A 109,074-nucleotide genomic window follows, 5' to 3' on the forward strand; every position below is an offset into this window, starting at 1 on the left:
AGTATAAAGGCAAAAGCGCGCTTGACTGCGAGACAGACACGTCGAGCAGGTACGAAAGTAGGTCTTAGTGATCCGGTGGTTCTGTATGGAAGGGCCATCGCTCAACGGATAAAAGGTACTCCGGGGATAACAGGCTGATACCGCCCAAGAGTTCATATCGACGGCGGTGTTTGGCACCTCGATGTCGGCTCATCACATCCTGGGGCTGAAGCCGGTCCCAAGGGTATGGCTGTTCGCCATTTAAAGTGGTACGCGAGCTGGGTTTAGAACGTCGTGAGACAGTTCGGTCCCTATCTGCCGTGGACGTTTGAGATTTGAGAGGGGCTGCTCCTAGTACGAGAGGACCGGAGTGGACGAACCTCTGGTGTTCCGGTTGTCACGCCAGTGGCACTGCCGGGTAGCTATGTTCGGAATAGATAACCGCTGAAAGCATCTAAGCGGGAAACTAGCCTCAAGATGAGATCTCACTGGGAACTTGATTCCCCTGAAGGGCCGTCGAAGACTACGACGTTGATAGGTCGGGTGTGTAAGCGCTGTGAGGCGTTGAGCTAACCGATACTAATTGCCCGTGAGGCTTGACCATATAACACCCAAACAATTTGTGTGTTAGACGGTGAAGTCGACGAACCGAAAGTTCGTGTGAACCGCAAAGAATACCTGTCACATACCCGAATCAGGGTGAACGTGAGCGCAAGCCACGAGCATCCGAAAGAATTGCTTGACGACCATAGAGCGTTGGAACCACCTGATCCCATCCCGAACTCAGCAGTGAAACGACGCATCGCCGATGGTAGTGTGGGGTTTCCCCATGTGAGAGTAGGTCATCGTCAAGCACCTATCCCAAAACCCCTGATCAGCCTGGCTGGTCGGGGGTTTTGCTTTGGCGCGCGGAAAAGCCGGTGCATCTCCCTGTAGCGGGCCCTGCCCGCGATTCGCGCGCAGGGCGCGCTCCTACATGGATCCTCGCCATGGCGATGGGTATCGCTTCGCTCAACGCCATCCTACGAGGGTACGTCCTGCACCCGTAGGAGCGGACCTTGTCCGCGATTGCCGGCGGTCCCGGCGCGATTCGCGGATGAGATCCGCTCCTACGCCGCACCACCTGCGCCATTCGCCCTGTAGGAGCGCGCCCTGCGCGCGAATCGCGGGCTACAAAGGCATCTCCTGTCATTCCGCCCGCCGCTAGTGCATAGGCAAGCGGAAAGCGCCTCTATATCATGCGTGCCTTATTGTGGCGGGACGCGATATGCAGACATTGCTGAAACTACTGGGCGATGGACGATTCCATTCCGGCGAGGAGCTGGGGGCGGCGCTGGGTGTCAGCCGTAGTGCCGTCTGGAAACGCCTGCAGGGCCTGGAGAGCGAGTTCGGGCTGGAGGTGCAATCCGTGCGCGGCCGTGGCTATCGCCTGGCCGAGCCGTTGATGGCCATCGATCCGCAACAGGTCCGGGCGCCCTGGCCGCTGGACGTGCTGTTCTCGGTCGACTCGACCAATGCCGAAGTCATGCGCCGCCTGGATGCCGGCGCCGCCACGCCCTTCGCCGTGGTGGCCGAGCGGCAGACGGCGGGAAGGGGGCGGCGCGGGCGCGCCTGGGTGAGTCCGTTCGGCGCCAACCTTTATTGCACCCTGGGCATCTCCGTGAGGGGAGGGCCCAAGGAGCTGGAAGGGCTGAGTCTGGTCGTCGGCCTTGCCGTGGTGCGCGCCATCCAGTCGCTCGGCATCGCCGGTGTCGGCCTGAAGTGGCCGAACGACATTCTGCTCGGTGGCAAGAAGCTGGCCGGCATTCTCCTGGAGTTGACCGGCGACCCTGCAGACCTATGCAGCGTGGCCATCGGCATAGGCATCAATGTGAACATGCGTGCCGCGGAAGGCATCGACCAGCCCTGGACGTCCTTGCGCGAAGCCGCGGGGCGCCCGGTGGATCGCAACGAACTGCTCGCCGCGCTGAGCCGGGAATTGGAGTGGCACCTGGCCCGTCATCGCGAGCAGGGCTTTGCGGCCAGCCAGCGGGAGTGGGAGTCCTTCCACCTGTGGCAGGGGCGCGAAGTCGTGCTTTCGACCGCGGCCAAGCACATCGTCGGTCGCGCCTTGGGGATCGACGAGCAGGGGGCGTTGCGCCTCGAGGTCGATGGCGTGGAAAGCCGCTTCAGCGGGGGCGAGTTGAGTCTGAGGTTGTCTGATGATTCTTGAACTGGACTGTGGCAATAGCCTGATCAAATGGCGGGTGATCCGCTCCGCCGGGTTGGCGGCCGTCGCCTCCGGCGTCGCGGATTCCGATGCTGCGCTGCTCGAGCGGCTGCGCGGCTGCGAGGGGCTCGCGCTTCGTCATTGCCGTCTGGTCAGCGTGCGCAGCGAACAGGAAACGGCGTCGCTCGTGCAGGCGTTGAGCGAGGCTTTCGGCATAGACGCGAGCATCGCGCAGCCGGCCGAGGTCCTGGCCGGTGTCCGCAATGGCTATCGCGACTACCAGCGCCTCGGTCTGGATCGCTGGGTGGCTCTGGTGGCTGGCTACAAATTGGCGGGTGGTGCGTGCCTGGTGCTCGATCTGGGCACCGCGGTGACCTCCGACCTGGTGGATACCGCCGGGCAGCACCTGGGGGGCTATATCTGCCCGGGCATGCCGTTGATGCGCAGCCAACTGCGCACCCATACCCGGCGTATCCGTTACGACGACGCGGCGGCTCGCGAAGCCTTGCAGGGGCTCTCGCCGGGGCGCGAGACCGCGGAAGCGGTGGAGCGGGGCTGCCTGTTGATGCTGCGCGGTTTCGTGCGCGAGCAATATCAGTTGGCCTGCGAGCTGCTCGGCGGCGACTGCGCCGTGTTCCTCACCGGCGGAGATGCCGAACTGGTCAGGGATGAGCTGCCCCAGGCGCGAATCCTTCCCGACCTGGTCTTTACCGGCCTGGCCATCGCCTGCCCGCTGGAGTAATACCCCTCATGCGTTGGTTCTTTCTGTTCCTCCTGGTGCTGAACGCCTTCTACTTCATCTGGCATCAGCAGCAGACGCCCTTGCGGGCGAAAGAAATCGCGCCTCTGAGCCTGTACCGCGGCGAGCAGAAGAACATTCGCCTGCTCAGCGAGTCGCCGGAGTCCGCGCAGCGGCGTCAGGCGGAGATGGCCGGGGCGCCGCCTGCGCAGGAGAGCGCATGCCTCTATTTCGGTCCCTTCTCCGACGAGAACCGGGCCAAGGCGCTCGAGCAGCGCCTCACCAGTCTCGACGTGCATGTGAGCCGGCAGAAGATCGACGCCGCCGCCGGAACCGACTACTGGGTCTACCTGCCGCCGTTGGCCTCGCGCCAGGCTTCGCTCTGGCAACTGCGTGAGCTGCAGGCGCGCAAGATCGACAGCTACATCATCACCGAGGGCGACCTCGCCGATGGCATTTCCCTGGGGATCTTCCAGAACGAGGATTCGGCCAACGCGGTCGTCGAGCGCCTGAAGACCGCCGGGTACGATGCCCTGGTGCGGGAGCTGGGGCGCAATCGTCATGATTTCTGGGTGCAGATCGCTCCCGAGAGCCGGCGCCTGGCGGACGATAGCCTGCTGCGCCAACTGCTCGTGGACTTCCCGGAATTGCAAAGGCAAACAATGCCATGCAAAAGCGTTGCAACCGCCGAATAGTTTGCATAGAATGGCGCCCGCTTCGTAGGGGGGACCTGAAAGGGGAATTTCACGAAGTCGTTGTCGAAGAGCTAAGCTCAAGTTTTTAAAGAAAAAACTGTTGACAGCGCGGTGGCAAACTGTAGAATGCCGCCTCACTTGGAGGGGTTCCCGAGCGGCCAAAGGGATCAGACTGTAAATCTGACGTCTCAGACTTCGAAGGTTCGAATCCTTCCCCCTCCACCAGTTTCAAGCGTGAGCGTCAGGCTCCGCGGGTATAGTTCAGTGGTAGAACCTCAGCCTTCCAAGCTGATGATGCGGGTTCGATTCCCGCTACCCGCTCCAGACTTGCTGCTTATGTTTGCTCATGTAGCTCAGCTGGTAGAGCACACCCTTGGTAAGGGTGAGGTCAGCGGTTCAAATCCGCTCATGAGCTCCACTTAACAAAGGCAGATATGAAAGTATCTGCCTTTGTTTTATCGGTGATACGGCTTTCTCAATTCCTAGTGGGAGACGGTCAAAATGGCTAAAGAGAAGTTTGAACGTAACAAACCGCACGTCAACGTTGGCACCATCGGCCACGTCGACCACGGTAAGACCACTCTGACCGCTGCTCTGACCAAGGTCTGCTCCGAGACCTGGGGTGGCTCCGCTCGCGCCTTCGACCAGATCGACAACGCGCCGGAAGAGAAAGCCCGTGGTATCACCATCAACACTTCGCACGTCGAATACGACTCGCCGGTACGCCACTACGCTCACGTAGACTGCCCGGGCCACGCCGACTACGTGAAGAACATGATCACCGGTGCTGCCCAGATGGACGGCGCGATCCTGGTTTGCTCGGCTGCCGACGGCCCCATGCCGCAGACTCGCGAGCACATCCTGCTGTCCCGTCAGGTAGGCGTTCCCTACATCGTCGTGTTCCTGAACAAGGCCGACATGGTTGACGACGCCGAGCTGCTGGAACTGGTCGAGATGGAAGTTCGCGACCTGCTGAACACCTACGACTTCCCGGGCGACGACACTCCGATCGTGATCGGTTCCGCGCTGATGGCCCTGAACGGCCAGGATGACAACGAGATGGGCGTTTCCGCCGTGCGCAAGCTGGTGGAAACCCTGGACTCCTACATCCCCGAGCCGGTTCGTGCCATCGACCAGCCGTTCCTGATGCCGATCGAAGACGTGTTCTCGATCTCCGGCCGCGGCACCGTGGTAACCGGTCGTGTCGAGCGCGGTATCGTCAAGGTCCAGGAAGAAGTGGAAATCGTCGGCATCCGTCCGACCACCAAGACCACCTGCACCGGCGTTGAAATGTTCCGCAAGCTGCTCGACGAAGGTCGTGCTGGCGAGAACGTCGGCGTCCTGCTGCGCGGCACCAAGCGTGAAGACGTAGAGCGTGGCCAGGTTCTGGCCAAGCCGGGCACCATCAAGCCGCACACCAAGTTCGAGTGCGAAGTGTACGTGCTGTCCAAGGAAGAAGGTGGTCGTCACACCCCGTTCTTCAAGGGCTACCGTCCGCAGTTCTACTTCCGTACCACCGACGTGACCGGCAACTGCGAGCTGCCGGAAGGCGTCGAGATGGTAATGCCGGGTGACAACGTCAAGATGACCGTCACCCTGATCGCCCCGATCGCCATGGAAGACGGCCTGCGCTTCGCTATCCGCGAAGGCGGCCGTACCGTTGGCGCCGGCGTGGTTGCCAAGATCATCGAATAATCGATTGATCTTTCCCTCTCAGGCCGGCATAATGGTCGGCCTGACTTTGTTCTAGGCCAGTAGCTCAATTGGCAGAGCGGCGGTCTCCAAAACCGCAGGTTGGGGGTTCGATTCCCTCCTGGCCTGCCAAATTTCTCGACGAAATTTGGCATTTCTTCAACGGGATTCCCAGCAGATGAATGCGAAGGCAGAAGCCAACGAGTCGCGTTTTGACATCTTGAAGTGGCTCTTGGTCGCAGTGGTTGTCGTGGTCGGCGTCGTCGCCAACCAGTATTACTCCGCTCAACCGCTCCTCTATCGCGTGCTCGGTATCCTGGTTCTTGCGGCTGTAGCTGGCTTCGTGGCCCTGCAGACCGTCAAGGGTCGTGCCTTCTTCACCCTGGCGAAAGAGGCGCGTGCCGAGATTCGCAAGGTCGTATGGCCGACTCGCCAAGAAACGACTCAGACCACCATGATCGTGGTCGCTGTAGTGCTGGTTATGGCGCTGCTGCTGTGGGGGCTCGACTCCCTGCTGGGTTGGTTGGTTTCCATGATCGTAGGTTAAGGGTGTTCCGTGGCTAAGCGTTGGTACGTAGTGCATGCCTACTCGGGTTACGAGAAGCATGTCATGCGCTCGCTGATCGAGCGGGTCAAGCTGGCCGGCATGGAAGACGAGTTCGGCGAGATTCTGGTTCCCACGGAAGAAGTCGTGGAAATGCGTAACGGCCAGAAGCGCAAGAGCGAGCGCAAGTTCTTCCCCGGCTATGTGCTGGTCCAGATGGAAATGAACGAGGGTACCTGGCACCTGGTCAAGGACACTCCTCGCGTCATGGGCTTCATCGGCGGTACCGCCGACAAGCCGGCTCCGATCACCGACAAGGAGGCTGAGGCCATCCTGCGTCGTGTCGCCGACAGCGGCGACAAGCCCAAGCCGAAGACGCTCTTCGAGCCGGGTGAAACCGTTCGCGTCATCGACGGTCCCTTCGCGGACTTCAATGGCGTGGTTGAAGAGGTCAACTACGAAAAGAGCCGGATCCAGGTCGCAGTGCTCATTTTCGGTCGCTCTACCCCGGTAGAGCTGGAGTTCAGCCAAGTCGAGAAAGTCTGACTTGCACAATGCATCCCACACCCCGCAGCCATAGGCTGCGGGGTTTTGTCGTCCTTGGGATAAACGCGAAAGCAACCGGGGAGCCCTTGTGGCGCTAGAACCCGTAACTGGAGTAGCACATGGCTAAGAAAATTCAGGCTTACATCAAGCTGCAGGTAAAGGCTGGTCAAGCCAACCCGTCGCCGCCGGTCGGTCCCGCTCTGGGCCAGCACGGCGTGAACATCATGGAGTTCTGCAAGGCGTTCAACGCCAAGACCCAGGGCATGGAGCCCGGTCTGCCGACTCCGGTGATCATCACCGTTTACAGCGACCGCAGCTTCACCTTCGAAACCAAGAGCACCCCGGCTTCGGTACTGCTGAAGAAAGCTGCTGGCATCAGCAGCGGCTCCAGCCGTCCGAACAGCCAGAAAGTGGGCACCGTTACCCGTGCTCAGCTGGAAGAGATCGCCAAGACCAAGCAGGCCGATCTGACCGCAGCTGACATGGATGCGGCCGTGCGTACCATCGCCGGCTCCGCGCGTAGCATGGGCCTCAACGTGGAGGGTGTGTAATGGCTAAGCTGACCAAGCGCCAAAAGGCTATCGCCGAGAAAATCGAAGCCGGCAAGCAATACGGCTTCGAAGACGCCGCCAAACTGCTGGCCGAGCTGTCGACCATCAAGTTCAAGGAGTCCGTGGACATCGCCATCAACCTGGGCGTCGATCCGCGTAAATCCGACCAGGTCGTTCGTGGTGCCACCGTTCTGCCGAACGGCACCGGCAAGAGCGTCCGCGTTGCCGTCTTCACCCAGGGCCCGGCTGCCGAAGCCGCTCTGGCTGCAGGCGCCGACAAGGTCGGTATGGACGAGCTGGCTGCCGAGATGAAGGCCGGCGACCTGAACTACGACGTGGTCATCGCCTCCCCGGACGCGATGCGCGTTGTCGGTCAGCTGGGTCAGGTTCTCGGCCCGCGCGGCCTGATGCCGAACCCGAAAGTCGGTACCGTGACCCCGGACGTAGCCACTGCCGTGAAGAACGCCAAGGCTGGTCAGGTTCGCTTCCGTACCGACAAGAACGGCATCATCCACGCCTCCGTTGGCAAGATCGATTTCGAGCCGGTCAAGCTGAAGCAGAACGTCGAAGCTCTGCTGGCTGACCTGAAGCGCCTGAAGCCCGCCTCCTCGAAGGGCGTGTACGTTCAGCGCGTGACCCTGAGCACCACCATGGGCCCGGGTCTGCAGATCGATCAGGCTTCCCTGGAAGGCTGATAGGACAAAGTCGGGTGGTGGGCCTGGCCCATCACCCGCAGGTATTGGGGTCCCTGCCTGGCGGGGGCTGTCCAAGACCGTAGGCGGCGCAAGCCTTAAACCACAAGCCTACGCAGATGGTGCTCCCGATTCGTTAACCGGATCAGACACCAAAACGCCGTCCGGCTCCGGCTGGACGAAACGGTAACATCCAGGAGTAAACCCGTGGCAATTAAACTCGAAGACAAGAAGGCCATCGTCGCTGAAGTCAACGAGGCTGCCAAAGCCGGTCTGTCCGCTGTCGTGGCTGATGCCCGTGGCGTGACCGTCGGCGCAATGACCGGACTCCGTAAAGAGGCCCGCGCAGCTGGTGTGTACGTGAAAGTCGTACGTAACACCCTGCTCAAGCGCGCCGTTGAAGGCACTCAGTTCGAAGTGCTCAACGACACGTTCAAGGGCCCGACCCTGATTGCTTTCTCCAACGAACATCCGGGCGCTGCCGCCCGTATCTTCAAGGAGTTCGCCAAGGGTCAGGACAAGTTCGAGATCAAGGCGGCCGCGTTCGAGGGTCAATTCCTCGCAGCCAATCAGATCGACGTTCTGGCGACCCTGCCGACCTACAACGAAGCCGTTGCACAGCTGATGAGCGTGATCCAAGGCGCCACCAGCAAGCTGGCTCGTACTCTGGCGGCTATTCGCGACCAGAAAGAAGCCGCCGCTGCCTAAGGCAACCGGTACGCTTTCAAACCTTTTTTGTTTAATCGATGGCGCGAGCGCCGTCACCCAATACAGGAATTAGAGTCATGGCTCTGACCAACGAAGACATCATCAACGCCGTATCCGAAATGTCCGTCATGCAGATCGTTGAACTGATCAAGGCGATGGAAGAGAAGTTCGGCGTTACCGCTGCTGCCGCTGTTGCCGCTGGCCCGGCTGTTGCCGCTGCCGCTGCCGAAGAGCAGACCGAGTTCACCATCGTCCTGGCCGAAGCCGGCGACAAGAAAGTGAACGTGATCAAGGTCGTTCGTGAACTGACCGGCCTGGGCCTGAAAGAAGCCAAGGCTGTCGTTGACGGCGCCCCGGGCGTGGTCAAGGAAGGCGCTTCGAAAGAAGAGGCCGAAGCTGCCAAGAAAGCCCTGGAAGAAGCTGGCGCCAAGGTCGAGCTCAAGTAAGCTCGCCCCTTGCGTCTACAGCCCGAGCGTCAAGCGACAGGCTGATGGCTGGTGGCTTTTTGCCACCGGCCTTTTTCCGTTCTGGGTGAGGTGCCGACAGGCCCCTTCCCATAACGGAAAACTCCCACCCTCAGGGGTGGCGCAAACGCCAGGTTTGCACGATTTTTCGGCTGCTCCCGTGGGAGAGGCCAAACAAGCAGGTGACCAAGCTGGGGAACGCTGATGGCTTACTCATACACTGAGAAAAAACGTATCCGCAAGGACTTTAGCAAGTTGCCGGACGTCATGGATGTGCCGTATTTGCTGGCCATCCAGCTGGATTCCTATCGCGAATTCCTGCAGGCAGGTGCAAGCAAGGATCAGATCCGCGACATCGGTCTGCATGCGGCCTTCAAGTCCGTTTTCCCGATTATCAGCTATTCCGGCAACGCTGCCCTGGAATACGTCGGTTATCGCCTGGGTGAGCCGGCCTTCGACGTCAAGGAGTGCGTGCTGCGCGGCGTGACCTTCGCCGTCCCGCTGCGGGTGAAAGTGCGCCTGATCATCTTCGACAAAGAGTCGTCGAGCAAAGCGATCAAGGACATCAAGGAACAGGAAGTCTACATGGGGGAAATCCCCCTGATGACCGAGAACGGTACCTTCATCATCAACGGTACCGAGCGCGTCATCGTTTCCCAGCTGCACCGTTCCCCGGGTGTGTTCTTCGATCACGACCGTGGCAAGACCCACAGCTCCGGCAAGCTGCTGTACTCCGCGCGCATCATTCCTTACCGCGGTTCCTGGCTGGACTTCGAATTCGATCCGAAGGACTGCGTGTTCGTCCGTATCGACCGTCGCCGCAAGCTGCCGGCGTCCGTCCTGCTGCGCGCGCTGGGCTATAGCACCGAGGAGATCCTCGATGCCTTCTACGCGACCAACGTCTACCACATCAAGGGCGAAGGTCTGCGTCTGGAGCTGGTGCCGCACCGTCTGCGCGGCGAGATCGCCAGCTTCGACATCAAGGATGCCGCCGGCAAGGTCATCGTCGAAGCGGGCCGCCGTATCACCGCGCGCCACATCAACCAGCTGGAAAAGGCTGGCATCACCGAGCTGGAAGTGCCCTTCGACTACCTCATTGGCCGTACCGTGGCCAAGGCTGTCGTGCACCCGGCTACCGGCGAGATCATCGCCGAGTGCAACACCGAGCTGACCGTCGACGTACTGGCGAAGATCGCCAAGGCCCAGGTCGTGCGCCTGGAAACCCTGTACACCAACGACATCGACTGCGGTCCGTTCATCTCCGACACGCTGAAGATCGACTCCACCGGCAACCAGTTGGAAGCCCTGGTCGAGATCTACCGCATGATGCGTCCCGGCGAGCCGCCGACCAAGGAAGCCGCAGAGACCCTGTTCGGCAACCTGTTCTTCAGCGCCGAACGCTACGACCTGTCCGCCGTCGGCCGCATGAAGTTCAACCGCCGCATCGGCCGCAGCGAGATCGAAGGTCCGGGCGTGCTGAGCAAGGAAGACATCGTCGACGTACTGCGCACCCTGGTCGACATCCGTAACGGCAAGGGCATCGTCGACGACATCGACCACCTGGGCAACCGTCGCGTCCGCTGCGTCGGCGAGATGGCCGAGAACCAGTTCCGCGTTGGCCTGGTGCGCGTCGAGCGCGCGGTCAAGGAACGTCTGTCCATGGCCGAAAGCGAAGGCCTGATGCCGCAGGACCTGATCAACGCCAAGCCGGTGGCCGCCGCGATCAAGGAGTTCTTCGGTTCCAGCCAGCTGTCGCAGTTCATGGACCAGAACAACCCGCTCTCCGAGATCACCCACAAGCGCCGTGTCTCCGCACTCGGCCCGGGCGGTCTGACCCGTGAGCGCGCGGGCTTCGAGGTCCGTGACGTACACCCGACCCACTACGGCCGCGTGTGCCCGATCGAAACCCCCGAAGGTCCGAACATCGGTCTGATCAACTCCCTGGCGACCTACGCCCGCACCAACAAGTACGGCTTCCTGGAAAGCCCGTACCGCGTGGTGAAGGAAGGTCTGGTCAGCGACGAGATCGTGTTCCTCTCCGCCATCGAAGAGGCCGACCACGTGATCGCCCAGGCCTCCGCGACCCTGGACGCCAAGGGCCGCCTGATCGACGAGCTGGTCGCCGTACGTCACCTGAACGAATTCACCGTGAAGGCGCCGGAAGACGTCACCCTCATGGACGTATCGCCGAAGCAGGTCGTTTCCGTCGCTGCCTCGCTGATTCCGTTCCTCGAGCACGACGACGCCAACCGTGCGCTCATGGGTTCGAACATGCAGCGTCAGGCCGTTCCGACCCTGCGCGCCGACAAGCCGCTGGTGGGCACCGGCATGGAGCGCAACGTCGCCCGTGACTCCGGCGTCTGCGTGGTGGCTCGCCGCGGCGGTGTGATCGACTCGGTCGACGCCAGCCGTATCGTGGTGCGCGTGGCGGATGACGAGGTCGAGACCGGTGAAGCCGGCGTCGACATCTACAACCTGACCAAGTACACCCGTTCCAACCAGAACACCTGCATCAACCAGCGTCCGCTGGTCAGCAAGGGTGACGTGATCGCCCGCGGCGACATCCTCGCCGACGGTCCGTCCACCGACATGGGTGAACTGGCCCTGGGCCAGAACATGCGCGTCGCGTTCATGCCCTGGAACGGCTTCAACTTCGAAGACTCCATCTGCCTGTCCGAGCGCGTGGTCCAGGAGGATCGTTTCACCACGATCCACATCCAGGAGCTGACCTGCGTCGCCCGTGACACCAAGCTCGGCCCAGAAGAAATCACCGCGGACATCCCGAACGTGGGTGAGGCCGCGCTGAACAAGCTGGACGAAGCTGGCATCGTCTACGTCGGCGCCGAAGTGCAGGCCGGCGACATCCTGGTCGGCAAGGTCACCCCGAAAGGCGAGACCCAGCTGACTCCGGAAGAGAAGCTGCTGCGCGCGATCTTCGGTGAGAAGGCGTCCGACGTTAAGGACACCTCCCTGCGCGTGCCGACCGGCACCAAGGGCACCGTGATCGACGTCCAGGTCTTCACCCGCGACGGCGTGGAGCGCGACAGCCGCGCCCTGTCCATCGAGAAGATGCAGCTCGACGAGATCCGCAAGGACCTCAACGAGGAGTTCCGCATCGTCGAAGGCGCCACCTTCGAGCGTCTGCGTTCGGCCCTGGTCGGCGCCGTCGCCGATGGCGGCCCGGCGCTGAAGAAAGGCACCGAGATCACCGACGAGTACCTCGACGGTCTCGAGCGCGGCCAGTGGTTCAAGCTGCGCATGGCCGAAGACGCCCTGAACGAGCAGTTGGAGAAGGCCCAGGCCTACCTCAGCGACCGCCGTCAGATGCTCGACGACAAGTTCGAGGACAAGAAGCGCAAGCTGCAGCAGGGCGACGACCTGGCTCCGGGCGTGCTGAAGATCGTCAAGGTCTACCTCGCCATCAAGCGCCGCATCCAGCCGGGCGACAAGATGGCCGGCCGCCACGGTAACAAGGGCGTGGTCTCGGTGATCATGCCGGTCGAAGACATGCCGCACGACGCCAACGGCACGCCGGTGGACATCGTTCTGAACCCGCTGGGCGTACCCTCGCGTATGAACGTCGGTCAGATCCTCGAAACCCACCTGGGCCTCGCGGCCAAGGGCCTGGGCGAGAAGATCAACCGCATGCTCGAAGAGCAGCGCAAGATCGCCGAGCTGCGCCAGTTCCTGAACGAGATCTACAACGAGATCGGTGGCCGCCAGGAGAACCTGGAAGAGCTGTCCGATAACGAGATCGTCGCTCTGGCCAACAACCTCAAGGGCGGCGTGCCCATGGCTACCCCGGTGTTCGACGGTGCCAAGGAGCGCGAGATCAAGGCCATGCTGAAGCTGGCCGACCTGCCGGAGAGCGGCCAGATGCGCCTGTTCGACGGCCGCACCGGCAACCAGTTCGAGCGTCCGACCACCGTCGGCTACATGTACATGCTCAAACTGAACCACCTGGTCGATGACAAGATGCACGCACGTTCCACCGGCTCCTACAGCCTGGTCACCCAGCAGCCGCTGGGTGGCAAGGCGCAGTTCGGTGGCCAGCGTTTCGGGGAGATGGAGGTCTGGGCGCTGGAAGCCTACGGCGCCGCCTACACCCTGCAGGAAATGCTGACCGTGAAGTCGGACGACGTGAACGGCCGTACCAAGATGTACAAGAACATCGTGGACGGGGATCACCGCATGGAGGCCGGCATGCCCGAGTCCTTCAACGTGCTGATCAAAGAGATCCGCTCGCTCGGCATCGATATCGAACTGGAAACCGAATAACACGTGACGATAAACGGTGCGGCGGCTAGCCGCCGCACCGGGTCCGTGAGGAGGAAAGGCCTTGAAAGACTTGCTCAATCTGTTGAAAAACCAGGGTCAAATCGAGGAGTTCGATGCCATCCGTATTGGTCTGGCCTCGCCCGAGATGATTCGTTCCTGGTCGTTCGGCGAAGTTAAGAAGCCGGAGACCATCAACTACCGTACCTTCAAGCCGGAGCGCGATGGCCTGTTCTGCGCCAAGATCTTCGGCCCGGTGAAGGACTACGAGTGCCTGTGCGGTAAGTACAAGCGCCTGAAGCACCGCGGTGTGATCTGCGAGAAGTGCGGCGTCGAAGTCGCCCTGGCCAAGGTGCGCCGCGAGCGCATGGGCCACATCGAGCTGGCCTCGCCGGTCGCCCACATCTGGTTCCTGAAGTCCCTGCCGTCCCGTATCGGCCTGCTGCTGGACATGACCCTGCGTGACATCGAGCGCGTGCTCTATTTCGAGAGCTACGTGGTGATCGACCCGGGCATGACCACCCTGGAGAAGGGCCAGCTGCTGAACGACGAGCAGTACTTCGAAGCCCTCGAAGAGTTCGGTGACGACTTCGACGCGCGCATGGGCGCCGAGGCCGTTCGCGAGCTGCTCAACCAGATCGACCTGGAGCACGAGATCGGCCGCCTGCGCGAAGAGATTCCGCAGACCAACTCGGAAACCAAGATCAAGAAGCTGTCCAAGCGCCTGAAGCTGATGGAAGCCTTCCAGGGCTCCGGCAACCATCCGGAGTGGATGGTGCTGACCGTCCTGCCGGTGCTGCCGCCGGACCTGCGTCCGCTGGTTCCGCTGGATGGCGGCCGCTTCGCGACTTCGGATCTGAACGATCTGTACCGCCGGGTGATCAACCGTAACAACCGTCTGAAGCGCCTGCTCGACCTGGCCGCTCCGGACATCATCGTGCGCAACGAAAAGCGCATGCTGCAGGAAGCCGTCGACGCCCTGCTGGACAACGGCCGCCGCGGTCGCGCCATCACCGGCTCGAACAAGCGCCCGCTGAAGTCCCTGGCCGACATGATCAAGGGCAAGCAAGGTCGCTTCCGTCAGAACCTGCTCGGCAAGCGCGTGGACTATTCCGGTCGTTCGGTGATCACCGTCGGCCCGACCCTGCGCCTGCACCAGTGCGGCCTGCCGAAGAAGATGGCCCTCGAGCTGTTCAAGCCGTTCATCTTCGGCAAGCTCGAAGCCCGTGGCATGGCCACCACCATCAAGGCCGCGAAGAAGATGGTCGAGCGCGAACTGCCCGAGGTCTGGGACGTTCTCGCCGAAGTCATCCGCGAACACCCCGTGCTGCTGAACCGTGCGCCGACCCTGCACCGTCTGGGTATCCAGGCGTTCGAGCCGGTGCTCATCGAAGGCAAGGCGATCCAGCTGCACCCGCTGGTGTGCGCGGCGTACAACGCCGACTTCGACGGTGACCAGATGGCCGTCCACGTTCCGCTGACCCTCGAGGCCCAGCTGGAAGCGCGCGCGCTGATGATGTCGACCAACAACATCCTCTCGCCCGCCAACGGCGAGCCGATCATCGTGCCGTCGCAGGACGTGGTGATGGGTCTGTACTACATGACCCGTGAAGCCATCAACGCCAAGGGCGAGGGCATGGCCTTCGCTGACCTGCAGGAAGTCGACCGCGCGTACCGCAGCGGCCAGGTGTCCCTGCACGCCCGCGTGAAAGTACGGATCAACGAGAAGATCAAGAACGAAGACGGCAGCCTGACCGCCAACACCCGCATCGTCGACTCTACCGTCGGCCGTGCCCTGCTGTTCCAGGTCGTACCGGCAGGCCTGCCGTACGACGTGGTCAACCAGCCGATGAAGAAGAAGGCGATCTCCAAGCTGATCAACCACTGCTACCGCGTGGTGGGTCTGAAGGACACCGTCATCTTCGCCGACCAGCTGATGTACACCGGCTTCGCCTACTCGACCATCTCCGGCGTCTCGATCGGCGTGAACGACTTCGTCATCCCGGACGAGAAGGCGCGCATCATCAATGCCGCCACCGAGGAAGTGAAGGAGATCGAGACCCAGTACGCCTCCGGCCTGGTAACCCAGGGCGAGAAGTACAACAAGGTGATCGACCTCTGGTCCAAGGCCAACGACGAAGTGTCCAAGGCGATGATGGCCAACCTCTCGAAAGAGAAGGTCATCGACCGCGAGGGCAAGGAAGTCGACCAGGAGTCCTTCAACTCCATGTACATGATGGCGGACTCCGGTGCGCGGGGTTCCGCGGCCCAGATCCGTCAGTTGGCCGGTATGCGTGGCCTGATGGCCAAGCCGGACGGCTCGATCATCGAGACCCCCATCACCGCGAACTTCCGTGAAGGCCTGAACGTACTCCAGTACTTCATCTCCACCCACGGTGCTCGTAAAGGCCTGGCGGATACCGCACTGAAGACCGCGAACTCCGGTTACCTGACCCGTCGCCTGGTCGACGTGGCCCAGGACCTGGTGGTGACCGAGATCGACTGCGGCACCGAGCACGGCCTGCTGATGTCGCCGCACATCGAAGGCGGCGACGTGGTGGAACCGCTGGGCGAGCGCGTGCTCGGCCGTGTGGTCGCGCGCGACGTGTTCAAGCCCGGTGGCGACGACGTCATCGTGCCGGCCGGCACCCTGATCGACGAGAAGTGGGTCGATTTCCTCGAGCAGATGAGCGTCGACGAAGTCCTGGTCCGTTCGCCGATCACCTGCGAAACCCGTCACGGCATCTGCTCCAAGTGCTACGGCCGCGATCTGGCCCGTGGTCACCAGGTGAACATCGGTGAAGCGGTCGGCGTCATCGCCGCGCAGTCGATCGGTGAGCCGGGTACCCAGCTGACCATGCGTACCTTCCACATCGGTGGTGCGGCCAGCCGGACCTCCGCCGTGGACAACGTCCAGGTGAAGAACGGCGGTACCATCCGCCTGCACAACCTGAAGCACGTCGAGCGTGCCGACGGCGCGCTGGTGGCGGTTTCCCGTTCCGGCGAGCTGGCCGTGGCCGACGACTTCGGTCGCGAGCGCGAGCGCTACAAGCTGCCGTACGGCGCCGTGATCTCCGTGAAGGAAGGTGACAAGGTCGACCCGGGCGCCATCGTCGCCAAGTGGGACCCGCACACCCACCCGATCGTCACCGAAGTGGACGGTACCGTTGCCTTCGCCGGCATGGAAGAGAACATCACCGTCAAGCGCCAGACCGACGAACTCACCGGTCTGACCAACATCGAAGTGATGGATCCGAAAGACCGTCCGGCTTCCGGCAAGGACATCCGTCCGGCGGTGAAGCTGATCGACGCCGCAGGCAAGGACCTGCTGCTGCCGGGCACCGACGTGCCGGCGCAGTACTTCCTGCCCGCCAACGCCCTGGTCAACCTGACCGACGGCGCCAAGGTGCGCGTGGGTGACGTGGTTGCACGTATCCCGCAGGAAACCTCGAAGACCCGCGACATCACCGGTGGTCTGCCGCGCGTTGCCGACCTGTTCGAGGCTCGTCGTCCGAAAGAACCTTCGATCCTGGCGGAAATCAGCGGCACCATTTCCTTCGGCAAGGAAACCAAGGGCAAGCGCCGCCTGGTCATCACGCCGAACGATGGTAGCGATCCGTACGAGGAGCTGATTCCGAAGTGGCGTCACCTGAACGTGTTCGAAGGCGAACAGGTGAACCGCGGCGAAGTCATCTCCGACGGCCCGAGCAACCCGCACGACATCCTGCGTCTGCTGGGCGTCAGCTCGCTGGCCAAGTACATCGTCAACGAGATCCAGGACGTGTACCGCCTGCAGGGCGTGAAGATCAACGACAAGCACATCGAGACCATCCTGCGGCAGATGCTGCGCAAGGTCGAAGTGGCCGAGTCGGGCGACTCCTCCTTCATCAAGGGCGACCAGGTCGAACTGGTCCAGGTGCTGGAAGAGAACGAAGTACTGGCCACCGTGGACAAGTTCCCGGCCAAGTACGAGCGCGTCCTGCTGGGTATCACCAAGGCCTCGCTGTCGACCGAGTCGTTCATCTCCGCGGCATCCTTCCAGGAGACCACCCGCGTCCTCACCGAGGCGGCGGTCACCGGCAAGCGCGACTTCCTGCGCGGCCTGAAGGAAAACGTGGTGGTCGGTCGTCTGATCCCGGCGGGTACCGGCCTTGCCTATCACAGCGAGCGCAAGCGTCAGCGCGAGCTCGGCAAACCGCAGCGCGTGAGCGCCAGCGAAGCCGAAGCAGCACTGGCCGAAGCGCTCAACCTGAGTGGCAATTAAGCCTTGAGCGAAGCCCCGGCTGTCCTGACAGCCGGGGCTTTGTCTTGACGGGGTGCTGGAAGCTCTTTAGTATTTTGTACCCCGAAAATTGGCAGGGCGCATGCTCTGCCATTTCGTTTAAGTGTCGTAAGACAATCAGTGGAGCTATAGATGGCAACTATCAACCAGCTGGTGCGTAAGCCGCGCAAGCGCATGGTCGACAAGAGCGACGTGCCGGCGCTGCAGAACTGCCCGCAACGTCGTGGCGTATGCACCCGCGTATACACCACCACGCCGAAAAAGCCGAACTCGGCACTGCGTAAGGTATGCCGTGTTCGCCTGACCAACGGCTACGAAGTCACTTCGTACATCGGTGGTGAAGGTCACAACCTGCAAGAGCACAGCGTAGTGCTGATCCGTGGCGGTCGTGTAAAGGACCTTCCGGGTGTGCGTTACCACACCGTGCGCGGTTCGCTGGACACCTCGGGTGTCAAAGACCGTAAGCAGGGTCGTTCCAAGTACGGCGCCAAGCGTCCGAAGTAATCGTTTTTTCCTATTTGCTGAGTCGATAAGAGTAAGGTCGGGCGCGTAACCAAAGTGTTGCAGTCCCGGGCTAACCTGAAGACCGTTTGAGGGCTTATCAATGCCAAGACGTCGTGTAGCGGCCAAACGTGAGATCCTGGCCGATCCGAAATACGGAAGCCAGATTCTGGCCAAGTTCATGAACCACGTGATGGAAAGCGGCAAGAAAGCCGTTGCCGAGCGTATCGTTTACGGTGCTCTGGACAAGGTCAAAGAGCGCAGTAAAGGTGACCCCCTGGAACTCTTCGAGAAAGCTCTCGACGCCATCGCTCCGCTGGTCGAAGTGAAGTCCCGCCGTGTCGGCGGTGCTACCTACCAGGTTCCGGTCGAAGTACGTCCGTCCCGTCGTAATGCCCTGGCCATGCGCTGGCTGGTGGACTACGCCCGCAAGCGCGGCGAGAAGTCCATGGCCCTGCGCCTCGCCGGCGAACTGCTGGATGCCGCCGAAGGCAAAGGCGCCGCCGTCAAGAAGCGTGAAGACGTGCACCGTATGGCTGAAGCCAACAAGGCCTTCTCCCACTACCGCTTCTAATCGCGGCTTCCATTCTTTTGCGAGGGCTTTATGGCTCGTACTACAGCAATTAACCGCTACCGGAACATTGGTATCTGCGCCCACGTCGACGCGGGCAAGACCACCACTACCGAGCGGATCCTGTTCTACACAGGTCTCAGCCACAAGATGGGTGAGGTACACGACGGCGCTGCTACCACCGACTGGATGGTGCAGGAGCAGGAGCGTGGTATCACCATCACCTCCGCTGCGATCACGACCTTCTGGGAAGGTTCGCGCGGCCAGTACGACAAATACCGCGTAAACGTCATCGACACCCCCGGCCACGTAGACTTCACCATTGAAGTTGAGCGCTCTCTGCGCGTACTGGACGGTGCTGTCGTGGTGTTCTGCGGCACCTCCGGCGTTGAGCCGCAGTCCGAAACCGTATGGCGTCAGGCCAACAAGTACGGCGTTCCGCGTATCGTCTACGTGAACAAGATGGACCGCGCCGGCGCCAACTTCCTGCGCGTCGTCGGTCAGATCAAGAACCGCCTGGGCCACACCCCGGTCCCGGTTCAGCTGGCCATCGGTGCAGAAGATGACTTCCAGGGTCAGATCGACCTGATGAAGATGAAGGCCATCTACTGGAACGAAGACGACAAGGGCACCAGCTACCGCGAGGAAGAGATTCCCGCCGAGCTGCTGGACCTGGCCAACGAATGGCGCAACAACATGGTCGAGGCTGCTGCCGAGGCCAACGAAGAGCTGATGAACAAGTACCTGGAAGGCGGCGAGCTGTCGATCGAAGAGATCAAGGCCGGCCTGCGCCAGCGTACCATCGCCTGCGAAATCGTTCCGGCGGTCTGCGGTTCGTCCTTCAAGAACAAGGGCGTGCCCCTGGTTCTGGACGCCGTCATCGACTTCCTGCCTGCTCCGACCGAGATCCCGGCCATCCAGGGCGTCCACCCGGACAGCACCGATGACAACGAGATCCACGACGAGCGTCCGGCCGACGACAACGCTCCGTTCTCCGCTCTGGCGTTCAAGATCGCTACCGACCCGTTCGTCGGTACCCTGACTTTCGTCCGCGTCTACTCGGGCGTTCTGGAGTCCGGCCAGTCGGTCATCAACTCCGTGAAGGGCAAGAAAGAGCGCGTTGGTCGTATGGTGCAGATGCACGCCAACCAGCGTGACGAGATCAAGGAAGTGCGCGCTGGCGACATCGCGGCTCTGATCGGCATGAAGGACGTCACCACTGGTGACACCCTGTGCGACATCGAGAAGCCGATCATCCTCGAGCGCATGGACTTCCCGGAGCCGGTCATCTCGGTCGCTGTCGAGCCGAAGACCAAGGCTGACCAGGAGAAGATGGGCATCGCCCTCGGCAAGCTGGCCCAGGAAGACCCGTCGTTCCGCGTCAAGACCGACGAAGAAACCGGCCAGACCATCATCTCCGGTATGGGTGAGCTGCACCTGGACATCCTCGTCGACCGCATGAAGCGCGAGTTCGGCGTCGAGGCCAACATCGGCAAGCCGCAGGTTTCCTACCGCGAAACCATCTCCAAGGACAACGTCGAGATCGAAGGCAAGTTCGTTCGTCAGTCCGGTGGTCGCGGTCAGTTCGGTCACTGCTGGATCCGCTTCTCGACTCCGGATGTGGACGAGAAGGGCAACATCACCGAAGGCCTGGTGTTCACCAGCGAAGTCGTAGGTGGTGTGGTTCCGAAGGAATACATCCCGGCGATCCAGAAGGGCATCGAAGAGCAGATGAAGAACGGCGTCGTCGCCGGCTATCCGCTCATCGGCCTGAAGGCCACCGTGTTCGATGGTTCCTACCACGACGTCGACTCCAACGAGATGGCGTTCAAGATCGCTGCTTCCATGGCGACCAAGCAGCTGGCCCAGAAGGGCGGCGGCAAGGTGCTCGAGCCGATCATGAAAGTGGAAGTGGTGACTCCTGAGGACTACATGGGCGACGTGATGGGCGACCTGAACCGTCGTCGCGGTCTGATTCAGGGGATGGAAGACTCGGTTTCCGGTAAGGTTATCCGTGCCGAGGTTCCGCTGGGCGAGATGTTCGGTTATGCGACCGACGTACGTTCCATGTCCCAGGGTCGCGCGAGCTACTCCATGGAATTCTCCAAATACGCCGAAGCTCCGTCGAACATCGTCGAAGCGCTGGTTAAAAAACAAGCTTGATTCAGCCCTTTAAGTTAAGAGGTTACTGTCGTGGCTAAGGAAAAATTTGAACGTAACAAACCGCACGTCAACGTTGGCACCATCGGCCACGTTGACCACGGTAAGACCACTCTGACCGCTGCTCTGACCAAGGTCTGCTCCGAGACCTGGGGTGGCTCCGCTCGCGCCTTCGACCAGATCGACAACGCGCCGGAAGAGAAAGCCCGTGGTATCACCATCAACACTTCGCACGTCGAATACGACTCGCCGGTACGCCACTACGCTCATGTAGACTGCCCGGGCCACGCCGACTACGTGAAGAACATGATCACCGGTGCTGCCCAGATGGACGGCGCGATCCTGGTTTGCTCGGCTGCCGACGGCCCCATGCCGCAGACCCGCGAGCACATCCTGCTGTCCCGTCAGGTAGGCGTTCCCTACATCGTCGTGTTCCTGAACAAGGCCGACATGGTTGACGACGCCGAGCTGCTGGAACTGGTCGAGATGGAAGTTCGCGACCTGCTGAACACCTACGACTTCCCGGGCGACGACACTCCGATCGTGATCGGTTCCGCGCTGATGGCCCTGAACGGCCAGGATGACAACGAGATGGGCGTTTCCGCCGTGCGCAAGCTGGTAGAAACCCTGGACTCCTACATCCCCGAGCCGGTTCGTGCCATCGACCAGCCGTTCCTGATGCCGATCGAAGACGTGTTCTCGATCTCCGGCCGCGGCACCGTGGTAACCGGTCGTGTCGAGCGCGGTATCGTCAAGGTCCAGGAAGAAGTGGAAATCGTCGGTATCCGTCCGACCACCAAGACCACCTGCACCGGCGTTGAAATGTTCCGCAAGCTGCTCGACGAAGGTCGTGCTGGCGAGAACGTCGGCGTCCTGCTGCGCGGCACCAAGCGTGAAGACGTAGAGCGTGGCCAGGTTCTGGCCAAGCCGGGCACCATCAAGCCGCACACCAAGTTCGAGTGCGAAGTGTACGTGCTGTCCAAGGAAGAAGGCGGTCGTCACACCCCGTTCTTCAAGGGCTACCGTCCGCAGTTCTACTTCCGTACCACCGACGTGACCGGCAACTGCGAGCTGCCGGAAGGCGTCGAGATGGTAATGCCGGGTGACAACGTCAAGATGACCGTCACCCTGATCGCCCCGATCGCCATGGAAGACGGCCTGCGCTTCGCTATCCGCGAAGGCGGCCGTACCGTTGGCGCCGGCGTGGTTGCCAAGATCATCGAGTAATCGACTGATCTAGCGCATGAGGAAAAGGGGCCCTTCGGGGCCCCTTTTTCGTTGGATTGGTTAAATATTGACACCCTCCAGGGGCATCCGTACAATTGCGCCTCCTTTTAACGGGCGGAGTCCGCCCGTTGGGAATGGCAACTTGGAGTCTGAGGTCAAATGCAAAATCAACAAATCCGTATTCGGTTGAAGGCTTTTGACCATCGCCTGATCGACCAGTCTACCCAGGAAATCGTGGAAACCGCGAAACGTACTGGGGCTCAGGTGCGTGGTCCGATTCCTCTGCCGACCCGCAAGGAACGTTACACCGTGCTGATTTCCCCGCACGTCAACAAGGACGCTCGTGACCAGTACGAAATTCGTACCCACAAGCGTGTGCTCGACATCGTTCAGCCGACCGACAAGACCGTCGACGCGCTGATGAAGCTCGACCTTGCTGCTGGCGTCGAAGTACAGATCAGCCTCGGCTAATGCCTTCGGCATTGGTCGTGTAACGCTCTGAAATGGGCGGCCATAGCGGGTGAAAGCCCCGTACACTAAAGAGGTTCTTAAGATGACAATTGGTGTTGTCGGTCGTAAGTGCGGCATGACCCGCATTTTCACCGAAGATGGTGTCTCCATTCCGGTCACGGTCATTGAGGTCGAGCCGAATCGCGTCACCCAGTTCAAGAACGAAGAGACCGATGGCTATCGCGCTGTGCAGGTAACTGCCGGCGAGCGTCGTGCTTCTCGCGTGACCAAGGCTCAGGCCGGTCACTTTGCCAAGGCGAATGTCGCCGCCGGTCGCGGCGTGTGGGAATTCCGTCTGGGCGAAGAGGAGTTCAAGGCAGGCGATTCCATCTCCGTCGATCTGTTCCAGGCAGGCCAGCTGGTAGACGTTACCGGCGAGTCCAAGGGTAAAGGCTACGCCGGTACCATCAAGCGCTGGAACTTCCGTGGTCAGGACAATACCCACGGTAACTCCGTTTCCCACCGCGTCCCGGGTTCGATCGGCCAGTGCCAGACTCCTGGTCGAGTGTTCAAGGGCAAGAAAATGTCCGGTCACATGGGTGCTGAGCGTGTAACCGTTCAATCCCTTGAGGTCGTGCGTGTCGATGCCGAGCGTAATCTGCTGCTGGTCAAGGGTGCCGTTCCTGGCGCTACCGGCGGTGACGTGCTCGTGCGTCCGGCAGCCAAGGCTCGCGGTTAAGAGGGGAAGCTGAGATGCAACTTAATGTGAACGGCGCTCAGGCTATCGAAGTCTCCGAGCGTACCTTTGGCAGCGAATTCAACGAGACTCTGGTTCACCAGGCTGTCGTCGCCTACATGGCTGGCGGTCGTCAGGGCACCCGTGCTCAGAAAACTCGTTCCGAAGTCTCCGGTGGCGGCAAGAAGCCGTGGCGTCAGAAGGGCACCGGTCGTGCTCGCGCTGGTACCATCCGCAGCCCCATCTGGCGTGGGGGCGGCACCACTTTCGCCGCCAAACCGCAGGATCACTCCCAGAAGCTCAACAAGAAGATGTACCGCGCAGCCCTGCGCTCCATCCTCTCCGAGCTGGTCCGTCTGGACCGCCTGGTTGTCGTTGCCGACTTCGCCGTCGATGCACCGAAAACCAAAGGTCTGGTCAGCAAGCTGGACGGCCTGGGCCTGAAAGACGTGCTGATCGTCACCGATGGCGTTGATGAAAACCTGTACCTGGCTGCGCGCAACCTGGCGCACGTCGATGTACGCGACGTCCAGGGTTCCGACCCGGTCAGCCTGATCGCCTACGACAAGGTGCTCGTCACCGTGTCCGCCGTGAAGAAGTTCGAGGAGCTGCTGGCATGAACCAGGAACGCGTATTCAAAGTGCTGCTGGGCCCGCATATCTCCGAGAAAGCCACGGGGCTGGCGGACGGCAAGAGCCAATTCGTTTTCAAGGTTGCCACTGATGCAACCAAGCTGGAAATCAAGAAGGCCGTCGAAAGCCTGTTCGGCGTGAAAGTACGTCGCGTCACCACCCTGAACGTTCAGGGCAAGACCAAGCGTACCGTTCGCGGCCTGGGCAAGCGTAACGACTGGAAGAAGGCGTACATCGCCCTTCAGCCCGGCCAAGATCTCGATTTCGCAGCTGGCGCTGAGTAAAGGGGTGCATCATGGCAATCGTTAAATGCAAACCGACTTCCGCTGGTCGTCGCTTCGTCGTCAAGGTCGTGAACCAGAACCTGCACAAGGGTGCTCCGTTCGCTGGCCTGGTCGAGAAGAAGTCCAAGTCGGGCGGCCGTAACAACAACGGTCGTATCACCACCCGCCACATCGGCGGTGGTCACAAGCAGCACTACCGTCTGGTCGACTTCCGCCGCAACAAGGATGGCATCCCTGCCATCGTCGAGCGCGTGGAATATGACCCGAACCGCACTGCGCACATCGCTCTGCTGAAGTACGCGGACGGTGAGCGTCGTTACATCATCGCCCCCAAAGGCGTGGTGGCTGGCGATCAACTGATCTCCGGTATCGGCGCTCCGATCAAGCCCGGCAACAACATGCCGCTGCGCAACATCCCGGTTGGTAGCACCATCCACGGTATCGAGCTGAAGCCGGGCAAAGGCGCCCAGCTGGTTCGCTCCGCTGGCGCCTCGGCCCAGCTGGTAGCCCGTGAAGGCGCTTACGTAACCGTGCGTCTGCGTTCCGGTGAAATGCGTAAAGTCCTGGCTGACTGCCGTGCGACCCTGGGTGAAGTCTCGAACTCCGAGCACAGCCTGCGTTCGCTGGGTAAAGCTGGTGCCAAACGCTGGCGCGGCATTCGCCCGACCGTTCGTGGCGTCGCCATGAACCCGGTCGACCACCCGCATGGTGGTGGTGAAGGTCGTACCTCTGCTGGTCGTCATCCGGTATCGCCGTGGGGTCTTCAGACCAAGGGTAAGAAGACTCGCGCGAACAAGCGTACCGATAACATGATCGTCCGTCGCCGCAAGTAAATAGAGGGATACGACAGTGCCGCGTTCTCTGAAAAAAGGTCCTTTTATCGATCTTCACCTGCTGAAGAAGGTCGAAGTGGCGGTGGAAAAGAACGACCGTAAGCCGATCAAGACCTGGTCGCGTCGTTCGATGATTCTGCCGCATATGGTTGGTCTGACCATCGCTGTCCACAACGGCCGTCAACACGTGCCGGTCCTGGTCAACGAAGACATGGTCGGTCACAAACTCGGCGAGTTCGCTGCTACCCGCACTTATCGTGGGCATGCTGCGGACAAGAAAGCCAAGCGTTAAGGGGTAAGGAAGATGGAAGTAGCCGCTAAGCTGTCGGGCGCTCGTATCTCCGCCCAGAAAGCCCGCTTGGTCGCCGACCAGATCCGCGGGAAGAAGGTGGGCGAAGCGCTCAACCTCCTGGCTTTCAGCAGTAAGAAAGCCGCCGAGATCATGAAGAAAGTGCTGGAGTCGGCTGTTGCCAACGCTGAGCACAACGAAGGCGCCGATGTGGACGACCTGAAGGTCTCCACCGTCTTCGTCAACGAAGGTCGTTCGCTCAAGCGCATCATGCCGCGCGCCAAAGGCCGTGCTGATCGCATCGTCAAGCGGTCTTGCCATATCACTGTCAAGGTTGCGGACAAGTAACGGAGTCGATCAGATGGGTCAGAAAGTACATCCCAATGGCATCCGCCTGGGTATCGTCAAGGAGCACACCTCCGTTTGGTACGCAGATAAGCGCACTTACGCCGATTATCTGTTCGCCGACCTGAAGGTCCGTGAGTACCTCCAAGACAAACTAAAAAGCGCGTCCGTAAGCCGTATCGATATCCATCGCCCGGCTCAAACCGCACGTATCACCATCCACACCGCCCGTCCCGGTATCGTGATCGGCAAGAAAGGTGAAGATGTTGAGAAGCTGCGTCAGGACCTGACCAAGCAAATGGGTGTGCCCGTGCACATCAACATCGAGGAAATCCGCAAGCCGGAACTCGATAGCATGCTGGTTGCGCAGAGCGTAGCTCAGCAGCTGGAACGCCGCGTCATGTTCCGTCGCGCCATGAAGCGCGCCGTGCAGAACGCCATGCGTATTGGTGCCAAGGGCATCAAGATCCAGGTGAGCGGTCGTTTGGGCGGCGCTGAAATTGCTCGTACCGAATGGTATCGCGAAGGTCGTGTGCCCCTGCACACCCTGCGTGCCGATATCGACTATGCCACCTACGAAGCGCACACCACCTACGGTGTGATCGGTGTCAAGGTTTGGATCTTCAAAGGCGAGGTCATCGGTGGCCGCCAGGAAGAGCTCAAGCCGGTAGCGCCCGCTCCTCGTAAAAAAGCTGCTAAGTAAGGAGTACGCAAATGCTGCAACCTAAGCGTACGAAGTTCCGCAAGCAAATGACCGGTCACAACCGTGGCCTGGCTCATCGCGGTAGCAAAGTCAGCTTCGGCGAGTTCGCCCTCAAGGCGACCAGCCGTGGCCGTCTCACCGCGCGTCAGATCGAGTCCGCACGTCGTGCGCTGACCCGTCACGTAAAACGTGGCGGCAAGATCTGGATCCGCGTATTCCCCGACAAGCCGGTTACCAAGAAGCCCCTCGAAGTTCGTATGGGTAAAGGTAAGGGCGGCGTCGAGTACTGGGTAGCCCAGATTCAACCGGGCAAGGTCCTGTACGAGATCGAGGGTGTATCCGAAGAGCTGGCGCGTGAGGCATTCGCCCTGGCTGCTGCAAAGCTGCCGCTCGCCACCTCCTTTGTTAAGCGGACGGTGATGTGATGAAAGCGAATGAACTTCGTGAGAAATCCGTGGAGCAGCTGAACGAGCAACTGCTCGGCCTGCTGCGCGACCAGTTCAATCTGCGTATGCAGAAAGCAACTGGCCAGTTGGCGCAGTCCCACCTGCTCTCGCAGGTGAAGCGCGACATCGCTCGCGTCAAAACTGTGCTCAATCAGCAAGCAGGTAAGTGAACATGGCTGAAGCTCAGAAAACCGTCCGTACGCTGACCGGCCGCGTCGTCAGCGACAAGATGGACAAGACCGTCACCGTTCTGATCGAGCGTCGCGTCAAGCACCCGATCTACGGCAAATACGTGAAGCGTTCGACCAAGCTGCACGCCCACGACGAAACCAATCAGTGCCGCATTGGTGACCTGGTCACCATTCGCGAAACCCGTCCGCTGGCCAAGACCAAGGCCTGGACCCTGGTTGATATCGTCGAGCGCGCAGTGGAAGTCTAAGGGTCGGAGATAGATAATGATTCAGACTCAATCCATGCTCGATGTCGCTGATAACAGCGGCGCGCGTCGCGTAATGTGCATCAAGGTGCTCGGCGGTTCCCACCGTCGCTACGCCGGCATTGGCGACATCATCAAAGTCACCGTCAAGGAAGCGATTCCGCGCGGCAAGGTGAAGAAAGGCCAGGTCATGACTGCCGTGGTCGTTCGTACCAAGCACGGCGTTCGTCGCACCGACGGCTCCATCATCCGCTTCGACGGTAACGCCGCCGTCCTGCTGAACAACAAGCAGGAGCCGATCGGCACCCGTATCTTCGGGCCCGTGACTCGTGAACTTCGTACCGAGAAGTTCATGAAGATCGTCTCGCTCGCCCCTGAAGTGCTGTAAGGAGTAGCCGTCATGCAAAAAATTCGTCGTGACGACGAAGTCATCGTCATTGCCGGCAAGGACAAGGGCAAGCGTGGCAAGGTGCTGAAAGTTCTCGCTGACGACCGTCTGGTCGTCGGCGGTGTGAACCTGATCAAGCGCCACACCAAGCCCAACCCCATGCTCAACCAGCAAGGCGGGATCGTCGAGAAGGAGGCGCCTCTGCACGTCTCCAACGTCGCCATCTTCAACCCGGAAACCAGCAAGGCTGACCGCGTTGGCTTCAAGGTAGAAGACGGTAAGAAGGTTCGTGTCTTCAAGTCGACCCAGAAACCGGTCCAGGCTTGAGGGAGTAGGTAGATACCATGGCACGATTGAAAGAACTGTACCGGAAGGAAATCGCGCCCAAGCTGAAGCAAGAGCTTCAGCTGGCGAACGTGATGGAAGTTCCGCGCGTTACCAAAATCACCCTGAACATGGGTCTTGGCGAAGCTGTCGGTGACAAGAAAGTCATCGAGAGCGCCGTGGCCGATCTGGAAAAGATCGCAGGCCAGAAGCCGGTCGTGACTTACGCTCGTAAGTCCATCGCCGGCTTCAAGATCCGTGAAGGCTGGCCGATCGGCGTGAAGGTCACCCTGCGTGGCGACCGCATGTACGAATTCCTGGACCGCCTGCTCTCCATCTCCCTGCCGCGCGTGCGTGACTTCCGCGGCCTGAATGCCAAGTCCTTCGATGGCCGCGGCAACTACAGCATGGGCGTGAAAGAGCAGATCATCTTCCCGGAAATCGATTACGACAAGATCGATGCTCTGCGCGGCATGGACATCACTCTGACCACCACCGCCCGTACGGACGATGAAGGTCGCGCTCTGCTGCGCGCCTTCAACTTCCCGTTCCGCAACTGATTGGAGTAGGAACATGGCCAAAGAGAGCATGAAAAACCGTGAGCTGAAGCGTCAGCGCACGGTAGCCAAGTACGCCCAGAAGCGTGCCGAGCTGAAAGCGATCATCGCTAATCCGAACTCCTCCCAGGAAGAGCGTTGGAATGCGCAGGTCGCCCTGCAGAAGCAACCGCGTGACGCGAGCGCCAGCCGCCTGCGTAACCGTTGCCGCCTGACCGGTCGTCCGCACGGCTTCTACCGCAAGTTCGGCCTGAGCCGTAACAAGCTGCGTGAAGCCGCCATGCGCGGCGACGTACCGGGCCTGGTGAAAGCCAGCTGGTAAGTCGGTCGAGACGGGGCCGGCAACGGCTCCGTTGATCGCTTTGCGAAGCAAGCCCCCTCGTGGGGCTTGATTCGTTTTTGAGCGGTCTCTAGAATACCCGGCTCCCCTGAGCCTGGGTTTTTCTCACCCTGCGTTTTGAGGGTGAGTATCGTTGAAGGCTTATCTTTTGTATCAGGAGCATTAAGCCCATGAGTATGCAGGACCCGTTAGCAGACATGCTAACTCGCATCCGTAATGCCCAGATGGCTGAGAAGACCGTCGTGAGCATGCCGTCTTCCAAGCTGAAGGCGGCAGTAGCCAAAGTCCTCAAGGACGAAGGTTACATTGCGGACTATCAGGTCAGCGCCGAGGCCAAGCCTCAGCTGTCCATCGAGCTGAAGTACTTCGAAGGCAAGCCCGTCATCGAAGAAGTGAAGCGAATCAGCCGTCCTGGCCTGCGCCAGTACAAGTCCGTAGATCAGCTGCCGAAAGTTCGCGGTGGTCTGGGTGTGTCGATCGTCTCCACCAACAAAGGTGTGATGACCGACCGCGCAGCCCGTGCCGCTGGCGTTGGTGGCGAAGTGCTCTGCACTGTGTTCTAAGGGGAATCAGCATGTCTCGCGTTGCTAAGAACCCCGTCAAGCTGCCCGCCGGCGTCGAAATCAAGCTGGCTGGTCAGGAACTCTCGGTCAAGGGCTCCAAAGGCTCCCTCGAGCTGAAAGTCCACCCGTCCGTAGAAGTCATCCAGGACAACGGTGAGCTGCGTTTCGCCGCCCGTAACGGCGACCAGCAGACCCGTGCCATGGCCGGTACCACCCGCGCCCTGGTCAACAACATGGTGATCGGCGTCAGCCAGGGCTTCGAGCGCAAGCTCCAGCTGGTCGGCGTTGGTTACAAGGCGCAGGCCAAAGGCCAAGTGCTGTCCCTGGCCCTCGGCTTCTCCCACCCGGTCGATTACGAACTGCCCGCCGGCATCGTCGCCGAAACCCCCAGCCAGACCGATATCCTGATCAAGGGCATCGACAAGCAGCTGGTCGGCCAGGTTGCCGCGGAGATCCGCGATTTCCGTCCGCCGGAGCCGTACAAAGGCAAGGGCGTGCGGTATTCGGACGAAGTCGTACTTCGTAAAGAAGCCAAGAAGAAGTAGGGCATAGCAAATGAGCGTCAAGAAAGAAACCCGTCTGCGTCGCGCTCGCAAGGCACGCCTGAAGATGCGCGAGCTGGAAGCCGTACGCCTTTGCGTGTACCGCTCCTCCCAGCACATTTACGCCCAGGTCATCGCGGCCGACGGCGGCAAGGTCCTGGCCAGCGCCTCGACCCTGGACAAGGAACTGCGCGAAGGTGCCACCGGCAACGTCGACGCAGCCAAGAAAGTTGGTCAACTGGTCGCCGAACGCGCCAAGGCTGCCGGCGTCACTCAGGTGGCGTTCGACCGTTCTGGCTTCAAGTACCACGGCCGCATCAAGGCCCTGGCTGATGCCGCTCGCGAAGGCGGTCTGGAGTTCTAAGTTATGGCAAACAACGATCAAAAGCGCGACGAAGGCTACATCGAGAAGCTGGTTCAAGTTAACCGCGTCGCCAAAACCGTAAAAGGTGGCCGTATCTTCGCCTTCACCGCGCTGACCGTGGTTGGCGATGGCAAGGGCCGTGTTGGCTTCGGTCGTGGCAAGGCGCGTGAAGTGCCGGCCGCCATCCAGAAGGCCATGGAAGCTGCTCGCCGCAACATGATCCAGGTGGATCTGAACGGCACCACCCTGCAGTACCCGACCAAGTCCGCCCATGGCGCCTCCAAGGTGTACATGCAGCCGGCTTCCGAAGGTACCGGCATCATCGCCGGCGGCGCCATGCGTGCCGTCCTGGAAGTGGCCGGTGTGCAGAACGTTCTGGCCAAGTGCTACGGTTCGACCAACCCGGTCAACGTGGTATACGCCACCTTCAAGGGCCTGAAGAACATGCAGTCCCCTGAGTCGGTAGCGGCCAAGCGTGGCAAGAGCGTCGAGGAGATTCTCTAACCATGGCAACTGTCAAAGTTACCCTGATCAAAAGCCTGAACGGCCGTCTGGCCAATCACAAGGCCTGCGTCAAAGGCCTGGGCCTGCGTCGCATCAATCATACCGTCGAAGTTCAGGACACTCCTGAGAACCGCGGCATGATCAACAAGGCCTACTACCTGCTGCGTGTGGAGGGTTAATCCATGCAACTGAACGATCTGCGTTCCGCGCCGGGTGCCCGTCGCGAGAAGCTGCGTCCGGGCCGTGGCATCGGTAGCGGTCTGGGCAAGACCGGTGGCCGTGGTCACAAAGGTCAGACCTCGCGCTCCGGCGGCACCATCGCCCCGGGCTTCGAGGGTGGCCAGCAGCCGCTGCACCGTCGTCTGCCGAAGTTCGGCTTCAAGTCCCTGAAAGCCCTGGATCGCGCCGAGGTTCGTACCTCCGAGCTGGCCAAGGTCGAAGGCGAAGTCGTCACCGTGCAGGCCCTGAAGGATGCCAACGTGATCAACCGCAACGTACAGCGCGTCAAAGTCGTGCTGTCCGGTGAAGTTGCCCGCGCGGTCACCCTGAAAGGCATCGGCGCCACCAAGGGCGCTCGTGCGGCTATCGAAGCAGCTGGCGGCAAAATCGAGGACTAAATGGCTAAGCAAGGTGCTCTCTCTGCGCTGAGCAACGGTGGCGGTCTGTCCGAGCTCTGGGCACGTCTGCGTTTCCTGTTCCTGGCGATCATCGTCTATCGGATAGGTGCGCACATCCCGGTTCCGGGCATCAACCCCGATCGCTTGGCGGCACTGTTCCGGCAGAACGAGGGGACCATTCTTAGCCTCTTCAACATGTTTTCCGGCGGCGCGCTGGAGCGCATGAGTATCTTTGCACTGGGGATCATGCCGTACATCTCGGCGTCGATCATCATGCAGCTCATGACCGCTATCAGCCCGCAGCTGGAGCAGTTGAAGAAAGAGGGTGAGTCTGGGCGTCGCAAGATCAGCCAGTACACCCGCTACGCAACGCTCGTCCTGGCGCTCGTCCAGGCCATCGGCATGGCCGTTGGCCTGGGCAGCCAGGGCGTGGCCTTCTCCAATGACTTCGGCTTCTACTTCGTGGCAGTCACCACCTTCGTGGCGGGTGCGCTGTTCATGATGTGGCTGGGCGAGCAGATCACCGAGCGGGGCGTCGGCAATGGTATCTCCATGCTGATCTTCTCCGGGATCGTCGCCGGCCTGCCGCGCGCCATCGGGCAGTCCTTCGAGTCCGCCCGTCAAGGTGACATCAACATCTTCGCCCTGATCGCCGTAGGCCTGCTGGCCGTCGCGATCATCGCGTTCGTGGTGTTCATCGAGCGCGGTCAGCGCCGCATCGCCGTGCATTACGCCAAGCGCCAGCAAGGTCGCAAGGTGTTTGCCGCGCAGACCAGCCATCTGCCGCTGAAAGTGAACATGGCGGGCGTGATCCCGGCCATCTTCGCCAGCAGCATCCTGCTGTTCCCGGCGTCCCTGGGCGCCTGGTTCGGTCAGTCGGAGGGCCTGGGTTGGCTGCAGGACGTCGCGCAAGCGATCGCTCCGGGGCAGCCGCTGAACATTCTGCTGTTTAGTGCAGGGATCATCTTCTTCTGCTTCTTCTACACAGCGCTGATGTTCAATCCCAAGGACGTGGCGGAAAACCTCAAGAAGTCCGGTGCATTTATTCCGGGTATTCGTCCGGGCGAACAGTCCGCTCGCTACATCGATGGCGTGCTGACCCGTTTGACCATGTTCGGTGCCCTGTACATGACGGCGGTGTGCCTGTTGCCCCAGTTCCTGGTGGTGGCTGCCCACGTTCCGTTCTACCTCGGCGGGACCTCGTTGCTGATCGTGGTCGTGGTTGTGATGGACTTTATGGCCCAAGTACAATCGCACCTCGTTTCTCACCAGTACGAATCCCTCATGAAGAAAGCCAACCTGAAGGGTTATGGCGGCAGCAGCATGCTGCGCTGACCGGCCCGTAAGGTTAGTAGGAGTCACTGATGAAAGTTCGTGCATCGGTTAAGAAGCTGTGCCGCAACTGCAAGATCATCCGTCGCGAAGGCGTCGTTCGCGTGATCTGCAGCGCGGAGCCGCGTCACAAGCAGCGCCAAGGCTGAGTGTGATCCACGCGTTATAGCCCGGCAGCTAGTGCGCTGCCGGGTTGATTATTTGTTATTACAGCGCTAATATCCGCGCCCTTTCTTGGCTTCCTGGGCGCCGGGTAGCTGTCAATTGGAGTTTTTCTGAATGGCCCGTATTGCAGGCGTAAACATTCCGGATAACAAGCACACTGTTATCTCGCTGACCTACATCTATGGTGTAGGTCGCACCACCGCACAGAGCATCTGCGCTGCCACGGGCATCAGCCCGGTAGTGAAGATCAAGGACCTGAGCGAAGAGCAGATCGATTCGCTGCGCAACGAGGTGGCCAAGCTGACCACCGAAGGTGACCTGCGCCGCGAAATCAACATGAACATCAAGCGTCTGATGGACCTCGGTTGCTACCGCGGTCTGCGTCATCGTCGCGGTCTGCCGGTTCGCGGTCAGCGTACCAAGACCAACGCGCGCACCCGCAAGGGCCCGCGTAAGCCGATCCGCAAGTAATCGCTTAGGAATATAGTCATGGCAAAACCTGCTGCTCGTCCTCGCAAGAAAGTCAAAAAGACGGTGGTTGACGGGATCGCGCATATCCACGCGTCCTTCAACAACACCATCGTTACCATCACCGACCGTCAGGGCAACGCCCTGTCCTGGGCCACTTCCGGTGGTTCGGGCTTCCGCGGCTCGCGTAAGAGCACCCCGTTCGCTGCCCAGGTAGCGGCCGAGCGTGCCGGCCAGGCTGCTCTGGAATACGGTCTGAAGAACCTTGACGTCAACGTCAAAGGCCCGGGCCCGGGTCGCGAATCGGCTGTTCGTGCGCTGAATGCCTGCGGTTACAAGATCGCCAGCATCACCGACGTAACCCCGATCCCGCACAACGGCTGCCGCCCGCCGAAAAAGCGTCGCGTGTAATAGGAGACAGTGAGAAATGGCTCGTTACATTGGTCCCAAATGCAAACTGTCTCGCCGTGAAGGCACCGACCTGTTCCTGAAGAGCGGCGCTCGCGCGCTCGACTCCAAGTGCAAGGCCGAACAGGTTCCTGGCCAGCACGGCGCTCGCCGTGGCCGTCTGTCCGACTACGGTCTGCAGCTGCGTGAGAAGCAGAAAGTCCGCCGCATCTACGGCGTGCTGGAGCGTCAGTTCCGTGGCTACTACCAAGAGGCTTCCCGCCGCAAGGGCTCCACTGGTGAGAACCTGCTGCAACTGCTGGAATGCCGTCTGGACAACGTCGTCTATCGTATGGGCTTCGGTTCCACCCGTTCGGAATCCCGTCAGCTGGTGTCCCACAAGACCATCAGCGTGAACGGTCAGACCGTCAACATCCCGTCCTATCAGGTGAAGGCCGGCGACGTCGTTGCTGTTCGCGAGAAATCGAAGAACCAGCTGCGTATCGCTCAAGCCCTCGAACTGTGCGCCCAGCGCGGTCGCGTTGAGTGGGTCGAAGTGGACACCGACAAGAAGGCCGGTACCTTCAAGAGCGTTCCGGCTCGTGCCGACCTGTCCGCCGACATCAACGAAAACCTGATTGTCGAGCTCTACTCCAAGTAAGGGCTAGAAAATAGGTGCATCCATGCAGAGTTCGGTAAATGAGTTCCTGACCCCCCGCCACATCGATGTGCAGGTGGTCAGCCAAACCCGCGCCAAGATCACGCTCGAGCCTCTCGAGCGTGGCTTCGGCCATACCCTGGGCAACGCGCTGCGTCGCATCCTGTTGTCCTCCATGCCTGGCTGTGCAGTGGTCGAGGCCGAGATCGACGGCGTACTCCACGAGTACTCGGCGATCGAAGGTGTTCAGGAAGACGTCATCGAAATCCTGCTCAACCTGAAAGGTCTGGCCATCAAGCTGCACGGCCGTGACGAAGTGACGCTGACCCTGGCGAAAAAGGGCTCGGGTGTGGTGACCGCTGCCGATATTCAGCTGGATCATGATGTCGAGATCGTCAACGGTGACCATGTTATCGCCCACCTGGCCGATAACGGCGCGCTGAACATGAAGCTGAAAGTCGCTCGTGGCCGTGGCTACGAGCCGGCTGATGCCCGCTCGAGCGATGAAGACGAAAGCCGCAGCATCGGCCGTCTGCAGCTCGACGCCTCGTTCAGCCCCGTGCGTCGTGTTGCCTACGTGGTCGAGAACGCCCGTGTCGAACAGCGTACCAACCTGGACAAGCTGGTCCTCGATCTGGAAACCAACGGCACCCTGGACCCCGAAGAGGCTATCCGTCGCGCCGCTACCATCCTGCAACAGCAGCTGGCAGCGTTCGTGGACCTCAAGGGCGACAGCGAACCCGTCGTTGAAGAGCAGGAAGACGAGATCGATCCGATCCTGCTGCGTCCGGTCGATGACCTGGAGCTGACCGTTCGTTCGGCCAACTGCCTGAAGGCGGAGAACATCTACTACATCGGTGACCTGATCCAGCGCACCGAAGTAGAGCTGCTGAAAACTCCGAACCTGGGCAAGAAGTCCCTGACCGAAATCAAGGACGTTCTGGCCTCTCGCGGTCTGTCCCTCGGTATGCGCCTCGACAACTGGCCGCCGGCAAGTCTTAAGAAAGACGACAAGGCTACTGCCTGATCGTCGTAGCTACCGAACGTAAAGTTTGGAAAGGAATTGAACCATGCGCCATCGTAAAAGTGGTCGTCACCTGAGCCGCACCAGCGCGCACCGCAAGGCTATGTTCCAGAACATGGCTGTGTCGCTGTTCGAACACGAACTGATCAAAACCACCCTGCCCAAGGCCAAGGAACTGCGTCGCGTTGCCGAGCCGCTGATCACCCTGGCCAAGGAAGACAGCGTCGCCAACCGTCGTCTGGCTTTCGACCGTACCCGTTCGAAGGCTGCCGTAGGCAAGCTGTTTAACGAGCTGGGCAAGCGCTACGCCAACCGTCCGGGCGGCTACCTGCGCATCCTCAAGTGCGGTTTCCGCGCTGGCGACAACGCCCCCATGGCGTACGTCGAGCTGGTTGATCGTGCTGTCGGCGGCGAAGCGGTCGAAGCTGCTGAGTAAGGCGAACGCCACTCATGAAAAACCGGGCTCAGGCCCGGTTTTTTATTGCCCGCTGGAAATGTATCTCGTTCCCTTCGGCCCAGGATCCGCGCGTCTTGCAAGGCACTCTCGCGCCGGCGGGACTATCCTCGAATTGATGCGGGTCATGGTCGTCGAGGACCAAATTCTCTTCAATTATTCACCGGACTCATGGAGCTGACTGATGCAAGGCCATGCTGAAGTAATCGACTACCTCAATACCCTGCTGACCGGCGAGCTGGCCGCGCGCGACCAGTACTTCATCCACTCGCGCATGTACGAGGACTGGGGCTTCGCCAAGCTCTACGAGCGCCTCAACCACGAGATGGAAGAGGAAACCCAGCACGCCGACGCCCTGATCCGCCGCATCCTGTTGCTGGAGGGCACGCCGCGCATGCGTCCCGACGATATCCACCCGGGCCGTACCGTGCCGGAAATGCTCGAAGCCGACCTCAAGCTGGAGCGCCAGGTGCGTGCTGCCCTGGCCAAGGGCATCGCGCTGTGCGAACAGCACAAGGACTTCGTCAGCCGCGACATGCTCAAGGTCCAGTTGGCCGACACCGAGGAAGACCACGCCTACTGGCTGGAGCAGCAACTCGGGCTGATCGCCAAGATGGGCCTGGAGAACTACCTGCAGTCGCAGATATGAGGTTTCGTCTGCAATGAAAGAAGCCCCTCGCGCCTATCGGTCGCAGGGGCTTTTTTGTTTCCACCAGGCGCGCCAGGGGGAGGATTCCGGTGCTGTATTTCCGTTGTTCGGGAGGCTATCGCGCACGGTTCTGCTAAGAGACAAAAACTATCGTGCCGTTGCTTTTCATAAATTGGTCCCCCCAGCGGAGCGGTACTAGTCTTAATCCACCGTCGGCAGCTGTCGACCAGACCGACCCGATGAGGACAAAGGAGAAAGCAATGTCGAATGAATCGAAATGCCCGTTCCATTATGTTGCTGGTGGCGGTACTACCAACGAGGACTGGTGGCCGAATCAACTGAAGTTGGACCTACTGAACCAGCATTCGGAAAGATCCAACCCGTTGGGTGAGAAGTTCAACTACCGCGACGAGTTCAAGAAACTCGACTACTCGGCCCTGAAGGCCGACCTGAAGCACATGATGACCGACTCCCAGGAATGGTGGCCGGCCGACTGGGGCCACTACGGTGGCCTGATGATCCGCATGGCCTGGCACGCCGCCGGGACCTACCGTATCGCCGATGGCCGCGGCGGCGTGGGCCGCGCCCAACAGCGCTTCGCCCCGCTGAACTCCTGGCCGGACAACGTCAGCCTGGACAAGGCGCGGCGCCTGCTGTGGCCGATCAAGCAGAAATACGGCCAGAAGATCTCCTGGGGCGACCTGATGGTGCTCGCCGGCAACGTGGCTCTGGAAAGCATGGGGTTCCGTACCTTCGGCTTCGGCGCCGGCCGCGAAGACGTATGGGAGCCGGACAACGACGTCAACTGGGGCGACGAGAAGACCTGGCTCGTCCACCGCGACCCCGAGGCCCTGGCCAAGAACCCCCTGGCGGCCACCGAGATGGGTCTGATCTATGTGAACCCCGAAGGCCCCAATGCCAGCGGTGACCCGTTGTCGGCCGCGCCCGCCATCCGTGCGACCTTCGGCAATATGGCGATGAACGACGAAGAGATCGTTGCCCTGATCGCCGGTGGCCATACCCTCGGCAAGACCCACGGTGCCGGCTCGGCGGACCACGTCGGCGCTCCCCCGGAAGACGCCCCCCTCGAGCAGCAGGGCCTGGGCTGGGCCAGCAGCTATGGCTCCGGCGTCGGCGCCGACGCCATCACCTCCGGCATCGAGGTGGTATGGACGCAAACGCCCACCCAGTGGAGCAACTTCTTCTTCGAGAACCTGTTCAAGTACGAATGGGAACAGACCCGCTCGCCCGCCGGGGCCATCCAGTGGGTCGCCAAGGATGCGCCGGAGATCATTCCTGATCCCTTCGATCCGTCGAAGAAGCGCAAGCCCACCATGCTCACCACCGACCTGACGCTGCGCTTCGACCCGGAATTCGGGAAAATCTCCAAGCGCTTCCTCGATGACCCGCAGGCCTTCGCCGATGCGTTCGCCCGCGCCTGGTTCAAGCTGACCCACCGCGACATGGGGCCGAAGGCCCGCTACCTCGGCCCGGAAGTACCGAAGGAAGACCTGATCTGGCAGGACCCGCTGCCGCCGGCCACGCACAACCCGAGCGCCGCGGACATCGCCGACCTGAAGGCGAAGATCGCCGAGTCCGGCCTGTCGATCGCCGAGCTGGTGTCCACCGCCTGGGCCTCGGCCTCCACCTTCCGCGGTGGCGACAAGCGCGGCGGTGCCAATGGCGCGCGCATTCGCCTGGCGCCGCAGAAGGATTGGGAGGTCAACAATCCGCAGCAGCTCGCCAAGGTATTGGCCAAGCTCGACGAGATCCAGCGGTTCTCCGGCAAGGCCTCGCTGGCCGACGTGATCGTGCTGGCCGGTAACGTGGGTGTCGAGCAGGCCGCCAAGGCTGCCGGCGTGAACATCGAGGTGCCCTTCGCTCCGGGCCGCGCGGATGCCCGCCAGGACCAGACCGACGTCGAGTCCTTCGAGGTGCTCGAACCCATCGCCGATGGCTTCCGCAACTACAAGAGCGCCAATCCCGGCGCGTCCACCGAGGCACTGCTGGTCGACAAGGCCCAGTTGCTGACCCTGACCGCTCCGGAAATGACCGTGCTCGTCGGCGGCCTGCGCATGCTGGGGGCCAACTACGACGGTAGCGCCCATGGCGTGTTCACCGACCGGCCCGGCGTGCTCAGCAACGACTTCTTCGTCAACCTGCTGGACATGGGGACCGTCTGGGCGCCGGTGGACGGCTCCGCGGAGGTCTTCGAGGGCCGGGCCCGCAAGGGCGGCGAGCTGAAGTGGACCGCTACCCGTGCCGACCTGATCTTTGGTTCGCACTCGGTGCTGCGTGCGCTGGCCGAGGTCTACGCCAGCAGCGATGCCAAGGAGAAGTTCGTGAAGGACTTCGTCGCCGCCTGGACCAAGGTGATGAACCTGGACCGCTTCGATCTGGCCTGATGTTCTTGGGCTGGGAAGAAAAGGCGCCGCTTTGGCGGTAGCAGTGGCCACTTGAAAGAAAATGCCGTTTCCCTTTTACGGGGAAGCGGCATTTTCATGTGGGTTGCCGGCTGCTTCGAGGTGCTTTTCGTAGGATGGGTTGAGCTTGCGAAACCCATGCGGCCATCGGTGATGGGTATCGCTTCGCTCAACGCCATCCTACGAAAAGCTACGCTCGCTCCTACGCCGCCCAGGCTATGACATTGCCATGTGGACTCACTGGCCCCCCGGACGCCCGGGGGCACGGACAGCCCCTTTCAGCAGTCAGGCCCGATCGCGCTCCAGCAGTGGCTTGAGGAAGCGCCCGGTGTGCGACGCTTCCATCTCCGCCACCTGCTCCGGCGTGCCGCTGGCGATGATCTGGCCGCCCTTGGAGCCGCCCTCGGGGCCGAGGTCGACCAGCCAGTCGGCGGTCTTGATCACGTCCAGGTTGTGCTCGATCACCACCACCGTGTTGCCGTGGTCGCGCAGGCGGTGCAGCACGTCGAGCAGTTGCTGGATGTCCGCGAAGTGCAGGCCGGTGGTCGGTTCGTCGAGGATGTACAGGGTCTTGCCGGTGTCGCGCTTGGATAGCTCGCGGGACAGCTTCACCCGCTGCGCCTCGCCGCCGGACAGGGTGGTCGCGCTCTGCCCCAGCTTGATGTACGACAGGCCCACGTCGATCAGCGTCTGCAGCTTGCGGGCGATGGCCGGCACGGCGTCGAAGAACGCGCGGGCGTCCTCGATGGTCATGTCCAGCACCTCGGTGATGCTCTTGCCCTTGTAGCGGATCTCCAGCGTCTCGCGGTTGTAGCGCTTGCCCTTGCAGACGTCGCAGGGCACGTAGATATCCGGCAGGAAGTGCATCTCCACCTTGATCACGCCGTCGCCCTGGCAGGCCTCGCAGCGGCCGCCCTTGACGTTGAACGAGAAGCGCCCCGGGCCGTAGCCACGGGAGCGGGCTTCCGGCACCCCGGCGAACAGCTCGCGGATCGGGGTGAACAGGCCGGTGTAGGTCGCCGGGTTGGAGCGTGGCGTGCGACCGATCGGGCTCTGGTCGATGTCCACGACCTTGTCCAGGTGCTGCAGGCCGTCGAAGGAGTCGTAGGGCGCGACTTCCAGGCTGGTGGCGCCGTTCAGCGCGGTGGCGGTGATCGGGAACAGGGTGTTGTTGATCAGCGTCGACTTGCCCGAGCCGGACACGCCGGTGACGCAGGTGAACAGGCCGACCGGGAGCTCCAGGTTGACGTTGCGCAGGTTGTTGCCGCGCGCGCCCTTGAGCTTGAGCAACTGCTTCTTGTTGCGCGGCGTGCGCTGCGCCGGCACCACGATCTTCTGGCGGCCGGAGAGGTACTTGCCGGTCACCGAGTCCGGGTGGCTCATGACCTGCTCGGGCGTGCCTTCGGCGACGATCTGCCCGCCATGCACGCCGGCGCCGGGGCCGATGTCGACCACGTAGTCGGCGAGGCGGATGGCGTCCTCGTCGTGCTCCACCACTATCACCGTGTTGCCCAGGTTGCGCAGGTGGGTGAGGGTGGCCAGCAGGCGTTCGTTGTCGCGCTGGTGCAGGCCGATGGAGGGCTCGTCGAGGATGTACATCACCCCCACCAGGCCCGCGCCGATCTGGCTGGCCAGGCGGATGCGCTGGGCCTCGCCGCCGGACAGGGTGTCGGCGCTGCGGTCGAGGGTCAGGTAGTCGAGGCCGACGTTGACCAGGAACTGCAGGCGCTCGCGGATTTCCTTGAGAATCTTCGCCGCGATCTCGCCGCGGCGGCCGGTCAGGGTCAGGCCGGCGGCGTATTCGCTGGCCTCGCCCACCGGCATCGCGGTGACCGCCGGCAGCGTCTTGTCGCCCACCCAGACGTGGCGCGCCTCGCGGCGCAGGCGGGTGCCGTGGCAGTCCGGGCAGGGCTGGGTGCTGAGGAACTTGGCCAGCTCCTCGCGCACGGTCATGGACTCGGTCTCGCGGTAGCGGCGCTCCAGATTCGGCAGGATGCCCTCGAAGGGGTGCGCGCGCTTGACGATGTCGCCGCGGTCGTTGAGGTAGCGGAACTCGACGTTCTCGCGTCCCGAGCCGCCGAGGATGAACTTCTGGTGCTCGGGCGAGAGTTCCTGGAAGGGCACCTCCAGGCTGAAGCCGAAATGCGCGGCCAGCGAGCCGAGCATCTGGAAGTAATAGACGTTGCGCCTGTCCCAGCCACGGATGGCGCCCTCGGCCAGGGTCAGCTCGCCGTTGACCACCCGGCGCGCGTCGAAGAACTGCTTCACGCCCAGGCCGTCGCAGGTGGGGCAGGCGCCGGCGGGGTTGTTGAAGGAGAACAGCTTGGGTTCCAGCTCGCTGATGGAGTGGCCGCACACCGGGCAGGCGAAGCGCGCGGAGAAGATCATCTCCTCGCCTTCTTCGCCCTGCTTTTTGTCATCTTCGTCGGGAAGGGGTGCTACCAGGGCGATGCCGTCGGCCAGGTTGATGGCCGTCTCGAAGGATTCCGCCAGGCGCTGCTGCAGGTCGCCGCGGACCTTGAAGCGGTCCACCACCACGTCGATGGAGTGCTTCTGCTTCTTGTCCAGCTTGGGCAGCTCGTCCAGCTCGTAGAGCTTGCCGTCGACCCGCGCGCGGACGAAGCCCTGGGCACGCATTTCGTCGAACACCGCCAGGTGCTCGCCCTTGCGCTCGCGGATCACCGGGGCCAGCAGCATCAGCCGGCGGCCTTCGGGCAGCGCCAGCACCTGGTCGACCATCTGGCTGACGGTCTGCGCCTCCAGCGGGATGTCGTGGTCCGGACAGCGCGGGATGCCGACGCGGGCGTAGAGCAGGCGCAGGTAGTCGTAGATCTCGGTGATGGTGCCCACGGTGGAGCGCGGGTTGTGCGAGGTGGACTTCTGCTCGATGGAAATCGCCGGCGACAGGCCCTCGATGGTGTCGACGTCGGGTTTTTCCATCATCGAGAGGAACTGCCGGGCATAGGCCGACAGGGATTCCACGTAGCGGCGCTGGCCTTCGGCGTAGAGCGTGTCGAAGGCCAGGGACGACTTGCCGGAGCCGGACAGGCCGGTGATCACGATCAGCTTGTCGCGCGGCAGGGTCAGGTCGATGTTCTTCAGGTTGTGGGTACGTGCCCCACGGATGAGGATCTTGTCCACAGCGGCCTCGCATGGCGGGCGAAAACCGTTGAGTATACGTTTCCCCGGCAGTACGCGGCAAAGTGGCGCGTCTGTGCCTCCGGGCGGCTGGGCTGCTAGAATGCCCGGCTATTTTTCGGCGTCGGCGGCAGCCGGCCATCCGGGAACGGATGGGCACGCCATTGCGGGGGCAAGAAGCACAGCCCGCTCCAGTCATTCCCCTGAGGGACTTATGCACGACACCCACACTGAGCGCATGAGTGGCACCGAAACCCGCGCGGCCGTCGGCCTTTCCCTGGTCTTCGCGTTCCGCATGCTCGGCATGTTCATGGTCCTGCCGGTCCTGGCCACCTACGGCCAGGACCTGGCCGGCGCGACCCCGGCACTGATCGGCCTGGCCATCGGCGCCTACGGCCTGACCCAGGCCATCCTGCAGATTCCCCTGGGCACCCTGTCCGACCGCATCGGCCGCCGGCCGATCATCGTCGTCGGCCTGCTGGTGTTCGCCCTCGGCGCGGCCGTGGCGGCCAACGCCGACAGCATCTGGGGCGTGATCGCCGGGCGGGTGATCCAGGGCGCCGGGGCGATCTCCGCTGCGGTGATGGCGATGCTCTCGGACCTGACCCGCGAGCAGCACCGCACCAAGGCCATGGCCACCATCGGCATGAGCATCGGCGTGTCCTTCGCCGTGGCCATGGTCGCCGGCCCCGTGCTGACGCACCTGTTCGGCCTGCACGGGCTGTTCTGGTTCACCGCCGGCATGGCCCTGGTCGGCCTGCTGATGATCCTGTTCTTCGTGCCGACCCCGGACCACCGCCTGCAGCACCGTGAGTCCAGCGTCGCCGGCCAGGCGCTGCTGCCGACCCTGAAGAACGCCGAGCTGCTGCGACTGGACGCCGGCATCCTGGTGCTGCACGCGATCCTCATGGCCAGCTTCGTGGCTCTGCCGCTGGCCCTGGTGGAACGCGCCGGGCTGCCCAAGGAAGAACACTGGTGGGTCTACCTGACCGCGCTGCTGGTGGGCTTCTTCGGCATGGTGCCGTTCATCATCTACGCCGAGAAGAAGCGCCAGATGAAGCGCGTGCTGGCCGGTGCGGTGGCCACCCTGATGCTCTGCGAGCTGTTCTTCTGGGAATTCGGATACAGCCTGAAGGAACTGCTGTTCGGCATCGTCGTCTACTTCACCGCGTTCAACCTGCTGGAAGCCTCGCTGCCGTCTCTGGTGAGCAAGGTCTCGCCGGCCGGCGGCAAGGGCACGGCGATGGGCGTGTACTCCACCAGCCAGTTCCTCGGCGCCGCCGTGGGCGGCATCCTGGGCGGCTGGATGTTCCAGCACGGCGGGTTGGACGGGGTGTTCATCGGCTGCGCCGTGCTGGCTGCCATATGGCTGGCGATTGCTGTTACCATGCGCGAACCGCCGTATGTAACGAGCATCCGCCTGCCCCTGTCCGACGAGGCGCTGGGCGATGCCTCGTTGGCCGAGCGTTTCAAGGCATTGCCCGGTGTGAGCGATGTGATGGTGGTCGCCGAAGAGGCCGCCGCTTATGTCAAAGTAGATTCCCAACAAGTGGATCGCACGTCCCTCGAACGCCTGGCAGGCATCGAGCCGGCGACGTGCTGAAGCCTTTAGGAGAGCGTCATGGCCCGTGGGGTTAACAAAGTCATTCTGGTTGGTAACGTCGGTGGCGATCCGGAAACCCGCTACCTGCCCAACGGCAACGCGGTGACCAACGTCACCCTGGCCACCAGCGAGAGCTGGAAGGACAAGCAGACCGGCCAGCAGCAGGAACGTACCGAATGGCACCGCGTGGTGTTCTTCGGCCGCCTGGCGGAGATCGTCGCCGAGTACGTGCGCAAGGGCTCGCAGATCTACGTCGAAGGCAGCCTGCGCACCCGCAAGTGGCAGGGCCAGGACGGTCAGGACCGCTACACCACCGAGATCGTGGTAGACATCAACGGTAACATGCAACTGCTCGGCGGCCGTCCGGGCGCCGGTGGCGACGACGCCCCGCGCGCGCCGCGCGAACCCCAGCAGCGCCCGCAACAGGCCCCGCGCCCGGCGCCGCAACAACAGGCCGCCCCGGCTCCGCAGCCGGCCGCCGACTACGACAGCTTCGACGACGACATTCCGTTCTAAGCGTCGGACAGGTCCGAAAAAGCCCGGCATTCCCTTTGGGGATGCCGGGCTTTTTCATGCCTGCAGAGCGTCGGCTGTCTTGCCGTGCTCTTCGTAGGAGCGAGCTTGCTCGCGAACAGATTCGGTGCCGAAGCGGTTCGCGAGCAAGCTCGCTCCTACGAGGAAACTCCATGCCTCACAGCAAATTGTAGGAGCGGGCCCTGCCCGCGATTTCGCGCGCAGGGCGCGCTCCTACATGGGAATGGTACGGGTGGGGCAGCGTAGGAGCGGATCTCATCCGCGAATCGCGCCGGAACCTCCGGCTATCGCGGACAAGGTCCGCTCCTACGAGGAAACTCCATGCCTCACAGCAAATTGTAGGAGCGGGCCCTGCCCGCGATTTCGCGCGCAGGGCGCGCTATTACATGGGAATGGCACGGGTGGGGCGGCGTAGGAGCGGATCTCATCCGCGATCCGCGCCGGATCGTCCGGCTATCGACACCTCGTAGGATGGTGTTGAGCGAAGCGATACCCATCGCCACCGCCGCATGGGTTTCGCAGGCTCAACCCATCCTACGAAAAGCGCCCCGGCGCGGTGGGCACGGCAATTGCCTCGCGTTCCCCACGTTTTTCGCAAAAAACCTTTGCTGACTCGGCTATTTCGTTAGCTGGCTAATTAAGTGATTCTGACTCTCCGCCTTGATGCAAGTCAAACAACGGAGAAGAACCCATGAGCGTAGTTGTCACCGAGCGCGACGAAGACCATAAATCCCGCGAATTCCGTGCCCTCGGCCGGCGCTGCTGGGACGTGCACCAGCAGGGCCTGCTGGTCGGCGTGTTCTACAGCGAGCAGGAGGCCCACGCCTACCGCGAGAGTCTGGAGCAGGACGAGACGCGGCGCCACGCCCAGGCGGCGGAGCGCTTCTGAAGACCGGCGGGGCCAGGCGCCGGCCTGGCCCCGCTGCCGATCAGAAGTAGTAGCCGATGTTCAGGTTGGTGCGGAAGTACCAGTCGTTGCTGCCCGAGGAGGTGGTCGAGGTCCAGCCCGTGCCGTTCTCCGCGCCGCCCCAGGGGTTGGCGTTGCGCGCCCAGGTGAAGTCCAGCCAGGCCATCACCGGCAGGGCGAAGAACTGGATGCCGGCGGTGTACATCTGCGAGTCGTCCCAGCCGCTCTTGTCCTTCCACAGCCGGCTGTAGTCGTTGTACAGCTTCACCTTCTTCACCGGCCCCAGCCAGGGCGTGGCGAGGTCGTAGCCGACGTTGAGCCCGCCGATGCTGCCCTTGGCCGCGACCAGGAAGGCCGGGGTCAGGCCGTTGCCGCCCATGAGCACGGAATCGTCGCTGACGCCGCCGGGGTTATTCGGATCGTATTCGTAGCGGATCGCCTGGCTCGAGATCGTCCAGGGGCCGTTCTTGAACACCGCGTGGGCGCCGGCCGCCCAGAAGCTGCCGTTGTCGTCGGTGGTGGCGTTGTACAGCCGCGAGGCGGCCAGGGACGCGCCCAGCTCGTTGTTCCAGTCGCCGGCCTGGAAGCTGCGCGCCAGGCGCAGGTTGACCTGGTCGCGCTTCTCGTTGTCCTGGCGGCCGTGCAGCGCCGGGATGGCGTTGTCCTTGAGGTCCGCATAGCGCCCGACTTCCGGGGCGTAGCGGATGCTCGACGGCAGCATGCGCGGGTAGTAGGCGGCCTGGAAGTCCCAGTCGCTGTCCTTGTAGCCGTACTTCAGGCCGGTGCCGGTATTCACGCCGAAGCCGAGGAAGAACGGGATGTGGTAGCTCCAGCCGAACTGCGGGTAGGGCAGCAGGCCGAAGGGCCTGGCCGGCGCGCCCACCTGCAGGTCGGAACGCTCGTCGAAGCGGTAGCCGAGGTAGGCGCGGTCCACCGCGCGCTTGTTGCGGTCCTGGAACCAGTAGCCGGCGTCGAGGCTGAACTGCTGGTAGCGGCCCTGCACGTCCAGGCGGAAGGTGTCGAACAGCCAGCGCGCCGGGCGGTTGATGCTGCTGTCCCAGTCCTCGTAGCGGTAGTTGGCGCGCAGCGCGCCGCCGACGTCCAGGCTGGCGTCGCCGTCCTCGCTGCGCCAGGAGATGTGCGGGAAGGGCTTGTTCTGCATGCCCTGGCTGATGGTCGGCGCCGGGCCGGGCTCGGCGGCGAAGAGCAGCGGAGCGTGTGCCAGCGCGAATGCGGCCAGCAGGGTGGGTCTCAACATGGAAGCGTCACCTCGGAAAAGGCAGCCTCGGAAGTGGGCCAGCAGGGCCGCACGCAGCTTCACGAAGGCTGGTCGTTTTTGTTTCTTGTATGAATCAACGTTTCAATTTCCTGCCCGAGGAGAAGAGCAGTTTCCATGCCATGGAGAGGAGGCTGTTTTTCTATATATTTCCTATTTATATCAATGTGTTATTGGTGAAACGCGGGCATTTTAACCACCCGTGAAACGCCCCCGGAGCGGTGTTACGCGGATGCCCAGGCGTGGGGCGCGAGGGGCGAATCCGGTGCGTTGGGAAACGCCGGCAGAAACGCAAACGGCAGCCCTGGGGCTGCCGTTCTGCGCGAGGCGAGGAGAGGCTACAGGTCGAGCACCAGGCGCCGGCTGCGGCAGCCGGAGACGCAGACCATCATCGACTGGTTGGCGGCGCGCTCGGCTTTGGTCAGCACGCCATCGCGGTGGTCCACCTCGCCTTCCAGCACTTTGACCTCGCAGGAGCCGCAGACGCCCTCGCGGCAGCTGTAGTCGAGGTCGCAGCCCTGTTCCAGCAGCACGTCCAGCAGCACCATGCCGGCTTCCATGCGCAGGTGCTTGCCGCTTTTGCGCAGCTCCACCTCGTAGCTGTCTAGCGCATCTTCCGCGGCGGCCTGTTCGACGGCGGCGAAGCGCTCGATGTGCGCATGCGGGTAGCCCAGGGCTTCGCAGGTGCGTTCGAAGGCGTCGAGCATCGGCGTCGGGCCGCAGCAGTAGAAGTGCGCGTCGGCGGAATGGTTGGCCAGGTAGGCGGCGAGGTCCGGCGGCACGCCTTTCTCGTCGTCGAAGTGCAGTTGCACCCGGGCGTCGAGGCCGCGCAGTTCTTCCAGCAGCGCGGCCTCGCGGCGCGAGCGCGCGCAGTAGATCAGCTCGGCGGAGCGGCCGAGGGCGAGCAACTGGCGGAACATGCAGTAGATCGGCGTGATGCCGATGCCGCCGGCCACCAGCACGCTGTGGCTGGCGCTGGCGTCCAGGGCGAAGTTGTTGCGCGGCGCGGAGATCTGCAGCTGGGTGCCGACGCGCAGGTTGTCGTGCACCCAGCGCGAGCCGCCGCGGCTGTTGCGGTCGCGGAGGATGCCGACCACGTAGCGCCCCTGGTCGCTCGGCGAGTTGAGCAGCGAATAGCTGCGCATCAGGCCGTTGGGCAGGTGCAGGTCGATGTGCGAACCGGCCTCGAACGGCGGGAACTGGGTGTCGCCCCAGGGGCGCAGTTCCACGCTCATGATGCCCTCGGCCTCGTGGCGCAGGGTGTGTACCAGCGCCGGGATGGTTGCGTTGCTCATGGCTGTACCTCGGCGGTGCGCAGGTCGACGTCCAGGCGCGCGCTGGCCTCGATCTCGACGCGCAGTTCGGGGAACACCAGGCCGCTCACTGCCACCAGGGTGGAGGTGGGGTAGCAGGCCTGGCCGGCGAAGAAGTCGCGGCGGGCGCGGCCGACTTCGTCCTTGCCGGCAATGTCGGTGACGTAGACGGTCAGCCGGTAGAGATTGCCGACGTGGCCGCCGGCGGCCTCGACCAGTGCCCGGCATTTGCCCAGCACCAGCAGCGTCTGCTCGTAGACGCCCAGCGGCGCGCCGCGCTCGGCGCCCTCGCGGGTGGCGGGATGCCCGGTCATGCCGGACATCACCACCTCGTTGCCGATGCGTAGGGCGTTGGACCAGCTGGCGCCGGGCGCTTCCGCCAGCGCCTCGGCCCGTACGCGGACGACTGCGTTCATAGCTGCGTGGCCTCGATCAGTTCCAGTTGCTCCTTGGCCTTGCTCTTCAGGTAGCGGCGGATGCGCACCACGCCCAGGTCGTGCTGGTAGAGGTTCTCGCGCTGGTTGGCGTCCGGCTCCATGTGTTCCAGCAGCACCCGGTCCTGCTCCAGCACCGCCCAGTGGCGGGCTTCCAGGCGGTTCTTGTAGAGGAAGCGCCAGGTGTCGCGCTGCCAGCCGGTGAGCGGCCGGCAGCGCCAGTGGAACACCGCGCACAGCTGCGGGCTGCTGGGCGTGTAGCTGCCGACGATGGTGAAGTTGCCGCCCGGGCCGCCGGTCTTCGGGTAGGGGATTTCCAGGCGCAGCCAGTGGCAGCCGTTGTCGACGAACTCGGTCCAGTCGAAGTTCACCCCGCGCTGGCCTTCCTTCTCGAAGAAGAAGCCCTGCTCGGTGTCGCGGGTGACGAACTTGGCGCTGGCCGCGCCTTCGCTCATGGAGTGGGACATCTTGTGCAGGTAGGTGCCGTGCATCGGGTCCATGACGTTGTCGATGACGTAGCGGTAGTCGCCGCGCCACTCGGTGTAGCAGATGAAGCTGCTCCACTCGGGCGAGGTCAGCTGCTCGGGCAGCACCAGCTCCGGCGGGCTTTCCAGGTGCGGGTCGGCGGCGTTGTAGAGGAAGATCGCGCCGGCCGCCTCGCGGACGTGGAACATGCGCGTCGGGCGGCTGCCTTCGAGCTTGCAGCCGGGGCTGCCGGGGACCTTGGTGACGGTGCCGTCGCAGCGCACTTCCACGCCGTGGTAGGGGCACTGCAGGCGGTCGCCCAGAACCGGGCCGAGGGACAGCGGCGCGCCGCGGTGCGGGCAGTGGTCCTCCAGGGCGTGGACGCTGCCATCGTTGTCGCGCCAGAGGGCGATCTTGTAGCCCAGGCGGCGGATGGACAGCGGCTTGTCGCTCAGCAGGTGCGAGGGGAGGACGGGGAACCAGAGGTTCTTCAGGCCATTGGCCAGGATCTTCTCGACAGGATCGACGGTCAGTTGCGCGGTCATTTTCTCGTTCCTCGCCCGTTATTCGCCCAGGCGGGCCATCAGGGTCTTGTAGGCGTCTTCGGTCCACTCGCCGCTGGTCAGCGGGCAGGGCGGGCCGGCCAGGTTCAGGTGCTCCAGCAGGCTCGGCAGGTCGTGTTTGCCGGCGGCGTAGGCGCGCTCGATGGAGTCGCCCAGCAGGTCTTCGAAGGGCGTGCTCGGGCGGCTGCGCGACTGGTGCGTTTCGTTGTAGGGCTCGGTCATTTCATTGGCCTCCATTGCGGACCCGTTCGCGGATGCTTTCGCGCACCGGGACGAAGTCGTAGGTCGGGTAGCATTCGCTGCGGAACACGCCCCAGGCGGAGCGCTCCAGTTCGACGTTGACGCGCGGCAGCAGCGCCGGCGGCAGGCGCAGGGTGACGATCTGGCCCAGGCCCATGGCCACGGTCCAGGAGACGATCTCTACGCCTTCGCCGGGGAAGCGTTCCCACCAGTCCATCTTTTTCATGTGGGCCTGGATGTCCTCCAGGTTCTTCGACTGGTCGTGGCGCAGCAGCACGGTCAGCAGCAGGGTTTCGCTCATGTTCGTTCCTCAGGCCGCGTGGTCGACGGGGATGGCCCAGGCGTCGTAGCCGTACACCCAGTCGGCGTTGCCGCCGGCCTTGAGCCACTGGTTGCCGCGCGAGCCGATCTGGATCTGGCTGGTGCGCTCCAGGCGCGCGTCCTGGTAGGCCTTGAGCGCCGCCGGGACCTGGGCCAGGTCGCGCACGCCGGCGAGCATGCGGCCGAGCACTACGGCATCCTCAATGGCCTGGCCGGCGCCCTGGGCCATGAACGGCATCATCGGGTGGCAGGCGTCGCCGAGCAGCGCCAGGTTGTCGCGGGTCCAGTAGGGCAGCGGGTCGCGCTCGTAGAGGGCGGTCTTGAGCACCTCGTCGCAGGCCTCCAGCAGGGCGCGGGCGTGCGGGTGGTAGTGGGCGTAGCTTTCGCGTAGTTCCTCGACGCTGCCCGGGGTGGTCCAGCTTTCCAGGTGCCAGCTGTCCTGGGCGGTGGTGGCGAAGATGAAGATGTCGCGGCCGCGGTTGAGCGGGAAGGTGACGATCTGGCTCTGCGGGTTGGGGCCCCACCACTTGGTGAAGGCCTGGATGTGCGGCACCTGGGCGACCTTCACCGCCGGCACCACGGCGCGGTAGGCGACCACCCCGGTGAAGCGCGGGTGCTCCTCGCCGAACAGCGCGGCGCGCACCACCGAGTGGATGCCGTCGGCGCCGATCAGCACGTCGACGCGGTCCTGGCCGCCGTCGGCGAACTCGATGTGCACGCCGTCGGCCTCCTGGCGCACAGCCTGGGCGCGCCGGGCGAAGCGCACGCGCTCCAGGGGGAAGGCTGCGGCCAGGGCGGCCAGCAGGTCGGCGCGGTGGATGGTCAGTTGCGGCGCGCCGTACTTGCGCTCGGCGGCGTCGGCCATCTCCAGGCGCGAGGTTTCCTCGCCGCTGTCCCAGGTGCGGCTGATGCGGTGGGTGGGCCGCGCCGCGCTGGCGCGCACCGCCTCGCCGACGCCCAGGCCGTCGATGGCCTTGACCGCGTTGGGCGTCAGGTTGATGTCGGCGCCGACGCGCAGGAAGGCCTTGGCCTGTTCGTACACTACGACCTCGTGGCCGGCGCGCAGCAGGGCGATGGCGGCGCACAGGCCGCCGATGCCGGCGCCGAGCACGCCGATCTTCAGCTTGGACATGGGCTTTCTCCTCAGCTCTTGTTCTTTTCGGTCAGGAATTTGCCTTGCGGGCCCTCGGCGCCTTTCTGCCGCCGGGTGACGCCGTCCAGGCCGCCGGCGATGGCCCATTCGGCGAACACCGTGGGGCCCGGCTCGAAGCTGCGCGGCTGCCAGTCGCCGGTCAGCTGGTCCTCGTCGGCGTAGTACTCCACCAGGGCGCCGGCGGGGTTCTTGAAGTACCAGAAGAACGCCGAGGACACCGGGTGGCGCCCGGGGCCGATCTCGGTGTCCCAGCCGCAGCGGGCGATGTGCATGCCGCCGCCGAACACCTCGTTGATGTCGCGCACGGTGAAGGCGACGTGGTTCAGCCCGGCGCGCGGCGCCGGCAGTTGGAGCATGAACAGGTCGTGGTGGCCGCCTTCCTCGGCGGTGCGCAGGAAGGCGCCGCGGCCGGGGTAGCGGTCCGAGGTCTGGAAGCCGAAGGCTTCGCGGTAGAAGGCTTCGCAGGCGTCGACGTCCTTGACGAAGAACACCACGTGGCCGACCTCCACCGGGGTGGCGCGCTCGTACACCGGGCTGGGCTTGTTGATCCGCGCCTTGCTGTTCCAGGTGTTGTGCGCGCCGCACTCTTCCAGCACCAGCTCGCGCTTGCGGGTGACCTGCAGGCGGATCGCCAGGCCATTGGGATCGGTGCAGCCGATGCGCTCGCCGCCCTCGACGAAGCCCGGCGCCGTGGCGATGCGGCTGGCATAAAGCGCCAGGTCGTCGGCGCTGGCCACGCCCCAGACCACCTCGCGCACCGTCGAGCCGGGCTCGATGGCCGGCGGCAGGCCGGGCTTGTCCAGGGCGGCGACCACCACGCGGCAGCCGTTGAGGGTTTCGAAGACCGCCTGGTCGGCTCGCTCGTCGACCAGGTCCAGGCCCCAGTCCTCGAAGAAGCGCCGGCAGCGCGGCAGGTCTTCCACGCCGTAGGTGATCTCGTCGATGCCAAGTACGCTCATGCTGTCGCTCCGGCCCAGGCGATGGGCTGCTGGTTGAGGCCCCAGTACAGGGCTTTCTGCTCCATGTACTGGAGGATGCCCAGGCGCCCCTTCTCGCGCCCCAGGCCACTGTCGTTCCAGCCACCGAAGGGGGTGGCGATGGAGAATTGCTTGTAGGTGTTGATCCACACGGTGCCGGCCTGCACGGCGCGGCCCAGGCGCCAGGCGCGCTGGAAGTCGCGGGTCCAGATGCCGGCGGCGAGGGCGTAGACGCTGTGGTTGGCCTGCTCGATCAGCTGGCGCTCGTCGTCGAAGGGCAGGGCCGCCAGCACCGGGCCGAACACCTCCTCCTGGCACAGGCGCGCCGTGTTGCCCAGGCCGTCGATGATGGTCGGGGTGTAGTACCAGCCGCGCTCGTACTGCGGCCCTTGCGGGCGGCGCCCACCGGCGAGCAGGCGCCCGCCCTCGGACAGGCCCAGGTCGACGTAGCGCTCGACGCTCTCGCGGTGGCGCTCGCTGATCAGCGGGCCCATCTGCGTGGCCTCGTCGGCCGGGTCGCCGATGCGCAGGCGCTCGGCGCCTTCGACCAGGCGTTGCAGGAAGCGTTCGTACAGCGGCCGGGCGACGAACAGCCGCGAGCCGGCGATGCAGGATTCCCCAGAGCTGCTGAAGATGCCGTAGAGCACCCCGGCCACGGCGTGGTCGAGGTCGGCGTCTTCCAGGACGATGGTCGGCGACTTGCCGCCCAGCTCCATGGACACCGGCATCATCTTGTCCGCGGCGATGCGCGCGATGTGCTTGCCGGTGCTGGTGCCGCCGGTGAAGGACACGCGCTTGACCAGCGGGTGGCGGGTGATGGCGTCGCCGATCAGCGAGCCCTTGCCCGGCAGCACGCTGATCAACCCGGCCGGCACCCCGGCCTGGATGCACAGGCGCGCCAGGGCCAGGGCCGCCAGCGGGGTGATCTCCGCCGGCTTGATCACCACCGCGTTGCCGGCGGCCAGGGCCGGCGCCAGCTTCTGCGCCTCGGAGGCGATCGGCGAGTTCCACGGGGTGATGGCGGCGACCACGCCCATGGGCTCGTACACGCTCATGCTGAGGAAGTCGCCGCGCGAGGGGCTGATGCTTTCCTCCAGGGTCTCGCAGGCCGCGGCGAAGAACTGGAAGGTGCCGGCGGCGCTGGCCACCAGGGCGCGGGTCTCGCGGATCGGCTTGCCGTTGTCCAGGCGCTGCAGTTGCGCCAGTTCCTCGGCGTGCTCGCGGATCAGCTGCGCCACGCGGTACAGCACCGCGGCGCGCTCGTGGGGCTTGCGCTGCGCCCAGCCGCTGGTGAGGAAGGCGCGCTGGGCGCCCTGGATGGCTTCCTCCACGTCGGCCAGGCCGGCGGCGTGCAGGCGGGCGATGGGCGAGCCGTCGGCCGGGTAGTGGCTGGCGTACAGGTCGCCGCCGCCCAGGCGCCACTGGCCGGCGATGCAGATGGGTTGGATTGCGTCGAGATCGAGCATGGCGCTGTCCTCAGATGGAGACGGCGTGGGCGTGGTTGCCCAGCGCGCGGACGATGCTGAGCACGGTCAGCATCGAGGTCTTGGGGTTGGCCGCCAGCGGCTTGCCGCGCAGGGTCATCTCGAATTCGCCGAAGGCGCCGCGGGCCTGGTAGTGGTGCACGTTCTCCTCGCTGGTGGGGTCGGCGATCAGGCGCACGCGGGTGGCGTCCAGGCCCAGGCCGGCCAGCGACAGGGTGGCGGCGACGTTGGCGTTCTTCGGGTAGCGCGAGGACGCCTCGCGGGCGCTGCCCTCGAAGATCACCGTGGGTTCGGTGAGGCCGTCGAGGTCGAAGCGCTCGTCGGCCGGCGTGCCCTTCCAGGCGCGGCTCGGCTTGCGCCCGCTGTAGACCACCGAGTCCAGCCCGGCGACCTTGGCCGCGGCCAGCGCGTCGATGCCGCCGATGGCCCCGGAGAGCAGTTCGACCTGGGTGCCGCCGCGCCGCGCGGCTTCTTCCAGGCGCGCGGCCAGGCCGTCTTCGGAGAGCGCGCCGATGGACACCAGCAGGCACGGGATGCCGCGCTCCAGGGCCGGGATCACGTGCTCGGCCAGGGCCGCGTGGCCGGCGCATTCCACCAGCAGGTCGGGGCGCCGGGCGTAGTCCAGGGTCTCGACGACGCGGGCCTGCGCGGCGATGCCGGCCAGGCGCTGGCGCGCCTGGTCGAGGTGGCCGGCCGGGACCACCACCTGGTCGAGCGCCAGGTCGCGGTCGTCCTTGAGCATTTCCAGCACGCTGAGGCCGATGGCGCCGCAGCCGATCATGGCGATGTGCAGCATGGTGGGGTCCTCAGGCCGTGGCCTTCTGGTGGCGGGTTTCCATGTTCGGCGGGCCGGCGAACTGCTTGGCGAAGTTGCCCACCGCGCACATGTCCACTTCCAGCAGGAAGGGGCCGTCGGCGGCGTAGGCGCTTTCCAGCACGCCGGCGAAATCCGCCAGGTCCTTGACCAGCGCGTGGCGCAGCCCCACCGACTCGGCCAGGCGCGCGTAGTCCGGGGTGTGCAGGTCGACGTAGCAGTGGCGGCCGCCGTACACGGCGTCCTGGATGTTGCGGATCACGCCGTAGCGCTGGTCGTTCATCAGCAGGATCACCACCTTGGCCTTCTCCTGCACCAGGGTGGCGATCTCGCCCAGGTTGAGGATGAAGCCGCCGTCGCCGCACAGCGCGAAGACCTTGCGTTGCGGGGCGTTCTCCGCCGCCGCGATGGCCGCGCCTATGCCCATGCACAGGCCCTGGCCGATGCCGCCGCCGAGGGCGTGGATGCCGGCCCGGGGGTGGAACAGGTGGATCAGGCGGTTGCCCCAGATGCTGTTGGACAGGGTCACGTCGCGCACCCAGGTGAAGTCGCGGCCGGTCATGCCCTGCAGTTGCTCGACCATCGAGGCGTAGGGGCCGAGTTCTTCCAGCAGCTGCGCGCGCGACTGCTCGCGCACCTGGCGCAGTTCCTCGGCGAAGCCCGGCTCGACCTTCAGCCGGCCTTCCAGGCGCTCGGCCAGGCCGGCCAGGGCCAGCGCCGAGTCGCCGCAGATGAACAGCTCGCTGTTGTAGCAGCGGCCCTCGATGGCCGGGTTGGCGTCGATGCGGTAGGTCACCGGCGGCAGCTTCAGGGCGTACTTGAAGGTCTCGTTGCTGCGCAGCCGCGAGCCGGCCACCAGCAGGGCGTCGCAGCCTTGCAGGAAGGCTTCCACCCGCTTGTTCTGGGAGAAGGCGCCGAGGCAGCGCGGGTCGTCCTCGTTGACCACGCCACGGCCCTGGGTGGAGGTGATGACGCCCACGCCCAGGTCCATCAGGCGCTTCACTTCGCGGCCGGCGTGGCGCGCGCCGCCGCCGAGCCAGAGCATCGGCCGGCGCGCGCTGGCCAGGCGTTCGGCGACGCGGTCCAGGGCCTCGGCGGTGGGCGCGGCGACCGGCACCGGCAGCGGCGCCAGGTCTTCCGGCATGGGGATGTAGGCGGACTGGATGTCGATCGGGATTTCCACGCTGACTGGCCCGGCCGGCGCGCTCAGGGCGGTCTGCACGGCGAGCTTGAGGGTGCTCAGCGCGGTCTCGGCGCTGCGCACGCGGAAGGCCGCCTTGGACACCGCCTTGAGCATGGCCAGCTGGTCGCGGGCCTCGTGGATGTAGGCCAGGTCCTGGTCCAGGTAGGGCGTCTCGATCTGCCCGGTCAGGTGCAGCAGCGGGGTGCCGGCGGTGAGCGCCTCGACCAGGGCCCCGGCGGCGTTGCCGGCGGCGGTGCCGGTGGAGGTCAGGCACACGCCCAGGCTGCCGTTGGCGCGGGCGTAGGCGTCGGCCATGTTGGTGGCGCCGGCTTCGCCGCGGGCCATGACGAAACGGATGTTGCCGCGCACGGCGAAGGCGTCGAGGATCGGCATGTTGTGGATGGAAATCACCCCGAAGGCGGCCTTGACCCCGCACTGTTCGAGGAAGGCGGCGATGGCGGCGCCCACGGTGACCGAGTTTTCGTTACGCATGGCGGGACAAGCCTCCGGATACATCGATGTGGCTGCCGGTGGTGTAGGCCGACAGCGGTGAAACGAGGAACAGCAGGGCGTTGGCGGCTTCGCGCGGCAGGCCCAGGCGCCCCAGGGGTATCTGTTTGCTGCGTGCCAGTTGCGCGGTCCATTGCGCCCAGTCCAGCTCGCGTTCTTCGCGGGCCTCGAAGCGCCGGCGCCACTGGCCGGACTCCACCAGGCCGATGAGGATGCCGTTGACGCGGATGCCCTTCGGGGCGAACTCGACGGCCAGCGAGCGCACCAGGTTCTTCAGCCCGGCGCGGGCCGCCGAGGTGCAGACCATGTGCGGCTCCGGCTGGCTGGCGAGCAGCGAGTTGGTGCAGACGATGGCGGCGTCCGCCTGGCCTTCCAGCTGCGCCAGGAAGGCGCGCACCGGGTGGATCACCGAGAAGAACTTCAGCTCCAGCTCGTCGCGCCAGGCTTCGTCGCTGGTCTGCGCGAAGGTGGAGACGCGGCCCTGGCCGGCGTTGCACACCAGCATGCTGGCGGCGCCCAGTTGCTGTTGGCAGCGCGCGGCGAAGTCGCGCACCTGGCCGGCGTCGAGCACGTCGCAGGGGGCGGCCAGCAGGCGCGCGTCGGGGAAGCGCTGGCGCAGGTCGGCTTCGGCTTGCGCCAGGCGCTCGCCGTCGCGGCCGCAGAAGGCCACGGCGGCGCCGGCTTCCAGCAGCAGTTCGACGGTGGCCAGGCCGATGCCGGAGCTGCCGCCGGTGACCACGGCGACGCGGCCGCGCAGGTCGCACAGGCTCATGAATGCACCCTCTGCAGCGACAGGACGTTGGGGTTGGGCATGTGCCCGAGCAGGCCGGAGAGTTCCTCGGCGCTGTTGCGCACCTGACGCACCAGCGGTTCCAGCAGGTGCTCGGCGATGCGCGTGGCGGGGATGGTCACGCCCATGGCGGCGCAGACACGCCCGGTGTGGTCGCGCACCGGCGCGGCGACGGTGGAGATGCTCGCCTCGAAGAAGCCTTCGCTCAGCGCATAGCCGCGCAGGCGGTCGTTCTGCACCAGGTCGAAGAGTTCCTCGGTGTTGCGTGGGGTGCCCTCGGAGAAGCGCTCCAGCTGCTTCTCCGGGTACAGCTCGCGCAGCGCGGCGAGGTCCAGGTCTTCCAGGAGGATGCGCCCGAGCACGGTGGCGTGGGCCGGCAGGCGGGTGCCGACGTTGACCGCGCTGGTGAGGATCGACGGCGGCGAGATCTTCGCCACGTAGACGATGTTGCGCCCGTCGCGCACCACCAGGTTGCAGGAGTAGCCGATGGCGTCGCACAGGCGGCGCAGGATCGGCTGGCCCAGCTCGGTGAGTTCCAGCGAGGCCAGGTATTCGAAGCCCAGGCGCAGCACCGCCATGCCCAGGCGGTATTCGTTGCCGCTGCGGGTGACGAAGCCCAGGGCCTCGAGGGTGGCCAGCAGGCGGAAGATGGTGGTGCGCGGCAGTTGCAGGCGGCGCGCCAGTTCCGGGGCGGTGAGGGTGCGGTCGTGGCGGGTGAACTCGCCCAGCAGCGTCAGGCCGCGTTCCAGCCCCGGAACCATGTAGCGTTCCTGGTTTTCGGTGAGGGTGTCGGTACTCATGGTTTCAGTCCTTGTCGAGGAAGCGGACGAGATGTCCGGCCAGGGCTTCGGGGCATTCGATGGGGCTGGCGTGGCCGGCGCCGGGGACGAGCTGGAAGGGCGCCGCCAGCGCCGCGGCGACTTCGCGGCAGGCGGCCGGCGGGGTGATGCCGTCCTCGCTGCCGCACAGCACCTCGACGGGCACCGGCGGGCGGCCCAGGCGCAGCAGGTCGTCGCCGCACAGCAGCTCCACCGCCTGGCGGTAGCCGTGGGGCTTGAGCCGCGCCATGTTCCAGCGCACCCAGGCCACCGCCTCGGCGCCGGGGCTGGCGCCGAGCATGGCCGGGGCGCGGCGTTCGGCGAGGCCGGCGATGCCCTCGCTGGCCAGAGCGGCCAGGCGCCGGCTGCGTACCGCTTCGCCTTCGGCCGGGCGCGCGCCGTAGCCGCGCGCCGGGCTCAGCAGCAGCAGGCGGGCAACGCGCCGCGGCTCGGCGTTGGCCAGGGCGAGGGCGGTCAGCGCGCCCAGGGAATGGCCGAGCAGCACGCAGCGCTGCACGTCCAGCGCGTCCAGCAGCTCGCGCAGGCGCTGCATGTAGGCTTCCGCCCGCGGCGCGGCCTCGGCCAGCGGCGTGGATTCGCCGTAGCCGGGGGCGTCCCAGGCGATGAGCCGCGCGCGCGCCTTCAGGCACTGCGCCAGCGGCAGCCAGGAGGCCGCGCCTGAGCCGATGCCGTGCAGCAGCACCAGCGCCGGGGCATCGGCCGCGCCGGCTTCGCGCCAGGCGCTGACGACCTCGCCGTGGCGCGCCAGGCGCTGCGGGAAGTCGCATTCCAGGTCGGCCTGCCAGGCGGCCGCCGTGCTCATCGCCGTCATCGTCCGGCCCTCAGCGCTTGATGCTGGCCAGCGGGTGCTCTGGCGGGTAGGTCGGGGTGATCGGCTTCTTCGCCCCGAGCATCACGCACATCAGCGCGTCCTCGTCGCCGATGTTGATTTCCTCGCGGTACACGCCCGGCGGCACCGAGATCACGTCGCGGTCGCCGAGGATGGTCTCGAAGCGCTCGCCGTCCTTCTCCAGGATCACCTTGAGCTTGCCGCGCAGGACGAAGAACACTTCCTCGACGTCGACGTGCAGGTGCGGCGGGCCTTCATGCCCGGCCGGGATGACCATGGTGGAGAAGGTGAAGTGCTCGGAGGGGATGGTGTTGTTGTCGGCGTTCACGCCGGTGCCGCCGGTGCCGATGTAGCGCATCTGCGCGCGGCGGTACTTGGGGTCGTAGTCGGCCTGGAACTTCAGCGCGTTCCAGTCGTACTGGCGGGTGGAATAGCGCGCGATGCGCGAGTTGCACCACTGCTCGAAGCTGGCGCCGGCCGGGCGTTCCCAGCTCTTGGGTTGCTGTTGCAGGTTGAGATCGGTCATCGGTTTTCTCCTCAGAGCATGACGAACCCGCCGTTGACCGGCAGGGTCTGGCCAGTGACGAAGCGGGACAGGTCGGACAGGGCGAACAGCACGGCGCCGCTCACGTCTTCGGGCAGTTGCGCGCGCTGGATGGCGCGCTGGCGGCGGTACAGTTCGTGGCGCTCGGCGGGGACGTAGGTGGTGGCCTCGACCTCCACCAGGCCGGGGGCGATGGCGTTGACGGTGATGCCGTCGGCGCCCAGCTCGCGCGCCAGGGTGCGCGTCATGGCGATCAGCGCGCCCTTGCTGGCGGTGTAGGCGAGCAGGTTGGGCGCGCCCCACAGCGGGGTGTCGGAGGCCAGGTTGACGATGGCGCCGCGGCCGCTTGCGCGCAGCGCCGGCAGGCAGGCGTTGGTCATCAGCCAGGCGCCGCGCACGTTGACCTGCATGACCAGGTCCCAGGTGGCGATGTCCAGCGCCTCGCCGGGCTTGCCGCCGGAGTTGGTCACCGCGGCGTTGTTGACCAGGCCGTCGAGGCCGCCGAGGCGTTCCACGGCGGCTTCCACGCAGGTTGTGATGGAGTGCGGCTCGCGCAGGTCGAGAGCCAGGCCGTCGACCGGCAGCCCCTGCTCGCGCAGGTTGGCGGCGGCCGCCTGGACCTCGTCGGCGCGCAGGTCGGCGATCGCCACGCGGGCCCCGGCGCGGGCCGCCGCTTCGGCGAAGGCCAGGCCCAGGCCGCCGGCGCCGCCGGTGATGAGCACGCGGCGCCCTTGCAACAGGTTGCTTGCAGTCATGGGGGCGTCCTCAGGCGGTGGCCAGGTTGGCCTTGGGCAGGTAGTGCAGGACGCGCTTCTCGGCCCAGACCACCGCGGCGTAGGCGAGCACGCCGATCAGCGTCAGCGCGACTATGGTGACGAACACCCCGGCGGTGTTGCCCTGGCCCTCGGCGTCCACCAGCAGGAAGCCCAGGCCCTTGTTGCCGCCGACCAGCTCGCCGACGGTGACGCCGATCACCGCCAGGGTGGAGGCGATGCGCAGGCCGGAGAACAGCGCGCTCATCGCCGAGGGGAACTCCACCAGGCGGAACAGCTGCCAGCGGTTGGCGCTCAGGGCGCGGACCAGGTTGATCATGTCCGGGTCGACGGTGCGGATCGCCGAGAGCACGTTGATCATCACCGGGAAGAACACGATGAGGATGGCGATGAGGATCTTCGGGTACACGGTGTAGCCCAGCCACATCACGAACAGCGGGGCGAAGGCCACCTTGGGGGCGATCTGCAGCGCCAGGATGTACGGCGAGAGCATGGCCTCGGCCGACGGCGACAGGCCCAGGGCGACGCCGATGACCACGCCCAGCAGGGCGCCCAGGGCGAAGCCGACGATGATCTCCAGGGTGGTGATCAGGCTGTGCTCCAGCAGGTTGCCGGCCTGCCACATGGCCACGGCCTCCCGGGTCACGCGGGTGAGGTTGGGCAGGACGAACTCGGGCATGCCGAGCAGGCCCGGGCCCCATTGCCAGAGGGCGAGGAAAACCACCAGCAGCGCCAGGCTGCCGGCGCTCGAACGGGAAAGCGTCATGTGCGACTCCGGGTGCTTACTGTTGCGCCAGGCGGGCGGCGTTGGCCTCGACGAAGCGGTTGGTGTAGAGCTCGGCCAGCGGGGTGGCGCGCGGCACTATCTTTTCCTCGACGTAGAAGCGCGCGACCTTGGCCAGGCGCTGCTCGTCGATGTGCCCGGGGACTGCCTGGCCCGGGTACACGTGCTCGTCGTAGAGCCGGAAGATGCGCTCCAGCGAGGCCTCCTTGCCCTTGTAGGCCGGCACGGCGGCGGCGAAGGTGGCGGCGGCGCCCTTGGGATCGGCCATGATGTCGGCCATGCCCTTGAGGGTGGCGCTGACCACGCCCTGGACCACGTCCGGGTGGTTGGCGATGGCGTCGTCGGAGGCGAGGATGGCCTGGGCCATGCTCTCGAACACCTGGTCCTGGGGCAGAAGCTTCGCCTTCAGCCCGGCGTCCTCGGCGTTGACGAACCAGTCCGGCACCCCGGCCATGGCCTGGGCCTTGCCGGCGGAGAACAACTGCCAGACGCCGGCTGGACCTGCGGCCTGGATGTCCACGTCGTCGCGGCCCAGGCCGGCCTTGCGCAGCGAGGCGAGCAGGGCGTAGTAGGTGGTGTCGGAGTAGGACATCACCGTCAGAGTCTTGCCCTTGAGCGCCTTCACCGAATCGATGCCGCTGTCGGCGCTGGCCGCCAGCAGGGTCACGCCGCCGCCGCCGAGCACCGCCACGGCCTTCACCGGCACGCCGTTGGCGCGCACCACGATGGGCGTGTCGCCGATGGCGCCGCCGACCAGGGCGTTGCCCGAGCCGATCTGTTTGGCCACGTCGACGCCGCCCTTGCCGGCGAGGAAGGTCACCTTGAGGTTCTCGGCCGCGTAGTAGCCCTTCTGCTGGGCGATGACCCAGGGTGCGAAGGCCGGCGAGCTGGGCGGCGCCGGCAGCAGGTAGGTGACCTCGGTGGGCGCGGCGCTGGCGGCGCAGGCGCACAGGGCGAGCAGCGGCCCGGCGAAGCGGGAGAGCAGGGTGTTGCGCATGAGCGGGTCCTCGTGCGGGGTCAGTGGAGAAGGTCGTCGCCGACTTTCAGCAGGTCCATCAGGTGCCCGACCAGGGGGCCGGCGCCGGGCAGCTTGCGGCGTTCCAGGGGGTTGTCGCGGTGCGGCAGGTCGACCTCGATCTCCTCGATGATGTTGCCGGGGCGGGCGCTCATGACCAGGATGCGGTCGGAGAGGGCGATGGCTTCCATGAGGTCGTGGGTGATGAACAGCGCGGTCTTCTGTTGCTCGTAGAGCATCTGCGCCAGGTCCTGCTGGAGGATCATCTTGGTCTGCGCGTCGAGGGCCGAGAACGGCTCGTCGAGGAACAGCACCTGCGGGTCGATGGCCAGGGTGCGGGCCAGGGCCGCGCGCTGGCGCATGCCGCCGGAGAGCTGGAACGGGTAGTGGTCGCCGAAGCCGGCCAGGTGGCACTTGTCGATCAGCCGCTCGGCCACCGTGCGCCGCTGCGCCGCGGCCACGCCCTGGATCTCCAGGCCCAGCTCGACGTTGCGGCGGATGCTGCGCCAGGGCATGAGCAGGTCCTTCTGCAGCATGAAGGCGACCTTGGCCACTGGCTTGACCACCCGCTCGCCGCCGACGAACACCGCGCCCTCGCTGGGGGTATAGAGGCCGCTGCCCATGTTCAGCAGGGTGCTCTTGCCGCAGCCGGAGGGGCCGATGATGGAAACCACCTCGCCCTTGCGGATGCTGAAGTTCAGCCCGCGCACGGCGAAGGGCGCATCGCGCTCGCCCTTCTTCGGGAAGCATTTGCCGACGTTCTCGAAGACGATCTCCACGTCGGCCGGCCGCGCACCTTCCTGGCGACGCATGGAGTCGGTTCCCCGTTCTACGACGGCGTACATCTCTTGGGTGGCAGCCATGTTCCTCATCTCGCTTTGTTTCATATACGGTGCGTTGATTTATGCATGAACAATGCCACGTGATTTTTCTGACGAGTGCTTTTGTTTATTCCTTATTAATCAAATAGTTGTGCGTTTCCGCTGTGAAACGCCCGATTGTTTCACCCATGAAATGGTTTTTCGAAGGCACTGGGAAATTTCTGCACAGCGCGGTAGCAGATCGGTTGCGGGTGCTACCTATCAGTGCGCCATCAGGGGGCGCGGCGGGAAGGCGAGGGATTTGCGGAGGAGGCGAGGGGACTTTGTAGGAGCGAGCTTGCTCGCGAACAGGACCAGCCGGCTGACTGCGTGGCCCTTCGTTCTGCCCAAGGGCCCCCTCTCTCTGAAGGGCGGGGGCCGTCCGTGCATGGGGGAAGAATCGAGTACGCCGGCCAGCCCGGCAGGCGTCTGGCCGGGTCTAGGTTTACAAATGCGCCTTGGCGCACTCCACCAGCACCGAGCACGGCCTCCCTTGCAGGGTCATATGCACGCGGTGGGGGAAGTCCTCGAAGCGCTCGCTCAGGTAGGCCAGGCCGGAGCTGGTGGCCGACAGGTAGAGCCTCCTGCTTCTACCCCCCCACGTCCAAACCCGGGTCGATACCCTGCCCAATCCACCCCGGATTTTTCACGCACCAATACGGGCTCAAGCCGACTTCACCTCCCCTATTCGAACTGCTGCCATGCCGGGTTATCCCGCCTCGGCGGTTCGTATAGGAGCGCTTCATGATCAGCAACCCCAACCGCCTGCACGGCATGAGCCATGACGACGCCCGCAACCCGATAGCCAGTTGCCCGGCGCGCCAGAACGAGCTGTACGTCGTCCCGGCGCGCTACGCCCTGGCCGAGCACCCCGCCCGCCACGCCAGCCTGCAACCGGCCGTGCGCGCCAGCAGCCACCCCATGGCCCTGCGCCGCCTGCGCGGTGGCTTCCTCTACCTCTGGCATGGGCAGGGGCCGCTGCAACGCTATGCCGTGGCCGCCGACGGGCTGCTGCAGGCGCAGCCGCTGACGGCCGACGAGAGCGTCCTGCTGCGCGGCAGCCAGGCCGGCTTCGCCCTGGACAAGCGCCACGATGCCTGGCTCCTGTACAGCGAAATCCCCCTCGGCGCAGACGCCTGTGCCCAACTGGCGGAGGCCGGCATCCGCCAGCGGCGCATGCGCCACGTCGCCCTGGGCGAGGTCGCCCTGCGCCTACAGGCACTGCACTGCCCTCCGCTCGACGCAAGTGAAACGCTGCTGGCCGAACTGATGCCGGAGGTCCGCGAACGTGTTCTGGCCAAGGAGCATACGCAGAACCGCGAGGCGGACAAACGACGGACCCGGGAACTGGCCGAGCGGATGAACGCCGCCCCCACCCAAGAGAACGTGCGCGCCTATATCCACGCCATGGAGTGGTACAACGCCGGCTCGCAAGCCGCCATGCGCCACCCCCAGGCCGAGCAGGAGGACACGCCGGGCGCCTGGAGCGCCCAGGTGTGGGAAGTGCCCGCCACCTCGGCGTGGCTGGACAGCGCACGCAGCGAGGCCGGGGAACTGCATGCGGTGCTCGCCGTGCTCGACGACGACCTGGGCGTGCTGCGCGATCTCAACTACGAGCAGGAACAGCTGGAAGCCCGCCACGAAGCCTGGATGGCCGACAACAACCTGCGCCAGAACGTCGGCAGCTTCATCCGCAGCCTGGTCCGCGAGGACGGTGGCGAGCTGGCCAGCCTGCTCAATTACCGTTACCGCGAACACGATATCCAGCTCACCCCCGAGCAGGGCGAGCAGTTGCTCGCCGCCCAGGCGCCCCTCAAGGCCCTGCTGGACGAAGAGACCCAGGTCAACGTCCACGAGCGCCAGCGCATCGGTCACGCCGCCGCCGACGAGCGCATCGCGGATATCGCCCGCCGTCGCGAACAACGCCTGGCGCCGCTGCGCGCCTTCATCCCCGCCGAGTTGCAGCAGCAGGTACAGGACATCGTGCGCGACTACCGCCAGGACAAGGCCAGCCAGCTCGCCGGCGGCCGGGCCAGCGCCAAGGTCGCCGAATACATCGACCTGGAACGCATGGATCGCTGGCTGGACGAGCAGGCCCCGGCGCATTTCCGCCAGGTCGAGGCCCGCCACGCCAGCCTCTATGCCGACCGCCAGGCCTTCCTGCCGCGCCACGACCTGGGCAGTTGGTTCGTCGAGCACGACAACCCGCAGCACCAGTGCTGGCTGGACGAACTGGCCGACGCCTGCCTCAGCGCCCAGTGCCATCGCCGCCAGGGCGTCGAGCAGTTCAGCGACTTCCTGCGCGCCAAGGACGGCGGCGTCTTCCGCTTGCTGTTCCTGGGCTGGAGCCCATCGCTGGAAGCGGCGGTGAACAACACTGCGCGCCTGGGCGAGCTGCAGGCGGTGCTCGCCCAGGACAACCTGAGCGCCACCCACGAGGCCCTGACCCACCTGCTCGGCGCCGCGACCGTGCAGGCGCTGCAGCGCCTGGCCAGCGACGTCGACGGCTACTGGAGCCTTACCGTGGCCCGCCTGGGCGCCGTGCTGCTGGCGCTGCAGCAGAAGGGCACCCTGCCGGGGCAATGGCTGGGCACCCTGCTGGTCACCCGCCTGAGCGCCGGCGCCCCGCTGGTCCGCACCCTGAACAACGGCGTGGCCACCTGGCGCCTGCTCGGCCAGCAGGCGCAACAGCTCGGCCAGTGGGTCAACAACACCGCCCAGGCCATCGGCCAGGGCCGCGCCGCCGGCATCCTGCAAAGCCCCGCGGTGCAGAACAGCGGCGGCTTGCTGCCGCTGGCGGCGCTGCTGGTCAACGCGCTCAATGCCGAGAGCTACCTGACGCAAGCCCATGCCCTGGAGCGGATGGATACCCAGCGCCGGGCCGAGACCATTTCGGCCACGCTCTATGCGGGGGCGGCATTGGTGGCGGTGGTGCAGAATTGGGTGATTGTTGGCTGGGGAGTACAGGAGTTCAACTTGCGGGGCGCTATTGCGCCAGCTCTGACTCTGTTTGGTGGATTTGTTGGCTTGTTGTCGCTTGGTGCTTCGGGGACAGAGTTTTTCAGCCTTGGCCGCCAGATAGAGGCGGCTCAAGGCAGTATCGATCCTTGGATAGAAATCCGTCGGTTGGCTGTGGCGGGGCAGATCACCGCTTATGGCGCCCAGGCCACCCTGGGGCTCGGTTTGACTTTTCTACGCTTGGCCAAGCGCATTGATACGCCCACAGCCATCCGCCGCTTCCGCCTGGGCATGGGGCCAATCAATCTGTTGCTGCTCGCATTGGGCGGAGTCTACCTTTTTGCATGGTGGCGGCAATCCACACCGCTGCAGCAGTACCTGGCCAACTGTTGCTGGTCCAAGGCTCGCGCCGGCAATACCGATCCCATTCCCGCCGAACAACAGCAACGGGAGTTTGATCAATTGCTGGTACTGCTCTACCAGCCACGTGTCAGCTTCGATAGCAAGTCCCAGCGGGTGCCCGGCTCCCTGGGCGACACCGTCAGCCTGGAAGCCATCCAGAGCCTGACCATCGACTTGCCGGGTGCCGAGCCGTCCAGTCTCGAACTGGAGTTGGGCCTGATCGGCAGTCCCGTACCCGACCACTTCCGCATGTTCCGCAGCAACGACCAGCCCAACCTGGATATCGGCGATCTCTGGCTGGAGCGCAGCCAATGCACCTGGATACCGGCGGAGCAAGGCCAGGGCCTGCGCTTGAGCGGCGCTTTCCGCCAGGCCCAGGTGCGCCTCTCGCTACGCCTGCGCTACCACAACCCGCTGGCGGATCTGGCCGGTATCACGACCATTGGAGGAGAACAGGGCCTGGCCTATGTCCTGACGGCGGAAAGTGCACCGATTGTCCTACGCCCTGGCGAACCCACCCCGGAACTGGACCGTGCGCAAACCTACCGCCTGACAGGAGAGAACCACCTGCATCCCAAGGAAACTCGATGACACTTCCCCCCGCCGGCAGCCAGAAGCAGGGCCTGTTCTCCCGCGAGGACTACCTGGCACCTCCGGCCATTCCCACTGGCCAGCCCCCAAGGGATGTGCTTAATACCATCTGGCGCAAGAATGAGGTGTTTCTTGATATTGGCGAGTACAGCATTGGCTCAGCGGTAATGATGGTTTGGCCGATAATGCTGCTGTTTGTTCTATTAACACCGATATCCATTCCCACGCCGGAGGAGTCCGATGGTGTTCATCTGGCGTACTGGTTTCTGTTCTTTTGCTTTTTTGCATTTCCCCTCCTGATGTTGCTTTATAGCTTGACCAAGCCGGTCCCCCCTCCCACCCGTTTTAACCGCCAACGCCGCGAAGTCTGTGTACCACAGAAAGACGGTAGTTACTGGATAGTGCCCTGGGAGACCGTGGTGGCGCAGGCCATTGCCATGGACTCGGTGGGGCGCCATGGCAAGACGACCCAAGGCATGCTGGTGGTGGGCTTCAAGAACCCGGACCCGAATGCGAAGGAAGGCGAACGGGATTGCAGTATGGGATTCAGTTGTGGTGGCGGCACAACGGCGATGCGCTTGTGGGAATGCATGCGCAGCTATATGGAAATAGGGCCGGAAGCGGTGCCGCTGGAAAATGACCTGGAAGGCACACGAAAACTATTGGGAGGGCGGGGAGCCATCTGGGGAAGTATCTGGATGTTCTATGCCGGCATAAAAAAGCACTTGCTCGCCAAGGAGTTCGGTAAAGCACTATGGCTGATATTTACGATTGTCGCCTTCGGGACCCCCTTGGCAGCTATGCTGCAAACTTGGAAGCTGGCGCCGCCTCCCGATTTGACCGACCCTGCCATAGTCGAATGGTCCGCCCCCCTGCCACCCGAACAATGGGCCAAGCGCTCTCCCGAGTGGGACGAAGCCATTCGCCAACGTGAGGCTGAGTTGGCGGGAGAGGCTGCGACATGACGCTTCCCCCCGCCGGCAGCCAGAAGAAGGGCCTGTTCTCCCGCGAGGACTACCTGGCGCCACCGGCCATTCCCACCGGCCAGCCCCCAAGGGATGTGCTTAATACCATCTGGCGCAAGAACGAGGTGTTTCTTGATATTGGCGAGTACAGCATTGGCTCGTTTGTGATGATTGCGTGGCCTATGACTCTCCTGTTGCTGGCTATGGGGGTGCCATTTAGGGAGTCGTTGCCCGAGTTTTCTCTGTTCATCCTGGTAGCTGGTCTGATCATTGTCGGAATTCCTTCTTCGTTCGTGCTCTATAGTTTGACCAAGCCGGTCCCCCCTCCTACCCGTTTTAACCGCCAACGCCGCGAAGTCTGTGTACCACAGAAAGACGGTAGTTACTGGATAGTGCCCTGGGAAACCGTGGTGGCGCAGGCCATTGCCATGGACTCGGTGGGGCGCCATGGCAAGACGACTCAAGGCATGCTGGTGGTGGGCTTCAAGAACCCGGACCCGAATGCGAAGGAAGGCGAACGGGACTGCAGCATGGGGTTCAGTTGTGGTGGCGGTACTACGGCGATGCGCCTGTGGGAATGCATGCGCAGTTATATGGAAGTCGGGCCGGAAGCTGTCCCCGACAACCTTTGGCGCCTGAACAGGAAGAAAGGAATCCTGGCCAGCTATATCGATGACGTTATCGAAGCGGGGAAAACCAAGGGCTGGCTGCGGGCGTTGCTATGGGAAGGCTTCTGCGGGTTGATTGTGTTCAACACCTTGCTGATCGACCTGATCGAGCGAAAGAAACTCTCACCCCCTCCCGACCTGACCGATCCCAATATCGTCGAATGGTCCAAACCCCTGCCACCCGAACAATGGGCCAAGCGCTCCCCTGAGTGGGACGAAGCCATTCGACAACGTGAGGCTGAGTTGGCGGGAGAGGCTGTGACGTGATACGTCCCATTCCTCCGAGCAGCAGCGGGAGTTCGACCTGTTGCTGATACTGCTTCACCAAGTTCCCTGGGCGATACCGTCAGCCTGGAGTCCGCTCGCTCCTGCGAGGGAATGGCCGCCCTCACCCCAGCCCTCTCCCGCGCGTCCGGTCCTGGGGAGGGAATGCGGCGGGCGGAAGAGGGCTGGGGTGAGGGGCCGCCCGCGGTGCGGGCGGCTTGGGTTCAGAACTGGTAGTTGAGCGTGGCGGTGACGTTGCGTTTCTCGCCGAAGTAGCAGTAGTCGAGGTTGTAGCAGGAGGCGACGTAGTCCTTGTCCAGCAGGTTGTTGGCGTTGAGGCTGACGTCCAGGCCCTTCATGCCGAGCTTGCCGAGGTCGTAGCCGATGCGGGCGTCGACCAGGGTGTAGTCGGGCACGCGCAGGGTGTTTTCCTTGTCCGCCCAGGTTTCGCCGACGTAGCGGGCGCCGCCGCCGATGCTCAGGCCGTCCAGGGGGCCTGCGTCGAAGGCGTAGTCGGCCCACACCGAGGCCATGTGCTTGGGCGCCTGGTTCGGGGTGTGGCCCTGGTTGCCGTCCAGCGCCTTGCTGTAGGTGATGTCGGTGTAGGTGTAGCTGCCCAGCAGCTTCAGGTTCTTGGTCGCCTGGATGTGCGCTTCCAGTTCCAGGCCCTGGGAGCGGATCTCGCCGACCGAGGTGTAGAAGTTGTCCTGCGGCTCCTTGGTGGCCACGTTTTCCTGGGTGATGTGGAACAGCGAGGCGGTGTACAGGCTGGCGCTGCCCGGCGGCTGGTACTTCAGGCCAAGCTCCCACTGCTTGCCTTCGGTGGGCTCCAGCGGGGTGCCGTTCTGGTCGGAGTAGGCGTTGGGGTTGAACGACTCGGAGTAGCTGACGTAGGGCGCTATGCCGTTGTCGAACAGGTAGAGCACGCCGGCGCGGCCGGTGAATTTCTTCCAGTCGTCGTCGGCCTTGCTGCCGCTGCTGCGGTTCTTGTCTTCCACCGTCACCCAGTCCTGGCGCATGCCCAGGGAGAAGCGCCAGTTGTCCACATCGATCAGGTCCTGGGCGTAGACGCCGGTCTGCTCCAGGCGTCGGGTGTGGTTGTCGTCGGGGTAGTAGCTGATGGCGGCGTTGCCGTAGACCGGGTCGAAGGCGTCGATGGGCGCCACCGAGCCGGAGGACCAGTCCACCGAGGTGTGCCGGCGCTGGTAGTCCAGGCCCATCAGCAGGGTGTGCTGCGCCGCGCCGGTGGCGAATTCGGCCTGGGCCATGTTGTCGATGATGTAGGCCTCCAGGCGCTCGCGGGCGCCGGAGAAGTAGCGCGTCAGCTCGTTGCTGTCCGCGGCGGTCCAGCCGTAGCCGTAGACCTGCGCCAGGCTCACGTCGGACTCCAGGTAGCGGAAGTTCTGCCGCGCCGACCAGACGTCGTCGATGCGGTGCTCCAGCTGGTAGCCGAACATGCGCTGGGTGCGGTCGAAGTCGTCGATGCTCGGTTCGCCGTCGAAGAAGTCGCGGTCGATCTTGCGGCCGTTGTGGTGGTACAGCGCGCCGTCGGCCGGCACGCCGCTGTGGTAGCCGCCGTTGGGGTCGTGCTGCAGGTAGCCCTGGAGGGTCAGGGTGGTGTCGTCGCTGAAGTCGATGGCCAGGCTCGGGGCGATGGCGTAGCGCTCTTCCTTGGTGTGGTCGAACTGGGTGTCGGCGCCCTTGCCCAGGCCGACCACGCGGTAGGCGATGCGTTTCTCCTCGTCCAGCGGGCCGCTGAAGTCGAAGCCCAGCTCGCGCTGCTGCATGTTGCCGACGCTGGCGGTGACCTGGTGGTAGTCCTCGTACAGCGGCTTCTTGCTGGTCAGCGCCACCAGGCCGCCGGGCAGGCTGCGGCCGTAGAGCACCGAGGACGGGCCCTTGAGCACGTCGATGCGTTCGAGGAAGTACGGGTCGACCTGCATCGAGCTGAAGGTGCCGCTGTCGCCCATGGCCTTGAGGCCGTCCAGGTAGATGTTGTCCACGCTGTTGTCGGCGAAGCCGCGCATGACGATGTAGTCGTAGCGGTTGGAGGCGCCGACCTGGCCGGTGAAGATGCCGGGGGTGTAGCGGATCGCCTGCTGCACGGTCTTCGAGCCCTGGTCCTGGATCTGCTCGCGGGTCACCACCGAGACGCTCTGGCTGGTTTCCAGCAGGGCCTTGGAGGTCTTGGTGGCGATCTGGCTGTGGGTGGCCAGGTAGCCGTCCTCGCTGCCCAGCGCGTTGCCCAGGGCGAACACGCTGGTGGCCGGCATGGCCAGGGCGTCCTGGGGCGCGACGCTGCGCAGCACGTAGCTGCCGTCGCCCTGGTCCTCGGCCTGCAGCGGGGTGTCGGCGAGCAGGCGGGCCAGGCCCTGGTCCACCGAGTAGATGCCGTTGAGCCCTTCGGACTGCAGCCCGGCGGTCTGCTGCGGGGTGGCCGAGAGGGTGATGCCGGCCTCGCGGGCGAAGCTGTTGAGCACCTCGCCCAGGGGCCCGGCGGGGATGGCGTAGGCGCGGCTGCGGGTGACGCTGGCGGCGTCGGCGGCCCAGGCCGTCAGGGGCAGGGCGCTGCCCAGGGCGGCGCACAGCAGGGCGCCGCGCACGGCGATGGCGAGGCGGCTGGCGGGGGAGTTCAGGGCGGATGATCGAGCCGGGACTGCACGCATGGAGAGGTATCCGTCAGGGCGGGAAATGGGAGGGTTTATCTCCATGCCGGGCCAGTGGGGAAAACCCGACAAAAATAATTCTCATCCGCGAAAAGGTTTCCGATGGCGCCCATGCGGTTCTTCGTAGGAGCGAGCTTGTTCGAGAATGGAGTTCCCCGGTCGTGGCGGTGCCAGGCATGAGAGCGCCCTCTCCCTAACCCTCGGCTGCGCGCCCCGCCCTGAAGGGAGAGGGGACCGTTCGGTGTGAAGCGTGATTTCGGCGCTCGCCGGACACTCCGGTGTTGCCGGATGGCACGAAAATCACCGGTGGCACGGATAGCCCCCTCTCCCTTCAGGGAGAGGGCTGGGGAGAGGGGACGGAGTCAAACCAAAACACCTAAACCACCTGGAAACTCCATTCGCGAGCAAGCTCGCTCCCAGGTACAGGGGAGTCCGGTTCAGGTGCGGGCTTCGACGGTCACCCACCAATCGCTGCGGCGCATGACGCGTACCGGCAGGGTGCGCGGCAGCAGGTCGAGGAGTTTGTCGGTGTCGTCCAGGCGGAACACGCCGGACAGGCGCAGGTCGGCCACCAGCGGGTCGCAGCCGAGGTGGCCGTGGCGGTAGCGGGCGACTTCGGCGAGGAAGTCGGCCAGGCGCATGTCGCGGCTGACGATCAGGCCGTCGGCCCAGGCGCTGCTGTCCATGCTGCTGGCGGCCAGCGGGGTGGCGCCGTTGGCGTCGACCAGGTAGCGCTGGCCGGCCTCGGCCAGCGTGCTGGTCTGGCCGAGGCGGCGCGGGGCGATGGCCACGGCGCCCTGCTGCACGCTGAGCAGGGTGTCGCTCGCGTTCTGGCGCAGCACGAAGCGGGTGCCCAGGGCTTCGAACAGGCCGTCGCGGTTGCGCACACGCAGCGGCCGGGCGGGGTCCTTGGCGGTGCTGACGAGGATTTCGCCGCGCTGCAGGACCAGCAGGCGCTGCTGCGGGGCGAAGAAGACGTCGACGGCGGTGTCGGTGTTCAGTTGCAGTCTGCTGCCGTCGGCCAGGACGAAGCGCTTGCGTTCGCCGATGCCGCTGGCGTAGTCGGCGCTCCAGCGCTGCCAGGGGCCGAGGTCGCGGCTCAGCCACAGCGCGGAGCCGCCCAGGGCGACCACCGAGAGCAGTTTCAGGGCCTGGCGCCGTTGCAGGCGCTGGCTGCCTTTCTCCAGGGTTTCCAGGGCCACGCGGCTGCCCGGCACGCTCTGCAGGCCGCTGCGCAGTTCCTGGTTCAGCGACTGCACGCGTTGCCAGGCCAGTTCGTGCTCGGCGCGCTGGGCGCGCCAGCGGGCGCAGGCTTCCTGCGCGGCCGGGTCGGCGCCGCCGGACAGGCGCAGCATCCACTGGATGGCCTGCTTGACCACCCGGGCGTCGGGTTGCAGTTCGGCGCTGGCGTTCATTCGGCGTAGCGCGCCTGGTAGCAGTGGAACAGCGCCTCGGCCACGTAGCGCTCCACCGAGCGCACGGAAACCCCGAGCCGTTCGGCGACCTGCGCGTGGGGTAGGCCCTCGCACTGGGCCAGGAGGAAGGCGCTGCGTACCTTGGGCTTCAGACTGTCGAGCAGGCGGGCGATGCTTTCCAGCAGTTCCAGGAGCATTTCGCGGGTTTCCGCCGAGGGCGTTTCCGCCTCTGGCAGGTGGGCGATGGACTCCAGATAGGCGCGCTCCAGTTCCTCGCGGCGCCAGTGGTCGATCACCAGGCCGCGGGCGATGGTGCGCAGGAAAGCGCGCGGGGTGCGCAGCTCCAGCAGCTCCTGCTTGAGCAGCACGCGCAGGAAGGTGTCCTGGGCCAGGTCGGCGGCATCCGCGGCGTTACCCAGGCGGCTGCGCAGCCAACCGTGCAGCCAGCCGTGGTGGTCGCTGTACAGCTGGTCGATGTCGAGGGTGGAGGAGGCCATGGGCGCCGGGAAAGATGAAGAATGATAATTCGTCGCATTTTCATCAACGCATTGGCCATTTGCAAGCGGGCGCCGAACTTCCAGGGACGTAGGGCGAATCACCGTTCGCGGTTATCCGCCGATACACCGAAGCCACAGCCAACGCCCAGGTCAACCCCGGAGCCGCCGGGGACCAAGGCCAAACGGCGGATAACGCCGTAGGCGTTATGCGCCCTACGCCAGACCCGACCATGATGTAGGGCGCATAACCGTTCGCGGTTATCCGCCGCCTGGCCTGCCTCAGCGATACCACCGCGGGGTGTACACCCAATCGCCGCCACTGGCCCGCGGGAAGCGGCGGGTCAGCGACGAGCCGATGATCACCAGGGTGCGCATGTCCACCATCTCCGGCTGCAACTCGCCGAGGGTGAGCGTGCGCAGCGCCTCGGCCGGGCGGCCGATGTCGCGGCCGAGCACCACCAGGGTTTCCGGCGTGCGGTGCTGGCGGACGATCTCCAGGGCGCGGCCCAGTTGCCAGGGGCGGGCCTTGGAGATGGGGTTGTAGAAGGCCATGGCCAGGTCGGCGGCGCCGGCGTGGTCCAGGCGCTTTTCGATGACTTCCCAGGGCTTGAGGTTGTCCGACAGCGAGATCAGGCAGAAGTCGTGGCCCAGCGGCGCGCCGGCCTTGGCCGCGGCGGCCAGGGCGGCGGAGACGCCGGGCAGCACTTCCAGTTCGACGTTGTGCCAGTCGGCGTCGCTGCTTTCATGCAGCGCCTCGACCACCGCCGCGGCCATGGCGAACACGCCCGGGTCGCCGGACGACACCACCACCACCCGCCGGCCGCTGGCGGCCAGTTCGAAGGCGTGGCGGGCGCGCTGCATCTCCTCGCGGTTGTCGCTGCAGTGGCGCACCTGGTCCGCGCGCAGCGGTTCGGCCATCTTCACGTAGGTCTCGTAGCCGAGCAGGTCCTGGGCTTCGTCCAGGGCGCGGCGCACCGCCGGTGTCATGTGCTCGGCGGCGCCGGGGCCGAGGCCGATCACGCTCAGGCGCCCGCGTGGGCGGCCGATGCCGGCGGCCTGCTCGGGGGATTCGGCGAGGCGCAGGTGGATGCCATCCTGCGCCGCCGGCGAGGATTGCTCATCGATGAAGCGCAGCGGCACGTCGAGCGCCTTTGCGGCCTCGGCCAGGCTCGCATCGGCCATGTACCGGCGCGGAGCGAGCAGGGCGGCCAGGGCAGCCTCCGCCAGTCCGGACGCGTGCAAGGCCTGGCGGACTCGCTCGGCGAGGTTGTCCACAGGCGCGGCGACTTCCGCCAGCACCCGCCGTGGGTGGATCAGCAGTTCGTCGCGCTGCGCCGGGCGTGCCTCGCAGGTCACCCGCACGCTGCGCCTGGCGTCCTCGGCCAGCGGCAGGCGCGCTGCGGCCAGCCAGGGGGCGTCGCCGTCAATGCGCAGGCTTTCTCCACCCAGCAGGTCGGCGACGAAGCGCTTGCCCTGCTCGATGTCGGCCAGGGCGTAGCCTGGCGGCGGCTCCAGCAGGCAGGTGCCGAAGCGCAGCTCGCCGCTGGTGGTGATGGCCGGCGCCACGTCCAGCGCGGCGGCGATTTCCCGGGCCAGGCGGTTGACCCCGGCCAGGCCGCCCAGCAGCGGCACCACCGCGCTGCCGTCCTCGGCTACGGCCAGCACCGGTGGCTCCGCACCTTTTTCCTGCAGCGCCGGGGCCAGGCTGCGGATGACGATGCCGGCGGCGCACAGGGCGATGATCGGGGTGTCATTACGATAGAGCGCGCGCAGGGTGTCGCCGAAGTCCTGGTAGCTTTCCTCGGCGCCGTCGACGCGGCCCTGCAGGCCGTGGATGCGCGCCTGTGGATAAAGCGCCTGCAGGCGCCGGGCGGTGGCCAGGGCGCTGGCGCCGAGAATGACGATGGCGGGGGAGGCGTTCATCAACCGCGCCACCTCTGCCCGGGGATCACCACCATGGAGAAGTAGGGCGAGGCCATCGGGTCCACCTCGTCCAGCGGCACGATGCGCTGCTCGCGCATGGTTGCCCGTTCCACGTAGTGCGCGCCGCCGTCGCGGCCCAGTTCACGGAGCACGCGGCGGACCTTGTCGAAGTTGCGCCCGAGCTTCATCACCACCGCCGCGTCGGCGGCCGCCAGGCGCTGCTTCAGTTCGTCTTCCGGCAGCACGCCGGAGAGCACCGACAGGCTCTGGTTGCGGTACACCAGCGGCACGCCGAGCACCGCCGCGCTGCCCAGCATGGAGCACACGCCGGGCACCACTTCGGCCGGGTAGCGCTCGGCCAGGCGGTCGTGCAGGTACATGTAGGAGCCATAGAAGAACGGATCGCCCTCGCAGATCACCGCGACGTCGCGGCCGGCTTCCAGGTGGCCGGCGACCTGCTCGGCGGCGGTGTCGTAGAAGTCGCTGATGACGCCCTCGTAGGTCAGCGGCGGCTCCAGCTTCTCGGTGGTCACCGGGTACACCAGGGGCAGGCGCTGCTGGCTGTCGCCCAGGTGCTGCTCGATGATGCCGAAGGCGTTGCCGCCGTGGCCGGCGCGGTGCTTGGCCTTGGCCACGAAGTAGGCGACCACGGGCGCGGCTTGCAGCAGGCGCAGGGCCTTGAGGGTGATCAGCTCGGGGTCGCCGGGGCCGACGCCCAGGCCGAGCAGGCGGCCGGTCATCATTCCACCTCCGTGGCCAGGGCGTTCACCGCGGCGGCGGCCATGGCGCTGCCGCCGCGGCGGCCGCGGACGATGACGTAGGGCACGCCGCGGCTGTCGGCGGCGAGCAGGTCCTTGGATTCGGCGGCGCCGACGAAGCCCACCGGGAAGCCGAGGATCAGCGCCGGCTTCGGCGCGCCGGCGTCGAGCATTTCCAGCAGGTAGAACAGCGCGGTGGGGGCATTGCCGATCACCACCACGCTGCCTTCCAGGTGTTCGCGCCAGTGCTCCAGGGCTACCGCCGAGCGGGTGTTGCCCAGCTCGCGGGCCAGGGCCGGGACGTCCGCTTCGTTGAGCGTGCAGATCACCTCGTTGGCCGCCGGCAGGCGCGCGCGGGTGACGCCCTCGGCGACCATGCGCGCGTCGCAGAGGATCGGTGCGCCCGCCGCCAGGGCCGCGCGGCCGATGGCGCCGGCGCCGGGGGAGAAGCGCAGGTCCTGCACCACGTCGACCATGCCGCAGGCGTGGATCACCCGCACGGCGAGCTTTTCCAGGTCGGCGGGAATGGCCGAGAGGTCGGCCTCGGCGCGGATGGTGGCGAAGGACTGGCGGTAGATCGCCTGGCCGTCGCGGATGTAGTCAAGCATCGGGTAGGGCTCCGGGATCGCGCAGCCGGTCGGCCGCGGCGTCGAGGGTCAGGTCGCGCGCCAGCGGCTGGCCGAAGCCGGCGTGGCCGGGGGCGCGGCGGTAGAGGTCGTAGCGGCCGTCGGCGACGGCCAGCAGGGTCAGCGGCGCCACGTGGGCGGCGGCGCAGGAGCGCGGGCAGCCGCACAGGTGCACGCCGGCGGGCAGCGGCGCGCGCAGGCGTTCGGCCAGGCGCAGGGCGTCGGCCTTGGTGTCGGCCAGGCCGCGGGCGCAGCCGGCCGAGCCGCTGCAGGCCACCAGCCGGGACAGCGGCTGTGCGGCCGAGATGATCAGGCCCTGGCTGTCGAGTGCGGCGAGCACGGCGCTGGCGCGCGCAGCCGGCACGTTGGGCAGCAGCAGGCCCTGCCAGGGCGTCAGGCGCAGGCTGCCGTCGCCTTCGCGTTCGGCGAGATCGGCCAGTTCGCGCAGCAGCCCGCTGTGCAGGCGGCCGAGGACGAAGCCTGCGCCGACGCTGCACAGGCCGCCCTGGCGCTGCGGGCGGATGCCCAGGTGGGCGAAGGGCTCGACGGCGGCGCGGCGCCAGTCGGCCACGTCCTGTTGCAGCGGCAGATCGAGGCGCGCCAGCAGGTCTTGCGCGGGCACCTTCGCCAGCAACTGGCGCATGCGCGAGACGCCTTCTCCGGCCAGGTCGAGGAACAGGTTCAGCAGCGCCTCGACCAGGGCCGGCAGCTGTTCGCTGGCGACGGCGGCGAGCGCGGGTCTGTCCTGCGCGCGCAGCGGCGGGCAGCCGGCCAGGCCGAAGGCGAAGCGCCCGGCGTCCATGGCCGACAGCCAGATGTCGTGGGGGTGTTCGAGCATCGCCAGGGATTCGCCGCCATCCAGTTGCAGGGCGAACTTGGGCGACAGGCCGTGGAAGCGTGGCTCGTCCTGCAGCAGGTCGAGCAGCGTGGCGGCCAGCGGCGCGACATCCAGGGCCTGGGCCGGGTCGAGGCCGGCGGCGGGGCTGAGCAGCAGGTTGCGCACGTCGTCGGCGGCGGCCACCCGCGGGCCCAGCCCGGCCCGCAGCAGCTCGGCGGACAGCGCCGCGCCGGCGCCTTCGTGCACGCCGCGGATCTGCAGGTTGGCGCGGTTGGTCGCCTCCAGCACGCCGTCGGCATGGCGTTCGGCGGCGCGGGCGATGGCCCTGGCGCCGCTGGCGTCGAGGCGCCCGCCGGGCAGCTTGATGCGGCAGATGCCGCCATCGCCGGAAGCGACCACGCGCAGCAGCCCCGGGCAGGGCGACGGGCGGATTTCGACAGGGGGAACAGGCGGCAGATTCGGCACAGGGTCACCATGGCTGGGTCGCGGTGACCTTGCGGATCGCCCCTGATTGGGAGGATCTACAACATCGATACACCCCGCTCGATGCTTGCACACGCGACTGGTCCCGTCGGCAGGTCTCCTGGCTGGCAGGTCTTTGCCCGACGCGGCCTTCCCGGTTTCCCAGTGGCCAATGACGCGTGGACTCGCTGCTTACAGTTGCGGGGGCAGCCGCGCTTGGATGGCTCCTGCGCGTTCCCTCTTCGGCCCTGATGGGCACCGACGAAGGCTGTATTATGCCCGCTTTGCCCGACCCCTTGAAAACCCTGCCCGTCGAAACGCCGGCGGCGCAGTGTCGCAACGCAGAGGAACCCCCATGACGCCCTGGCTGACCATCGTCGGCATCGGCGAGGACGGCTATGCCGGCCTCGGCAAGACCGCCCGCCGCGCCCTGCTGGCGGCCAGCGATGTGTTCGGCGGCGAGCGCCAGCTGGCCCTGCTGCCGCCGTGCATCGGCGCGCAGCGCAGGCGCTGGCCGAGCCCCTTCGACATGGCGCCGTTGCTGGCGCGGCGCGGCACCCCCACCTGCGTGCTGGCCAGCGGCGACCCGCTGTTCTTCGGCGTGGGCGCGAGCCTCGCGCGGCAACTGCCGGCGGCGGAAATGCGCGTGCTGCCGGCGCCGTCCTCGGTGAGCCTGGCGGCGGCGCGGCTGGGCTGGGCGCTGCAGGACGTGGAGCTGCTGTCGCTGGTGGGCCGCCCGCTGGCGGCGCTGAACGCGCGCCTGCATCCGGGGCGCCGCCTGCTGGTGCTGTGCGCCGATGGCCGCAGCCCCGCAGCGGTGGCCGCGCTGTTGCGTGAACGCGGCTTCGCGCCGAGCCGGCTGAGCGTGCTGGAACACCTGGGCGGCGAGCGCGAGCGGCGCATCGACGGCCTGGCTGCCGACTGGTCGCTGGACGAGGCCGCTGCGCTCAACGTTCTGGCCATCGACTGCGTGGCCGGCGCCGATGCCCGGCGCCTGGCGCTGACCCCCGGCCTGCCCGACGACGCCTACCGCCACGACGGCCAGCTGACCAAGCGCGACGTGCGCGCGGTGACCCTCGCGCGCCTGGCCCCGGAGCCGGGCGAACTGCTCTGGGACGTCGGCGCCGGCTGCGGCTCCATCGGCATCGAGTGGATGCGCGCGCACCCCAGTTGCCGGGCCTTCGCCATCGAGGCCGAGGAAAGCCGTCTCGGGCACATCGCCCACAACCGCGACGCCCTCGGCGTGCCCAGCCTGCAACTGGTGGCCGGGCGCGCACCGGAAGCCCTGGAGGGCCTGGAGGCGCCGGACGCCATCTTCATCGGCGGCGGCGTCACCGTGCCGGGCGTGCTGGAGTATTGCTGGGATTGCCTCAAGCCCGGCGGCCGGCTGCTGGCCAACGCGGTGACCCTGCAGAGCGAGGCGGCCCTGGTCGGCTGGCGCGAACGCCACGGCGGCGAGCTGGTGCGCCTGCAGGTGGCCCAGGCGCAGCCCCTGGGCGGTTTCGACACTTGGCGCGCGGCCCTGCCGATCACCCTGCTGGCGGTGCGCAAGCCGTGAACGGCAAACGCATCCTGCTGCTGGGCGGCATCGGCGAGGCCCTGGCCATCGCCCGCCGCCTCGGTCCCGGTCACCTGTACAGCCTGGCCGGCCTGGGCAAGGTGCCGGACGACCTGGCCTGCCAGGTGCGTGTCGGCGGCTATGGTGGGGCAGAGGGCCTGGCGGATTTCATCGCCGGGCAGGGCTACGATCTGCTGCTCGACGCCACCCATCCCTATGCCGCGCAGATCAGCCGCAACGCCGCCCGCGCCGCGCAGCTGGCCGGCGTGTCCTGCTGGGCCCTACGCCGCCCCGGCTGGCAGCCCGGGCCCGGTGACGACTGGCGCGAGGTAGCAGGCTGGGCGCAGCTGATCGCCGCCCTGGCGCCGTTCCGCCGGCCGCTGTTCACCCTGGGGCGCGAGCCGCTGGAGCACCTCGGCGAAATTCCCGAACATCAGTTCTGGACCGTGCGCTGTTTGCAGAGCCTGCCCGGAACCGAACGCGCCGAGGTGCTGGGCGCGCGCGGGCCCTTCAGCCTGGAGGGCGAGCGCGAGCTGTTCGCGCGCCTGGGCACCGACGTGCTGGTGAGCAAGAACAGCGGCAGCCAGGCCACCGAGCCGAAGCTGCAGGTGGCGCGCGAGCGGGGCGTGCCGGTGCTGATCCTGGCGCGGCCGGAATTGCCCGAGGTGGATCGGCGGTTCGACAGCGTCGAGGCGTTGTGGATGGCGTTGGAGCCGCTTCTGTAGGGCCGGGTTCGCGAGCAAGAACTAGGCGTCCCCTCGCTCCTACGAAGAGCGTGTGTGCGCCGCCTATGGGAGCAACTGTCTTGCCCATCGCGCCGGGGCGCTTTCGTAGGATGGGTTGAGCATGCGAAACCCATGCTGCCATGGTGATGGGTATCGCTTCGCTCAACCCATCCTACGGGGGTGGAGGGTGCAGGGCTTGCTCGCGAACCGCCCGCCGACGCTCTAAGCTGCCCTTTTCGGCAAGGAGCCGGCAGATGCTGCGGATTCTCGGCAAGGCCTCATCGATCAACGTGCGCAAGGTGCTGTGGACCTGCGCCGAGCTGCAGCTTCCCTACGCCAGGGAAGACTGGGGCAGCGGTTTCCGCGCCACCGACCCGGAGGAATTCCTCGCGCTCAATCCCAATGCGCTGGTGCCGGTGCTGGTGGACGGCGATTTCGTGCTCTGGGAGAGCAATGCCATTTGCAGTTACCTCGCCAGCCAGTACCCGCGCGACGAGCTGCTGCCGTCCGCGCCTCGCGAACGGGCGCTGGTGGAGCAGTGGATGGGCTGGCAGGCCACCGAGCTGAACAACGCCTGGCGCTACGTGTTCATGGCGCGGGTGCGCAACAGCCCGGCTCATGCCGATGCCGCGGCCATCGCGGCGAGCGAGCGGGAATGGGGCCGGCTGATGGCGCTGCTCGACCGCCAGCTGGAGCGCACCGGCGCCCATGTCGCCGGCGAGCGTTTCAGCCTGGCCGACGTCGCCATCGGCCTGTCGGTGCAGCGCTGGTTCATGACGCCGATGCAGCGCCCCGAACTGCCTGCCGTGGCCGCCTATTACCAGCGGCTGGGCCAGCGTCCGGGGTTCTGCGAGCACGGTTGCAACGGCCTGCCCTGAGCCTGCTTCAGCGCAGGGGCAGGTCGCCGATGGCGCGGTATTCGGCGCCGAGGTTCGCGGCCAACTGGCGGGCGCGGCCCAGGCGCACGGGGCCGCTCTCGATGTCCACCAGCAGGCTGGCGCAGGGCAGCGGCGCCAGGGGCGGGCAGTCGCTCAGGCGGCCGTCGGTGACGATCAGCAGGCGCTGGCGTTCGCCGGGCTTGTGGCGCTGGCGCTGCTGCAGCCAGTCGGCGGCCTGGGCCAGCGCCTCGGGCAGCGGCGTGCCGCCGCCGGCGCCCAGTTCATGCAGCCAGTCGCGCAGCTGCGCCGAAGCCTTCTGCCCCTGCCACAGCCAGCGCGGCTGCCGCCCCGCGGCGTGCAGCACGGCCAGGCGCGCGCGTTGCCGGTAGGCCTGCTCGAAGACTTCCGCCAGCAGGCCCTTGGCCAGGCCCAGGGCGCCGTGCCGGCGGGTGCTGGCCGAGGCGTCGACGATCACCAGCCAGAGTTCGCGGGGCTTGGCGCTGCGGGCGCGCAGCACCAGGTCGTCACGTCTCTTCGGGCGCCCGCGCAGGAGGGTGGCCGGCCAGTCGATGCGCGACTGCGCGCCGTGCCGGCGGGCGCCGCTGCGGCCGCCGGCGAGTTGGCCGGGTGTGGGGCTGGCATCCGCGCCTGGGGCCGGGCGCGGGCGGATGCTCAGGGCTTTTTTGGCCAGCCCGGCAGTTCGCGGGCGGCGCCGGCGGGCACGGCGCGGGGCGGCAGTTCGCCCCACTGGCCTTCGTTTTGCGCGCCTTGTTCGGGCTGGTTGGCGACCGGGGCCTGGGGTGCCTGCGACTGTGCTGGCGGTGGCGGCGCATGGCGGCGGCGGTGGGCGAGGGCGAAGGGCTCCAGGGCGTCGATATCCTCCGTCGCGATGCGCTCGGCGCCGCGCCAGGCGGCATGGGCGCGGGCGCCGCGCAGCCAGACCAGGTCGGCGCGCAGGCCGTCCACCCCGGCGGCGTAGCAGCGCTCGGCGATGGCCTGCAGCGCGGCGTCGTCCAGGGGAATGCCGGGAAGACGCTGGCGGGCCTGGGCGCAGCGCTGGCGCAGGGCGTCCTGCTCGGCCTGCCAGTGGCCGAGGAAGGCCTGTGGGTCGGCGTCGAAGGCCAGGCGGCGGCGGACGATCTCGGCGCGCTCGGCCGGCGGCGGCGTGCCGCCCAGCTCGACCTTGAGGCCGAAGCGGTCCAGCAGTTGCGGGCGCAGTTCGCCTTCCTCGGGGTTCATGGTGCCGATCAGCACGAAGCGCGCCGGGTGGCTGTGGGACAGGCCGTCGCGCTCGACATGGTTGACGCCGCTGGCGGCCACGTCCAGCAGCAGGTCCACCAGGTGGTCGGGCAGCAGGTTCACCTCGTCGACGTAGAGCACGCCGCCGTCGGCGTTGGCCAGGATGCCCGGGGAGAAGCGCGCGCGGCCCTCGCCCAGGGCGGCGTCCAGGTCCAGGGTGCCGACGATGCGTTCCTCGCTGGCGCCCAGGGGCAGGGTGACGAAGCGCCCGCCGTCGAGCAGGTCGGCCACGCCCCGGGCCAGGGTCGACTTGGCCATGCCGCGCGGGCCCTCGATCAGCACCCCGCCGATGGCCGGGTCGATGGCGGCCAGGCACAGCGCCAGTTTCAGGTCGTCGGCGGCGACCACGGCGGCGAGGGGGAAGTGCGGTTGCATGGGCGTTACCTGCGGCGAGCTTGGGCGTGCATGGAAGGCGAATGGTAGCGAAGCCGGCGCGGCCGGGCGAGGCGCCGTCGATGAAGGCGATAGGAAAGGATGATTGAAAGCCCCGCGCCGATGCGGTAGCTTGGCCGGCATCTTGTGGAGATAACCATGCCGTCCAGCCTGTCCATCCAGTCCCTCGCCCGCCCCGGTGCCATCGGCTCCGCGGTCGTTCGCGCGCAGGTGCTGGCCGCTGCCGCCGGTTATTTCTTCTATGGGTATTGGTTTAGCCACAGGCGCGCCTGATACCCCACAGGCGCCCCAGCAAGCAGGGTCGCCAACCAGACAGTTTCACGAAACCCCGGTCGGCAACCCGACCGGGGTTTTTGTTTTTCCGGCCCACAAGGCCAACGCAATTCCAACAGAGGATCGAAACATGACCGCCTACACCACCTACCGCTATTACCGCACCTCCGACTGGCGATTTAGCAGCCGTACCGCTGCCACACCCGAACTACTCAGTCGAACACTCAGATAGCGCCGCGCGCGGCCATGACCGCGCCGGCCAAGGATGCCAGTCCATGAATTCCTCCGTTTCCGCCCTGATCCGCAACGACCTGCCGCAGTCCGCCGAAGTCCTCGAACTGCCGCGCCCCTCTGCCCGCCGCCGCGAACAGCCGCTGCCGGGCCCCGCCGAACTGCGCCAGCGCCTGCCGCTTTCCGCCGCCCTGGCCGAACGCGTACAGCATGACCGCCAGGCCATCCGCGCCATCCTCGACGGCCGCGACCCGCGCCTGCTGGTGGTGGTCGGCCCCTGTTCCCTGCACGACGCCGATTCCGCCCTCGACTACGCCGAACGCCTCGCCGCCCTGGCCCCCGAAGTGAGCGACCAGTTGCTGCTGGTGATGCGCGCCTACGTCGAGAAGCCGCGCACCACCGTCGGCTGGAAGGGCCTGGTGTACGACCCGCGCCTGGACGGCAGCGGCGACATGGCCGAGGGCCTGGCGCTGTCGCGCCGGCTGATGCTGGACATGCTCGAACGCGGCCTGCCGGTGGCCACCGAGCTGCTGCAACCGCTGGTGGCCGGCTACCTCGACGACCTGCTGGGCTGGGCGGCCATCGGCGCGCGCACCAGCGAATCCCAGGTACACCGCGAGATGGTCAGCGGCCTGGACCTGCCGGTGGGCTTCAAGAACGGCACCGACGGCAGCCTCGGCATCGCCTGCGACGCCATGCGCTCGGCGGCGCACCCGCACCAGCACTTCGGCATCGACGGCCTGGGCCGCCCGGCGCTGGTGCAGACCCTCGGCAACCCGGACACCCACCTGGTGCTGCGCGGCGGCCACGGTGGGCCGAACTACGACGTGGCCAGCGTGCGCGCGGCCCGCGAGGGGCTGGAGAAGCAGGGCATCCCGGCGCGGATCATGGTCGATTGCAGCCACGCCAACAGCGCCAAGGACCCGCTGCGCCAGCCGGCGGTGCTGGCCAGCGTGCTCGACCAGCGCCTGGGCGGCGACGCCTCGCTGCGCGGGGTGATGCTGGAGAGCCACCTGTTCGACGGCTGCCAGCCGCTGAAGGGCGAGCTGCGTTACGGGGTTTCCATTACCGATGGGTGCCTGGGGTGGGGTGGGACCGAGGCGTTGTTGCTGGATGCGGCGGGGCGGTTGCGGCGGGGGTAATGGGCTCGGCGTAGGGCGTATAACCGCGAACGGTTATACGCCCTACGTTACTGGATGCCTGTAGGAGCGAGCTTGCTCGCGAAGGGAGTTTCCCGGTCGTGTCGGTGCCAGGTATGAGAGCGCCCTCTCCCTAACCCTCGGCTGCGCGCCCCGCCCTGAAGGGAGAGGGGACCGTTCGGTGTGCTCGGGTATTTCGGAGTTAGCCGGCAGCGCCGAAGGTTTCCGGCAGAAACCACTCCTCCTCTCGGCGCGGACTAGCCCCCTCTCCCTTCAGGGAGAGGGCTGGGGAGAGGGGGCGGACTCAGCCGAAAACACTGGAGTCGCCGGCGAGCCCCTGTTCGCGAGCAAGCTCGCTCCTACGAAGAGCCAGCACGCGCCTCACTGCTCCTCGCTATCCACCAGAATGTTCTCCAACGCCTCGCGATACTCCCCAGGCTCCTGCCAAAGCCCACGCTGCTGCGCCTCCAGCAGGCGTTCGGCCATGTCGCGCAGGGCTTCGGGGTTGTGGCGCTGGATGAACTCGCGGGTGTCTTCGTCCAGCAGGTAGGCGTCGGCCAGTAGCTGGTACTGGTGGTCTTCCACCAGTTCGCTGGTGGCGTCGAAGGCGAACAGGTAGTCCACCGTGGCGGCCATTTCGAAGGCGCCCTTGTAGCCGTGGCGCTTCATCCCGGCGATCCATTTCGGGTTCACCGCGCGGGCGCGCAGCACGCGGCCGAGTTCTTCCTTCAGCGTGCGGATGCGCGGGTTGTCCGGCTGGCTGTGGTCGCCGTGGTAGCTGGCCACGCGGCGGTCCTGGATGACTTCGGCGGCGGCGAGCATGCCGCCCTGGAACTGGTAGTAGTCGTTGGAATCGAGGATGTCGTGCTCGCGGTTGTCCTGGTTGTGCAGCACCGCCTGCAGGCCGTCCAGGCGCTGGGCGAAGCGCTCGCGGGCCGGGGTGCCGTCGTCGCCGGCGCCGTAGGCGTAGCCGCCCCAGTTGAGGTAGGCCGCGGCGAGGTCGGCGCGGTTTTCCCAGTTGCGTTCCTCGATCACCCCTTGCACGCCCGCGCCGTAGGCGCCGGGCTGGGCGCCGAAGATGCGCCAGCCGGCCTGGCGCCGGGCTTCTTCCTCGGTCACGCCGCTGGCTTGCAGTTGCGTGCTTTCGGCGCGCACGCGGGCGGCCAGGGGGTTCAGGTCTTCCGGCTCGTCCAGCGCGGCCACGGCTTGCACCGCGGCGTCGAACAGGCGGATGAGGTTGGCGAAGGCGTCGCGGAAGAACCCGGAGACGCGCAGGGTCACGTCCACCCGCGGGCGGTCGAGCAGGCTCAGCGGCAGGATCTCGAAGTCTTCCACGCGCTGGCTGCCGGCCTGCCACACCGGGCGCACGCCGAGCAGCGCCAGGGCCTGGGCGATGTCGTCGCCGCCGCTGCGCATGGTCGCCGTGCCCCACACCGAAAGGCCGAGCTGGCGCAGGTGGTCGCCGTGGTCCTGCAGGTGGCGCTCCAGCAGGCGGCTGGCGGACTGGAAGCCGAGGCGGTAGGCGGTGGGCGTGGGCAGGTTGCGCACGTCCACGGTGAAGAAGTTGCGCCCGGTGGGCAGCACGTCCAGGCGCCCGCGGCTGGGCGCGCCGCTGGGGCCGGCGGGGACGAAGCGGCCGTCCAGCCCGGCGAGCAACTGGCCGATCTCGTTGGCGCCGCAGGCATCCAGTAGCGGCGCCACGTTTTCCCGCAGTTGCCGGAGGACCAGCGCGCTGGCTTCGCCGGGGCCGTCGAGGTTGTGCTCGATCAATTGCAGGGCCAGCAGTTCCAGGCGCTCGCGGGTGTCGCCGTTGCTGCGCCAGGGTTCGTCGCTGACGGCTTGCAGCACCTCGGGACGCGGGCCTTCCCAGGGCTCGGCGAAGTTGCTGTCCAGCGGATCGCGGCCCAGTTGCAGGTCCGCCGCCAGGGCGCGCAGCAGGCTGGCGTTGCCGCCCTTGCCGTCGCCCCGGGGGATGCGCACCAGCGACAGCAGGGTATCGCGGCGCAGCTGGCCTGCCGGCGATTCGCCGAACACGTGCAGGCCGTCGCGAATCTGCGATTCCTTGAGGTCGCAGAGGTAGGCGTCCAGTTGCGGCAACCAGCTGTCTTCGTCGTCGTTGAGTTGCAGGCCCAGCTCGCGGTCCAGGGCGGCGGCGCGCACCGCGTCGAGGATTTCCCCGCGCAGTTGCACGGCGCGGCGCGGGTCCAGCAGCGAGGCGTCGTAGTACTCGTCGGCCAGGCGCTCCAGGTCGCGCAGCGGGCCGTAGTTCTCGGCGCGGGTCAGCGGCGGCATCAGGTGGTCGATGATCAGCGCCTGGCTGCGGCGCTTGGCCTGGGCGCCCTCGCCGGGGTCGTTGACGATGAACGGGTAGAGGTTCGGCAGCGGGCCGAGGATCGCGTCCGGCCAGCATTCCTCGGACAGGCCCACGCCCTTGCCCGGCAGCCATTCGAGGTTGCCGTGCTTGCCGACGTGGATCACCGCGTCGGCGCCGAAGGCCTCGCGCAGCCAGAAGTAGAAGGCCAGGTAGCCGTGCGGCGGGACCAGCGCCGGGTCGTGGTAGATGGCCGCCGGGTCGAGCTGGTAGCCGCGCGCCGGCTGGATGCCGACGAAGGCCAGGCCCAGGCGCAGGCCGGCGACCATCATGCGGCCGTTGCGGTGCATCGGGTCCTGCTCGGGCTCGCCCCAGCGCTCGCGCACGGCGCGCTGGTTGGCCTCGGGCAGGCGCGCGAAGCAGGCCAGGTAGTCGGCCAGCGCCAGGCTCTGGGCGCAGGGGCGCAGGTCGAGGTTGTCGAGGTCGTTGCTCACGCCGCCGAGCAGGCTGTGGATAAGCGCATCGCCAGTCTCCGGCAGGCCGACCACCGGGTAGCCCGAGGCTTCCATGGCGCGCAGGATGTTCAGCGCCGCGGCGGGCGTGTCCAGGCCGACGCCGTTGCCGATGCGCCCGTCGCGGGTCGGGTAGTTGGCCAGGATCAGCGCCACGCGCTTGTCGGCGTTGGCCTTGCGCGCCAGCAGCACCCAGCGCCGCGCCAGCTCGGCGACGAAGTCCATGCCCGGGCGGTGCGCCAGGTAGCAGACCACGTCGCTCTGGCTGCGCTCGCTGCGCCAGGCCAGGCCCTTGAAGCTGACGGGGCGGGTGATCAGGCGGCCGTCCAGCTCCGGCAGCGCCACGTGCATGGCCAGGTCGCGCGGGCCCAGGCCCTGGGCGTTGGCGCGCCACAGTTCGAGGTTGTCCAGCGAGCAGATGGCTTGCAGCACCGGCACGTCGCGGCGGAACGGGCGGGCCTGGGGCGCGTCCGGGTTGGACTGGGCGAAGCCGGTGGTGTTGATGATCAGCTCGGCGCAGGCCTCGTCCAGCAGCGCCTCGACCTGCTCCAGGCAGGCCGCTTCCTTGAGGCTGGCCACGGCGATCGGCAGCGGGTTGAGCTGCTGCGCGCGCAGGCTGGCGCAGAAGGTGTCGATGAAGCCGGTGTTCGCCGCTTGCAGGTGGGTGCGGTAGAACAGCAGCGCCGCCACCGGCCAGCCGGGGTTCCACTCGGCCTGCCAGTGGGTGAGGGTGGCTTCAGCGTGGCCGGGATGGTGCAGGGCGACGCGGGGCAGGGCGCGCGGTTCGTTCCAGGGATAGGCGCGGTCCAGGTACTGGCTGGCCAGGTTGGCGAAGAACTGCCGGGCGTTGTCCAGGCCGCCCTGGCGCAGGTACTGCCAGAGGCGTTCGGCCTCCTCGGGGGGCACGCTGCACAGCGCGCTGAGTTCGGGGTCGGGCTTGTCGTCGCCGGGCACCAGGATCAGCGTGGCGCCGCGCCCGGCCAGGGCCACCAGTTGCTCGATGCCGTAGCGCCAGTAGCCGACGCCGCCGTGCACCGAGATCAGGATGACCTTGGCGTGCCGCAGCACCTCGTCGACGTAGAGGTCCACCGAGGCGTGGTTCTGCAACTGCATGGGGTTGGCCAGGCGCAGGCTCGGGTAGTCGTCGGGCAGTGCGCGGGCGGCCTCGGCGAGCAGCGCCAGGTGCGAGTCGCCGCTGCAGAGGATGACCAGCTCGGCGGGCGTCTGGGCCAGGTGGGCGATGCCGTCGTCGGGGACGAAGCCGCCGGGTTGGGTGCGCAGCAGGTGCATGCGGGGGACCTCTTTCGCTCGGTCAGGAGCGCCCTCTCCCCAGCCCTCTCCCTGAAGGGAGAGGGGGCCGGTTCGGTGTGCGCGCGGACATTGTGCTTACCGATGGGCATGGCCCGTGCTCGTGCGCTGGCATATCGGCGAAGCGCCGGATCAGCCCCCCTCTCCCTCCGGGAGAGGGGTTGGGGGTGAGGGTATTCACGCCAGCGCGGTGCGCAACTCGTTGGCGATGGCGGCCTGGTCCAGCTCCTGGCCGATCACCACCAGGCGGGTGGCGCGGGTTTCGTCGCTCAGCCACTGGCGGTCGAAGTGCTTGTCGAAGCGCTTGCCCACGCCTTGCACCAGCAGGCGCATGGGCTTGCCGGGGATGGCCGCGAAGCCCTTGACGCGCAGCACCGCGTGGCGCTCCACCAGTTGGCCGAGGGCGGCGAGCAGGGCCTGTTCCTGCACTTCCGGGAGGTCGACGTGGAAGGAGTCGAACTCGTCGTGGTCGTGGTCCCCATGGCCTTCGTGGTCGTGGTGGGTGGGGCGGCTGTCGATGTGCAGCTCGGCCTCGGCGTTGAGCCCCAGCAGCACCGACAGCGGCAGCTGGCCGGCGCTGGCTTCGACGATCTTCACCGCCGGCGGCAGTTCTTCGGATACGTGCGCGCGCACTTGCGCGAGGGCGTCGGCATCGAGCAGGTCGGCCTTGTTCAGCACCACCAGGTCGGCGCTGGCCAACTGGTCTTCGAACAGCTCGTGCAGCGGCGATTCGTGGTCCAGGTTCGGGTCCTGCCTGCGCTGCTCGTCCACCTGCTCGGGATGCGCGGCGAAGGTGCCGGCGGCCACTGCCGGGCTGTCGACCACGGTGATCACCGCGTCGACCGTGCAGGCATTGCGGATTTCCGGCCACTGGAAGGCCTGCACCAGGGGCTTGGGCAGGGCCAGGCCGGAGGTCTCGATGAGGATCTGGTCCAGCTCGCCGCGACGCGCCACCAGTTCGCGCATTACCGGGAAGAATTCTTCCTGCACGGTGCAGCACAGGCAGCCGTTGGCCAGTTCGAAGACGCGGCCCACGGCTTCTTCTTCGCTGCAGCCGATGGAGCATTGCTTGAGGATTTCGCCGTCGATGCCCAGTTCGCCGAACTCGTTGACGATCACCGCGATGCGGCGACCTTCGGCGTTGTCGAGCATGTGCCGGAGCAGGGTGGTCTTCCCGGCGCCTAGGAAGCCGGTGACGATGGTGACGGGGAGCTTGGCCAGGGTTTGCATGGTCGCCTCTGCGCTGCGATGGCGGGAGGCAGAGGCGCGCGCACGGAGGTTCCGCGCGTCGGAAGCCGCCACCGGATCACCCCGCCCGGTTGTGGTAATGCTGGTTCGAGGCAGGTCTCCTGGCTCACGATCCGGCTTGCGCCTGGCCTTCGCCTTCCCGCCCGTGGGCAGTGGCATTCGAAGGGGTTTGGATCGTTCACAGTTGCGGGGGCAGCCGTGGCCTTGACCACGTTCCCTCTTAGCTCCGGCGCCGGGCCGGAGAACCTCGAAGCGGCAAAGGCTACGCAGTGCCCGGCGGGCGGTCAATCGCCGCCGGGCCGGTTGACGCTCTGCCTGGGCCGTGCTGTGCTGCCCGGCGATTGCCCGTGGAAGGATCGCCCGCGTGATACTGGTTGCCGGACTGGGGTGCCGCCGTGGCTGCGGCGCCGACGAACTGCTCGCCCTGCTGCGCGCCTGCCTGCGCGAGGCCGGCCTCGACGAGGCGGCGCTGAGCGCCTTGGCCAGCAGCGAGGCCAAGGCCCTGGAAGGCGGCCTGCGCGACCTGTCGCGGCAACTGCGCCTACCCCTGGAACTGCTGGATGCGCAGCGCCTGGCGCCATATGAGCAGCGGCTGACTTCCACTTCCGAGCGGGCTCGCCAGGTCACCGGCAGCGCTGGCGTGGCTGAGGCTGCTGCCCTGGCATTGGCCGAAGCGCTGGCCGAGGGCCCGGCGCGGCTGGTGGTGCCCAAGCGGCGCAGCGCCAACGCCACCTGCGCGCTGGCCATGGCGCCGGCTCTGATGGGATAGCGGGCTGGGGTAGACTGCGCCTTTCCCGATCCGAAGCGAAACGCCCATGACGGTCTATTTCATCGGCGCCGGCCCCGGCGATCCCGAGCTCATCACGGTCAAGGGCCAGCGTCTGCTGCGCAGCTGCCCGGTGATCCTCTACGCCGGCTCGCTGGTGCCCGAGGCGGTGCTCGAAGGGCACGGCGCCGAGGTGGTGGTGAACACCGCCGAGTTGCATCTGGAGCAGATAGTCGCGCTGCTGGCCGAGGCCCACACGAAAGGCCAGGACGTGGCCCGCGTGCATTCCGGCGACCCTTCGCTGTACGGCGCCATCGGCGAGCAGATCCAGCACCTGCGCCGGCTCGGCATTCCCTACGAGATCGTCCCCGGCGTCACTGCAACTGCCGCCTGCGCCGCGCTGCTGGGCTGCGAGCTGACGCTGCCGGAGGTGTCGCAGACGCTGATTCTCACCCGCTACGCCAGCCGCACGAAGATGCCCGAGGGGGAATCCCTGGGCGACCTGGCGCGGCACCGGGCGAGCATGGCCATCCACCTGGGCGTGGGCCAGCTGGAGAAGATCGTCGCGGAGCTGTTGCCGCACTACGGCGCGGACTGCCCGATCGCGGTGATCCACCGCGCCAGTTGGCCGGATCAGGACCAGGTCAGCGGCACCCTCGGAGACATCCTGCCCAAGGCCCGGGCCAAGGGCTTCAAGCGGACTGCGCTGATTCTGGTCGGGCGGGTGCTGGCGGCGGAGGGGGGCGGCGAGTCGTCGTTGTATAGCGCGGGGCATGCACATCTGTATCGGCCGGATTGATGGCAGATGGCTGGGGCTTGTTTGTAGGAGCGAGCTTGCTCGCGAATGGTGCCAACCGGATGCTCTGGTGCTGGGTGTGGCGCCTTTCCCTCTCCCCAGCCCTCTCCCTGAAGGGAGAGGGGGCTTGTCCGTGCCGAGAGGAGGAGTGGTTTCAGCCGGAAACCGCCGAGACAGCCGGCTAACTGCAGCACATCCAACTCTGCCCAACGGTCCCCTCTCCCTTCAGGGAGAGGGTTAGGGAGAGGGCGCTCTTAAACCCGGCCCCACAGCCCCCCGCCGTGGCGATGGCGTTTCTCCGCACCTTGCAGGAGCAACTGTCTGCTCCGAGGCGCTCTTCGTAGGATGGGTTGAGCTTGCGAAACCCATGCGGTTGCGCTGATGGGTATCGCTTCGCTCAACACCATCCTACGAAGAGCCATGCTCGCTCATCCCGTAGGAGCGGATTCATCCGCGATGATGCCTACGCCATCCAATCATCCGGCCCACGTCCGGGCAGGCCGTGGCGGATGTACCAGCGCACGCCCAGGTGCAGGCCCAGGGCGGTGCCCACTGTCAGCAGGATCGTCAGGGTTTCCGCGTCCATGGTCGCTGTCCTTCGTCCGGGGTCTGGTCTGACAGCCTATGCCTGCGGCAATCTGTCGCACAGATACAGATCCTGTCCGAATGTACGGAGCAGCGCTACAGCGACTGGATGATCCGCCCCAGGGTCTCCATGGCCTTTTCGCTGCGCGGCGTCCAGGGGTGGCCGTAGTTCAGCCGCAGGCAGTGGCGGAAGGCGCGGGTGGCGGAGAAGATCGGCCCGGGGGCGATGCTGATGCCCTGGGCGTGGGCGAGCTGGAACAGCTTCAGCGCGTCGATGCGTTCGGGCAGTTCCAGCCAGAGGAAGTAGCCGCCGCTGGGGCGGGTCACCCGCGTCGCTTCGGGGAAGTGCCGGGACACCGCGGCGAGCATGGCGTGCTGCTGGCTTTCCAGGGCGTGGCGCAGCTTGCGCAGGTGGCGGTCGTAGCCGCCGTGCTGCAGGTAGTCGGCGATGGCCGCCTGGGCCGGCACCGAGGCCGACAGGCTGGTCATCAGCTTCAGGCGCTCGATCTGCTCGTGGAAGCGCCCGCCAGCCACCCAGCCGACGCGGTAGCCCGGCGCCAGGCTCTTGGAGAAGCTGCCGCAGTGCATCACCAGGCCCTCAGCGTCGTAGGCCTTCACCGGCTTGGGCGCCTGCTGGGCGAAGTACAGCTCGGCGTAGACGTCGTCCTCGATCAGCGGCACCTGGTGCTTGCCCAGCAGGCCGGCGAGGGCGCGCTTGCTGTCCTCGCCCATGCTCGCGCCCAGCGGGTTCTGGAAGTTGCTCATGAACCAGCAGGCCTTGATCGGCAGGCGCTCCAGGCTGTCGGCCAGCACCTGCAGGTCGATGCCCTCGCGCGGGTGTACGGGGATTTCCACGGCCTTGAGCTTGAGCCGCTCCAGCACCTGCAGGGTGGCGTAGAAGGCCGGCGCCTCGATGGCCACCAGGTCGCCGGGCTGGGTGACCACCTGCAGGCACAGGTTCAGCGCCTCCAGCGCGCCGTTGGTCACGACCAGTTCCTCCACCGGCAGCGGCGTGCCGTTGACCATGTAGCGCAGGGCGATCTGCCGGCGCAGGGCGTGGCTGCCCGGGGTCATGTCGGCCACCGCGGCGCGCGGCTCCATGTCGCGCACGGCATGGGCCATGGAGCGCGCCAGGCGCGGCAGGGGGAACAGTTCCGGAGCGGGGAAGGCCGAGCCGAAGGGCACGGTGTCCGGGTCCTTGATCGAGCTGAGCACCGAGAACACCAGCTCGCTGACGTCCACCTCGGTGGTCTGCGCCTCGTGGCGGGCGATCTCCGGTTCGGCCAGGGCGCGGCGTACGTGCTCGCGGACGAAGTAGCCGGAGCGCGCGCGGGCCACGATCAGGCCGCGGTCTTCCAGCAGGTAGTAGGCCTGGAACACGGTGGAGGCGCTGACCCCGTAGGTGCGGCTGGCGTGCCGTACCGAGGGCACCTTCTGCCCGGGGGCGAGCACCCCGTTGCGGATCAGTTCGGCGATCTCGTCGGCGAATTTCTCGTAGCGCTTCATCTTGTCCCGGGGGCCGTTGGGGAGCTCCCACTCTAGGCGTTGCGCGGCGCCGCCGCCATGCCGCGGGGCCATCGCTCAGCGCCTCGGCGCGACGAAGGTGCTGGCCGCCTCGACCTGCTCGCCGTCCTGCGCGCTCACGCGGAAGTGCAGGGGCACCGGGCCGCCGCTGCCGCTCAGTTCGAGGCGCGCCACCGAGACGGCGAAGTCGCGGATCTCGCCCGGCTCCAGGCGCTGGTCGAGGGCGCCCTGCAGGCGGTAGCCGCTGGCCTCGGCCAGGCCCAGGCGGTAGCGCTGCGCCTGCTGGGTCTTGTTGATCAGCTTGAGGTTGTAGACGTTCTCGATCTCGCCGGCCGCGTTCTCGCGGAACAGGCCGCGGTCGCGGGCCACGTCCAGGGCGATCAGCGGGCGCGCCTGCAGGGCCCAGGCGAAGGCGCCGAACATGGCCAGCAGCACCGCCGCGTAGCCGACCAGGCGCGGCCGCAGCAGGTGGGTGCGGCCGCCTTCCAGGGCGCGTTCGGAGGTGTAGCGCACCAGGCCGCGGGCGTAGCCCATGCGGTCCATCACCGAGTCGCAGGCGTCGACGCAGGCGGCGCAGCCGATGCAGGCGATCTGTAGGCCGTCGCGGATGTCGATGCCGGTGGGGCAGACCTGCACGCACTGCTGGCAGTCGATGCAGTCGCCCAGGCCGAGGGCCTTGGGCTTGGCGTCCTTGCGGCGCGCCCCGCGGGATTCGCCGCGGGCGGCATCGTAGGAAATGATCAGGGTGTCCTTGTCGAACATCACGCTCTGGAAGCGCGAGTAGGGGCACATGTGGATGCACACCTGCTCGCGCAGCCAGCCGGCGTTGGCGTAGGTGGCGGCGGCGAAGAAGGCCACCCAGAAGGCGCTTTCCAGGTCCAGCTTCAGGGTGAAGAGGTCCGCCACCAGCGGGCGCACCGGGGTGAAGTAGCCGACGAAGGTCAGCGCCGTGGCCAGGCTGACCAGCAGCCAGAGCCCGTGCTTGGCGCCCTTGCGCAGGTACTTGGCGGCGCTGGGCGGGGCCTTGTCCAGCTTCATGCGCTGGTTGCGGTCGCCCTCGGTGACCTGCTCGGCCCACATGAAGATCCAGGTCCACACGCTCTGCGGGCAGGTGTAGCCGCACCACACGCGGCCGGCCAGCACGGTGATGAAGAACAGGCCGAAGGCGGCGATGATCAGCAGCGCCGAGAGCAGGATCAGGTCCTGCGGCCAGAAGGTCGCACCGAAGATGTAGAACTTGCGCTCGGGCAGGTCCCAGAGCACCGCCTGGCGGCCGTCCCACTGCAGCCACAGGGTGCCGAAGAACAGCAGGAACAGCAGCGCCCCGCCGAGCCGCCGCAGGTCGCGGAAGCGGCCGCTGAAGCGCTTGGTGTAGACCGCCGGGGTCACCGCCGAGAGCGGCTTGGGCGGCGGGGTGAAGTGTTGCGGGGCGGCGATCTCGACGATCTTCGCGGGGATTCTCTGGCTCATTGTCGTGGCCCATCAGGCTTGGGATGCGCCGCGACTATAGGAAGCGCCCTGGGCACGAAACAGATTCAGGTCTCCCGCAAAAAACCGGATCAGATGCGCCGCGCCTGGCATGGCCTGCGCTGTGGAGGCGGCGCGCGGCACGCGGTCGCAGGGCGGTCCAGGCGTGTCGGGCAAGGCGTCTGATCCGCTTTTTTGCGGTGGATCTGCCGCTGTTTCGCGGCGCGGCCGCCAGCCATAGTGGCGCCATCACCAGCGGCGGCCCGACGCAGGCCGCCGCAGCAGCCTTGTGAGGTGCCCTCGGCGATGTACCGATACGACGATTACGACCACGCCCTGGTGCGCGAGCGCGTGGCGCAGTTCCGCGACCAGGTGGCGCGGCGGCTTGGCGGCCAGCTGAGCGAGGAGGAGTTCCTGCCGCTGCGCCTGCAGAACGGCCTGTACCTGCAGAAGCACGCCTACATGCTGCGCGTGGCCATTCCCTACGGCACCCTGGCCAGCGCCCAGCTGCGCACCCTGGCGCGCATCGCCCGCGACTACGACCGCGGCTACGGCCACTTCACCACGCGGCAGAACATCCAGTTCAACTGGATCGAACTGGAGCAGGTGCCGGACATCCTCGAACAGTTGGCCGAAGTCGAGATGCACGCCATCCAGACCTCCGGCAACTGCGTGCGCAACATCACCACCGAGGCCTTCGCCGGCGTCGCCGCCGACGAGCTGCTGGACCCGCGGCCGCTGGCCGAGATCCTCCGCCAGTGGTCGACGGTGAACCCGGAATTCCTGTTCCTGCCGCGCAAGTTCAAGATCGCCCTGTGCGCCGCCGAGGAAGACCGCGCGGCGGTGATGATGCACGACATCGGCCTCTACCTTTACCGCGACGCCGCCGGCGAGCTGCGCCTGCGGGTGATGGTGGGCGGCGGGCTGGGGCGCACGCCGATCCTCTCGCAGCCGATCCGCGAGGAGCTGCCCTGGCAGCACCTGCTGTCCTACGTCGAGGCCATCCTGCGGGTGTACAACCGCTACGGCCGCCGCGACAACAAGTACAAGGCGCGCATCAAGATCCTGGTCAAGGCGCTGGGCATCGAGGCCTTCGCCCGCGAGGTGGAGGAGGAGTGGCTGCACATCCGCGACGGCGAGGCGCAGCTGAGCGCGGAGGAATACCAGCGCGTCGCCGCCGCCTTCGAGCCGCCGCGCTACGCGCAGGCCGCCGCCGACGAGCTGGCCTACGGCAGCGCCCTGGCCGCCGATGCCGCCTTCGCCCGCTGGGCCTCGCGCAACGTGCGCCCGCACAAGGTGCCGGGCTACGCCAGCGTGGTGCTCTCGACCAAGCCGGGCGCCGCCGCGCCGCCCGGGGACGTCAGCGCCGAGCAGATGGAGCGCGTCGCCGACTGGGCCGAACGCTACGGGTTCGGCGAAATCCGCGTGGCCCACGAGCAGAACCTGGTGCTGCCGGACGTGCGCAAGGCCGAACTGCACGCGCTCTGGCGCGAGGCCTGCGCAGCCGGGCTGGGCACGCCCAACCAGGGCCTGCTGAGCGACGTCATCGCCTGCCCCGGCGGCGACTACTGCGCGCTGGCCAACGCCAAGTCGATCCCCATCGCCCAGGGCATCCAGCAGCGCTTCGAGGACCTGGACTACCTGCACGACCTGGGCGAGCTGAGCCTGAACATCTCCGGCTGCATGAACGCCTGCGGCCACCACCACATCGGCAACATCGGCATCCTCGGCGTCGACAAGAACGGCAGCGAGTGGTACCAGGTCACCCTCGGCGGCGCCCAGGGCAAGCGCGCCGCGCTGGGCCGGGTGATAGGCCCGTCGTTCAGCGCCGCCGAGGTGCCGGCGGTGATCGAGCGCATCGTCCACACCTACGTGGAGCGGCGCGGGGCTGGCGAGAGCTTCGTCGAGACCGTCGGGCGCATCGGCCTGGAGCCGTTCAAGGCGCGGGTCTACGCGCAACCGGAGGTGCCGGCATGAACAACCTGATCCGCCTGGGCGGCGAGGGCGCCTGGCACGACCGCGACGACGCCTGGACGCTGCTGCGCGAGGTGCCCGGGACGCTGCCCGAAGGCGACCTCATCCTGCCGCTGGAGCTCTGGCTCGGCTGCCGGAACGAGTTCGCCCGCGAAGCGGACTCGCCGGGCGCGCCTCAGCTGAGCGGCCTGCGCGCCAGCTCGCTGCTCAAACGGCATGGCGTGTGGCTGGGGCCGGATGACGATCCGCAGAGGCTGGTTGGCCGGCTGGACGCACTGCCGCTCATCGCCATCGACTTCCCCAGCTTCCGCGACGGCCGCGGCTACAGCCTGGCCTACCTGCTGCGCCGGCGCCTGGGCTGGCGCGGCGAGCTGCGCGCGGTGGGCGAGGTGCTGCGCGATCAGCTGGCGCACCTGCGCCAGTGCGGTTTCGACGCCTTCGCGGTGCGCCCGGACAAGTCCGTGGAGGACGCGCTCAAGGGCCTGGCCGGGCTCAGCGTGCTCTACGGGCGCTCGGCGATCGAGCCGCGGCCGCTGTTCCGCCGGCGCTGAAAACCGCCCGCTTTCAGGGACCCGCGCCGCGCCGCGCGTGGCGCCGCGCTTGACGCTGTTCCGGTGCGCAGGAAAAATGCCGGCAAAGCGTCGGCGAAACGCCGCCGGCCGTGGCCCACGATTCGAGTGACCCCCTGAAGATGCGTATGCGCCTGATGCTGTTGGGTGGCGGTAATGCCCTGGGACAGGCGCTGATCCGCCTGGGAGCCGAGGAAGACATCGGCTTCCTCGCCCCGCGCCCGCCCGAGCAGGGCTGGGATGCCTCCAGCCTGACCCTGCTGCTGGACGAGACCCGCCCCGACGCGGTGATCAACCTCGCCTACTACCACGACTGGTTCCAGGCCGAGCAGGTCGACGACGCCCGCCTGGCCGGCCAGGAACGCGCCGTGGAGCGCCTGGCCGAACTCTGCCAGCACTACGAGATTCTCCTGCTGCAGCCTTCCAGCTACCGCGTGTTCGACGGCGCCCGCGCCACCGCCTACAGCGAGAAGGACGAGCCGCTGCCCCTGGGCCGACGCGGCCAGGCGCTGTGGCGCATGGAACAGTGGGTGCGCGCCACCTGCCCGCGCCACGTGCTGCTGCGCTTCGGCTGGCTGCTGGACGACAGCCCGGGCGGCAGCCTGGACCGCTTCCTCAGCCGCGCCCTGGGCGAGGACGAGCTGTACCTGGCGGACGACCGTCGCGGCAACCCCACCCCGGTGGACGACGCCGCGCGGGTGATCCTCTCGGTGCTCAAGCAGTTGGACTGCCAGGCGCCGCTGTGGGGCACCTACCACTATGGCGGCCTGGAGGCCACCACCACCCTGGCCCTGGGCCAGGTGATCATCGCCGAGGCCCGCACCCTCACCGGCCAGGCCCTGCGCGACCCCGTCGCCCAGGCCCACGCGGCGCGCCCGGACGCCAGCGAGGAACCGCAGCACGCGGTGCTCGCCTGCAAGAAAATCCTCCACACCTTCGGCATCAAGCCGCGCGCCTGGCGTGCAGCGCTGCCGACCCTGCTGGACCGTTACTACCGTCATGGCTGACATCTCCCCGGCATCCGCCGCCCCCATTCTCATCACCGGCGGCGCCGGTTTCATCGGCTCGCACCTGGCCGACGCGCTGCTGGCGCGCGGCTTCAAGGTCCGCGTGCTGGACAACCTGTCCACCGGCAAGCGCGAGAACCTCGCCGCAGAGGTGGAGCTGCTGGTCGGCGACGTCGCCGACGCGGCCGTGGTCCGCCGCGCCCTGCAGGGCTGCCAGGCGGTGGCGCACCTGGCCGCGGTGGCCTCGGTGCAGGCCTCGGTGGACGACCCGGTGGCCACCCACCAGAGCAACTTCATCGGCACCCTGAACCTCTGCGAAGCCCTGCGCGAAGCCGGGGTGAAGCGTGTGCTGTATGCCTCCAGCGCTGCCGTCTACGGCCAAAACGGCCAGGGCACGGCGATAGTCGAGGACCTGCCCAAGGCGCCGCTGACGCCCTACGCCGCGGACAAGCTGGCCGGCGAGTACTACTTCGACTTCTACCGCCGCCAGCATGGCCTGGAGCCGGCGGTGTTCCGCTTCTTCAACGTCTACGGCCCGCGCCAGGACCCGTCCTCGCCCTATTCCGGGGTGATCAGCATCTTCACCCAGCGCGCCCTGAGCGGGCAGCCGATCACGGTGTTCGGCGACGGCGAGCAGACCCGCGACTTCATCTACGTCGCCGACCTGGTGCAGTTGCTGGTGCAGGCGCTGGAGGCACCACAGGTGCCGGAAGGGGCGGTCAACGTCGGGCTGAACCAGGTGACCAGCCTGAACCAACTGCTGGGCGAGATCGGCGCGCTGGTCGGCGGCCTGCCGCAGGTAGCCCACGCCAAGGCGCGCCCCGGCGACATCCGCCATTCCCGCGCCGACAACGGCCGCCTGCTGGCGCACTACCGCCTGGAGCGGCCGACGCCGATCGGCGAGGGCCTGGCGCGCCTGCTCGGGCGCTGATCACCACCAGGGCTTGTTCAGCGCCAGGTAGAAGATGCCGCCCAGGCAGGCCAGGGCCAGGGCGCTGAGCAGCGCCTTGGGCCCGCGCGCGGCGCTGCGCATGGCGAAGGCGGCGAGCACGATGTAGCCCACCAGCAGCCCCAGCTTGGCCTGCAGCCACAGCGGCAGCGGCCAGGGCATGGCCAGGTGCACCAGGCCCAGGGCGCTGAGCAGCAGCAGGCTGTCCACCAGGTGCGGCGCCCAGCGCTGCCAGCCGGCCAGGCGCCGGCCCCGCCAGCTCAGCCCCAGGCGCCAGAGGAAGAGCAGGCTGCTGAGGACTGCCAGGGTGATGTGTAGGTGCTTCAACCAGAGGTACATGGGGCGCTCACTTGTATTCGGTGGTGTAGAGCACGACGAACTCGAAGGGCCCCGGCCGGACCTCGGCGCCCGCCAGCAGCTCGGCCTCGAAGGCGGTGTCGAAGCTCAGCGAGCGCGGCGTGCGGACCACGTGCTCGACGGGCTGGTTGAAGACTACGTACCGCTCGTTCTGCAGGTCCTTGATCTTCAGCAGCAAACCGGCGGATTCGTGGAGCAGCGCGGTGTTGCCGTCGAGGAGCTGGCCGTTGGCCGGTGACAGCGTGGTGTGGATGACCGCGCCGCCGTCGCACTGCCAATGAAAGTCGAAACGCCGCTGCAGGGGCAACTGGTTCTTGCTGAAACTGCCGAAATCGACCCGCGTCGGCGCGTCGGTCATCTCGCAGGTGGTGGGCAGGAAGGTCAGGGCGACGCCCGGGAAGGGGTCGATGGGGTAGGCCGGCGGCGTGTTGTTCCAGCGCGAGCCGACGAACAGCGCCGGCTCGCGGAAGTTGATCGAGTACACCCCGGGGGTGTCGATCGGGCCGTTCTTCAGCACCTCGATGAAGCTGTTGGACAGCGAGCCGCTGACGCATTCGCTGGGGCCCAGGCTGCGGTCGCCGACGATGCCCAGCTGGATGCGCTCGGCCACCCCGCCCACCTGCTTGACGCCGACGCCGTCCTTGCCCGAGGGAATCACCCGGTAGACCAGGCCGTTGAGGTTGGTGGCGAAGTCGTTGCCCTGCATGTGGCTGGCCTCGCTGGCCACGCCCAGCACGATGTAGCGCCCGGCGTCCCCGGCCAGGTATTCCTGCAGGCGGCAGGCGTAGTCCAGGGACAGGTTCAGGGTGCCCAGCACGCTGCCCACCGGCAGGCCGGCGCTGATGTAGGTCTCGCCGTCGTAGGTGAACTGCTGGTTGGTGAAGTAGCACTGGTTCGGCTCGACCGGGCACTCGTCGGCGGCGGCCGGCAGCGCCTGCAGCAGGCAGGCGGCCAGGGCCAGGCAGTGGAACAGGGGGCGGCGGCGCGGGTGGATCATGGTTTTTCCTCGCTTGGCGGGCTGCCGGCGGCGGCCTGGCAGTCGACCGGGATGGCCCGGTAGCTGTCCTGCTTGTCCTTCTTCGCCGGCATGGCGTAAGTGAAGCTGCATTGCTGCTCGTCCGCCTCGCCCCAGGATACCCGGTAGCTGTCGCGGCCCTTTTCCAGGTACAGGTAGACCAGGTTGTCCTGGCCGACGTAGGCGAGGACTTCGCCGGCGCCGCCGACCTCGGCGCCGAAGGGCACCTCCTGGCCACCGGGGCGGCGCAGTTCGAGCAGCACCGAGATGCCGCTGCGGGTGCGGTAGGGCACCCGCACGATGGCGCCGTAGCGCGGCGCGGTTTTCTGGATGTTCTCCTTGATCTCGACGTCGGCGCTGGCGCTCTTGGCGTCCAGCACTATCTCGTTGTGGCGGTAGGGCGTGAGCCCCGTGAGCAGGGCCTTGCCGTCGTCGTCGAGGCGCACGCGGCCGCGGGGCAGCAGGGCGCCCGCCGCGCCTTCGGCCTCGACTATCGCCATGGTCTCGCCCTGGCTCGGCGACAGCGCGATGCCGCCGGAATAGGCCACTAGGCTGCCGCGCGCCGACAGCGACTCGCGGCTGAAGCCGTCGCCGCGCGCCAGGCTGGCGCCCAGGGCGCTGGCGGAGGTGCGCAGGTTGAGGTTGCCGCCGTAGGACTGGGTGCTGGCGCTGTCGGCCTGGCTGTGGTTGCCGTACAGGTTGTAGTTCCACTGGCCGCGCTCGCCGGCGATGCCGCTGAGGCTGGTCTGCAGCGAGCGGTTGTGCGCGTCCTGCAGCGACAGGGTGCTGCTCAGGCGCGGCGCGCCGGCATCGCGGCCCAGCGGGATGCTGATGCTCAGCAGGTACTGGTTGTCGTAGCCGTCGACGCTCTGGAAGCGCGTCGCCGACAGGCCCAGGCTGCCCCAGTTGAAGGTGCGGCTGAAGCCGCTGCTGAAGGTCAGGCTGCGCCGCTCGCCGGTCCAGTAGCTCTGCCCCACGCCGGAAATGTACAGGCTGCCGCCGGCCAGCGCCTGGCTGAGGCTGAGCTGGACGCGGTCGCGCTCGCGGAACAGGCTGGCGTTGTCGGTGTCCAGGGCGTCGGCCGAGGCGGCCAGCCCCAGGTAGCCCTTGTCCGAGCGGCGGTAGGACAGCTGCAGGTTGGTGCCGCCGAACGACTTGTTATAGGCCAGGCGGTAGCTTTCGCCGTTGTCGGGCATGTCCTGGCCCGCGGCGTCGGCGGGCAGGGCGTCGAAGCGCGACAGGGTGGCGTCCAGGGAGAAGGCGCCATAGGGCGTGTTCAGCGCGGCGCCGATCAGCGAGGCCATGTAGCTGTCGGCGATCACCGCGCCGGAATAGGCGCTGAGGTTGTTGCTCAGGCCCCGGCGGTAGCCGCCCTGGACGAACTTCAGCGGGTTGTCGACGTCCTCGCCGCGGTAGCTGCCGGAGGCCACCTGGTAGCGCGAGGCGCCGGGCCTGAGCAGTTCGGCGGCATAGGAATAGGGCACGCTGAAGCTCTTCTCGCGGCCGTCGGCCTCGATCACCGTGACCAGCAGGTCCTCGGTGTAGCCGGTGTTGTACAGGTCGTCGATGACGAAGGGGCCGGGCGGCACGCTGACCTGGTGGATCAGTTGCTGGCCCTGGTGGATCTTCACGGTCGCGTTGCTGTCGGCGATGCCGCGCACCACCGGGGCGAAGCCGCGCTCGCTCTCGGGCAGCATGCGCTCGTCGCTCTCCAGCTGCACGCCGCTGAAGGGGATGCTGTCGAACAGGTCGCCGGCGGTGAAGTGCTGGCCGAGGGTCAATTGCGAGGACAGCGCGGTGATGTCGCGCTGGGCGTAGTTGTTCAGGGTGCGGTAGTGGCTGCCCTTGCGGGTGGTGTCGCCGTGGCTGAAGGTGGCGTTGTGGCGCAGGCGCCAGTCCATCAGGTTGAGGCCGCCGTTGAGGCCGAGGAACAGGTCGTTGCGGGTGTCCTGGCTGTTGCTGGAGCGGTCGAAGTTGCTGGTGTAGCTGACGAAGCCGGCGTTGATCCCCGAATCCCAGCTCTGCGGCGGCGCATAGTTGCGCGGGCGCTGTTTGACGTAGGCCTGGGGCAGGGTGAGGAGGATGGCCCCGCTGGCGCCGTCCAGTTCCACGCGGCTCTGCGGCACGCGTTCGGGCAGGTCGACGCAGTCGCCGCTGGCGGGCTTGGCGTCGGCGGCGGGCTCGGGCAGCAGCACGCCCCACTGTTCCAGTTGTTCCTGGGTGAAGCAGTAGACCTGGCGTTGCTCGGCGGTATGCACCACGCGTACTTCCTGCTGGCCGAAATACACCTTGTTCAGGGTCAGGTCGAGGGAGTAGGTGCCCGGCGGCAGCGCCGAGGGATTCTTCTCGAACCCGGAAACGTCCGTGCTCATGCCCAGCGTCTCCAGCAGGCCGCGGTCGAAGTGCACCTCGCCGGTGCCTTCGGCGGCCACTGCCGGGGCCGGGAGCAGGGCGCAGAAGAGCCCTCCCAGGCACCCCAGACGCAGGAGGCGGGACAGTATCGAAGGGGACACGATGGACCTCGCGAGGGAGGGTTACTCGACGGTGGCTTCGGTTTCGATCAGGCCGCCGAAATCGTTGATCCAGGTGTAGCGGACCCGTGCGCCGGGCCTGGCCCAGGCCGCCGCGTCGCGGGGCAGGGCGATGCCGTAGCTGCCCTTGGCCGGGACCATGTCCAGGTCGTCGTTGTCGTATTGCCTGGCGCCCGAGCGCAGTTGCAGGCGGGCCAGGGACACCGAGTAGGGCAGGTCGTTGACCGCGCGCAGCGTGCTCTTGCCGCCCTCGGAAACGATGCGCCACTTCAGTTGCTGCGCCGCGTCGGCGGCCACGCCCTTGAGCTTGGCCGGGCGGTAGAACAGCTTGAGCTGCGAACGGAAGGCCACCTGCAGCTTGCCCGCGCTGTTGTTGCTGGCGGCCGCGTCGGCCTTGTCCGGGCTGCTCGAGGGCACCTCCAGGACGTTCAGCCAGAACACCGATTCGCGGTCCTGGGGCAGCGAGCGGTCGATGTTGGCGATGCGCAGCAGCAGGCCCTTGTCCGGGTCGACCCGCGAGACCGGCGGCGTGACGATGAAGGGCGAGCGCCCCTGCTTGTCTGCGCCGGGCGTGCCCTTGCCGTTGTCCACCCAGGCCTTGATCAGCGACGGCGTCTTGCCGGTGTTGCGGATGTTGACGGTGATGTCCCGCTCGGCGGCCGGGTAGACCACGCGGGTGCCGGTGATGACGATGCTGGCGTTGGCCTGGAACGCCAGCAGGCAAAGACCGAGCAGGAAGAACAAGTGGGTAGCGGGACGCATCGGGCAACCTCCTTCTCTATAAAGAAGGACTTTGGGTGGAGTCTAGGCGGGGCCGGGGTACTGGCAAGTTCCCGGGCGGTGAAGTTTTCCGGAGAACTTGTAAGTGCGTTTACTCATTCAGCCTGTGTATGAACTTTCGTCGATGTGTTCATGCGCGTGATGAATATTCCGAGTGCATCCCCCGATGGGGGAGGGGGATGCATCCGGGGCCGCTGTCAGTCGTAACGGATGGAATACAGCAGGGCGGTATCGGCGGTACCGGGCGATACCAGTTCCGAGGTCTGCACGTAACGGGCGTAGTAGGCGAATTCCAGCGGGCCGGCTTCGTCCATGGGCTTACTGACGTTGTTGGCGTTGGTGCGCAGGTCGATGGCTTCCAGTTCTTCGTTGGCGATCTGCAGCTCGATGCCGGACATGCTCATGGCTTCGCCGTTGAAGGCGAGGTTGCCGGTGGTCGGGTTGACGTTGGCCGAGGCGAAGTCGACCTTGTAGGTCTGGCCGACGGTGCAGCCGTTCAGGGCGATGGTGAAGCGCTGCTCGCCGGCGGTGGAGCCCACGGTGTCGAAGTCGCTGGTGGAGATCGACGGCAGGTTGATGGAGGCATCGGCGCCGCCACCGTTCACGCTGACTTCGCAGGTGTCTTCCATAACGTGGCCGGTGAAGCTGATCTGGCCACCGGTCGCTGCCTGGGCGCCACCGGCCGCCAGGGCGAGGAGTACGGCTGCGGGGAGAGTGAGACTTTTCATGGAGTTTTTCCTTGCAGGTTTTTCGGTAGGTGAATTCTCCCTGCTTCCTGAAATTTCGAATATTAGGAAACTTCTGATGAGTCGTAGGTGTATTCCTATGAATGAGGTAGGCAACGGATATAAGTGGGTTGCTTATTGAAAAGCAGGAAGTAAAACAAGTTGCCTGGAATGTAGGACGTATAACCGTTGGCGGGGACACCGGAGGTATACGCGCCTGTGCTTAAGAGCGCCCTCTCCCCAGCCCTCTCCCGCAAGCGGGAGAGGGGGCTGTCCTGAGCGGGGGGCGAATCCTGAGTCATCCTGAAATGCCTATCTCCCCCCACGTCATTCCCGCGAACGCGGGACGCGGCTCCATCGCGAACAGCGCTTGCGCTGGCCCGAAGGGGAATAACCCAGTGACTGGCGGGTTCGCGAGCAAGCTTGCTCCTACGAAAAGCAAAAGCGCGTCCGCTCTTGCTCTGGCTTTTGGATTTCCAGAGAAACATCCGCGCGCACCGGAACGCCCCTTCAGCAGGCCGAGCGAAACCGGCGCTCAGGAGGTCATGCGACATGGATGTCGCGAGAGCCCCGATGGGCTACAGGGACGTACCCTCGGGGCGGGCCTCCGTGGCGGGGGAATTCGCGAGGGTAGCCCGGCTCCATCGGGCCCGTATGCGGGGCAAGCCTTTTTGGTTCCTTTTGTGGCGTTTGACAAAAGGGACTCGCCCGAGGGGGCGAAACAAGACGGTCGGGCAGACTCGGTGCGGCGCAGAAACACCCAAGCCAAGGCGGCTGGGTTATTCCCCTTCGGGCCAGCGCAAGCGCTGTTCGCGATGGAGCCGCGTCCCGTGTTCGCGTGAATGACGAGGTGGGGATCGGAGCGAGGAATCAGGATTCGTAAGCGAAACCACAGCCCCCCAAATGAAAAAATGCCGTTTCCCCAGACAGAGAAACGGCATCCCTTCTTAAGCACTACCGGCATTTGTCGACGGCTATCGCCGTTATGCCGACTCGCAACAGATCGTGGTCAGGCGCTTAGAACTTGTAGCCGAAACCGATCATGTACACCCACGGATCGACGTCCACGTCGACCTTGGTCTTCTGGATGCCCAGGGCGCCCGGGCCGTTGACGCTGGCCTTGGTGTCGATGTCCATGTACCACACGGCAACGTTGAACAGGGCGTGCTCGTTGAGCATGTAGTCGAAGCCCAGTTCGCCGGCCAGGCCCCAGGAGTCCTGCAGCTTCAGGTTGCTGAAGCCCTGGTCCTTGCGGAAGCCGGCCAGGTCTTCGTCGAAGAAGGTGGTGTAGTTCACGCCCAGGCCGCCGTAGGGCTGGAAGGCGGAGTTGGTGCCGCCCATGGGGTAGTACTGCAGCAGCACGGTCGGCGGCAGCTGCTTGATGTCGGCCAGCTTGCCGTCCAGGCCTGGGCCGAGGCCCTTGACGTCGACCTGGTGGTTGAACGGGGTGGCGGCGACCAGCTCGACACCGATCTTGTCGGTGATCAGGTAGCTGAAGGTCAGGCCCAGCTGGGTATCGCTGTCCACGGTGGCCTTGGTGCCGCCGACCTTGGCACCGTCGAGCTTGAGGTTGCCGCTGTCGTCGTTGGGGTCGACGGTGGCGAAGCCGCCGCGGACGATGAAGTCACCGGCCTTGTGGCCCTGGATGTCCGCAGCCTGGGCGGCGAACGGCGTGGATACGGCGGCGGCGAGCAGGGAGGCGGTGAGCCAGGACTTGCGCATGATGGTGATGCTCCATGATTTTGGAATAAGCGTTGGTAAGCATCATGGTAGACAGCGCTAAGCGATTCTTCTTGATTCAGCTCAATAAAGCCCCCCTACCTCGTAGGGGTAATGCCTGTGGCAGATGGTCGCAGGTCATTCGCCCTCGTATTCGTAGGGCGTGACCTCGTCGGCCTTGAGCTGGTAGCCGGCCTGGGCCAGGTCGCTGTCGATGTGCTTCACCTGCATGCGCCCGACCACCCAGTAGGGCTGGTACAGCTCGTCCATCTTCACCCCGTGGGCCTGGTGCACGTAGACGATCTGGTTGGACGGCGGCGGCGGCACGTGGATGCAGGCGCCGTAGTAGGGCACCAGGAGGAACTCGTTGACCTCGCCGTCCTGGCCGACGTCCAGCGGCACTATGTAGCCGGGCAGCTTCACCTGCTGGCCGTCCAGCGCCTGCACCACCGGGGCGGCCGGCGACTGCTGCTTGGCCGCCGGGCCGCTCTCGGCGTTGAGCGCGTCGCTGAGCTGGGAAATGTCGTGCAGCGGCACCGGCGGCGGGGGCGGCGGCGCGCCCTCGGGGATCAGCTGCGGCCAGGTCAGCGTCTGCGGCGTGGCGGCCCAGGCCGCGCTGGTAGCGAGCAGGCACAGGGCGAGGAAGGCGGAGGCGGTTGTTTTCATGGGGCTACTCAGATGCGGATCGACAGGCCGTCGGCCAGCGACTGGCGATAGGCGCGCCAGGCCGGCACGCAGCCGATCAGTAGGGCGGCCAGCAGTATGCCGCCGAGCAGCGACCACTCATAGGCGCTCGGCGCCGCCAGCGGCAGGAAGATGCCGTAGTTGGCCTGCACGTAGCCCTGGGCGGCGGCGATGCCGGCGTACAGCAGGCCCAGGCCGAGGGTGACGCCGGCCAGCGCCAGGGCGAAGGCCTCGGCCAGCAGCAGGCTGAACACGTGCCAGGGCCGCGCGCCCACCGAGCGCAGGATGGCCATCTCGCGGCGGCGTTCGTTGAGGCTGGTGAGGATGGCGGTGAGCATGCCGATCAGGCCGGTCAGCACTACGAACAGCGAGACCACGAACAGCGCCTTCTCCGCCGTGCCCATCAGCCCCCACAGCTCCTGCAGGGCCACGCCGGGGAGGATGGCCAGCAGCGGCTCGCCGTCGTATTCGTTGATCTGCCGCTGCAGGGCGAAGGTCGCCACCTTGCTCTTCAGGCCGAGCAGGAAGGCGGTGATGGCGGTCGGCTGCAGGTCCATGTGGCGTGCCTGGTCGGCGCTGATGCGCCCGGCGCCGCGGGCCGGCACGCCGTTCTTCCAGTCGACGTGCAGCGCCTCCATGCCGGCCAGGGAAATGTGCAGGGTGCGGTCCACCGGGGTGCCGGTGCGCTTGAGGATGCCGACCACGGTGAATGGCTTGTCGTCGTGCTGCACCAGGCTGATGGTGCTCACCCCGTGGCTCAGCACTATGTGGTCGCCCAGCTTGTAGTGCAGCGCCTCGGCCACCTCGGCGCCGAGCACCACGTCGAACAGGTCCTGGCCGAAGGGCCGGCCCTCGGCCAGTTGCAGCTGCTGGTCGCGGCCGTAGCGGTAGTGCTCGAAGTAGCCGGTGTCGGTGCCCATCACCCGGTAGCCGCGGTGCGAGTCGCCCAGGGAGATGGGGATGGCCCATTTCACCAGCGGGCTGGCCTTGACCGTCTCGAAGCTCTCCCAGCGGATGTTGTTGGTGGCGTTGCCGATGCGGAACACCGAGTACAGCAGCAGGTTGATCGAGCCCGAGCGCGCGCCGACGATCAGGTCGGTGCCGGAAATGGTGCTGGCGAAGCTGGCGCGGGCCTCGCTGCGCACCCGCTCCACGGCCAGCAGCAGGCAGGCGGAGAGGGCGATGGCGAAGACCGTGAGCCACGCGGTGAAACGGCGGTTGGAAAGGCTGGCCAGGGCCAGGCGCAACAGGTACATGCTCAGATCCCGGGGGCGGTGGCGGCGCGGTTGAGGTCGGCCAGCGACAGGCTGCGGTCGAACAGCGGCGCCAGGCTCTGGTCGTGGCTGACGAACAGCAGGCTGGCGCCGGCCGCGCGGCATTCGGCGAACAGCAGTTGGAGGAAGGCTTCGCGGGCGTCGGCGTCCAGCGCCGAGGTCGGCTCGTCGGCGATCACCAGTTCCGGCTGGCCGATCAGCGCGCGCGCCGCGGCGACGCGCTGCTGCTGGCCGATCGAGAGGTTGTCGGCGCGCCGCTGCAGCAGCGCCGCGTCGCCCAGGCCCAGGTGCGCGAGCAGGGCGCTGGCGGCTTCGCCGACGCTGCCGTGGCGCTCGCGGGCGCGGGCCGCGCGGCTGCGCGAGAAGTGGCAGGGCAGCTCGACGTTCTCCCGCACCGAGAGGAACGGCAGCAGATTGAACTGCTGGAAGATGTAGCCGGTGTGGTCGACGCGGAAGTGGTCGCGGCGCGCGGCGGAAAGCTGCGCCAGATCCTCGCCGAGCAGGCGGATGCTGCCGCGCCGGGGCTTCTGCACGCCGCCCAGCAGGCCGAGCAGGGTGGTCTTGCCGCTGCCGGAGGGGCCTTTGAGGAACAGCGTCTCGCCACGGCCGAGGGAAAACTGCGGGATGTCCAGCAGCTCCGCCTGGCCGGGCCAGGCGAAGCCGAGGTCGCGGAGTTCGAGCAGGGTGTCCATGGGGCGCGTCAGAACTTCAGCAGGCTGCTGGCCGGGGTCAGCTCGGCGCCCTGCTGGCCGTTCGGGCCGATCAGCTGCACCACCAGCTTCTGGGTGCCGGGGAAGCGCTTGAACAGCGGGGCGAAATCGAGGCTGGTAAGGGCCTCGGGCGCGGCGCAGGTCAGCTTGTAGTGGGCGTTGATGTCGCTGTGCTGGTGGCCTTTGTGCTCGTCGCCATCGTCGTCGTGGTCGTGCTCATGGGCCTTGGCATTGCCGAACAGCGGGCTTTCCAGTTCCACCTCGGCGACGCCGCACTTGGCCGCGGCCGGCGCCTGCACCAGCTCCAGCGGCTTGCCCAGCTGGGCGCGGGCGGCGGCCACGGTGGCCTGGTCGGCGGCGCTGCTGGCCGGGTGCTCGAAGCCGACGAAGTTCATCGCCGGGCTGTCCACTTCCAGCTCCAGGGTGTTGCCGTCCAGCGCGACGTTGAGCTGGGCCACGCCGTGCTCGTGCTTGCCGAGGCTGCCGTGCTCGTGTTCGTCATGGGCCTGGGCGGCGGCGAAGGGGATCAGGGCGAGGGCGAGCAGCAAGGGGCGCATGGACGGTCTCCGGGAGGGGAAAATCGAGGGTGCGTTACGTTATAACGAAATATTGCGGCTGGCTAGAGGCGCCCCGGGAG

107 protein-coding genes, 4 tRNA genes, 2 rRNA genes, 1 pseudogene and 2 riboswitches (1 of these 116 running past the window's edge) are annotated in these 109,074 nt (G+C 66.3%); of the genes and pseudogenes, 69 read left to right on the top strand and 45 right to left on the bottom strand.

Going from position 1 to position 109,074, the window contains the following annotated elements:
* The 52 genes from PcP3B5_RS03605 to katG all read left to right on the top strand — a co-directional run.
* Window positions 1-583 (top strand): 23S ribosomal RNA (locus tag PcP3B5_RS03605); it begins 2,307 nt to the left of the window's first position.
* 134 nt (window positions 584-717) lie between these two features.
* Window positions 718-833: ribosomal RNA gene (rrf, locus tag PcP3B5_RS03610) — 5S ribosomal RNA — on the top strand.
* A 413-nt stretch (window positions 834-1,246) separates the two neighbouring features.
* Window positions 1,247-2,191 (top strand): bifunctional biotin--[acetyl-CoA-carboxylase] ligase/biotin operon repressor BirA, encoded by a 945-nt coding sequence (birA, locus tag PcP3B5_RS03615; RefSeq protein ID WP_043273406.1) that lies wholly within the window; start codon window positions 1,247-1,249, stop codon window positions 2,189-2,191.
* Window positions 2,181-2,930 carry a pantothenate kinase gene (locus PcP3B5_RS03620; RefSeq protein ID WP_043273408.1) on the top strand — a complete coding sequence of 250 codons (750 nt, stop codon included), beginning with the start codon at window positions 2,181-2,183 and terminating at the stop codon, window positions 2,928-2,930. Before birA ends, PcP3B5_RS03620 begins: the two co-directional genes overlap by 11 nt.
* Before the next feature lie 8 nt (window positions 2,931-2,938).
* A complete protein-coding gene (locus PcP3B5_RS03625; RefSeq protein WP_043273410.1) occupies window positions 2,939-3,622 on the top strand; it encodes an SPOR domain-containing protein in 684 nt (227 codons plus the stop codon).
* Window positions 3,623-3,762: 140 nt separating this feature from the next.
* Window positions 3,763-3,847 (top strand) — tRNA-Tyr (locus PcP3B5_RS03630).
* Window positions 3,848-3,872: 25 nt separating this feature from the next.
* Window positions 3,873-3,946: transfer RNA gene (locus PcP3B5_RS03635), tRNA-Gly, on the top strand.
* An 18-nt stretch (window positions 3,947-3,964) separates the two neighbouring features.
* Window positions 3,965-4,040: transfer RNA gene (locus PcP3B5_RS03640), tRNA-Thr, on the top strand.
* An 83-nt stretch (window positions 4,041-4,123) separates the two neighbouring features.
* Complete coding sequence (gene tuf, locus PcP3B5_RS03645) at window positions 4,124-5,317, top strand: elongation factor Tu (protein WP_009617114.1); 1,194 nt, start codon at window positions 4,124-4,126, stop codon at window positions 5,315-5,317.
* Between the two features lie 53 nt (window positions 5,318-5,370).
* Window positions 5,371-5,446: transfer RNA gene (locus PcP3B5_RS03650), tRNA-Trp, on the top strand.
* A gap of 46 nt (window positions 5,447-5,492) precedes the next feature.
* Entirely contained in the window at window positions 5,493-5,861 is a 369-nt protein-coding gene (secE, locus tag PcP3B5_RS03655; protein ID WP_009617115.1) for a preprotein translocase subunit SecE, read from the top strand.
* Window positions 5,862-5,870: 9 nt separating this feature from the next.
* A complete protein-coding gene (nusG, locus tag PcP3B5_RS03660; protein WP_009617117.1) occupies window positions 5,871-6,404 on the top strand; it encodes a transcription termination/antitermination protein NusG in 534 nt (177 codons plus the stop codon).
* 119 nt (window positions 6,405-6,523) lie between these two features.
* On the top strand, window positions 6,524-6,955 hold the full coding sequence (gene rplK / locus PcP3B5_RS03665; RefSeq protein WP_009617119.1) for a 50S ribosomal protein L11: 432 nt from the start codon (window positions 6,524-6,526) through the stop codon (window positions 6,953-6,955).
* Window positions 6,955-7,650: a 50S ribosomal protein L1 gene (gene rplA / locus PcP3B5_RS03670; RefSeq protein WP_009617121.1), complete on the top strand. Its 696-nt coding sequence runs from the start codon at window positions 6,955-6,957 to the stop codon at window positions 7,648-7,650. The genes rplK and rplA overlap by 1 nt, the downstream gene beginning before the upstream one ends.
* A 204-nt stretch (window positions 7,651-7,854) precedes the next feature.
* The gene (gene rplJ / locus PcP3B5_RS03675) at window positions 7,855-8,355 is read left to right on the top strand and encodes a 50S ribosomal protein L10 (protein ID WP_009617123.1); all 501 of its coding nucleotides are present in this window, start codon (window positions 7,855-7,857) and stop codon (window positions 8,353-8,355) included.
* A 77-nt stretch (window positions 8,356-8,432) separates the two neighbouring features.
* Window positions 8,433-8,801: a 50S ribosomal protein L7/L12 gene (rplL, locus tag PcP3B5_RS03680; RefSeq protein ID WP_009617125.1), complete on the top strand. Its 369-nt coding sequence runs from the start codon at window positions 8,433-8,435 to the stop codon at window positions 8,799-8,801.
* A gap of 222 nt (window positions 8,802-9,023) precedes the next feature.
* Window positions 9,024-13,097: a DNA-directed RNA polymerase subunit beta gene (gene rpoB / locus PcP3B5_RS03685; protein WP_009617126.1), complete on the top strand. Its 4,074-nt coding sequence runs from the start codon at window positions 9,024-9,026 to the stop codon at window positions 13,095-13,097.
* A 61-nt stretch (window positions 13,098-13,158) separates the two neighbouring features.
* Window positions 13,159-17,358, top strand: coding sequence for a DNA-directed RNA polymerase subunit beta' (gene rpoC / locus PcP3B5_RS03690; RefSeq protein WP_009617128.1), 4,200 nt, complete (start codon window positions 13,159-13,161; stop codon window positions 17,356-17,358).
* A 150-nt stretch (window positions 17,359-17,508) separates the two neighbouring features.
* Complete coding sequence (gene rpsL, locus PcP3B5_RS03695) at window positions 17,509-17,880, top strand: 30S ribosomal protein S12 (protein ID WP_009617130.1); 372 nt, start codon at window positions 17,509-17,511, stop codon at window positions 17,878-17,880.
* A 100-nt stretch (window positions 17,881-17,980) separates the two neighbouring features.
* The gene (gene rpsG, locus PcP3B5_RS03700; protein WP_009617132.1) at window positions 17,981-18,451 is read left to right on the top strand and encodes a 30S ribosomal protein S7; all 471 of its coding nucleotides are present in this window, start codon (window positions 17,981-17,983) and stop codon (window positions 18,449-18,451) included.
* Between the two features lie 30 nt (window positions 18,452-18,481).
* A complete protein-coding gene (fusA, locus tag PcP3B5_RS03705) occupies window positions 18,482-20,611 on the top strand; it encodes an elongation factor G (protein ID WP_009617134.1) in 2,130 nt (709 codons plus the stop codon).
* Window positions 20,612-20,641: 30 nt separating this feature from the next.
* The gene (gene tuf / locus PcP3B5_RS03710; RefSeq protein WP_009617114.1) at window positions 20,642-21,835 is read left to right on the top strand and encodes an elongation factor Tu; all 1,194 of its coding nucleotides are present in this window, start codon (window positions 20,642-20,644) and stop codon (window positions 21,833-21,835) included.
* Between the two features lie 159 nt (window positions 21,836-21,994).
* Window positions 21,995-22,306, top strand: coding sequence for a 30S ribosomal protein S10 (rpsJ, locus tag PcP3B5_RS03715; RefSeq protein WP_003243886.1), 312 nt, complete (start codon window positions 21,995-21,997; stop codon window positions 22,304-22,306).
* A gap of 82 nt (window positions 22,307-22,388) precedes the next feature.
* A complete protein-coding gene (gene rplC, locus PcP3B5_RS03720) occupies window positions 22,389-23,024 on the top strand; it encodes a 50S ribosomal protein L3 (RefSeq protein ID WP_009617147.1) in 636 nt (211 codons plus the stop codon).
* Between the two features lie 14 nt (window positions 23,025-23,038).
* Window positions 23,039-23,641, top strand: a complete 603-nt coding sequence (gene rplD / locus PcP3B5_RS03725) for a 50S ribosomal protein L4 (protein ID WP_009617148.1) — start codon at window positions 23,039-23,041, stop codon at window positions 23,639-23,641.
* Entirely contained in the window at window positions 23,638-23,937 is a 300-nt protein-coding gene (gene rplW, locus PcP3B5_RS03730; protein WP_043273414.1) for a 50S ribosomal protein L23, read from the top strand. Before rplD ends, rplW begins: the two co-directional genes overlap by 4 nt.
* An 11-nt stretch (window positions 23,938-23,948) precedes the next feature.
* Complete coding sequence (rplB, locus tag PcP3B5_RS03735) at window positions 23,949-24,770, top strand: 50S ribosomal protein L2 (RefSeq protein ID WP_009617152.1); 822 nt, start codon at window positions 23,949-23,951, stop codon at window positions 24,768-24,770.
* A 16-nt stretch (window positions 24,771-24,786) separates the two neighbouring features.
* Window positions 24,787-25,062 carry a 30S ribosomal protein S19 gene (rpsS, locus tag PcP3B5_RS03740; RefSeq protein ID WP_003093734.1) on the top strand — a complete coding sequence of 92 codons (276 nt, stop codon included), beginning with the start codon at window positions 24,787-24,789 and terminating at the stop codon, window positions 25,060-25,062.
* A gap of 12 nt (window positions 25,063-25,074) precedes the next feature.
* Entirely contained in the window at window positions 25,075-25,407 is a 333-nt protein-coding gene (gene rplV / locus PcP3B5_RS03745; protein ID WP_003103908.1) for a 50S ribosomal protein L22, read from the top strand.
* A 13-nt stretch (window positions 25,408-25,420) separates the two neighbouring features.
* Window positions 25,421-26,107, top strand: coding sequence for a 30S ribosomal protein S3 (gene rpsC, locus PcP3B5_RS03750; RefSeq protein WP_009617162.1), 687 nt, complete (start codon window positions 25,421-25,423; stop codon window positions 26,105-26,107).
* An 11-nt stretch (window positions 26,108-26,118) separates the two neighbouring features.
* Window positions 26,119-26,532 carry a 50S ribosomal protein L16 gene (gene rplP, locus PcP3B5_RS03755; RefSeq protein ID WP_009617163.1) on the top strand — a complete coding sequence of 138 codons (414 nt, stop codon included), beginning with the start codon at window positions 26,119-26,121 and terminating at the stop codon, window positions 26,530-26,532.
* Window positions 26,532-26,723: a 50S ribosomal protein L29 gene (rpmC, locus tag PcP3B5_RS03760; RefSeq protein ID WP_009617164.1), complete on the top strand. Its 192-nt coding sequence runs from the start codon at window positions 26,532-26,534 to the stop codon at window positions 26,721-26,723. The genes rplP and rpmC overlap by 1 nt, the downstream gene beginning before the upstream one ends.
* A 2-nt stretch (window positions 26,724-26,725) precedes the next feature.
* Window positions 26,726-26,992: a 30S ribosomal protein S17 gene (gene rpsQ / locus PcP3B5_RS03765; RefSeq protein ID WP_009617165.1), complete on the top strand. Its 267-nt coding sequence runs from the start codon at window positions 26,726-26,728 to the stop codon at window positions 26,990-26,992.
* A 16-nt stretch (window positions 26,993-27,008) separates the two neighbouring features.
* The gene (gene rplN / locus PcP3B5_RS03770; RefSeq protein ID WP_003093714.1) at window positions 27,009-27,377 is read left to right on the top strand and encodes a 50S ribosomal protein L14; all 369 of its coding nucleotides are present in this window, start codon (window positions 27,009-27,011) and stop codon (window positions 27,375-27,377) included.
* 12 nt (window positions 27,378-27,389) lie between these two features.
* Window positions 27,390-27,704, top strand: a complete 315-nt coding sequence (rplX, locus tag PcP3B5_RS03775) for a 50S ribosomal protein L24 (protein WP_009617167.1) — start codon at window positions 27,390-27,392, stop codon at window positions 27,702-27,704.
* Between the two features lie 17 nt (window positions 27,705-27,721).
* Complete coding sequence (gene rplE / locus PcP3B5_RS03780; protein WP_009617168.1) at window positions 27,722-28,261, top strand: 50S ribosomal protein L5; 540 nt, start codon at window positions 27,722-27,724, stop codon at window positions 28,259-28,261.
* A 13-nt stretch (window positions 28,262-28,274) separates the two neighbouring features.
* Window positions 28,275-28,580, top strand: coding sequence for a 30S ribosomal protein S14 (gene rpsN, locus PcP3B5_RS03785; protein ID WP_009617169.1), 306 nt, complete (start codon window positions 28,275-28,277; stop codon window positions 28,578-28,580).
* Window positions 28,581-28,768: 188 nt separating this feature from the next.
* The gene (gene rpsH / locus PcP3B5_RS03790; protein WP_009617170.1) at window positions 28,769-29,161 is read left to right on the top strand and encodes a 30S ribosomal protein S8; all 393 of its coding nucleotides are present in this window, start codon (window positions 28,769-28,771) and stop codon (window positions 29,159-29,161) included.
* Between the two features lie 11 nt (window positions 29,162-29,172).
* Window positions 29,173-29,706 carry a 50S ribosomal protein L6 gene (gene rplF, locus PcP3B5_RS03795; RefSeq protein ID WP_009617171.1) on the top strand — a complete coding sequence of 178 codons (534 nt, stop codon included), beginning with the start codon at window positions 29,173-29,175 and terminating at the stop codon, window positions 29,704-29,706.
* A gap of 10 nt (window positions 29,707-29,716) precedes the next feature.
* Complete coding sequence (gene rplR / locus PcP3B5_RS03800; protein WP_009617172.1) at window positions 29,717-30,067, top strand: 50S ribosomal protein L18; 351 nt, start codon at window positions 29,717-29,719, stop codon at window positions 30,065-30,067.
* A gap of 3 nt (window positions 30,068-30,070) precedes the next feature.
* Window positions 30,071-30,571 carry a 30S ribosomal protein S5 gene (gene rpsE, locus PcP3B5_RS03805; RefSeq protein ID WP_009617173.1) on the top strand — a complete coding sequence of 167 codons (501 nt, stop codon included), beginning with the start codon at window positions 30,071-30,073 and terminating at the stop codon, window positions 30,569-30,571.
* 2 nt (window positions 30,572-30,573) lie between these two features.
* Window positions 30,574-30,750 carry a 50S ribosomal protein L30 gene (rpmD, locus tag PcP3B5_RS03810; RefSeq protein ID WP_009617174.1) on the top strand — a complete coding sequence of 59 codons (177 nt, stop codon included), beginning with the start codon at window positions 30,574-30,576 and terminating at the stop codon, window positions 30,748-30,750.
* A 3-nt stretch (window positions 30,751-30,753) separates the two neighbouring features.
* On the top strand, window positions 30,754-31,188 hold the full coding sequence (gene rplO / locus PcP3B5_RS03815) for a 50S ribosomal protein L15 (protein WP_009617175.1): 435 nt from the start codon (window positions 30,754-30,756) through the stop codon (window positions 31,186-31,188).
* The gene (gene secY / locus PcP3B5_RS03820) at window positions 31,189-32,523 is read left to right on the top strand and encodes a preprotein translocase subunit SecY (protein ID WP_009617177.1); all 1,335 of its coding nucleotides are present in this window, start codon (window positions 31,189-31,191) and stop codon (window positions 32,521-32,523) included.
* Window positions 32,524-32,552: 29 nt separating this feature from the next.
* Window positions 32,553-32,669, top strand: coding sequence for a 50S ribosomal protein L36 (gene rpmJ / locus PcP3B5_RS30490; RefSeq protein ID WP_002555468.1), 117 nt, complete (start codon window positions 32,553-32,555; stop codon window positions 32,667-32,669).
* Window positions 32,670-32,799: 130 nt separating this feature from the next.
* A complete protein-coding gene (rpsM, locus tag PcP3B5_RS03825) occupies window positions 32,800-33,156 on the top strand; it encodes a 30S ribosomal protein S13 (protein WP_009617178.1) in 357 nt (118 codons plus the stop codon).
* A gap of 18 nt (window positions 33,157-33,174) precedes the next feature.
* The gene (rpsK, locus tag PcP3B5_RS03830) at window positions 33,175-33,564 is read left to right on the top strand and encodes a 30S ribosomal protein S11 (RefSeq protein WP_003093689.1); all 390 of its coding nucleotides are present in this window, start codon (window positions 33,175-33,177) and stop codon (window positions 33,562-33,564) included.
* Between the two features lie 16 nt (window positions 33,565-33,580).
* Window positions 33,581-34,201 (top strand): 30S ribosomal protein S4, encoded by a 621-nt coding sequence (gene rpsD / locus PcP3B5_RS03835; protein ID WP_009617181.1) that lies wholly within the window; start codon window positions 33,581-33,583, stop codon window positions 34,199-34,201.
* A 22-nt stretch (window positions 34,202-34,223) separates the two neighbouring features.
* On the top strand, window positions 34,224-35,225 hold the full coding sequence (locus PcP3B5_RS03840) for a DNA-directed RNA polymerase subunit alpha (RefSeq protein WP_009617182.1): 1,002 nt from the start codon (window positions 34,224-34,226) through the stop codon (window positions 35,223-35,225).
* Window positions 35,226-35,268: 43 nt separating this feature from the next.
* Window positions 35,269-35,658, top strand: coding sequence for a 50S ribosomal protein L17 (gene rplQ / locus PcP3B5_RS03845; protein ID WP_009617183.1), 390 nt, complete (start codon window positions 35,269-35,271; stop codon window positions 35,656-35,658).
* A gap of 202 nt (window positions 35,659-35,860) precedes the next feature.
* A complete protein-coding gene (bfr, locus tag PcP3B5_RS03850) occupies window positions 35,861-36,325 on the top strand; it encodes a bacterioferritin (protein WP_009617184.1) in 465 nt (154 codons plus the stop codon).
* A gap of 260 nt (window positions 36,326-36,585) precedes the next feature.
* A complete protein-coding gene (gene katG / locus PcP3B5_RS03855; protein WP_009617185.1) occupies window positions 36,586-38,730 on the top strand; it encodes a catalase/peroxidase HPI in 2,145 nt (714 codons plus the stop codon).
* Between the two features lie 303 nt (window positions 38,731-39,033).
* On the opposite strand, the gene uvrA is transcribed toward katG, so the two are convergent.
* A complete protein-coding gene (gene uvrA / locus PcP3B5_RS03860; RefSeq protein ID WP_009617186.1) occupies window positions 39,034-41,889 on the bottom strand; it encodes an excinuclease ABC subunit UvrA in 2,856 nt (951 codons plus the stop codon).
* Between the two features lie 211 nt (window positions 41,890-42,100).
* Here uvrA and PcP3B5_RS03865 point away from each other — a divergent pair, with 211 nt between their 5' ends.
* The 3 genes from PcP3B5_RS03865 to PcP3B5_RS03875 all read left to right on the top strand — a co-directional run bounded on the left by PcP3B5_RS03865 (window position 42,101) and on the right by PcP3B5_RS03875 (window position 44,912).
* Entirely contained in the window at window positions 42,101-43,489 is a 1,389-nt protein-coding gene (locus PcP3B5_RS03865) for an MFS transporter (RefSeq protein WP_058488427.1), read from the top strand.
* Window positions 43,490-43,507: 18 nt separating this feature from the next.
* Window positions 43,508-44,005 carry a single-stranded DNA-binding protein gene (ssb, locus tag PcP3B5_RS03870; RefSeq protein ID WP_009617188.1) on the top strand — a complete coding sequence of 166 codons (498 nt, stop codon included), beginning with the start codon at window positions 43,508-43,510 and terminating at the stop codon, window positions 44,003-44,005.
* A gap of 709 nt (window positions 44,006-44,714) precedes the next feature.
* Complete coding sequence (locus PcP3B5_RS03875) at window positions 44,715-44,912, top strand: hypothetical protein (RefSeq protein WP_058071805.1); 198 nt, start codon at window positions 44,715-44,717, stop codon at window positions 44,910-44,912.
* 40 nt (window positions 44,913-44,952) lie between these two features.
* Here the strand turns inward: PcP3B5_RS03875 and PcP3B5_RS03880 are convergent, their stop codons facing one another.
* From PcP3B5_RS03880 to PcP3B5_RS32505, 20 genes and pseudogenes are all read right to left on the bottom strand, one after another.
* The gene (locus PcP3B5_RS03880; protein WP_058071804.1) at window positions 44,953-46,188 is read right to left on the bottom strand and encodes a hypothetical protein; all 1,236 of its coding nucleotides are present in this window, start codon (window positions 46,186-46,188) and stop codon (window positions 44,953-44,955) included.
* A gap of 356 nt (window positions 46,189-46,544) precedes the next feature.
* A complete protein-coding gene (locus tag PcP3B5_RS03885) occupies window positions 46,545-47,501 on the bottom strand; it encodes a PDR/VanB family oxidoreductase (protein ID WP_058071803.1) in 957 nt (318 codons plus the stop codon).
* Window positions 47,498-47,935 (bottom strand): RidA family protein, encoded by a 438-nt coding sequence (locus tag PcP3B5_RS03890; protein WP_061560594.1) that lies wholly within the window; start codon window positions 47,933-47,935, stop codon window positions 47,498-47,500. The genes PcP3B5_RS03885 and PcP3B5_RS03890 overlap by 4 nt, the downstream gene beginning before the upstream one ends.
* Window positions 47,932-48,963: an aromatic ring-hydroxylating oxygenase subunit alpha gene (locus PcP3B5_RS03895; RefSeq protein ID WP_043315330.1), complete on the bottom strand. Its 1,032-nt coding sequence runs from the start codon at window positions 48,961-48,963 to the stop codon at window positions 47,932-47,934. The genes PcP3B5_RS03890 and PcP3B5_RS03895 overlap by 4 nt, the downstream gene beginning before the upstream one ends.
* A gap of 18 nt (window positions 48,964-48,981) precedes the next feature.
* Window positions 48,982-49,203, bottom strand: a complete 222-nt coding sequence (locus PcP3B5_RS03900) for a recombinase-like helix-turn-helix domain-containing protein (RefSeq protein ID WP_043315329.1) — start codon at window positions 49,201-49,203, stop codon at window positions 48,982-48,984.
* Between the two features lies 1 nt (window position 49,204).
* Window positions 49,205-49,522 (bottom strand): hypothetical protein, encoded by a 318-nt coding sequence (locus PcP3B5_RS03905; RefSeq protein WP_061560595.1) that lies wholly within the window; start codon window positions 49,520-49,522, stop codon window positions 49,205-49,207.
* A gap of 9 nt (window positions 49,523-49,531) precedes the next feature.
* On the bottom strand, window positions 49,532-50,674 hold the full coding sequence (locus tag PcP3B5_RS03910; RefSeq protein WP_061560596.1) for an FAD-dependent monooxygenase: 1,143 nt from the start codon (window positions 50,672-50,674) through the stop codon (window positions 49,532-49,534).
* An 11-nt stretch (window positions 50,675-50,685) separates the two neighbouring features.
* A complete protein-coding gene (locus PcP3B5_RS03915) occupies window positions 50,686-51,654 on the bottom strand; it encodes a VOC family protein (RefSeq protein ID WP_061560597.1) in 969 nt (322 codons plus the stop codon).
* The gene (locus PcP3B5_RS03920) at window positions 51,651-53,138 is read right to left on the bottom strand and encodes an aldehyde dehydrogenase (protein ID WP_061560598.1); all 1,488 of its coding nucleotides are present in this window, start codon (window positions 53,136-53,138) and stop codon (window positions 51,651-51,653) included. Before PcP3B5_RS03920 ends, PcP3B5_RS03915 begins: the two co-directional genes overlap by 4 nt.
* A gap of 10 nt (window positions 53,139-53,148) precedes the next feature.
* Window positions 53,149-53,952, bottom strand: a complete 804-nt coding sequence (locus tag PcP3B5_RS03925) for an aspartate dehydrogenase (protein ID WP_058071795.1) — start codon at window positions 53,950-53,952, stop codon at window positions 53,149-53,151.
* Window positions 53,953-53,962: 10 nt separating this feature from the next.
* Entirely contained in the window at window positions 53,963-55,645 is a 1,683-nt protein-coding gene (locus PcP3B5_RS03930) for a thiamine pyrophosphate-binding protein (RefSeq protein ID WP_061560599.1), read from the bottom strand.
* A complete protein-coding gene (locus tag PcP3B5_RS03935) occupies window positions 55,638-56,435 on the bottom strand; it encodes an SDR family oxidoreductase (RefSeq protein ID WP_061560600.1) in 798 nt (265 codons plus the stop codon). The genes PcP3B5_RS03930 and PcP3B5_RS03935 overlap by 8 nt, the downstream gene beginning before the upstream one ends.
* Window positions 56,432-57,253 (bottom strand): IclR family transcriptional regulator, encoded by an 822-nt coding sequence (locus PcP3B5_RS03940; RefSeq protein WP_043315318.1) that lies wholly within the window; start codon window positions 57,251-57,253, stop codon window positions 56,432-56,434. The genes PcP3B5_RS03935 and PcP3B5_RS03940 overlap by 4 nt, the downstream gene beginning before the upstream one ends.
* Before the next feature lie 4 nt (window positions 57,254-57,257).
* Window positions 57,258-58,094 (bottom strand): alpha/beta fold hydrolase, encoded by an 837-nt coding sequence (locus tag PcP3B5_RS03945; protein ID WP_145923848.1) that lies wholly within the window; start codon window positions 58,092-58,094, stop codon window positions 57,258-57,260.
* Window positions 58,095-58,113: 19 nt separating this feature from the next.
* Window positions 58,114-58,647, bottom strand: a complete 534-nt coding sequence (locus PcP3B5_RS03950; RefSeq protein ID WP_043315315.1) for a cupin domain-containing protein — start codon at window positions 58,645-58,647, stop codon at window positions 58,114-58,116.
* Between the two features lie 11 nt (window positions 58,648-58,658).
* The gene (locus tag PcP3B5_RS03955; protein WP_061560602.1) at window positions 58,659-59,420 is read right to left on the bottom strand and encodes an SDR family oxidoreductase; all 762 of its coding nucleotides are present in this window, start codon (window positions 59,418-59,420) and stop codon (window positions 58,659-58,661) included.
* 10 nt (window positions 59,421-59,430) lie between these two features.
* Complete coding sequence (locus tag PcP3B5_RS03960; protein ID WP_061560603.1) at window positions 59,431-60,204, bottom strand: ABC transporter permease; 774 nt, start codon at window positions 60,202-60,204, stop codon at window positions 59,431-59,433.
* A gap of 16 nt (window positions 60,205-60,220) precedes the next feature.
* Window positions 60,221-61,219: an ABC transporter substrate-binding protein gene (locus PcP3B5_RS03965; protein WP_061560604.1), complete on the bottom strand. Its 999-nt coding sequence runs from the start codon at window positions 61,217-61,219 to the stop codon at window positions 60,221-60,223.
* Between the two features lie 20 nt (window positions 61,220-61,239).
* Window positions 61,240-62,082 carry an ABC transporter ATP-binding protein gene (locus PcP3B5_RS03970; protein ID WP_145923969.1) on the bottom strand — a complete coding sequence of 281 codons (843 nt, stop codon included), beginning with the start codon at window positions 62,080-62,082 and terminating at the stop codon, window positions 61,240-61,242.
* A 460-nt stretch (window positions 62,083-62,542) separates the two neighbouring features.
* Window positions 62,543-62,674 (bottom strand): annotated as a pseudogene (locus PcP3B5_RS32505) (hypothetical protein); the annotation flags it as partial.
* 167 nt (window positions 62,675-62,841) lie between these two features.
* On the opposite strand from PcP3B5_RS32505, the gene PcP3B5_RS30495 reads away from it, so the two are divergent.
* Genes PcP3B5_RS30495 through PcP3B5_RS03990 form a run of 3 tightly spaced genes read left to right on the top strand, consistent with a single transcriptional unit; the run spans window position 62,842 to window position 67,948 of the window.
* Window positions 62,842-66,048 (top strand): toxin VasX, encoded by a 3,207-nt coding sequence (locus PcP3B5_RS30495; protein ID WP_061560605.1) that lies wholly within the window; start codon window positions 62,842-62,844, stop codon window positions 66,046-66,048.
* Complete coding sequence (locus tag PcP3B5_RS03985; protein ID WP_058071843.1) at window positions 66,045-67,013, top strand: hypothetical protein; 969 nt, start codon at window positions 66,045-66,047, stop codon at window positions 67,011-67,013. The genes PcP3B5_RS30495 and PcP3B5_RS03985 overlap by 4 nt, the downstream gene beginning before the upstream one ends.
* On the top strand, window positions 67,010-67,948 hold the full coding sequence (locus PcP3B5_RS03990) for a hypothetical protein (protein ID WP_061560606.1): 939 nt from the start codon (window positions 67,010-67,012) through the stop codon (window positions 67,946-67,948). Before PcP3B5_RS03985 ends, PcP3B5_RS03990 begins: the two co-directional genes overlap by 4 nt.
* A gap of 221 nt (window positions 67,949-68,169) precedes the next feature.
* On the opposite strand, the gene PcP3B5_RS03995 is transcribed toward PcP3B5_RS03990, so the two are convergent.
* The 7 genes from PcP3B5_RS03995 to cobG all read right to left on the bottom strand — a co-directional run bounded on the left by PcP3B5_RS03995 (window position 68,170) and on the right by cobG (window position 77,133).
* On the bottom strand, window positions 68,170-70,611 hold the full coding sequence (locus PcP3B5_RS03995) for a TonB-dependent siderophore receptor (protein ID WP_061560607.1): 2,442 nt from the start codon (window positions 70,609-70,611) through the stop codon (window positions 68,170-68,172).
* 437 nt (window positions 70,612-71,048) lie between these two features.
* A complete protein-coding gene (locus PcP3B5_RS04000) occupies window positions 71,049-72,026 on the bottom strand; it encodes a FecR domain-containing protein (RefSeq protein WP_061560608.1) in 978 nt (325 codons plus the stop codon).
* On the bottom strand, window positions 72,023-72,523 hold the full coding sequence (locus tag PcP3B5_RS04005) for a sigma-70 family RNA polymerase sigma factor (RefSeq protein ID WP_061560609.1): 501 nt from the start codon (window positions 72,521-72,523) through the stop codon (window positions 72,023-72,025). Before PcP3B5_RS04005 ends, PcP3B5_RS04000 begins: the two co-directional genes overlap by 4 nt.
* Window positions 72,524-72,802: 279 nt before the next feature.
* Entirely contained in the window at window positions 72,803-74,446 is a 1,644-nt protein-coding gene (gene cobJ, locus PcP3B5_RS04010) for a precorrin-3B C(17)-methyltransferase (RefSeq protein WP_061560610.1), read from the bottom strand.
* Window positions 74,446-75,189, bottom strand: coding sequence for a precorrin-2 C(20)-methyltransferase (locus tag PcP3B5_RS04015; RefSeq protein WP_162493537.1), 744 nt, complete (start codon window positions 75,187-75,189; stop codon window positions 74,446-74,448). Before PcP3B5_RS04015 ends, cobJ begins: the two co-directional genes overlap by 1 nt.
* The gene (locus tag PcP3B5_RS04020; RefSeq protein WP_043273429.1) at window positions 75,186-75,812 is read right to left on the bottom strand and encodes a precorrin-8X methylmutase; all 627 of its coding nucleotides are present in this window, start codon (window positions 75,810-75,812) and stop codon (window positions 75,186-75,188) included. The genes PcP3B5_RS04015 and PcP3B5_RS04020 overlap by 4 nt, the downstream gene beginning before the upstream one ends.
* Window positions 75,805-77,133 (bottom strand): precorrin-3B synthase, encoded by a 1,329-nt coding sequence (gene cobG, locus PcP3B5_RS04025; RefSeq protein ID WP_043315301.1) that lies wholly within the window; start codon window positions 77,131-77,133, stop codon window positions 75,805-75,807. Before cobG ends, PcP3B5_RS04020 begins: the two co-directional genes overlap by 8 nt.
* 91 nt (window positions 77,134-77,224) lie before the next feature.
* Window positions 77,225-77,408, bottom strand: a riboswitch (cobalamin riboswitch).
* A 77-nt stretch (window positions 77,409-77,485) separates the two neighbouring features.
* Between cobG and PcP3B5_RS04030 the strand changes: the two genes are divergently transcribed.
* The 3 genes from PcP3B5_RS04030 (at window position 77,486) to PcP3B5_RS04040 (ending at window position 80,291) form a co-directional block, all read left to right on the top strand.
* Window positions 77,486-78,688: a bifunctional cobalt-precorrin-7 (C(5))-methyltransferase/cobalt-precorrin-6B (C(15))-methyltransferase gene (locus PcP3B5_RS04030; protein ID WP_043315300.1), complete on the top strand. Its 1,203-nt coding sequence runs from the start codon at window positions 77,486-77,488 to the stop codon at window positions 78,686-78,688.
* Complete coding sequence (locus tag PcP3B5_RS04035; RefSeq protein ID WP_061560612.1) at window positions 78,685-79,413, top strand: cobalt-precorrin-6A reductase; 729 nt, start codon at window positions 78,685-78,687, stop codon at window positions 79,411-79,413. Before PcP3B5_RS04030 ends, PcP3B5_RS04035 begins: the two co-directional genes overlap by 4 nt.
* 254 nt (window positions 79,414-79,667) lie before the next feature.
* The gene (locus tag PcP3B5_RS04040; protein WP_061560613.1) at window positions 79,668-80,291 is read left to right on the top strand and encodes a glutathione S-transferase family protein; all 624 of its coding nucleotides are present in this window, start codon (window positions 79,668-79,670) and stop codon (window positions 80,289-80,291) included.
* 7 nt (window positions 80,292-80,298) lie between these two features.
* On the opposite strand, the gene PcP3B5_RS04045 is transcribed toward PcP3B5_RS04040, so the two are convergent.
* Window positions 80,299-80,982 (bottom strand): vWA domain-containing protein, encoded by a 684-nt coding sequence (locus PcP3B5_RS04045; protein ID WP_236695193.1) that lies wholly within the window; start codon window positions 80,980-80,982, stop codon window positions 80,299-80,301.
* Entirely contained in the window at window positions 80,964-81,965 is a 1,002-nt protein-coding gene (locus PcP3B5_RS04050) for a magnesium chelatase ATPase subunit I (RefSeq protein WP_043315297.1), read from the bottom strand. The genes PcP3B5_RS04045 and PcP3B5_RS04050 overlap by 19 nt, the downstream gene beginning before the upstream one ends.
* Window positions 81,966-82,121: 156 nt before the next feature.
* Between PcP3B5_RS04050 and PcP3B5_RS32300 the strand changes: the two genes are divergently transcribed.
* The gene (locus PcP3B5_RS32300) at window positions 82,122-82,256 is read left to right on the top strand and encodes a hypothetical protein (RefSeq protein ID WP_257724148.1); all 135 of its coding nucleotides are present in this window, start codon (window positions 82,122-82,124) and stop codon (window positions 82,254-82,256) included.
* 275 nt (window positions 82,257-82,531) lie between these two features.
* The gene (locus tag PcP3B5_RS04055) at window positions 82,532-83,629 is read left to right on the top strand and encodes a 3-deoxy-7-phosphoheptulonate synthase (protein WP_061560614.1); all 1,098 of its coding nucleotides are present in this window, start codon (window positions 82,532-82,534) and stop codon (window positions 83,627-83,629) included.
* 378 nt (window positions 83,630-84,007) lie between these two features.
* Here PcP3B5_RS04055 and cobN read toward each other — a convergent pair whose 3' ends face one another.
* Both cobN and cobW read right to left on the bottom strand, forming a co-directional pair.
* Window positions 84,008-87,739 carry a cobaltochelatase subunit CobN gene (gene cobN, locus PcP3B5_RS04060; RefSeq protein WP_061560615.1) on the bottom strand — a complete coding sequence of 1,244 codons (3,732 nt, stop codon included), beginning with the start codon at window positions 87,737-87,739 and terminating at the stop codon, window positions 84,008-84,010.
* Window positions 87,740-87,934: 195 nt separating this feature from the next.
* On the bottom strand, window positions 87,935-88,987 hold the full coding sequence (gene cobW / locus PcP3B5_RS04065; protein WP_043315292.1) for a cobalamin biosynthesis protein CobW: 1,053 nt from the start codon (window positions 88,985-88,987) through the stop codon (window positions 87,935-87,937).
* Between the two features lie 92 nt (window positions 88,988-89,079).
* Window positions 89,080-89,270: riboswitch (cobalamin riboswitch) on the bottom strand.
* A gap of 99 nt (window positions 89,271-89,369) precedes the next feature.
* Here cobW and PcP3B5_RS04070 point away from each other — a divergent pair.
* Together PcP3B5_RS04070 and cobM are read left to right on the top strand one after the other, a co-directional pair.
* Window positions 89,370-89,774, top strand: coding sequence for a cobalamin biosynthesis protein (locus PcP3B5_RS04070; RefSeq protein WP_058071829.1), 405 nt, complete (start codon window positions 89,370-89,372; stop codon window positions 89,772-89,774).
* Window positions 89,775-89,820: 46 nt separating this feature from the next.
* On the top strand, window positions 89,821-90,570 hold the full coding sequence (gene cobM / locus PcP3B5_RS04075) for a precorrin-4 C(11)-methyltransferase (RefSeq protein ID WP_061560616.1): 750 nt from the start codon (window positions 89,821-89,823) through the stop codon (window positions 90,568-90,570).
* A 460-nt stretch (window positions 90,571-91,030) separates the two neighbouring features.
* Here cobM and PcP3B5_RS32305 read toward each other — a convergent pair whose 3' ends face one another.
* From PcP3B5_RS32305 to ccoG, 3 genes are all read right to left on the bottom strand, one after another.
* The gene (locus tag PcP3B5_RS32305) at window positions 91,031-91,153 is read right to left on the bottom strand and encodes a hypothetical protein (protein ID WP_009617223.1); all 123 of its coding nucleotides are present in this window, start codon (window positions 91,151-91,153) and stop codon (window positions 91,031-91,033) included.
* A gap of 95 nt (window positions 91,154-91,248) precedes the next feature.
* Entirely contained in the window at window positions 91,249-92,658 is a 1,410-nt protein-coding gene (gene mapR, locus PcP3B5_RS04080) for a GntR family transcriptional regulator MpaR (RefSeq protein WP_061560617.1), read from the bottom strand.
* A gap of 75 nt (window positions 92,659-92,733) precedes the next feature.
* Window positions 92,734-94,146, bottom strand: a complete 1,413-nt coding sequence (gene ccoG, locus PcP3B5_RS04085; RefSeq protein ID WP_061560618.1) for a cytochrome c oxidase accessory protein CcoG — start codon at window positions 94,144-94,146, stop codon at window positions 92,734-92,736.
* Between the two features lie 303 nt (window positions 94,147-94,449).
* On the opposite strand from ccoG, the gene PcP3B5_RS04090 reads away from it, so the two are divergent.
* The 4 genes from PcP3B5_RS04090 to PcP3B5_RS04105 all read left to right on the top strand — a co-directional run bounded on the left by PcP3B5_RS04090 (window position 94,450) and on the right by PcP3B5_RS04105 (window position 98,624).
* Window positions 94,450-96,120, top strand: coding sequence for a nitrite/sulfite reductase (locus PcP3B5_RS04090; RefSeq protein WP_061560619.1), 1,671 nt, complete (start codon window positions 94,450-94,452; stop codon window positions 96,118-96,120).
* Complete coding sequence (locus tag PcP3B5_RS04095) at window positions 96,117-96,668, top strand: DUF934 domain-containing protein (RefSeq protein ID WP_061560620.1); 552 nt, start codon at window positions 96,117-96,119, stop codon at window positions 96,666-96,668. The genes PcP3B5_RS04090 and PcP3B5_RS04095 overlap by 4 nt, the downstream gene beginning before the upstream one ends.
* A gap of 140 nt (window positions 96,669-96,808) precedes the next feature.
* Window positions 96,809-97,693: a sugar nucleotide-binding protein gene (locus PcP3B5_RS04100; protein WP_009617230.1), complete on the top strand. Its 885-nt coding sequence runs from the start codon at window positions 96,809-96,811 to the stop codon at window positions 97,691-97,693.
* Window positions 97,686-98,624, top strand: coding sequence for an NAD-dependent epimerase/dehydratase family protein (locus PcP3B5_RS04105; protein ID WP_061560621.1), 939 nt, complete (start codon window positions 97,686-97,688; stop codon window positions 98,622-98,624). Before PcP3B5_RS04100 ends, PcP3B5_RS04105 begins: the two co-directional genes overlap by 8 nt.
* Here the strand turns inward: PcP3B5_RS04105 and PcP3B5_RS04110 are convergent, their stop codons facing one another.
* The 10 genes from PcP3B5_RS04110 to PcP3B5_RS04155 form a co-directional block, all read right to left on the bottom strand.
* Window positions 98,625-98,981 (bottom strand): SirB2 family protein, encoded by a 357-nt coding sequence (locus tag PcP3B5_RS04110; protein WP_009617233.1) that lies wholly within the window; start codon window positions 98,979-98,981, stop codon window positions 98,625-98,627.
* Between the two features lie 7 nt (window positions 98,982-98,988).
* Window positions 98,989-99,996 carry a hypothetical protein gene (locus PcP3B5_RS04115; RefSeq protein ID WP_009617235.1) on the bottom strand — a complete coding sequence of 336 codons (1,008 nt, stop codon included), beginning with the start codon at window positions 99,994-99,996 and terminating at the stop codon, window positions 98,989-98,991.
* Entirely contained in the window at window positions 99,993-102,527 is a 2,535-nt protein-coding gene (locus tag PcP3B5_RS04120) for a fimbria/pilus outer membrane usher protein (protein WP_145923850.1), read from the bottom strand. The genes PcP3B5_RS04115 and PcP3B5_RS04120 overlap by 4 nt, the downstream gene beginning before the upstream one ends.
* Before the next feature lie 21 nt (window positions 102,528-102,548).
* Window positions 102,549-103,307 carry a fimbrial biogenesis chaperone gene (locus PcP3B5_RS04125; RefSeq protein ID WP_009617240.1) on the bottom strand — a complete coding sequence of 253 codons (759 nt, stop codon included), beginning with the start codon at window positions 103,305-103,307 and terminating at the stop codon, window positions 102,549-102,551.
* Window positions 103,308-103,522: 215 nt separating this feature from the next.
* Window positions 103,523-104,053, bottom strand: coding sequence for a fimbrial protein (locus PcP3B5_RS04130; RefSeq protein ID WP_009617242.1), 531 nt, complete (start codon window positions 104,051-104,053; stop codon window positions 103,523-103,525).
* 1,014 nt (window positions 104,054-105,067) lie between these two features.
* On the bottom strand, window positions 105,068-105,772 hold the full coding sequence (locus PcP3B5_RS04135; RefSeq protein ID WP_043273450.1) for an OmpW/AlkL family protein: 705 nt from the start codon (window positions 105,770-105,772) through the stop codon (window positions 105,068-105,070).
* Window positions 105,773-105,907: 135 nt separating this feature from the next.
* The gene (locus PcP3B5_RS04140) at window positions 105,908-106,435 is read right to left on the bottom strand and encodes a DUF3299 domain-containing protein (RefSeq protein ID WP_009617246.1); all 528 of its coding nucleotides are present in this window, start codon (window positions 106,433-106,435) and stop codon (window positions 105,908-105,910) included.
* Window positions 106,436-106,443: 8 nt separating this feature from the next.
* Window positions 106,444-107,709, bottom strand: coding sequence for an ABC transporter permease (locus PcP3B5_RS04145; protein ID WP_009617248.1), 1,266 nt, complete (start codon window positions 107,707-107,709; stop codon window positions 106,444-106,446).
* A gap of 2 nt (window positions 107,710-107,711) precedes the next feature.
* Window positions 107,712-108,419, bottom strand: a complete 708-nt coding sequence (locus PcP3B5_RS04150; RefSeq protein WP_009617249.1) for an ABC transporter ATP-binding protein — start codon at window positions 108,417-108,419, stop codon at window positions 107,712-107,714.
* A gap of 8 nt (window positions 108,420-108,427) precedes the next feature.
* Window positions 108,428-108,994 (bottom strand): DUF2796 domain-containing protein, encoded by a 567-nt coding sequence (locus tag PcP3B5_RS04155; protein ID WP_009617251.1) that lies wholly within the window; start codon window positions 108,992-108,994, stop codon window positions 108,428-108,430.
* Window positions 108,995-109,074: the final 80 nt, after the last annotated feature.

The sequence above is a fragment of the Pseudomonas citronellolis genome, assembly GCF_001586155.1.
Classification (GTDB): domain Bacteria; phylum Pseudomonadota; class Gammaproteobacteria; order Pseudomonadales; family Pseudomonadaceae; genus Pseudomonas; species Pseudomonas citronellolis.

What these genes read in the sequence shown, in the direction of transcription:
- birA (WP_043273406.1), top strand. Translation starts at nt 1,247, where the DNA reads ATGCAGACATTGCTGAAACTACTGGGCGATGGACGATTCCATTCCGGC.
- PcP3B5_RS03620 (WP_043273408.1), top strand. Translation starts at nt 2,181, where the DNA reads ATGATTCTTGAACTGGACTGTGGCAATAGCCTGATCAAATGGCGGGTG.
- PcP3B5_RS03625 (WP_043273410.1), top strand. Translation starts at nt 2,939, where the DNA reads ATGCGTTGGTTCTTTCTGTTCCTCCTGGTGCTGAACGCCTTCTACTTC.
- tuf (WP_009617114.1), top strand. Translation starts at nt 4,124, where the DNA reads ATGGCTAAAGAGAAGTTTGAACGTAACAAACCGCACGTCAACGTTGGC.
- secE (WP_009617115.1), top strand. Translation starts at nt 5,493, where the DNA reads ATGAATGCGAAGGCAGAAGCCAACGAGTCGCGTTTTGACATCTTGAAG.
- rplK (WP_009617119.1), top strand. Translation starts at nt 6,524, where the DNA reads ATGGCTAAGAAAATTCAGGCTTACATCAAGCTGCAGGTAAAGGCTGGT.
- rplA (WP_009617121.1), top strand. Translation starts at nt 6,955, where the DNA reads ATGGCTAAGCTGACCAAGCGCCAAAAGGCTATCGCCGAGAAAATCGAA.
- rplL (WP_009617125.1), top strand. Translation starts at nt 8,433, where the DNA reads ATGGCTCTGACCAACGAAGACATCATCAACGCCGTATCCGAAATGTCC.
- rpoB (WP_009617126.1), top strand. Translation starts at nt 9,024, where the DNA reads ATGGCTTACTCATACACTGAGAAAAAACGTATCCGCAAGGACTTTAGC.
- rpsL (WP_009617130.1), top strand. Translation starts at nt 17,509, where the DNA reads ATGGCAACTATCAACCAGCTGGTGCGTAAGCCGCGCAAGCGCATGGTC.
- rpsG (WP_009617132.1), top strand. Translation starts at nt 17,981, where the DNA reads ATGCCAAGACGTCGTGTAGCGGCCAAACGTGAGATCCTGGCCGATCCG.
- fusA (WP_009617134.1), top strand. Translation starts at nt 18,482, where the DNA reads ATGGCTCGTACTACAGCAATTAACCGCTACCGGAACATTGGTATCTGC.
- rpsJ (WP_003243886.1), top strand. Translation starts at nt 21,995, where the DNA reads ATGCAAAATCAACAAATCCGTATTCGGTTGAAGGCTTTTGACCATCGC.
- rplC (WP_009617147.1), top strand. Translation starts at nt 22,389, where the DNA reads ATGACAATTGGTGTTGTCGGTCGTAAGTGCGGCATGACCCGCATTTTC.
- rplD (WP_009617148.1), top strand. Translation starts at nt 23,039, where the DNA reads ATGCAACTTAATGTGAACGGCGCTCAGGCTATCGAAGTCTCCGAGCGT.
- rplW (WP_043273414.1), top strand. Translation starts at nt 23,638, where the DNA reads ATGAACCAGGAACGCGTATTCAAAGTGCTGCTGGGCCCGCATATCTCC.
- rplB (WP_009617152.1), top strand. Translation starts at nt 23,949, where the DNA reads ATGGCAATCGTTAAATGCAAACCGACTTCCGCTGGTCGTCGCTTCGTC.
- rplV (WP_003103908.1), top strand. Translation starts at nt 25,075, where the DNA reads ATGGAAGTAGCCGCTAAGCTGTCGGGCGCTCGTATCTCCGCCCAGAAA.
- rpsC (WP_009617162.1), top strand. Translation starts at nt 25,421, where the DNA reads ATGGGTCAGAAAGTACATCCCAATGGCATCCGCCTGGGTATCGTCAAG.
- rplP (WP_009617163.1), top strand. Translation starts at nt 26,119, where the DNA reads ATGCTGCAACCTAAGCGTACGAAGTTCCGCAAGCAAATGACCGGTCAC.
- rpmC (WP_009617164.1), top strand. Translation starts at nt 26,532, where the DNA reads ATGAAAGCGAATGAACTTCGTGAGAAATCCGTGGAGCAGCTGAACGAG.
- rpsQ (WP_009617165.1), top strand. Translation starts at nt 26,726, where the DNA reads ATGGCTGAAGCTCAGAAAACCGTCCGTACGCTGACCGGCCGCGTCGTC.
- rplN (WP_003093714.1), top strand. Translation starts at nt 27,009, where the DNA reads ATGATTCAGACTCAATCCATGCTCGATGTCGCTGATAACAGCGGCGCG.
- rplX (WP_009617167.1), top strand. Translation starts at nt 27,390, where the DNA reads ATGCAAAAAATTCGTCGTGACGACGAAGTCATCGTCATTGCCGGCAAG.
- rplE (WP_009617168.1), top strand. Translation starts at nt 27,722, where the DNA reads ATGGCACGATTGAAAGAACTGTACCGGAAGGAAATCGCGCCCAAGCTG.
- rpsN (WP_009617169.1), top strand. Translation starts at nt 28,275, where the DNA reads ATGGCCAAAGAGAGCATGAAAAACCGTGAGCTGAAGCGTCAGCGCACG.
- rpsH (WP_009617170.1), top strand. Translation starts at nt 28,769, where the DNA reads ATGAGTATGCAGGACCCGTTAGCAGACATGCTAACTCGCATCCGTAAT.
- rplF (WP_009617171.1), top strand. Translation starts at nt 29,173, where the DNA reads ATGTCTCGCGTTGCTAAGAACCCCGTCAAGCTGCCCGCCGGCGTCGAA.
- rplR (WP_009617172.1), top strand. Translation starts at nt 29,717, where the DNA reads ATGAGCGTCAAGAAAGAAACCCGTCTGCGTCGCGCTCGCAAGGCACGC.
- rpsE (WP_009617173.1), top strand. Translation starts at nt 30,071, where the DNA reads ATGGCAAACAACGATCAAAAGCGCGACGAAGGCTACATCGAGAAGCTG.
- rpmD (WP_009617174.1), top strand. Translation starts at nt 30,574, where the DNA reads ATGGCAACTGTCAAAGTTACCCTGATCAAAAGCCTGAACGGCCGTCTG.
- rplO (WP_009617175.1), top strand. Translation starts at nt 30,754, where the DNA reads ATGCAACTGAACGATCTGCGTTCCGCGCCGGGTGCCCGTCGCGAGAAG.
- secY (WP_009617177.1), top strand. Translation starts at nt 31,189, where the DNA reads ATGGCTAAGCAAGGTGCTCTCTCTGCGCTGAGCAACGGTGGCGGTCTG.
- rpmJ (WP_002555468.1), top strand. Translation starts at nt 32,553, where the DNA reads ATGAAAGTTCGTGCATCGGTTAAGAAGCTGTGCCGCAACTGCAAGATC.
- rpsM (WP_009617178.1), top strand. Translation starts at nt 32,800, where the DNA reads ATGGCCCGTATTGCAGGCGTAAACATTCCGGATAACAAGCACACTGTT.
- rpsK (WP_003093689.1), top strand. Translation starts at nt 33,175, where the DNA reads ATGGCAAAACCTGCTGCTCGTCCTCGCAAGAAAGTCAAAAAGACGGTG.
- rpsD (WP_009617181.1), top strand. Translation starts at nt 33,581, where the DNA reads ATGGCTCGTTACATTGGTCCCAAATGCAAACTGTCTCGCCGTGAAGGC.
- PcP3B5_RS03840 (WP_009617182.1), top strand. Translation starts at nt 34,224, where the DNA reads ATGCAGAGTTCGGTAAATGAGTTCCTGACCCCCCGCCACATCGATGTG.
- rplQ (WP_009617183.1), top strand. Translation starts at nt 35,269, where the DNA reads ATGCGCCATCGTAAAAGTGGTCGTCACCTGAGCCGCACCAGCGCGCAC.
- bfr (WP_009617184.1), top strand. Translation starts at nt 35,861, where the DNA reads ATGCAAGGCCATGCTGAAGTAATCGACTACCTCAATACCCTGCTGACC.
- katG (WP_009617185.1), top strand. Translation starts at nt 36,586, where the DNA reads ATGTCGAATGAATCGAAATGCCCGTTCCATTATGTTGCTGGTGGCGGT.
- PcP3B5_RS03865 (WP_058488427.1), top strand. Translation starts at nt 42,101, where the DNA reads ATGCACGACACCCACACTGAGCGCATGAGTGGCACCGAAACCCGCGCG.
- ssb (WP_009617188.1), top strand. Translation starts at nt 43,508, where the DNA reads ATGGCCCGTGGGGTTAACAAAGTCATTCTGGTTGGTAACGTCGGTGGC.
- PcP3B5_RS03875 (WP_058071805.1), top strand. Translation starts at nt 44,715, where the DNA reads ATGAGCGTAGTTGTCACCGAGCGCGACGAAGACCATAAATCCCGCGAA.
- PcP3B5_RS03880 (WP_058071804.1), bottom strand. Translation starts at nt 46,188, where the DNA reads ATGTTGAGACCCACCCTGCTGGCCGCATTCGCGCTGGCACACGCTCCG.
- PcP3B5_RS03885 (WP_058071803.1), bottom strand. Translation starts at nt 47,501, where the DNA reads ATGAGCAACGCAACCATCCCGGCGCTGGTACACACCCTGCGCCACGAG.
- PcP3B5_RS03890 (WP_061560594.1), bottom strand. Translation starts at nt 47,935, where the DNA reads ATGAACGCAGTCGTCCGCGTACGGGCCGAGGCGCTGGCGGAAGCGCCC.
- PcP3B5_RS03895 (WP_043315330.1), bottom strand. Translation starts at nt 48,963, where the DNA reads ATGACCGCGCAACTGACCGTCGATCCTGTCGAGAAGATCCTGGCCAAT.
- PcP3B5_RS03900 (WP_043315329.1), bottom strand. Translation starts at nt 49,203, where the DNA reads ATGACCGAGCCCTACAACGAAACGCACCAGTCGCGCAGCCGCCCGAGC.
- PcP3B5_RS03905 (WP_061560595.1), bottom strand. Translation starts at nt 49,522, where the DNA reads ATGAGCGAAACCCTGCTGCTGACCGTGCTGCTGCGCCACGACCAGTCG.
- PcP3B5_RS03910 (WP_061560596.1), bottom strand. Translation starts at nt 50,674, where the DNA reads ATGTCCAAGCTGAAGATCGGCGTGCTCGGCGCCGGCATCGGCGGCCTG.
- PcP3B5_RS03915 (WP_061560597.1), bottom strand. Translation starts at nt 51,654, where the DNA reads ATGAGCGTACTTGGCATCGACGAGATCACCTACGGCGTGGAAGACCTG.
- PcP3B5_RS03920 (WP_061560598.1), bottom strand. Translation starts at nt 53,138, where the DNA reads ATGCTCGATCTCGACGCAATCCAACCCATCTGCATCGCCGGCCAGTGG.
- PcP3B5_RS03925 (WP_058071795.1), bottom strand. Translation starts at nt 53,952, where the DNA reads ATGCTGCACATCGCCATGATCGGCTGCGGCGCCATCGGCCTCAGCGTG.
- PcP3B5_RS03930 (WP_061560599.1), bottom strand. Translation starts at nt 55,645, where the DNA reads ATGCGTAACGAAAACTCGGTCACCGTGGGCGCCGCCATCGCCGCCTTC.
- PcP3B5_RS03935 (WP_061560600.1), bottom strand. Translation starts at nt 56,435, where the DNA reads ATGAGCCTGTGCGACCTGCGCGGCCGCGTCGCCGTGGTCACCGGCGGC.
- PcP3B5_RS03940 (WP_043315318.1), bottom strand. Translation starts at nt 57,253, where the DNA reads ATGAGTACCGACACCCTCACCGAAAACCAGGAACGCTACATGGTTCCG.
- PcP3B5_RS03945 (WP_145923848.1), bottom strand. Translation starts at nt 58,094, where the DNA reads ATGAGCACGGCGGCCGCCTGGCAGGCCGACCTGGAATGCGACTTCCCG.
- PcP3B5_RS03950 (WP_043315315.1), bottom strand. Translation starts at nt 58,647, where the DNA reads ATGACCGATCTCAACCTGCAACAGCAACCCAAGAGCTGGGAACGCCCG.
- PcP3B5_RS03955 (WP_061560602.1), bottom strand. Translation starts at nt 59,420, where the DNA reads ATGACTGCAAGCAACCTGTTGCAAGGGCGCCGCGTGCTCATCACCGGC.
- PcP3B5_RS03960 (WP_061560603.1), bottom strand. Translation starts at nt 60,204, where the DNA reads ATGACGCTTTCCCGTTCGAGCGCCGGCAGCCTGGCGCTGCTGGTGGTT.
- PcP3B5_RS03965 (WP_061560604.1), bottom strand. Translation starts at nt 61,219, where the DNA reads ATGCGCAACACCCTGCTCTCCCGCTTCGCCGGGCCGCTGCTCGCCCTG.
- PcP3B5_RS03970 (WP_145923969.1), bottom strand. Translation starts at nt 62,082, where the DNA reads ATGTACGCCGTCGTAGAACGGGGAACCGACTCCATGCGTCGCCAGGAA.
- PcP3B5_RS30495 (WP_061560605.1), top strand. Translation starts at nt 62,842, where the DNA reads ATGATCAGCAACCCCAACCGCCTGCACGGCATGAGCCATGACGACGCC.
- PcP3B5_RS03985 (WP_058071843.1), top strand. Translation starts at nt 66,045, where the DNA reads ATGACACTTCCCCCCGCCGGCAGCCAGAAGCAGGGCCTGTTCTCCCGC.
- PcP3B5_RS03990 (WP_061560606.1), top strand. Translation starts at nt 67,010, where the DNA reads ATGACGCTTCCCCCCGCCGGCAGCCAGAAGAAGGGCCTGTTCTCCCGC.
- PcP3B5_RS03995 (WP_061560607.1), bottom strand. Translation starts at nt 70,611, where the DNA reads ATGCGTGCAGTCCCGGCTCGATCATCCGCCCTGAACTCCCCCGCCAGC.
- PcP3B5_RS04000 (WP_061560608.1), bottom strand. Translation starts at nt 72,026, where the DNA reads ATGAACGCCAGCGCCGAACTGCAACCCGACGCCCGGGTGGTCAAGCAG.
- PcP3B5_RS04005 (WP_061560609.1), bottom strand. Translation starts at nt 72,523, where the DNA reads ATGGCCTCCTCCACCCTCGACATCGACCAGCTGTACAGCGACCACCAC.
- cobJ (WP_061560610.1), bottom strand. Translation starts at nt 74,446, where the DNA reads ATGAACGCCTCCCCCGCCATCGTCATTCTCGGCGCCAGCGCCCTGGCC.
- PcP3B5_RS04015 (WP_162493537.1), bottom strand. Translation starts at nt 75,189, where the DNA reads ATGATGACCGGCCGCCTGCTCGGCCTGGGCGTCGGCCCCGGCGACCCC.
- PcP3B5_RS04020 (WP_043273429.1), bottom strand. Translation starts at nt 75,812, where the DNA reads ATGCTTGACTACATCCGCGACGGCCAGGCGATCTACCGCCAGTCCTTC.
- PcP3B5_RS04030 (WP_043315300.1), top strand. Translation starts at nt 77,486, where the DNA reads ATGACGCCCTGGCTGACCATCGTCGGCATCGGCGAGGACGGCTATGCC.
- PcP3B5_RS04040 (WP_061560613.1), top strand. Translation starts at nt 79,668, where the DNA reads ATGCTGCGGATTCTCGGCAAGGCCTCATCGATCAACGTGCGCAAGGTG.
- PcP3B5_RS04050 (WP_043315297.1), bottom strand. Translation starts at nt 81,965, where the DNA reads ATGCAACCGCACTTCCCCCTCGCCGCCGTGGTCGCCGCCGACGACCTG.
- PcP3B5_RS32300 (WP_257724148.1), top strand. Translation starts at nt 82,122, where the DNA reads ATGCCGTCCAGCCTGTCCATCCAGTCCCTCGCCCGCCCCGGTGCCATC.
- PcP3B5_RS04055 (WP_061560614.1), top strand. Translation starts at nt 82,532, where the DNA reads ATGAATTCCTCCGTTTCCGCCCTGATCCGCAACGACCTGCCGCAGTCC.
- cobN (WP_061560615.1), bottom strand. Translation starts at nt 87,739, where the DNA reads ATGCACCTGCTGCGCACCCAACCCGGCGGCTTCGTCCCCGACGACGGC.
- cobW (WP_043315292.1), bottom strand. Translation starts at nt 88,987, where the DNA reads ATGCAAACCCTGGCCAAGCTCCCCGTCACCATCGTCACCGGCTTCCTA.
- cobM (WP_061560616.1), top strand. Translation starts at nt 89,821, where the DNA reads ATGACGGTCTATTTCATCGGCGCCGGCCCCGGCGATCCCGAGCTCATC.
- PcP3B5_RS32305 (WP_009617223.1), bottom strand. Translation starts at nt 91,153, where the DNA reads ATGGACGCGGAAACCCTGACGATCCTGCTGACAGTGGGCACCGCCCTG.
- mapR (WP_061560617.1), bottom strand. Translation starts at nt 92,658, where the DNA reads ATGAAGCGCTACGAGAAATTCGCCGACGAGATCGCCGAACTGATCCGC.
- ccoG (WP_061560618.1), bottom strand. Translation starts at nt 94,146, where the DNA reads ATGAGCCAGAGAATCCCCGCGAAGATCGTCGAGATCGCCGCCCCGCAA.
- PcP3B5_RS04090 (WP_061560619.1), top strand. Translation starts at nt 94,450, where the DNA reads ATGTACCGATACGACGATTACGACCACGCCCTGGTGCGCGAGCGCGTG.
- PcP3B5_RS04095 (WP_061560620.1), top strand. Translation starts at nt 96,117, where the DNA reads ATGAACAACCTGATCCGCCTGGGCGGCGAGGGCGCCTGGCACGACCGC.
- PcP3B5_RS04100 (WP_009617230.1), top strand. Translation starts at nt 96,809, where the DNA reads ATGCGTATGCGCCTGATGCTGTTGGGTGGCGGTAATGCCCTGGGACAG.
- PcP3B5_RS04105 (WP_061560621.1), top strand. Translation starts at nt 97,686, where the DNA reads ATGGCTGACATCTCCCCGGCATCCGCCGCCCCCATTCTCATCACCGGC.
- PcP3B5_RS04110 (WP_009617233.1), bottom strand. Translation starts at nt 98,981, where the DNA reads ATGTACCTCTGGTTGAAGCACCTACACATCACCCTGGCAGTCCTCAGC.
- PcP3B5_RS04115 (WP_009617235.1), bottom strand. Translation starts at nt 99,996, where the DNA reads ATGATCCACCCGCGCCGCCGCCCCCTGTTCCACTGCCTGGCCCTGGCC.
- PcP3B5_RS04125 (WP_009617240.1), bottom strand. Translation starts at nt 103,307, where the DNA reads ATGCGTCCCGCTACCCACTTGTTCTTCCTGCTCGGTCTTTGCCTGCTG.
- PcP3B5_RS04130 (WP_009617242.1), bottom strand. Translation starts at nt 104,053, where the DNA reads ATGAAAAGTCTCACTCTCCCCGCAGCCGTACTCCTCGCCCTGGCGGCC.
- PcP3B5_RS04135 (WP_043273450.1), bottom strand. Translation starts at nt 105,772, where the DNA reads ATGCGCAAGTCCTGGCTCACCGCCTCCCTGCTCGCCGCCGCCGTATCC.
- PcP3B5_RS04140 (WP_009617246.1), bottom strand. Translation starts at nt 106,435, where the DNA reads ATGAAAACAACCGCCTCCGCCTTCCTCGCCCTGTGCCTGCTCGCTACC.
- PcP3B5_RS04145 (WP_009617248.1), bottom strand. Translation starts at nt 107,709, where the DNA reads ATGTACCTGTTGCGCCTGGCCCTGGCCAGCCTTTCCAACCGCCGTTTC.
- PcP3B5_RS04150 (WP_009617249.1), bottom strand. Translation starts at nt 108,419, where the DNA reads ATGGACACCCTGCTCGAACTCCGCGACCTCGGCTTCGCCTGGCCCGGC.
- PcP3B5_RS04155 (WP_009617251.1), bottom strand. Translation starts at nt 108,994, where the DNA reads ATGCGCCCCTTGCTGCTCGCCCTCGCCCTGATCCCCTTCGCCGCCGCC.